Here is a 114,068-nt window from a genome sequence, read left to right on the forward strand (position 1 = left end):
CAAACAGGCCGTCCATGGCAAAGTCTAATCCGACTACTTGCTTGATTTCTTTTTTCTTGGGCTTGTGTTCGTATTCTGTGAGTATGGAAATATGGTATTTCCCTGTGGAAGAACGGGAAATTGTGCATGACTTGATGACATGATGTGAAGGGATTTCGCGATGCTGTTTCATTCTAAGGGGTGTAAGTTTCGGTAGTTTGATGTGGGCATCCAGAATCTTGATGTTTCCGTTGACCATGTTTGTCGTGTAGGATTGCCTTGACTTACGATTCTTGAATTTCGGGTACTTAGTCTTGCCTGAGAAGAAATTGGAAAACGCTGTTTGCAGATTCAACTGGGCGTTAGCGAGTGCCAGGCTATCAACCTCCTTGAGCCACTCAAATTCATTCTTATATTTGGCGGGCGTCGGAAGCTTCTGTTTCTTCAGTAATGTCATGTTATCTTTGAGTTTTTCATAGGTTTCCTTGCGTTCCGCGAGCATTTTATTGTAGACAAATCGAACACATCCAAAAGTCTTGACCAAAAAGTCTTCTTGTTCCTTTGTCGGGTAGATTCGAAATTTGTATGCTTTATTTGCCACTCAAATCACCACATTTCAGAAGATTGGGAATACCTATTCCTATTATATCAATCAAAAGAGGTGTTGGCTATCGCCAACCGAAAGAAGTCTCCCTCTTACCGTTGGGCTTCACCCTTCACACGCTTGAAGAGGGAGACTTCTTTCGGAGAATTGTTAAAATAATGAATGACTTTACACCATACATATATTATGATGTTGCTTATTACGTGTAAATAGGGGGTTGATGTAATGAAACTTCGTGTTTCCGCTGTGCAATATCATTTGCATTCAATTTCGTCGTTTGACGAGTTTGCAATGCAATGTGAGCACTATATTCGCAATGCGCAAGAATATGATGCTGAGTTTGTTTTATTCCCGGAACTTTTCACGACGCAGCTGCTTTCCATTGGTGATGAAAACGGTAAGGCGTTGCCAATAGGGGCGCTGCCAAGCTTCACGAGCCAATATTTAGAGCTGTTTACGAGACTCGCAAAAGAAACGAAGATGCATATTATCGGCGGCACTCATGTAATAGAGCGTGAGGGGCGCCTTTATAATGTCGCGCATCTGTTCTTCCCGAATGGCACGGTGGAAGAGCAAGCGAAGTTGCATATCACTCCTTTCGAAATAGAAGGCTGGAATATGGCTGCGGGCGATGAGCTAAAAGTATTTGATACGGAAAAGGGACGGATTGCCATCCTGACATGCTATGACATCGAGTTTCCGGAAATCGTCCGGATGGTGAAAGCGGCTGGCGCGGATGTCATTTTCTGTCCTTCTTGCACAGATGATAGGCATGGGTTCCATCGTGTCAGGTATACGAGCCATGCGCGCGCCATCGAAAACCAAGTATATGTCGTGCTTACAGGAACGGTTGGTTCGTTGCAAACAGTCGATTTCATGCGTGCGAACTTCGGGCAAGCCGCTATCATCACACCGAATGACATTCCGTTCCCACCAAAAGGGGTGGCTGCGGAAGGCGAATTGAATGAAGATATGCTTGTCACCGCGGATTTGGATTTGAGCCTGTTATATGAAGTGCGGGAGAAAGGTTCTGTGACGACTTGGAGAGACCGTAGAACGGATCTATACACGGATTGGGGAGCAAAACCAGTCGGGAGCGAGAGCAGTGGCATATCACAGTGAGATGATGGTCCTTCACGGAGGGACATTCATTCCTGTCATTGTCCGCAATTACACGCACGCCGATTTCGACGCCATGATTGCACTGCAGGCGGAATGCTTTCCACCACCATTTCCGGAGGAGCTTTGGTGGAATGAACAGCAGCTTGAAAACCATGTCCGCCTTTTTCCGGAAGGTGCTATCTGTGTGGAATACAAAGGCAAAATTATAGGGTCGATGACGGGGTTGCGTGTGAATTTCAATCCGGACGAACCGAAACATAGATGGGAAGATGTGACGGATAATGGTTATATCCGGACGCATGAACCGGCTGGCGATACACTTTATATCGTCGATATTTGCATCAGTCCAGAATTCAGGAAAGCGGGTCTTGGCAAATTGATGATGCAGGCGATATACCAACTTGCGGTGAAGCTTGATGTGAAGCGTGTGCTTGGCGGCGGGCGAATGCCCGGTTACGGAAAGTTCGCTGGGGAAATGTCTGCTGAACAGTATGTGGAAAAGATCGTCCAGGGTTCTTTAAAGGATCCCGTCATTACATTCTTGCTTCGCTGTGGCCGCATGCCCGTCACGTTGATCGAAAACTATTTGGATGATGAAGAGTCGCATAACTATGCGTTATTAATGGAGTGGAAAAATCCGTTCCGTATGGATTGATAGGGGGATATAGAGATGGAATTTATTCGTGTGAACAATATTGAGGATCCGTTATTCGCGAAAATGCACAACTTGTTAGGTGAGATTTTTCCGCCTGAAGAGGTGTTGGAATTTGAATTGTGGAAAGAGCCTCTTGAAGATCCAAGTATCCGAGTCTTTGTTGCGGTGCATGAAGGGGAAGTCGTTGGGGCGACGGAATATCGCTATTATCCTGACTGGAATATTGCGATGACGGATTTCACGATTATCGGGCAGTCGGGCCTTGGCATCGGTCGATTCCTGGCGAAAAAGCGCGAAGAAGATTTGCATCGATTGGCACAAGAAAATGGGAAGACGTTGTTCGGCATGTTCGCGGAAATTTATAACCCGTACGAGCGCGAAGACTTCGCATTCGGCGGTGTGATGGCGATGAATCCGTATGTGAGGCGGGAAGTACTTTCACATCTTGGCTACAAGCGTCTTGACTTCGCATACGTTCACCCATCGTGGAAAAATGATGGGGAAGCAGTGGAAGGCTTGGACTTCTGCTTCATGCCGACGGATGAGCAAGTCACGGAAATCCCGTCATATTGGATTGTCGCTTTCTTGTCTGATTATTATTCAGTCCTTCCAAATAAGCCGCAGCAATGGCTTGATATGGTGGACGGGTTGAAGCAGAAGGAAACAGTTGCGTTGCTTCCATTGTAATGGGAAAAACAGGTGAGGGAAATCATTTTCCTCACCTGTTTTTTATAGAATATGATTGAGCAGTCGCTCGTTTAATTCCAAATCCGCTCGTTTAATCTGGGAAGCGCTCGTTTAATTCCAAATCCGCTCGTTTATTCTGGAAAACGCTCGTTTAATTCCAAATCCGCTCGTTTATTTCTAAAAGCGCTCGTTTAATTCCAAATCCGCTCGTTTATTCCAGGAAGCGCTCGTTTATCCAACCACCGTTCGTTTACTCTATGGCTTTCCGCATCACAAAACTCAAATGCCTTCCCGCCTTCTTATCTTGGCGGTATGAAAAGCCATCCTCACTCAAATAGGTGCATGTTCGATCAGTTGTTATCCGATCTTTCGGAACGCCTGCCAACTCCAATTGTTTCTTCACAGTTTTCTGGTTGTCGATATGATACTTTCCTGTCTCGCTATTGAAATACATGAATTCATCCGCGTACCCAAGCGCTTTGAACCTCAAGTACACATCCTCATCCACTTCAAATTTCTCCTGGCTCAATGCCATGCCGATTTGCACGCGGAAATCCTCTAAATCGCATGCCTCAACAGTTTTTAAATGATTGAACAGCTTCGACGTAATTTCCTTGACGGTACCTTGCCAACCGGAATGGATCACGCCGATGAGACCATTCACTTCATTCCAAAACATTACTGGAACGCAATCCGCAGTGAAACTGCAGAGTACAATATTCGGTTCAAGTGTATAAAGCGCATCCGTATTTGGAATTGCGGTGGCTCCAATTTCCGCACCTCGTCCTTTATCGGCAACAGTTACCTTATGGAAATTCGCGCTATGCGTTTGACTTGCACAGACAAAATCTTGAGGTCCACAGCCCAATGAAACGGATAGCCGCTTTCGATTTTCTACTACTGATTCAGGATTAATGCAAGCGTGAAACGCCATATTGTTGAACTCCGAGGCTGATTTGTCTTTCAGTGTCGTTCCTGCAATGAATTTTTCATTGTCCATATAAAGTATTGTTTTCATATCATCACCTGTTCTTACTATACTCGATTATTTACTGGACAACCATGACAGTTGTTCTTGTTTTCGTCCCAAATACCGAATAAATTGATGATTGGAAAAACTGGATGAGCTGAATAATATTATTCGCATTGGTTACTATAAGTTCGTAATCGTTTTATTCCGAAATAGCTCAGTGGTAGAGCAATCGGCTGTTAACCGATCGGTCGTAGGTTCGAGTCCTACTTTCGGAGTTCAAAAAGCCTCTTCTTCGAAGGGGCTTTTCTGCAATTGTAGAAGAATGGAGGACTTGAAGTTGACTGCGACTAAAATGTTATCAGTTTTCGCTTTAGGTGGTATTAATGAGATTGGGAAAAATATGTATGTGCTTGAATACGGTGACGATCTTTTAGTCATTGACTGCGGTTCAAAGTTTCCTGATGAAAGCCTGTTAGGTGTGGATTTGATCATACAGGATATTTCATATTTACAGGAAAATAGAGATCGAATCCGAGCATTGCTTGTGACGCATGGCCATGAAGATCATATCGGCGGGATTCCCTATTTGTTGAAACAATTAAATATGCCCGTTTATGCAACAAGGTTGACGCTAGGTTTAATCGAGCTGAAATTGAAGGAACACGGGTTGCTGAGGGACACTGAACGCGTTTTAGTAGATAACGAATCCACGTTTGAATTCGGTGAAATCACCGTTTCCTTCTTCAAAACAAGTCATAGTATTCCCGACTGTTTGGGGATTGTATTTCAAACCCCGGAAGGGACCGTCGTGCATACGGGTGATTTCAAGTTCGACTTGACGCCGGTCGGCGGGGATTATGCGGACCTTCATAAGATGGCTGAAATCGGGAAGAATGGTGTCTTGCTGCTTTTATCCGAAAGCACAAACGCTGAACGCCCGGGCTTTTCGTTGTCGGAACGGATTGTCGGGGAGCATATTGAAGAAGCGTTTAGAAAGGCTGATCAAAAGATCTTCATCTCGACATTCGCTTCAAACGTCCACCGGCTTCAGCAAATCATCGATGCTGCCATTAAGACGAACCGGAAAATCGGACTGCTTGGGAGAAGCATGGTGAATGTCTTTTCTGTCGCGGAGGAATTAGGGTATTTGAAGATCCCTGAAGGCATGTTGATTGATGCGAATCAAATAAATGGAATGGATCCTGAACAAGTTGTTGTCATCTGTACAGGTAGCCAAGGTGAACCGATGGCCGCGCTTTCACGATTATCGACGGGAACGTATAGGCAAGCTTCCATTTTACCTGGAGATACAGTCATTTTTGCATCAAGCCCAATACCGGGGAATGAAAAAAGCGTCTCGCGCATCGTCGATAATTTATACCTTCTTGGAGCGAAAGTGATCTATGGATCTGGAAGTGCGTCAGGGATGCACGTTTCTGGACACGGTTTCCAGGAAGAATTAAAACTGATGCTTACATTGATGAAACCGAAGTATTTCATCCCCATTCATGGTGAATACCGTATGCTGCAACAACATCGCATATTGGCAGAATCCATCGGCGTTGAAGAAGAAAATATTTTTATTATCAACAACGGGGACGTCGTTGATATCGCGCAGTCTGTTGCGCGGCAAACAAGAAGTGTTCAAGCAGGACACGTCTTCGTCGATGGAATGGGCATCGGGGAAGTCGGAAAGATTATCTTGCGTGACCGGAAGCTTCTTGCTGAGGAAGGGATGCTTCTTATTATCATGACAATCAGCAAATCTGATGGCAAACTGATCATGAAACCTGATACGGTTTCTCGCGGGTTCATTTATGAGCGGGAAGCGGAGGATCTGTTCAGAGAACTTAATGAGTTGGTTGTCACGATTGTTGAAAAAACTGAAACGGAGCAACTGAGTAAAGGTAGAAAGAATGATCTGAAACACAATATTCGGAGATCCGTCGAAAAGCTCCTTTTTGCCCGAACGAAAAAACGACCGATGATTTTGCCGTTTATAATTGAAATTTGATTGGAAAAGCCACGAGAAATCGTGGTTTTTTTATTGGGGAAAATAAAAATGAACTTTTCTACGGTATGATGACTCTTATAGGGGAGAGGTGAGATTGTGAATGTCGTTCGATTAGTGAAGAAAGCGAAAAAGGGGAATAAAGAAGCATTGCTGGAGCTGATAATGGCGCAGCAGGATGACTATTACCGTCTCGCCCTAACGTACACGGGAAATCCGCATGACGCGATGGATGCGATGGAAGATATGATCGTCAGCCTATATGAAAAAATGCATCAGTTAAAAAAAGAAGATGCCTTTTATAGTTGGAGTAAAACCATCCTTGTGAACCGTTGCAAGCTGATGTTGAAGAAACAGGGGAAAGTCGTCTTGTTAGAGGAATGGGAACAACATGAATCCTCCCATAACCCTCATGAGCAAAGGGAGCAGCAACTGGAAATACAAGACATGCTTGAGTTGGTAAATGATTATCAAAGGGAAGCGATCCAATTAAAGTATTTACATGACTTGGATTATGAAACGATCGCCGAGATTACGAATGTTTCCGTTGGGACCGCGAAGTCGAGGGTCTTTCAAGGGCTGAAGAAAATAAAAGAACAGTATAGGGGTGAATCCCATGAATGAGATTGAAAAGCGGCTCGCTGAAGAGAAGGAAAGGTTGGAAAGTGTTACTACTCCAGTGGAATTGGAAGGCCGGCTCAGGCAAGCGCTCGATGGTGTTCCCGTCAAAAAGAGACGAAAACCGATGTGGTTACTGGCGGCAGTGGCCCTATTATTCTTCAGTTTAGTCAGCTATAACTATAATGGTTTAGCATTCTACGGAAAGAAAATAATGGGGTTTGATGAACTTATGAGTAGCACACTTGCCGAATTGAATGAAGAAGGAATGGGTCAACTCATCGGGGAAAGTGTAGCATTGGAAGACGGTACTGAATTGACGGTGGATGGCATAATGACAGATGCCAATCAGTTCATACTTTATTACACGCTTTCGAATACATCTGAAGATGAAGATATCCCTTTTGCGCGCATCAAAGGTTTTCTCACAGATTCGAATAGGGCACAAGGGGTATCCATATGGAATGAAGAAAAATCCGAAATAAAAGGGCAGATGTATTTCGAACCTGTCAGCCCTTTTGCGAAAAAACTGACGTTAGAATATACAAAGTGGACGGACTTTGATGGCGGAACATCAATAAGTTCTTCGATTACATTCCCGTATGACCCGAACAAAGCTATGCAGACAGAACTCAAACAGAAAATAAACAAAACAATAAAAGTCGACAAAGGGAAAATCAAGTTCAAGACAATTACCGCTACACCTACAGTGACGAAGATTACAGCGGTAGCAAAGGTGACGAATGCCAGCCGAGTCTTTAATCCTTACGGTGGAATCGAATTGTATGCAAATGGCAAACCCCTTGGCGAAGTGATCAGTGGTAGTTCGAGCTCTAAAGGAATCGGTTCTTTATTATACGACACAGACATTGAATTTAGCTTTGATTCCTTGCCAAAGAAGCTGGACTCCCTGGAGTTGGTGATTAATGAGATTGTCGGCTATACGACCGTTAATGAAGAAATTCCGCTTGACCCGCTAGATGGGCAGCCTCACCTTGTCAAAGAGAAAGAGATCTGGGTGAGAGATGTATCGATCACGGACGGTATGCTTGAGGTTAGAATAGCGACCGATGAAGATGTCATGTTAGACGGTGTCACAGTTATGGGGCAAGGGGGTTCATTCCCACTAAAGACGACCGTCAGACAAGACTATGAGGAGCTTGAAGATGGACGGATTGTGAAGGTGCGTACATTGCTATTTCCCACAGATGCAGTGCCTGAATCTATGATGATTAAAGGAATGCACCATATGAAACCAGTTGGCGAATTGATTGAAATTACTGTAAAATGAATTAAAACAAAAGGGGGCGTTTTCATGTTGAAGGGAAAAGTAGCATTAATAACAGGCGCAGCAAGCGGAATTGGGTTGGCAATTGCACGGGAGTTTGCGAAAGAAGGGGCCAAAGTCGTCATAAGCGATTTAAATAAAGAAGCGGCGGATACAGCAGTTGAGCAACTGATATCGCAAGGGTACGAAGCATTGGCAGTCGCTTGTGATGTAACGAAAGAAGAGGATATTGAAAAAAGTTTTGATGAAACGATTAATACCTTTGGACGTATCGATATATTGGTGAATAATGCTGGTTTGCAATATGTCTCTCCGCTTGAGGAATTCCCTACTGATAAATTTGAACTTCTTATAAAAGTGATGCTCACTGCACCTTTCATTGCAACGAAAAAAGCTTTTCCACTTATGAAAGAACAGCAATTCGGGCGGATCATCAATATGGCATCCATCAATGGGCTTATTGGATTTTCTGGGAAAGCTGCATACAACAGTGCGAAGCATGGTGTCATCGGGTTGACGAAAGTATCTGCACTTGAGGCGGCGCCTTTTGGAATTACAGTCAATGCATTATGTCCGGGTTACGTCGATACGCCACTCGTTCAAAAGCAGCTTGCCGATCTCTCCAAAACAAGAAATGTACCTTTGGAAAAGGTGTTTGAAGAAGTCATCTATCCACTTGTTCCTCAAAAAAGATTGTTATCCGTGCAAGAAATTGCGGACTATGCCGTATTTTTAGCAAGCGATAAAGCGAAGGGTGTAACAGGCCAGGCAATTGTATTGGATGGCGGCTATACGGCACAGTAATAGATATCGGATAAATTACAGCAATATGGGAAAACTGATTTGTAGATAGACGAAAGGAGATTTATCTATGAATCAAAAGAAAGAGCCTCATGAAACGCTGACTGTAAAAGATAATGGTTTATCTTCGACGCAAGAAGTGTTGTATGCAAAGGAATTTAAGAGTGCAGACAAAGCTGCGAAAGAAATAGGGAACCAAATAGGGAATAAAAAACAAGAAAAAGACCAATAATAAAAAGACCATGACAGATTGCATCCCCCTGCAATCGGTTGTGGTTTTTTTATGCCTTGCTTTACACAAAGACTGTGTTCGATTAATAAAACTCCAATTGCAATCATAAGATTAGTTGTATTTAGGCTCGCCAAAAGATAGGAATTGAACCGAGTCGGTGATAAAGTCGCTCAAGTCGGTGATAACAGGCTGAGAGTCGGTGATAAACTACCAAGAGTCGGTGATAAACACTGCAAAGTCGGTGATAACGCATTTCCCCCGGTTAAAAGCCGCCAATCCACCATTATTTAATTTATAAACTTTCATTTTCATCTATAATTTTATTTTATTTTCCTATATAATTAGATTGAGCATCATAATAGATATAAAAGTAAAGGAAATGAGCATGATTAAAATAAATTGGAAGAAATTATTGGTTCTTTTTGCAGCCGTCTTCCTGGTGATTCAAGTTGCTGGCAGTTTCTTTTTCTATGAATTGGCGATTAAGCGTGGCCCTAAGGAATTCTTGCAGGGGAATGCCGATTTGGAAGTGTCAGAGAAGTCAATGGATCTTTATCTGAATGGTGATTGGTTAAAGTGGGTAAAAGCGCAGAAGTTTGAAACTCTACATCTGACTTCGCGTGATGGATTGCAGCTAACAGGCTATTATTTACCCGCATCCAAACCAACGAATAAGCTTGTCGTTTTGACGCATGGCTATTTGGGTCACGCAAAACAAATGGGGCTGTTCGGTCAGTTTTATCATAATGAGTTAGACTATAATATCTTCATGCCAGATGCAAGAGGGCATGGGAAAAGTGAAGGAAATTATTACGGATTCGGCTGGCACGATCGCCTTGATGTGATAGATTGGACGAATCTGTTAGTACAAAAGTTAGGTCCGAAAACGGAAATTGCATACCACGGGCTATCGATGGGTGCTGCAACTGTACTAATGGCAAGCGGTGAGAAGGAGATCCCCCGTCAAGTGAAAGCGATTGTTGCGGATAGTCCATATCAATCTGTTTATCAACTATTCACGTATCAAATGAATCGGATGTTCCACTTGCCTGCTTTCCCGTTGTTGGATGGAACAAGTGCCTTAACGAAAATCAGGGCAGGTTATTCATTTAGAGAAGCAAGCGCGTTGAAAGAAGTGAAGAAAGCGTCCGTCCCGATCTTCTACATCCATGGGATGAGCGATTCATTCGTCCCGACGGAGATGGCGGAGGAATTATACGAAGAGACTTCGAGCGATGCTGAGATTTTCCTTGTACCTAATGCGAATCATGGCGAGGCTTATGCACTTTCCGGCGAGACGTATAAAGTGAAGGTCCATCATTTCCTTGACCGCTATTTAAAATGAAAAGCAGGTTCCCGTTTGACTGGGAACCTGCTATTTTTTTGGAAATTGATTTTCCGGACAAACTTATTGATCATTTCCCAACTGTTATCGATCATTTCCCAGCATATATCGATCATTTCAAAAGACTTATCGATCATTTCCCTTGATATATCGATCATTTCCCAATATATATGGTCATTTTAGGACCTTTGGCACGTATTGGTTTTGTCTGACAGAGCCCGGCAATGGCATATTATTTGTTATCCCGGTGAATCTGTCTCTTCACCTCTTCAGGATCTGTGTCGCTATATTGAGCGGTCCCTTTGCCGTTAGTATGGGCTATGATTGCCATTATCTCGTTATAGCTAAGTCCGGAGTTAGCATTTTGACGCTTCACTTCATCGATATCCGTCCCAGCTTCTGTAAGTTTTTTCGGTTCATTCATACTCTCCACCTCCTATGTTGCATTAGCATTCCACCAAATAAAGTTTTCATGTTATTATTATAACTATCTAAATGTTTCTTCTAATCCGACGGAGGGGAAAATAGATTTGGAGGTGGGAAGAATGGAAAAGACTATTTATATTGTGCGGCATTGTTCGGCTGAAGGACAGGCAGCGAATGCGGGTTTGACTGCTGAAGGGATTATGCAGGCTGAAAAGTTGGCGGCATTTTTCAATGAAATCGATGTAGATCGAATTGTGACAAGTCCTTTCGTCAGAGCGAGAATGACAGCCGCGCCGATCGCTCAGTTGAAAGGGATTTATTATGAGGAAGATAGTAGGCTTGCGGAGCGAACGTTGAGCTCGCAATATCTTGAAGATTGGTTGGTGAAATTAGAGGAAACTTTCCTGGATGTCCATTTGAAGTTTGAAGGTGGGGAGTCAACAGAAGAGGCGATGGAACGTGCGCGAAAAGTGGTGGATGAACTACCGGTTGGTTCGAAGGTAGTTTTAGTGACACACGGAAATCTAATGTCCTTGCTGTTGAAAAGTTTTGATGACGGGATTGGGTTTGAGGAATGGCAGGCACTGACGAATCCTGATGTTTATTGTATTCAAGTAGGTAGGGCCGCAACAGTTATTGAACGGGTTTGGAAAGATGATGTTTTGATTTAGGGGGAGTGTAGATTGAGCACGACAAAAAGGGTTTACGGATTATCGATCTTTTTTTCGGTGTTGGCATTTTGGGTTTATTTCAAAGCGTTTCAATGGGTTTTCAATCAATTCTTTTCTTCGACGACAGTAACGGATATCATCTCTGTAATCATTGTTCTTATCGTTATCGTTCCAGTTTCGCTAATGACTGGTCGGAAAATAGCGGCGAAATTTGTAGAAAAGACCGAGGAAAAACCTGTTTCAGATGAATAAATCTGAAGCAGGTTTTTTCTTGGTTTTGAAGATGTTTAGACATCCATAAAATACCCCAACATAAAGGAAGGAGGCGATTCTGAATGCTTTTTGAAATAAGATCAGTGAGACACCAGCCAGACTTAATCTCATTCGCATGGAATGACGTTGGTGGATTTTACAATGTATATAAAGACGGCAAGCATCTCTATGAAGGGGATGCTGCAGAGTTCCAGGATGGGGATCTCGAAGACGGCAAGGTTTATCAATATTTAATTGAACGTGTCGAAAACAATCAAGTAGTAGATGTAATGGCTATGCAAACTTCCGCATTTGCGATGGAGAAAAATATCGAAAATCCTTTGCAGTCGCTTGTTGTGACAGCGATTGTCGCAAAGACGCAAATTGCGTTGTCATGGGAGGAGATCAACGATGTTGTCGGGTATGGCATTTACCGAAACGGTGAGTTCATTGGAATGGTGAATACGAACCGATTCATTGACCGTGATATTGATGTGGACCAATCATATGTGTATTTGATTCGTTCAAGGCGTCCAATCCATAAATCGGGCGAGCGTTTTGCATCAATGAAGTCGGCACTTTCCAATGTTTTTGGAGCACTGACTGCATCAAGATCCGAAACTGCAATTGAGACATTCACAACGGTTAAATTGATCGGAAAACCTAAAACGATTCTTCGACCGATGAATGAGCGAGAACAGGAGCCGGAATCCATCGATCAATGGAGGTTCCGCTATACAACATTCTTGGCTGACGAATGGGTAAGAAACCCGAATCCACTTTCGCCCAATCACTTTTTTAAAGGTGACGGACGTGGTTTTGATCCAACTGGGGAAGGGTTCCGAACCCGTGTAGATATTGAGCTCGCGTACGATGAAAAGGGAGAGCCGATGAGATTCACGAAAGAGGTGGGCCCTTCAATCGCATATGATCATTTGAAACGTTTCAGGGAGAAAGCAAAAGCATCCGCTGATGGTATTACAATGGAACGAACCGATCGTGGGAAAGGGGAAAGTGGCTTTATACTGACGCATTGCATTGGAAATCCTTTGGCCGCTGCCCCTTCAATTGACTACGAGGTGACTGCCGATTTTAATAGGGAGGGCACTTTCGATATGTCAGGCTACTTCGACCCGGCGCCTCACCATGAAATCTATTTAATAAAAGGACGAGGCGATAGATGGCGCTCCATCCTGCAAGTTGAAAGCAGGGGGCTCGCCTTCATGTCAGACGCAATCGCTTATCATTATTGGCGCTGTACGAACTTTGAGTGACTGGAAGTTTTGACAACGGAATAATACCTTGTTATAATTATCTCGAATTCAAGATAAAATTCGAGCGGGATGTTTTGTACATCCGGTTTACAATAAAGGGGGATTTACAATGAAGCATATTTTCAAGCAAGGGATTAATAAATCAAAGCCGACTCTACTTTTATTACATGGGACTGGTGGGACGGAACAGGATTTGATACCGCTTGCGGGGATGATTGACCCGGAAGCCTCTGTATTAAGTGTGCGAGGTAATGTGTCGGAAAATGGGATGCCACGCTTTTTCCGCCGTCTTACTGAAGGTGTATTTGACGAGGAGGATCTAATCTTCAGAACGAATGAATTGCATGCATTCTTAGATGAAGCAGCTCTTGAGCATGGATTCGACAGGTCGAATATTGTCGCAATCGGTTACTCGAACGGTGCGAATATCGCGGGAAGTTTATTGTTCCATTATGCGGATTCATTGAAGGGTGCAATTTTACATCATCCAATGGTGCCGAGACGCGGAATTGAATTGCCTAAATTGAACGGGGTTCCCGTGTTCATCGCAGCAGGGAAGAATGATCCGATTTGTCCAGCACAGGAGACGATTGATTTGGATGAATTGCTTGTTGGTGCGGGTGCGAGGACGGAAGTTCATTGGGAGATGAATGGCCATTCGTTGACAAGGACAGAAGTGGACGCAGCTGCGGAATGGTATTCAAGAACATTTACTGAGTAAGTAATTCGTAGGTGCGCATAAATTGCACCAGACGCGCATAAAACGCGTTAGACACGCATAAAACGAAAATTTTACGCATAAAACATACTTAAAGACGCATAAATATTTATTATGCGTCTTTAAAGGGATTTATGCGTTATTCACGCGATTTATGCGTTTTTTTAAGTATTATAAAAGGCCGACCCCGTGTGTGGGCCGGCTTTTTACGTTTGTTTTCGTCTTTTGAAAGGGAGGAATCGAATCATTAAAAGGACTCCGACAAAGAATGAGAAAAACGGGAAGATGAATGGGAATAAAATAGATGGCATCCAATTCCAAGCATCCGTATAATAACCAATTGCAAATGGAGAGGCGCCGCTATTATTCAATAATAGGGTTTGCAAGGCATTACGGTTGGTGAAGCTGAACGATTCTCCTTCCAAATGGCCTGCCTCGTTAATACTATATAAATCGTATGTTAACATCGTTGGGTCAATAGTAATCCCCACTTCAATGGGGTCGTTAGTTTTCTTTAAAATCATATACAGTTTTTCTTCATCTCTCCGTTTATCTTTCAGGATGATAAAAGAAATATTGCCGTAGTATCTTGCCAATCCTTCTTCTTCAATCCGTATAGGGTACTGCTCCAATTTATCGATTTGTTCTCCATTGACAACGACCGATAAATCGGCAAAAGCGATAGTATATTTCCAAGGATCCGTATAACTTTCCTTATCAATTGGCGTTTCTTCAACCGTTACAGTGTGATCCTTATAGAGGAACGTTGATTTCGGTGGTGGATATCTGTGACTAATAATATGGAGGTCGTAACGATTATGCATTTTAGCAGTATGTGTCTTTTCCATTGCCATTTGCGCAGTTAATGGAAGAGAGCTAAGAAATAAAATTACCCCTATTAAGAATAGTACCCATCTTTTTTTCAACTACCTAATCCCCTCGTTTTCATACAGCTGTTGTTTAATTGTATGTTACCATAGAATGGAAGATCCGCGTCCTTCCATATGTGAAATATAAACGGTCTGTCAATCGGCTGCGAAATGGTACACAAGAACATTTACAGAATAAGCTGTTCGTATGCACGCATAAATTGCACCAGACACGCATAAAACCATAACTTTACACATAAATCGCATCAAAAACGCATAAAAATTTTTTATGCGTCTTTCAAGGGATTTATACGTTTTTTTAAGTATTATAAAAGGCCGATCCATCAAGGTAACGGGTTCGGTTGATGGGGAGAAAACACAAAAACGCATCCCAATTAGCAGCTAAATTAGCGTATGATTCACACCCGAATTAACGGTAAAAAAGGCATAAAAAACGCACAGTAATGTCTGTGCGTTTTTTTATACCATATTTTTGAATTTGTGTGTTTTCCACTCCTTCAATCGCACCCTTTTGCGGTATAAAAGTATGCTTGTTTTGCCGATTCAATTGTATTGCCAAACGATCTATTTTCGCCTATACAGTTCTTACTTTTGTTGAGAAACTAAAGATAAAAAGCAGCTCTCCCACAAGGAGCAAAAGCATCGACACGTTAGACACCGCTGGTAGAACGAAGAAAAGGACTCCTGTAAGAACTACAAGAAAGATAAATAACCCAAGGACCTTATCGAAATTTCTCATACGTGAGTAAGTGGATAGATAATTTTCTTCATTACGCAAAGTCATAATAAGCTTATGCAGGATATAAAAAATTATTAACATACCGACAACAGCAAGTAGCGCGAGACCAAGCACTAAAACTGTTGCCAATCCAGTTGAAAGTGGGATTGTTGCAATTGAATTTCCTGTTCCATTTAAAATGGCAAATCCAATACTGTGAAACACCATAAATATGACAAAAGGCTGTATACGCTTAAGGCTTGGCAACGATCGATGCAATTGTCTCAAACCGAAATAAATCAAAATATATCCAATTGTATTCGTTGCATAAAAGAATACCCCTGTGTCCAGAAACTGCAAATTAAGTTTAGCAAATACAAGCAGTACACCAAGTATGAATAGTTGCATTGGTTTCCTCCAATCTGAAAATCATCTACTTATTATAATCTATTTTAACACATAACCTCTTCTATCCTTCAAAGTATTCTTTCATTTCAAAATTATATTTTTACGGTAACCATAAACAATTAACAAGCGTTTTAGCAAGCTAATTGGCAGTGGCACATAAATTTATGCGATGCCACTAATTCACCTACCGATTAAGGTGCGAATTCATTCAAGAAAACACCTTAAACATTGATATAACAACAGAAATGGGGATACCAATTCATATGCGAATTGTGTCCCCAAATGCTGCTTTTTTTATCGTTTTCTCCCCATCAACCGAACCCGTTACCATCAAGGCTCAGCTTTTTGTGTACAATCATTTTGTTTTTGCCGGTTTGGGCCATATGAAATATGAAATGGAAAGGACGAAATCGATACCGAGAATGAGTAACCATAGTTTCAGCATATCCGAAAGGGATTGGGTTCTATCCGGGTCGTCAATCCAGTAAATCATAAGATATAAGAACGCACCGCCAATGATGAAAGCGAGCACATGTTGCAAGGAGCCTTTCAAGGAATGTTTTGCATAAGCCATTCCTGATCTTCGTGCCGGTTTCGTTCCTTGTTTTTTTATATAGTAAACAAATCTTTCATCCGCCCAACGGATCATGCTTTTACCGAATGCGATGGACACACCGAGGTAAATCGCTGCAAGGGCATGAACCTGTGTTGCGGTTGCGCCGTTGTATAAGTCACTTGCTGTAACAATCAGTAAAAAAAGATCAAGGACCGGGGTGAGGGCAAGGAAAAATAGGCCAATCCGTTTTCGGTTGAAAATATACCGGGTGATCAATCCAGCAGCAATGACGAGCCAGAATCCAATCTCACAAGCTACGATTATCCACGCGATGAAACTCATAGGAACACCTCTTCTTTCAGACTACTCAATCAAATCGTACCACAGTAATCTTATATATGAAACGGACTGACATTCCTATTCGTTCAAGGTCCATTAATTCTCGTAATGGTCCATTCTTCCGCGCGTAAGGTCCATTAATTCCCGGCAGGGTCCAATCTTTAGCGCTCGAGGTCCATTAATCCACGTTAAGGTCCATTCTTTTGCGCTCAAGGTCCATTAATCCTCGTAAGGGTCCATTCTTCCGCGCTCAAGAAAGCTGCCCCGCGCTCAAGAAAGTATCTTCCGCGCTCAAGAAAGTTGCCCCGCGCTCAAGAAAGCTGGCCCCGCGCTCAAAAATCAGCCTCTCGCGCTCAAGGAAGCTCCCACATCGGCAACTCAATCCGAAATCTCGTCCCTTCACCTTTCACACTCTCCACAGTAATCGTACCGCCATGCAATGTGACTAACTGTTTCACGATTGATAACCCTAACCCGAATTCGCCATACGGATTTGTCGTCCGTGAGTCAATCGCCTTGTAGAAACGGCCCCAAATCTTCTCGATCTCCAAGGGATCCATTCCGATGCCTGTGTCTTCAATTTCAATGACTGTTCGATCATCCCGCGTATACCCCCGTAGCCTGATGACTCCATTTTCCGTGAATTGAATGCTGTTTTTCGTAATATTGATAAGCACTTGTGTAAGTCGATCGTAATCCGCAAAGACAGACACTTCTTGCGAAACTTCTACAATTATTTTATCTCCGCGTTCATCTGCTACATCCTCTAATTGTTCCTGAATGATTTCAAGTAATTCCCCAAGCTGAATCTTCTGCTTAAGAAGCACCACCTGGTTGGAACGAATCTTTTCGTAATCGAGGTTTTCATTCACAAGACGGATCAGTCGCATGGTTTCATTGCTTGCAAGGTGAAGTCCGCGTTCCTTCTCCGATTCCGAAATCATATCGTTCCGCAGACCTTCGATGATGCCGCGGATTGTCGTGAGTGGTGTCCTTAATTCATGAGAAACGTCCGCCATAAATTGCCGTCGTCGATTTTCCAGGTTCTCGATTTCCTCAGCGGACGCTGCAAGCTTTTCGACCATTCCGTTGAAATCCCCGGCAAGTTCACCGATTTCATCGATGCCTTCTGTCGGTATTCGCACATTGTAATTTCCTTGCGCAACATTTGCGGTAGCGGAGCGCAGCCGTTTAATACGCCTGCCGTGGAATGTCGATAATATTCCGCTAAGCAATAAAGCGATGGTTAGTGCGATGAAAGTCGTGTAGATCAAATAGCTATTCATTTGAGAAATGATTTCCCTTGAGCCTTTGATGGGAGACGTTAATAAAATACCGCCGACGAACTGGTTTCGATGAAAGTAGGGAAGTAGGACATAGGTGACGTCTTGCTCGAATCGTTTGTATTCCTGTTTCACTGTGATTGCCTTGCCATTTTGCAATTCTCGCCATTCTTCTACATTTAATTCGATCAATGGAGTTTTCAAACCAGTGGAATAAATGATTGCAGACTTTTCATTGAACAAACTGTATTGGATATCCCGACCTTCCAACACATGCCCGTATGATTTCAATATTTCCCTTGAACTGCCTTGGACTTGTTCGATATCGCTTAAAATCGATTTTCCGTATGTGGCAAGCTCCTCTGTTTTATTGTCATAGACGAATTGCTCGACAAAATGTGAGAACAGCAAACTAAGAATTAAAAACGCGATGATAATGACGCTGAAATGACTCGCTAGTTGTTGGTAGAAGTATTTGATCTTCATTCGGAATCACCGATTGTCTCGTCAAAGCGGTAGCCGACGCCCCAAACCGTATGGAAAAAAGGTTGCTTCGCCTTTGATACTTTCGATCTTAACCTTTTAATATGCACATCCACCGTTCGGTCATCGCCGTAAAAGTCATAGCCCCACACACGATCGAGTAGCTGTTCACGTGAAAACACTTGCTTTGGATGTTGGACGAAAAAGTGGAGTAGATCAAATTCTTTCGGTGTTAGGTTTGGTACTGGCCTGCCATCCAATAGTACTTCTCGGGTCATCGTATTTATTGTAAAATGGTTCGTTTTCAACATTGTTTCATCCTGTTCCGGCTCTTTCAAAACCGTATAGCGTCGTGTAACGGCCTTGATACGTGCCATTAGTGCAAGAGGACTGAATGGTTTCGTCACATAATCATCTGCGCCCATTTCGAGTCCAAGTACTTGGTCGGATTCACTGTCTTTTGCCGTAAGCATAATAATCGGCACTGGAACCTGTCCCTGACGAAGCTTCCTGCAAATTGACACTCCATCCATCCCTGGCAGCATCCAGTCGATAATTAGGCAATCCCAATCTTCCGAGCATGCCCGCTTATATCCTTTCAACCCATCCTTCACAAACTCTCCTTTGATCCCTTCCTTTTCAAAAAACAGTTCAATCATGGAAGAGACACTTTCATTATCTTCGATTACAAGGATTTTCATTGAAATTCCCTCTTTTCACCAACCTTATGTTACTTGAAATTATACAGGTATTTTAAAAACAAAAAACAATTAAAGCTCATGGAATATCGTTGTTTTGATGTGTGGTCGCTCAATTTCATGTGAAGGAAATTCTTAATAATTAATACAAAAGACCAAGCAGTACGAGGGAATTGTATATGGATCAGATTGGCGATTTGGAATTGGATATTTATATGAAATGAGAAAGGGGGCGTCTGGGAAAGACGACCCCTTTGTCTTATTTTGGTATATGATTCAAGAAGTTTTTAAACGCAAATCCTTCTACTTCATCCTCGCTATACTTCTTCAATAGCTCGTCAATCAATGTTGGATGCATGGAAGCGTCCTCAAGATTCGTGACTTTTTTCGAAATACCGTCAAAATCCGACCCGAATCCAATTTGGTTTACGCCCCCAAGTGAACAAAAGTGGTCAATATGTGCAATGAGATCGGAAATGGATGCCGAATCCTTCCCGGTAATGAAAGGAGGATTATATACGACATGGATGAGCCCATTCTTTTTGAATAAATGGCTAACTTGGTCATCGGTCAGATTCCTTTGATGGCTACAGAGTGTCTTTGAATTCGAGTGACTTGCGATAGGATAGTCTGCTATCTCCATCAAATCCCAGAAGGCACGTTCACTTAGATGCGAAACGTCCGAAAGGATCTTGCGTTCATTGGAAAAGTGGATGATATCTTTTCCGAACTCAGTTAAACCCGCACCTCGTTCCTCGCCAACCCCGTCCGCAGCCAAGTTTGCATTATTCCAAGTCAATCCAATTGAACGTACACCTAATTCGTAAAGAATCGACAGTTTCTGCAAGTCATTCCCGATGCAATCGACGCCTTCCAATGTTAGGAACGCACCAATCTCGTCATCTCCAAGCTGATCAAATTCCTGCCAGTTTTTTAGGGCTTTCATTTTCGGATTTTTTCCAATTACATTATTGTAAAAGTGATGGATTTGGTCTAACGCTACCTGGAACTTTTGGTCAGACTTAATGGATGGGTGTATGAAGATTGCAAACGCTTGAATTTTTACTCCACCTTGTTTCAATTTATTATAAGTAACATCCAGTTCCACGGAATCCTCAAAAGACATTTCACCTTTTGACTGCTCCATTCTATATAACACATCACAATGCAAATCAATTATCTTCAACTTGAACCATCCTCTCGAGACAGGCATTTATATACGCTTTGAATAATCTATCAGAAACCTGATCTCCTTTATGGAGCAATGCCTCCGGATGCCATTGCACTCCAAGAACAAAGTGGTGCTTTGTACTTTCCATCGCCTCAACAACCCCATCGCTTGCCTGTCCTGAAACGATTAATGGGGAAGGGATATCTTTTACAGCCTGGTGATGAAAGGAATTTACCAAGATCTTTTCGGATAATGTGATTGATGCAAGAAGGGTATCTTTCACAACATTTACAGTATGGGATTGATGGCTCCTTTTCGCGTTTTGATTATGTTGCACGAGTGGTGTAGTGATTTGAGTGTTAATATCCTGGTAAATTGTTCCTCCGAAGGCTACATTCAAAATCTGATGACCTCTACAAATACCAAGGATGGGTTTATCCAAACTAAGCATTTGACGAACCAATTCCAATTCAATTGAGTCTCTTTCAGGTGTAACATCCCCAAGCTGTTGAATAGGTTCTTCGTTAAATTCCATTGGATTAATATCCCCACCGCCTGAAACAACTAATCCATCGATGATCGAGGTGATTTGTCCGACGTCGGTTTCCACACCTGTCGGAATGATTAACGGTACGCCACCGCCCGCGATTACTGCTTGGATATACGTGTTCTGAAGTGTGTGAGTTAGATGCTCTACATTAGAAGTTATTCCTATAATAGGTTTCAACCCTGATTTCCCTCCCTTTTTATGGTGCGGCTTAGAGCGATAAAAAAGCACCATCACATCAGAATAGTCTGATAGATGAATTGATATAACCTTACCAAACTTAAAAAAACCTTTCAATAATGTTTTTGCAACTCAATTAATTTGGTATAATCCGAACTTGCATTTAAACGGAAAGTAGAAAATAATAGAATTATATAGTTGTGATAAATATAGGGAATGGAAGTGTTTATAATGTCTGAAGTACTTGTAAATGTTGAACGGGGTCCTTTGGTTGAAAGTAAACATAGAGGCAGCATTGCGATTGTCAATGCAAAAGGGGATGTAATTGTTAGGGTCGGTGATATCGATGATGTTATTTTTGCACGTTCGTCCATGAAACCTTTGCAAACCCTTCCAATTATCGAAACGGGCGCTGCGGATCATTTTCAATTCGATGATGGGGATCTCTCGTTATGCTGTGCTTCCCATAATGGCGAAAGGCAACATACCGATAGGGCTGCATCCATCTTAAGCCGAATTGGTTTGGAAGTGTCTGATTTGCAATGTGGTACCCATCCTCCAAGATTTCAAGCGGCATTTGAGGAAGTTATAAAAGAAGGCAAAGAAATAACGCCAATCTATAACAACTGTTCAGGGAAGCATAGTGGAATGCTTGCAACGGCAATACATATGAATGAAAGCATTGACGATTACTATAAGGTGGAACATCCTGTTCAACAAAGGATACTATCGGTTATTAGCGAGTTGACGGATGTACCGGTGAATGATATTCAAATTGGCATCGATGGCTGCGGTGTACCGGTCCATGGTGTACCGTTAAAGAATTTGGCTCTTAGTTTTGCAAGGATGGCGGATCCAAGCGAATTGGATGAATCCCGTAGACAATCAGTTGGTAGAGTGACGAAAGCAATGATGAATGCTCCGGAAATGGTTGGCGGGACAGCAAGGTTCTGTACAGATTTCATGAAGCATATGGGTGGAAGGGTATTTGGAAAGGTCGGTGCTGAAGGCGTCTATTGCGTAGGCGTACCGGAAGCTGGACTCGGTATTGCTGTAAAGATTGAAGACGGCAATAGCCGCGCGACAAATGCAGTAGTTATGGAAATTCTTGACCAGTTGGATTTGCTTCAAGAGCAGGAGAAAAAGGATCTTGCCTCTTACCATTTCCCTGAATTATTAAATGCAAGAAAAGAAAAAATAGGAACGCTTCGACCTGTGTTTTCTATCCGTCAAACGGTTGATCAATAAACAATGAAACACCTCCGCCAAGTCCACGGCGGAGGTGTTTTTACTTATTCTATCGGCGTTTTACCTGTCAATGTCAACTCAACTGTTCGTTTCTCCGCACCAGTATAGACGGTTAACTGTGCTTTATCCCCGATGGAAAGCTCCGAGTAAAGGAATTTACGGAGTTCCATACTATTCATTATGTCGGTCCCGTTGATCGCAGTTATGACGTCTTGCTCCTTCAATCCTGCTTTGCCTGCTGCGGATGTCGGGTCGACGCTCGTGATCATCACTCCGCCTTTAACTTCTTGTGGGATATTTTGAACATACATATATGGAACATTGGCTAAGTCGGCGAGACTGATTCCGATGTAAGGTCGTTCGATTTTTCCGTTTTTCGTAATTTCTTCAAGCAAAGGAACAACATCATTGCTTGGGATTGCGAAGCCAAGTCCTTCCACGCCACTTTCAGCAATCTTCAAGCTATTGATGCCGATCACTTTCCCATCGGCACTAATAAGGGCTCCGCCACTGTTCCCGGGATTGATGGCGGCATCAGTCTGGATGACATCCATTTCCCAATTTCCAGCGGTCGTTTTCACCTCGATTGAGCGTGATGGCGCGCTAATGATACCTTGTGTGACTGTACCGGAGAAATCCAAGCTAAGCGGATTACCGATTGCAACAACGGTATCGCCTGCACGCAGCTTACCCGAATCCCCGAATTCAAGCGCAGTATCGACGTTGGATGCGCTGATTTTTAGGACGGCAAGATCAGTCAATGCGTCACTTCCAATGAGTTCGGCAGTTTCTTTCTCCCCGCCTTCCAATGTAACTTCAATTTTTCCTGCCCCTTCAATGACATGATTATTTGTCACAACATAAGCGTCATTCCCATCAATCTTATAAATGACGCCAGACCCGGTTCCGAATTCGGAGAGCTCAGAATTACCTGCAAACCGGTTGCCATTGGTTTTGAAGTTGGAGACACCGACAATTCCTTTTGATGCATATTCCACCATGTCTGAAAGTGTTGATCCGGAATACGTAGAAGTTGGGATGATATTTGTTGTTGTTGATGAATTTTCCGTTACGGCAGCTGTCTTTTCCTGCGGCATTTTCGCCTGTAAAAGATCTGTGTTGGCCACAACCCCTAACGTAAGTGCCGAACCAAGAACCCCTGCACCTACTGTTGATATGAATCGCTTAATGAAAGAATTCTCCATATTTAAAACCCCTCTCTTGAACTGGTTAATGTCATTGTAAGGTGCAATTATGAACAAATTATTACGGAGGGATGAAAAAATGGTAAATAGAGGGCGAGTGGTGATAAACCGGCTGTGAGCGGTGATAAACTCTCCTTGACCGGTGATAAACCTGCCATAAGTGGTGATAAACTCTCTCTAAGCGGTGATAACCCCCAAATCCACCCTAATCTATCAAACTTGCAATAGTCTTTATAGTCAGATAGAATGAATTTACACACTCTTCATTCAAAAATAAAAATGTATGCGCTTTCAAATAGAATGTCTTAGCTCGGTTCGGCATACTATGGCTTTGTGTGCAATTTTTGCACTTACTATAGCAATCTATAATGAATTGGGAGGAATGGAACATGGTACAAGCTGTTGAGAGTCACGTTTATGCATTTCCGAACACAGAAGGGGCAAAAGTAAACTTCAAGGAACGCTATGATAACTTTATTGGCGGAAAATGGACAGCCCCTGTGAATGGGCAATACTTCGATAACCCGACGCCTGTTACAGGACAAGTGTTTACTAAAGTGGCAAGATCGACTGCCGAAGACATTGAGCTTGCGCTTGATGCTGCACATGCTGCGAAGGACGCTTGGGGGCGGACTTCGGTTACAGAACGCGCAAACATCTTGCTGAAAATTGCTGAACGCATGGAAGCGAATCTTGAGATGCTTGCCGTTGCTGAGACGTGGGAAAACGGAAAAGCGGTACGCGAAACATTAAATGCAGACCTACCGCTTGCAATCGATCATTTCAGATATTTTGCTTCCGCCATCCGTGCACAAGAAGGTGGCGTCAGTCAAATTGACAATAACACAGTAGCGTACCATTTCCACGAGCCGATAGGGGTTGTTGGTCAGATCATCCCTTGGAACTTCCCATTGCTAATGGCGGTTTGGAAGCTTGCTCCTGCGCTCGCTGCAGGAAACTGCGTCATACTGAAGCCTGCTGAGCAGACACCTGCATCCATCTTGGTATTGATGGAACTGATTGAGGATTTATTGCCTGCCGGAGTCGTCAATATCGTCAACGGTTTTGGACTCGAAGCAGGGAAGCCGCTTGCTTCAAACCCACGAATCGGAAAAATTGCATTCACAGGTGAGACGACGACAGGGCGCCTCATTATGCAATATGCATCACAAAACTTGATCCCGATGACACTTGAACTTGGCGGGAAGTCACCAAACATATTCTTCGAGGACGTCATGGCAGAAGACGACTCATTCTTAGATAAAGCAGTTGAAGGTTTCGTCATGTTTGCATTGAACCAAGGGGAAGTGTGCACATGCCCGTCTCGTGCATTGATCCAAGAATCCATCTACGACAAGTTCATGGAGCGTGCAATTGAGCGCGTTAAGGCGATCAAAGTAGGAAATCCGCTTGACCCGACAGTGATGATGGGTGCACAAGCTTCGACGGAGCAATTGGAAAAGATTTTATCTTACCTTGATATCGGAAAGCAGGAAGGAGCCGAGTGCCTGACTGGCGGCGAGCAAAACAAACTCGAGGGTGATTTAGCGGGAGGTTATTACGTTCAACCGACAGTTTTCAAAGGAAATAACAAAATGCGTATTTTCCAAGAGGAGATTTTCGGACCGGTCGTTTCCGTCACGACATTCAAGACAAAAGAAGAGGCATTGGAAATTGCAAATGACACATTATACGGTTTGGGTGCAGGTGTCTGGACACGTGATATGAATACGGCATATCGCTTCGGCCGTGGCATTGAAGCGGGACGTGTTTGGACAAATTGCTATCATGCATATCCGGCACATGCAGCATTCGGAGGTTACAAAGCATCGGGAATCGGACGTGAAAACCATCTTCAAATGCTTTCACATTACCAACAGACGAAAAACATGCTTGTTAGCTACAGTGAGGACAAGCAAGGGTTCTTCTGATTCTTATGATGGGATGGGATGATTGAGGAAAGGAGGATGTTGATGCCTGAACGTGTTCTTGCAACCGACGCCGCTTTGGAATTGATCGAACTATTGAAGGGAAAGCATGGACCGTTGATGTTTCACCAATCGGGCGGTTGCTGTGACGGTTCCTCCCCGATGTGCTATCCAGAAGGCGATTTGATCATCGGTGATCAAGACGTTATGCTTGGGTCTATTGGTGATGTACCTTTCTATATGCATAGGAACCAGTTTGAATATTGGAAGCATACACAACTGATCATTGACGTCGTAGATGGCCGTGGCGGCATGTTTTCGCTGGAAGGAGTAGAGGGAAAACGATTTCTTACAAGGTCAAGGGCTTTTACATCCGAAGAGAATAAGGTACTGCAGGAAAGGCTGATGTTGTAAAATCGTTTTTGGCACTAACGACTTTCGGTGAATAAGAGAAAAAACAGTTCCCCCCTTATAAATAAAGGGGGGGGACTGTTTTTTAGTTCATAAGCTTTATGAAGTTCACAAGAATTTTTGAAACTTGTGCCCTTGTAGTTGAATCATTTGGCATAAACGAACCATTACTTCCGTCGATAACACCTAACTGGGCCATGGCTAATATGGCAGTCTTAGTCTCTGCGTTAAGACCATCTATATCTTTGAACGGCTGACCGAAATCAGGGGATACCGATAGTGGTTTGCCTGTCTTCAAAACTACAACCCGTTGAATCATTAGGGCAAGTTCAGCTCTTGTGACTTCATCAGATGGTTTGAAATAATCCCCGTTTCCTTTGATGATACCGAAGTGATAAGCTGAATTTATCTCGGCTTGGGTCAATAACGAATAGTTTCCGATATCTTTAAATGGTGATGTCATTGTATCCTGCATATCCAAGTTCAATGCGCGAACTATTACGGCGGCAGCTTGGGCGCGAGTCAGTTTTTCTTCTGGTCTAAAAGTACCATCCGCATACCCTTTGAAAATCCCCCGTTCGACAGCTGCATTTATGAATGGCTCAGCCCAATGACCATTCGTATCCTTGAAACTGACTTTGATAGTTGTTAGACCAAAACTCTTCCAAAATTGCTTTGCTACTATATGGTATCCTTCCTTACTTAAATGGATGTTGGCTGGGTTTGGTACATTGACTTTATAATCCTTGGCGATTTCTACATCGGTAGAAACAAACGAGACATTTGGATATGCTGATGTCGCATTATAAATTGCGCCGTTTAAGTTCAGTAACAGATTAGAGAGTAAGGGTTGAATTTCTTTCGGAAGGTGCGGAAATGGATTGTAATAGCCCATTACATATACGTTGGCTTTAGGGTTGATTGTGAGGACTTCTTTGATGATTTCATTGGTATTATGGCCGACTTGCATAAGTGCTTGCCCTAATAGAGCTTCGTCATATTCGACTTTTCCAGTGGCTTGATCAATCTTAAGGGTACTAAGTACATCGTTCGCACCTACACTCAATGTTATGAGGTTTGAATTTTTAATGGCTTCATGGATAGTCGTAGATGGTTTATCGAAACCATAACCTATAATTGCCCCTGTTTTGTTTTCGCGGATATCCTTCAGCACATCCGCTGTTTTGAAACCGGGATATGCAAACCCCTTATTGAACGAATGAAGCAAGTTCAGTTCAACCATTGATTCGGCAAGGATATCTGCATATCCTTTACCTATATTGTTGGTTGAGTCGACGCCTGCAGCTAACGAATCCCCTAATGCGAGGTAGCTAATCTGCGTTATCTCGTCATTCACAGTGAAAGCTGTAACCATTTTAGCCGAATGGTCAGCTGCGCTCGCACTTTGATATGGAATAATGCCGAATGAAATGGCCAGAACCAAAGATGCAAGCAGTTTGAAAATCATTTTTTTACCCATGCCTTTCCCCCTATCAATTTTCGCGTACGTTAATAGCGTATTCATTGGCCCATGACAATAGAATGAAATTTATTATCACCATAAAAACAAAAAGCCTATGAAAGGATTGAAAAGCATCCTTTCATAGGTTAGATAAACCGTTTTCTGATCTCCGGGGAGGGTAGCATGCATGCGTCTTCGTTCTTTCCGAACCAGCGATAACGGTTTTCTGCAACATAATCATAAACACCGTCACGAATGAAACGAGGGACGAGTATAAATAGGAAAAGGAGATGCCATAAGCCGTCAAGTTTCTTGGCAATATGAAGAGCAGCTGAAGATTTCGTGTATGCCCTTTCGTTTTCAATGAGGACAATGCTATCCACGTCCGCAGGAATACGGTACTGCTTCACATATTTTTGGCCGATATCACTTTGCAATGAAGTAAAGAGGAAATGGGCGGCAGGGTCCCGCTTTATAATGAACTGTACGCTGGAGTTGCAAAAATTACATTCTCCATCGAATAATACGATTCGTTTCATCGATGCGCCTCCTATTAGACGTTTATATTAATAGTATATCCTTTTTAGACGTAAAAAAACTACAGACATTAATCTATGTTTATCGCAGTATACTAACAGAAATGAAATAGTCGTTTCCCGTAACATTTGCCTTAGGTACTATTTGTTGAGGGGTGAGTTGAATGGAACATCGATTCATTGATCCGCTTGAAATGGAACGCAGAAGGGATCCTGATTATATTCGATCACTTGATATGATCGATGAGGGAGCGCCTGTCCATTATCCGAAAGAAGGACGGATAACGAGTAGGAAAGAATCTTCAGGTTTTGATGAAAATGAACTGCCGAGGACGTATCAGTGACACAAGTAAAGGGCGTTTCCCTAAATGATGGGAAGGTCCTTTTTTGTTTGGCGCAGTAGAATTTATAACGTCTATAGTCGCTCGCCCGTCTGTCCTATATTTTTCAACATGTAATAGATGGAGGGGGTGAGTGAAGATGATGATGCAACATGGACAATGTGGAGGTCGCTGTGGCGGACGCTGTGGCGGACAATGCGGTTTTCCTCAAATGATGATGCCGGTAAATCAAATGCCGCAGACCCAGTTCCAACCAATCGTGTGCCCGACGCAATGTCGTTTCAATGACCAATTTTTCCCGGTTGAAGTTCCTTATGTTCATCCGATTGTTAACGTTAACAGACAACATCCTGTTATCACGCCACGACACTACTACACCGAAACTACTGAAAACGTAATGGGTGCTCCGGTATTCCCAGGCCGAGGACCAGGATTTGGTGGAGGCCGCGGCTTTGATGGCGGAAGAGGATTCGGCGGATTTGGAAGAAGACCGTATTAAAAAACATGAAAAGCTGTCCCACCGAGCGATTGGTGGAACAGCTTTTTTAATGATGTTTTTTGCAAGCTATTGAAAAGCATTCAACCAGTGGGGCATCGCCTTAGTCTACATTGAAATATCTTGCATCCGGATGTGAAAACACGATTGCGGATACAGAGGCTTCCGGTTCCATCATGAATTCTTCCGTCAACTGTACGCCGATATCCTCTGGTTTTAACAAACCGAACAGCTTCGCCTGGTCATCCAAATTCGGACAAGCCGGGTAGCCGAATGAAAAACGCTGCCCCTGGTATTTGGCTGCAAAGCGGTCGCGCATTGTGAAGTCGGTAGTATCCGGGAATCCCCATTGGTCGCGGATTTCCTGATGGATACGCTCCGCAAATCCTTCTGCAAGTTCAAGTGCTGTCGCCTGGAACGCATGACTCTCAAGGAATTTTCCTTCGGCCTTTAATCTGTTCGCATATTCTCTTACTCCATGACCCGCCGTCACTTGCATAAACGCAACATAATCCATTTCGCCGCTGTCCACCGTTTTCAAAAAGTCGGCGAGGCAGAGGAATGGCTCCTTGCTTTGACGAGGGAAGGTAAAGCGTTCGATTTCCGTCTTTGCATCTGCAGGATCGTAAATGATGACATCGTCTCCGTCCGCTTGTGCGGGGAAGAATTGATACAAGCCAGAAGCCGATAAATGGTCGGATTCGAGGAAGCTGGTGACCATTTCATGAAGCTGCACTGCGCGTTCCTCTCCATTCGCAAGCATCTTATCGAAATTCCCGCGCAAGCCTAAATGATGCCCAATCAGCGTCCGCATATTGACGTATGGATATAAATGCGAGACGGAATAATCCCTCAAGACGCGTCTGCGCAAGTCCGATGGGACGAATACCGGTGCATCTTCCCGAACCGTCTTCACAGGCCTTGGTAAAACGGCAACTGCCGTGTCGCGGTTGGCACGGATTGCCTCTGACTCGATGCGCTTTTCTTGTTTCTCAACAAGTTCGTTCAACAAAGCCTCCCGTTCTCCACCCTGCAACCGGTTCGCGAGCTCTAACCCTTGCATCGCATCCTTCGCGTAAATGACAGGTCCATTGTATTGAGACGCAATTTTTGTCTCAGTGAATCTGCGTGTCAATGCTGCACCCCCTACCATGACGGGTGTGTCGATGCCTGCCTCCTTGAAATCTTGCGCGGTCAATACCATTTGCTGCGCTGACTTCACGAGTAAACCAGATAAGCCAATAATGTCGGGCTTCTCTTTCCGAATGACGTCTATGAGCGTCGCGGGTGTCACCTTAATGCCGATATCAATGACACGGTATCCGTTATTGCTCAATATAATTTCGACCAGGTTTTTCCCAATGTCATGGACATCCCCTTTGACCGTAGCCAAGACGATTTTCCCTTTACCGGAATCATCCTCTTTCTTCTCCATGAACTGCTCGAGGAATGAAACCGAAGCTTTCATCACTTCCGCACTTTGAAGCACTTCCGCGACAATCAGCTGGTTTTCATTGAACAGGCGACCGACTTCGGACATCCCTTCCATCAACGGTCCATTAATGACGTCAAGCGGCGTATCATACATCTCGAGCGCTGCTTCCAAGTCAGGGATGAGCCCTTCTTTCGTCCCCTCGACGACATAATACGCAAGACGTTCAGGGACGGTCTTCGGAATATCGTCCTCCGTCTTTTCTTTCTTTTTATCCCGGTAGAAATCAGTGAACTCCGCAAGTGTCTCATCCGTAGTCGTGAAGAGAAGGTCATTCGCAAGTTTTATTTCACTCTCAGGTATGGAGGCGTACCGTTCTAACTTCTCGGTATTAACAATCGCGTAATCGAGTCCAGCCTGCGTGCAATGATACAAGTAGACCGCGTTCAGCACTTCCCGTCCGACAGGGGGCAGTCCGAACGACACATTGCTCACGCCAAGTGTTGTTAAGCTACGTGGCATTTTCTCCTTGATAAGTCGAATGCCTTCAATTGTTTCGACGGCTGACCCGATGTATTGTGCATCACCTGTTCCAACAGGGAAGACGAGAGGGTCAAAAATTATATCTTCTGGAGCGATTCCCCATTTATTCACAAGCAGATCATAGGAGCGTTCCGCAATTTCAAGTTTCCGTTCGCGCGTAACTGCCATTCCGATTTCATCGATCGTACCGACGACGACGGCAGCACCGTATTTCTTCACGAGAGGCAAAACTGCGTCGAATCTTTCTTCGCCATCTTCCAAGTTGATGGAATTGATAATCGCTTTCCCTTGTGAGAACTTTAACGCTTCTTCGATGACCTTCTCATCTGTCGAGTCGATGACGAGAGGCACCTTTACTTTTTTGACGACTTCCTTCATGAATTTCGTCATGTCTTCGAGCTCATCCCGGTCCGGATTCGCAAGGCATATGTCAAGGACGTGGGCACCGCCGCGCACTTGTGCACGTGCGATTTCGGAAGCCTCTTCAAACTTCTCCTCGACGATCAACCGCTTGAATTTCCTTGACCCGATGACATTCGTCCGCTCTCCGATCAATAGAGGACGCATTGATGGATCATATACCAATGGCTCAATGCCTGAAACGGCATGATCATGGGCGACTTCAGGTTTTGGGCGAGGGGTAATCCCGTTAACAGCTTCCCGGATTGCGTGAACATGGTCGGGTGTTGTTCCGCAACAGCCACCGACCATGTTGAGCCATCCTTTTTCCGCAAACCCTTTTAATTTCTTAGACAGTGATTCCGGTGTTTCATGATAATGGCCTTCCTCATCCGGTAGCCCTGCATTAGGATAGCAAGTAACAAAACCTGTCGCCAAATCGGAAAGGGAACGTAGGTGATCCGTCATGAATTCGGGACCGGTCGCGCAGTTTAAGCCGACAGATAGCGGCTTTATATGCTCTATGGAAATATAGAAAGCTTCGATGCTTTGACCAGCCAATGTAGTGCCCATCGGCTCGATCGTACCCGAAATCATGACAGGCAGCTCAATGCCTGTCTCGTCGAAAGCCCGCTTAATCCCAATCGTACCTGCTTTCACATTGAGCATATCCTGGCTCGTCTCCATCAATAAAAGATCGGCACCGCCTTCAATTAAAGCCTTTGCCTGAACATAGAAATTATCGGATAACTTATCGAAAGTAATGCCCCCAGTGACGGAAAGTGTCTTCGTAGTCGGTCCGATTGCTCCGGCAACGAAACGCGGCCATTCACTAGTTGAGTATTCGGCAGCACACTGTTTTGCAATTTCAACAGCTCTTTTATTGATTTCACGGACACGATGGCCAAGGCTGAATTCGTCCAATACAAGAGGGGTGCCCCCGAAAGTGTTCGTGCAGATTATATCTGCGCCAGCCTCAAGGTAGGCACGATGGATTTTCCCTAAGATATCCGGCCGTAGAATATTCAAGTACTCGTTACAGCCTTCATACTCCTCTCCGCCAAAATCGTGTGCAGACAGGTCCTCCGCTTGCAGCATCGTGCCCATTGCCCCGTCTATGATGAGGATTCTTTTTTCAAGTTGCTGTTCTATGAGATGTTTAGGCATGGACAATTTTCCTCTCCTTCTCCGCGTCGAGCTCTTTAATATGGTTGATTAGTTCCAGTGACATGTCATAGCGCAGGAACGGAGTAATGATATAAATGCCGTTGAATAGCTCAGCGGCTGTATCGACTAATCCCTTGGCAATAGTGATGCCTTCCTGTGTCGCCTTTTCTCGATCATCCCCGCATGCACGCATTCTTTCCAAGACCTCCTCGGAAAGCTTGATGCCAGGCACTTCATGATGTAAAAATTCGGCGTTCCGAATATTCGTTAGTGGCATGATACCGATGAAAATCGGTGTATCTAAATGTTTCGTTGCTTCGTAGATGTCAATAATCTTTTCTTTCGTATAGACTGGCTGTGTAATAATATAATCTGCTCCGCATTCAATCTTTTTCTCGAGCCTCTTTACCGCTCGATCAAGGACACGTACATTCGGGTTGAACGCGGCTGCTACAGAGAAATTCGCCTTTTTACGAAGCGGTTTTCCTGTAAATGAAATTCCTTCATTCAACTGCTTGATAAGCTGCAATAATTCCATGCTGGAAACGTCATAGACACTCGTTGCGCCTGGAAAATCGCCTACTTTCGTCGGGTCACCCGTGACGGCAAGGATATCGTGAATGCCTAACGCATCAAGACCCATAAGATGGGATTGGAGTCCGATCAAATTATGGTCACGGCATGTCAAATGGACAAGCGGTCGCACATTATATTCATGCTTCAAGATCGAACCCATCGCCATATTGCTAATGCGGGGGGAGGCAAGTGAGTTGTCGGCCAAAGTAACCGCATCAACGCCAGCGTCGTATAGTAGGTTTGCCCCTTCAAAATACTTATCGGTCTCCAAGTGTCGCGGTGTATCGAGCTCCACAATGACCGTCCGTTTCGTTTTTGCTTTTATATGCAGTGGTTCATATTTGACAGGGTCGGCTTCACGGATGACGATTGGTTTCTTTGGATTGACGACTTTCTCTATAATCGGGGGCAGACCTCTTAATTGCTTTTTCGCGGCGGCGATATGCATTGGTGTCGTTCCGCAGCATCCCCCGATAAGACGGACGCCCTCTTCGCGGAGTAATGTTGCCGCCCGACCGAAATAATCTGCTTCGGACGCATAAACGATTCTGCCGTCTTCTACATCGAGCAAGCTTGCATTCGGTGCAGCGGACAGGAACGCATGCTTCGGCAAGGTCACATTGTCAAAAGCTTGGATCGTATGGTAAGGACCTAATCGGCAGTTGACGCCAACAATGTCTGCCCCTAACGACTCGAGGCGATGAAGGGCATCATTTAATTGCAATCCATTCTGAAGAATTCCTGGTTCATCCATCGAAACTTGCGCGATAATCGGCAAATCGGTCATCTTCCTTAGCTCTGTGACGACCATTGATAACTCTTCGAAATCATAATACGTTTCCAACAACAATCCATCGGGTTCGCCGGTAAGCAGCGCGTCTGCTTGTTGTTGAACATACTTCAGCACTTCTGAAGTTGATGCATCACTTTTACGGATGCCAAGTAGTCCCCCGATTGTCCCAAGGACATACTGATTTCCGGGAGCTGCCGCCCGCTTTGCAATACGGACTGCCGCCTCATTGTATTCTTTCACTCTATCTTCTTGGCCATAACGGGCAAGCTTAAGGAAATTTGCGCCATACGTGTTCGTCTGGATGATATCAGCGCCTGCAGCAATATAATCCCTATGTATCTTTTCGATGATTTCAGGTTTCTCGACATTCAATTCTTCATAACAAAAGTCAATCCCGTATGAATAAAGCAAAGTTCCCATTGCTCCATCTGCGACAAGTACTTCGTTTTGCAATCGATCAAGTAATTTCAAGCCCTTCATCCTCCCGCTCTAATATAAAAATAAAAAAGCCTTCTTGAAATAGAAGGCTTTTAAAAAAACGCGATAATTCGCTATCCTTCTCATCTGTCAGGTCATATAAACCTGCTGGAATTAGCACCTTACCGATTACAACGGCTGGTTGCTGAAGCTTCGACGGGCCAGTCCCTCAGCTTCTCTTGATAAGAAAATATTAATTTAGTTGTTAGAATAATTTAAAACATCATACCGTTAAATGTTTAATACGTCAATAGATGAATTATGATAGAATGGGCATACGAACAAAAAATAGAAGGTGAATACGTTGAGGATTTTCAAGTTTTCAATTCCAATTGCACTTCTTGTTGCCGGAATTTCATGGTATATGCTCCATATAAACTTTCAGGAAGTACCAGGAACATCCAGAGTATGGATATCGATAGGTGCTGCTATCCTTAGCGGTACAATATCCTATTTTTTATTCCCAAAAAGTGAAGATAAAGAATGATTGAAGAGGAATCGATAGCCGGAATGCTGTCGATTTTTTTATATACCTATGGTTAACTTGTTTGAGAAACAGGTTGACACAATTTGAGTTAACTTTTATTCTATTGAAGATAACTCAAATTATGAGGTGGATTATGACAACAGCTAGTGTAAAAACAAAAACGGGTATGAGTGCATTCAGTATTGTCTATTGTGGGATGTTTGCGGCATTGATGATGATCGGAGCGAATATAACGTGGTTCGTGCCTTTCCTTGTCATTGGCGGAGTCCCGATAACGTTGCAAACCTTTTTTGCCGTGTTGGCAGGGCTTTTGCTTGGAAGCCGACTCGGTGCAATTTCGATGACAGTGTATATGTTCGCAGGTTTGGCGGGTGCACCTATTTTTTCAAAGTTCCAAGGGGGCTTTGGCTTCATTTTGGTACCGACTTTCGGCTTCGTTGTTTCGTTTATATTAGTTGCATTTGTAGCGGGGAAAATTGTCGAAAAGTACGGCAGTTTACGAAGTTATGTCGTTGCAGGGCTTGTTGCCCTTGTCATAAATTACGTAATCGGGACGAATTGGATGTACTTTGCATACAAGCTGTGGGCTGCGGCTCCAGATGCATTCAGTTACGGAGTTGCTTGGATGTGGATGGTACCGCCACTTCCTAAGGATATTTTACTGTCGATACTTGCTGGGATTTTCGGACACAGGATGTACAAAGTATTAAGGGTTAGAAGGACGATATAAAAAGGACAATCCGTACAGCTTCAATTGTGCGGATTGTCTTTTTTTATTATGATTGCGATAAATTTTCTAAAATAAAAATGAATCTAATGGCAAGTTCATTCGTATAGTAGGTGAGTGAAAATTTTATAAGAAAAGAGTGTTTGCATGATAAATTTATTGCTATTTTCACTAGTGGTTGGAATCATATCCGCAATTATAATCGTTCCGTTCGGGTCTAAAGAAAACGGGGAAGCTGCCTTTAATAGGATTGGCGCCTTGTCCGGAGCGGTTATTCTCATAGGCTTGTTCACATTTCTAATTTATTACCTTACGAATTTGGACAGGAATTGGACGTCGCTATGGGCCATGCTGTTAGCTGCAACGATTCTTGGCATAATCTTTGCAACAGGGAAAGAGCGAAGCATTAAGGTGGTACTGTTTTTGGCGGCGCTATCCGTAAGTGCATTCATCCTTAGTGCACCACTCTTCAATGCCGATCAAAAATATGAAGCAGTGGAAATGGATCAGCAAGTGGAAATCAAAGCGTTCGATGAAACAAAAACACCTGCGAGTGTGCCGCCGCAATTTGCCCGGAATAAAATGAAAAAAGCATTCGGGCAAGTACCGAATACAAGCTATTACGAGTTGGGGCATTTACAAATCCAAAAAGTGGACGGGGAATTTGTCTATATTGCGCCAGTCGAATTTTCGGGCTTCTTCAAATGGTGGAACGCAAAAACGACACCTGGTTATTTCACAATGAGTGCGACCGATTCAGCTGACAATCCGAAGTTCGTGAAAACTGAGATGTCCTACACGCCTTCTTCATTTTTCGGCAAGCAGGTTGAACGACATATGCGGATGGCTAAGCCTGAACTGATTTTTTACGGCGATGTCCAACTTGAGATCGACGATGAGGGCAAGCCGCATTATATCCGTTCATACGGGAATTTCATCACGGCAAGGAACGGGTTCGATGTCCAGGGGATCGTCATGGTCGATCCAGCATCGGGAGAATTGAATCAGTATGCTCTCTCAGAAGTACCGGAATTCGTTGATGGAGCGGTTTCTCCGGAAGCGGTCAGCCTTCAAAACAGCTATTTCGGTAAATACGTCCACGGTTTTTGGAATTCAATCGTAGGGAAGAAAGATGTCAAGCTTCCGTCGGACGAAGGGACAGAGGCGAATGTTAGCCCTGTATTCGACGAAAATGGCCATATGTTTTACTTCACTGATTTTACTAGCCCGAAAGAGGAAGTCGATTCGATGCTTGGATATGCATTGACGGATGGTCGGACTGGAAAAGCAATTTATTACACTGGTAATTTGGAGGAGTCCTACATGGATTCGCAAGGAACACTTCAAATTATTGAAAAGAAGTTCATTGAGAAGAAATGGACCGGGGAAATGCCTGTGCTATACAACTTCTATGGTGAAGCAAGCTGGTTGACGCCGGTTCTCGATTCAAATGGCTTCTTGCAAAACTATTTCATCGTTTCAGCAGCGAATCCGGAGATTTCCGTTTATGCTAATTCTCCTAATGAAGCTTTAAGGCTTTATAAAACGGCATTACAGCGCGGTGGCAGTACGGTTGACGGCAGCTCAGGCGCACCTGAAGCGAAAGTGGAAGTTGGTGTAGTTCGCGTTTACAAGGAACGCGCCGGGGACTTCACCATTGTTTCTATTTTAGGGGATGACGGACGGAATTACATTGTTTCCACCGAAGCTGTTCCGCTTTCAATCTATATTCAAGAAGGCGATCATCTTGCGATCACGTATTACGAAACGGGTGAACAATTCCTACCTGTTAAGTTAATGAAAAACATGACAATTGAATGATTAAATGAGGCAGTTCTCGAAATACCGGGAGCTGCCTTTCTTTATTGATTATCTGCAAGCGCTCGTTTTTCTTGGAAATCCGCTCGTTTATTCCCGGAACCGCTCGTTTCTCCCGGGAACCGCTCGTTTATTTCCGGAAGCGCTCGTTTCTCCTGGAAACCGCTCATTTTCCCCAGCCTTTTCATAAACAAACACATATATCTCGTATGTATCTCAACAAATTGTCCCATCCTTTGAACAGATTGCATTTCAATTGCCTTCATAACGTATTTCCATGTACAATTAAGTCAAAGATAGTCAAAGTCAATGGCTTATCACCAGAAGAAAGAGGTGAGTTAATGCGAAACATTTCTGACATTATTGAAGGATATTTAAAAGCGATTATCGAAAAGGAAGATAGTGGAACAGTGGAGATCAAACGCAGTGAAGTGGCAGAGAAGTTCCAATGTGTCCCTTCCCAGATCAATTATGTCATTAATACACGTTTCACAGTTGAGCGGGGGTACGCGGTTGAATCGAAGCGTGGAGGCGGGGGATATATCCGCATTTATCGAGTTCAAACGAATTCGCATAAAGAATTAATTGAACATATTTTAAATGGTATCCAGCAAGGTGCGACATATACGATGGCTGAAGATATCGTCTATCGTTTGACTATGGAAGAGGTCATCTCCGAACGTGAGTCAAGAATTATACTTGCTGCGGTAGATCGAACGACACTCCACCAGCCATTGCCGGAACGTGACCTCATTAGAGCAAGGATTTTGCAAGCGATGCTTATGACGTTAATCTACAGGCAAATGGAATAGAAATTGACGAATATGAGGTGCAGATCATGAATTGCGATAATTGCAACGAACGGCCGGCATCCGTAATCTTTACGCAGGAAAGCGTGAATGGTACTACGGAACGCCATCTATGTGAAAAATGTGCATTCCAATCACAGATGTTTCATTTTGATCCGAATCAGGAACCACTGTCAATTCAACAATTCCTTTCCCATTGGTTCGGTGGGAACGAATCAGTGCAACCTTTTCAGCAATCCAGGGAAAGCATGCCTGAGGGGCCAACTTGTCCGGAGTGTGAACTGACATTCAGGAAATTCCTCGACATCGGTAAGTTCGGATGCCCGACCTGCTATGACACGTTTAGGGAGCGATTGCCACGGGTTTTCGGTAAGCTTCATAATGGTCATACGAAGCATGCGGGAAAAATTCCGGTTTCATTCAACGAAATGTTTGCGGTGAAAAAGAAGATTGAAGAGATCCGAATAAAAATGCAGGAGGCAATTGTTGAAGAACGGTTCGAAGATGCAGCCGCTTTAAGAGATGAAGTGAATGAATTGAAACAGCATTTGGCGAAAGACGGTACCGGGGGAGGCGAAAGCGATGTCGATTGATAAATTCATGAGGGGGGCTGTCACTGGGTGGATGGCGTCCCATGGAGAACACTCGGATATTGTCATGTCGACAAGAATTCGGCTTGCTCGTAATTTAAGAGGATTTCGTTTCCCGATAGCTTTCACTGCCGAAGAGGCGGGAAAAGTTGACGGGTTAGCTGCCGCTGCATTGCTTAATTCCGATGAAAAAGGGTATGCCTATATGAAGATGTCAGAATTGCCCATGCTTGATAGGCAAGTGTTAGTTGAAAAGCATCTTGTCAGTCCGCATTTGACAGATCCGAAACGCTATGGTGCGGTTCTTCTGTCTGAAGATGAAACGCTGAGCATTATGGTGAATGAGGAGGACCACATCCGTATCCAGTGCATCTATCCAGGATTTCAGCTGGAAAATGCATATGAACACGCGGATTCAGTGGATGATTATCTTGAAAACGAATTGCCATATGCATACGACGAGGAGTTCGGCTATTTGACGAGCTGCCCTTCGAATACTGGAACAGGCATGCGTGCATCGGTCATGATGCATTTACCCGCATTGACAATTACAAAGCAGATTGATCGCATCATTCCCGCCATTACAAGACTTGGCATGGTAGTCAGGGGTAGTTATGGGGAAGGCAGTGAAGCGCCGGGGAATATTTATCAAGTATCAAATCAGACGACTTTGGGTAAACCGGAGAAGGAGATCTTGGCCGATTTGAAGAATATAGCATTACGACTAATCGCACATGAACGTCGTTCTCGTGAAATTCTGCTTTCCAAGTCCCAAGTCGCACTGGAGAACAAACTGTTCCGTTCACTCGGCATAATCTCTTTCGCAAGATTGTTGCCTTCAGGAGAGGCGGCCCGTTGTCTATCGGACGTCCGTCTCGGAATTGACCTTGGTCTTATTAAGGATGTCGATATGTCTATTTTGAACGAATTAATGATTTTCATGCAACCGGGTTTCCTTCAACAATATGCCGGTTCCGAATTAACGGCAGAAGAAAGGGATATCTTCCGCGCGAACCTATTCCGTGAGCGTTTAAAGATTGAGCTGCAATCCAAAGATAATACTACAGAAAATTGAGCAATTTTTTTGCACGTCACTTTTCTTTTCATTATACTTACGTCAAAGATAGTCAAAGTCAATTTCATGAAGGTGGATTGTTTACAATCTATCAGAATAAAGTAAAGAGAGATCCCAATTCCACGCTTTCAACAGTGGGGAAAGAAGACTGCAAACATTAAAACAGAAGGAGTGGAATGTATATGATGTTCAATCGTTTTACACAGCGAGCGCAAAAGGTTTTACAGCTTGCACAAGAAGAAGCGATCCGGATGAAGCATGAATCAATTGGTACTGAGCATATTTTATTGGGCCTGATTCGCGAAGGCGGCGGCATTGCGGCGAAGGCGTTAGAAGCGATCGACGTCAGCTTTGACACAATCGAAAAAGGGGTAGAAAGCCTCGTTGGTTCCGGTTCAAAGGAAGTTGGCCCGATTGTTCACTATACACCGAGAGCGAAAAAGGTCATCGAGTTATCTGTCGATGAATCCCGTAAATTGGGTCATTCTTACATTGGAACGGAACATATTCTGTTAGCGCTCATTCGTGAAGGCGAAGGAGTAGCGGCCCGTGTCTTAAATAATGTAGGTGTCAGCTTAAACCGTGCTAGACAGCAAGTTCTTCAATTATTGGGAAGCAATGATAGTTCAGTAAACACGCAAGGATCGACGTCATCTGCCGCCACGCCAACCCTTGATAGCCTTGCCCGCGATTTGACGGAAATCGCACGCGAAGGAACGCTTGATCCAGTTATCGGTAGAAGCAAGGAAATTACAAGGGTCATCGAAGTTCTTGCCAGAAGGACGAAAAATAACCCTGTCCTAATCGGGGAGCCTGGTGTTGGTAAAACAGCAATTGCAGAAGGTTTGGCATTGCAAATCGTTAATAATGAAGTGCCTGAAATTCTAAGGGATAAACGCGTTATGACGCTTGATATGGGAACGGTTGTAGCGGGGACGAAATACCGCGGTGAGTTCGAGGATCGTATGAAAAAAGTGATGGAGGAAATCCGTCAGGCAGGCAATATCATCCTCTTCATCGATGAATTGCATACGCTGATTGGTGCAGGTGGTGCTGAAGGAGCAATTGACGCATCCAATATTCTAAAACCATCCCTTGCACGTGGTGAATTGCAATGTATCGGGGCAACTACGCTTGATGAATACCGTAAATATATTGAAAAAGATGCAGCGCTTGAAAGACGTTTCCAACCAATCCAAGTCGATGAGCCGACTGTCGAAGAAACAATCCTAATTATTACAGGATTGCGCGATCGTTATGAAGCGCATCACCGTGTGAAAATTACAGATGAGGCAATCAATGCGGCGGCAAAGATGTCGGACCGGTATATTTCAGACCGTTTCTTGCCCGATAAGGCAATTGACTTGATTGACGAGGCGGGTTCGAAGGTGCGACTCCGTTCGTATACGACTCCTCCGAATCTAAAAGAGCTTGAAGCGAAACTGGAAGCAATTCGACATGAAAAGAATGCAGCAGTACAAAGCCAGGAATTCGAAAAGGCGGCTTCATTCCGTGATAAAGAACAGAAAATGAAGGAAGAGCTTGAAACAACGAAGACCGCATGGAAAGAAAAGCAAGGTAAGAAGGAATCCGAAGTAACCGTGAACGACATTGCCGAAGTCGTTGCGATGTGGACCGGGATTCCTGTTGCGAAGATTGCGGAGACGGAATCTGCCAAGCTATTGAATATGGAAGAGCTTCTTCATGAACGTGTAATCGGACAAAAAGAAGCGGTAACGGCTATTTCAAGGGCAATCCGCAGAGCGCGCGCCGGCTTAAAAGACCCAAAACGTCCGATCGGTTCATTTATTTTCCTTGGGCCTACGGGTGTCGGTAAGACTGAATTGGCAAGAGCGCTTGCAGAGGCCATGTTCGGCGATGAGGACGCGATGATCCGCATTGATATGTCCGAGTACATGGAAAAGCATGCAACTTCCCGTCTCGTCGGTTCGCCTCCAGGATATGTAGGCTATGATGAAGGCGGTCAATTGACCGAGAAAGTAAGACGGAAGCCGTACTCTGTCGTTCTACTTGATGAAATCGAAAAGGCGCATCCGGATGTATTCAACATCCTACTTCAAGTGCTTGAGGATGGCCGATTGACAGATTCGAAGGGTCGTACGGTCGATTTCCGTAACACAGTTGTTATCATGACGTCGAACGTAGGAGCGGACACATTGAAAAAGAACCGTTACGTCGGTTTTAATTTGAATGACGGTGATCAGGATTACGAAGGCATGAAGTCAAATATGCTTGACGCGTTGAAAAAAGCGTTCCGTCCTGAGTTCTTAAACCGTGTGGATGAAATGATTGTGTTCCACTCCCTTGAGAAGGAACATCTGCGTGAAATCGTTTCACTTATGTCCGACGAGTTGACAAAACGGTTGGCAGAACAGGATATTACTTTAGAATTGACAGATGCTGCTAAAACGAAAATTGCGGAAGAGGGCTATGACCCTGAATACGGAGCGCGCCCATTGCGCCGCGCATTGCAAAAGCATATCGAAGACCGACTATCCGAAGAGTTATTAGGTGGAACAATTCTTACCGGCGGAAAAGTCATTGTAGATGTAGAGGATGATAAGTTCGTCGTGAAAAATGAACGAGCTGCTTAAGTTGTAGAAAATAAATAAAATAATAGGATGGCCCTCCGGTAGAGCTTGCTGTCTACAGGGAAGGGCTATCCTTTTCGTATATGGAGGTATATATGGCCAAAAGAAAAACTAAATTCATGTGCAGGGATTGTGGGTATGAATCACCGAAATGGATGGGGAGATGCCCGGGTTGTGGTGAATGGAATACGATGGACGAAGAAGTGGAGATAATAAGTAAAGGTCCTCGCGGAGCCTTCAAACATACAGAAACAATCCAGCAAAAGGCGATGCCTATCGGATCCATTCAAACTTCTGAAGAGCCAAGGATCAAAACGGACTTAGGTGAACTAAACCGGGTGCTTGGTGGAGGGATTGTCCCTGGCTCTCTTGTTCTAATTGGCGGCGACCCAGGTATCGGAAAATCAACATTGTTGCTGCAAGTCTCCTCTCTCCTTGCTAACCAAAAACAACGCGTACTTTACATATCAGGTGAAGAATCGATTAAGCAGACCAAACTCCGGGCCGAACGACTTGGTGTTACTTCAGATGAACTGTATATATATGCTGAGACAGATTTGGCAAGAATACATGAGACGATCAACGATGTGCAACCGAAATTTGTCATCGCCGACTCGATTCAGACAATCCATCACCCCGAAGTAACATCTGCACCTGGTAGTGTATCCCAAGTGCGGGAATGCACGGCAGAATTGATGCGAATAGCAAAGACGCAAAATATCGCAATCTTCATAGTCGGTCATGTGACAAAAGATGGACAAATTGCAGGTCCACGCCTTCTTGAGCATATGGTGGATACAGTGTTGTATTTTGAGGGGGAACGCCATCATACGTACAGGATTTTACGAAGTGTGAAAAACCGATTTGGTTCAACCAATGAGATTGCCATCTTCGAAATGCTGCAATCGGGATTGAAGGAAGTACTCAATCCTTCCGAATTATTCTTACGTGAGAGATCACAAGGGGGGGCGGGATCCACGGTTGTAGCATCGATGGAAGGTACCCGACCGATTCTTGTTGAAATTCAAGCCCTCGTCACGCCGTCAAGCTTCAATTACCCAAAACGGATGGCAACTGGGATTGATCAAAACAGAGTCTCCCTTTTAATGGCTGTTCTTGAAAAAAGAATGGGAATGCTCTTGCAAACACAGGATGCGTATATAAAGGTCGCCGGCGGAGTTAAGCTTGACGAACCAGCCATTGACCTCGCTGTCCTTGTAAGTATTGTTTCGAGTTTCCGAGATGCATCTGCAGGAGGGATGGACTGCTTCATAGGGGAAGTCGGACTGACTGGGGAAGTGCGCCGAGTTTCTCGTATTGAACAACGTGTCATTGAAGCAGCAAAGCTTGGTTTTGAACGAGTATTCATACCATCCTCTAATATCGGTGGATGGGATTTTCCGGAAGGGATTCAAGTCGTCGGTGTCGAAACCGTTAAGGAAGCATTGAATATCGTATTTTCGTAAATTTGAACTACGTAAGGGTTTGGGGCTGTTAAAAGTTGGGGTTCCTCTACAATCCTTTTTAGAGGGACCTACCCGACTTTTCCTGAAACTTTTGCTTATAAGGGAAAGTCCTACTTTTGAAGGGAATATGGTATTTATAGTGGCCCAAAACGGCGTGGGGAATGGAAAACGTGTATAGTTTACAGTAACGAAACGGAGGTGTTGTGCATGTTGAAACGAGTAGTTCAAGTTGGATTGCTGCTCATAGGGGGGACTCTCGGCGTCTTATTCTTACCGTATTTATTTACCTTATCTTCTTTTACTTCTAAGCCGATGATTGATAATCCTTATGTGGCAGCAATCTTAGGGGCGCTTCTTTTATATATTCTCAGTTTATTCATAGCTGAGCCGATCGTAAATTTCATTAAATGGATGGAAGATCGGTTATTGAAGACCCCGATATTCGATTTACTGTTCGGGACAATCGGTTTGATGGTCGGGTTAAGTGTCGCCTTTCTTGCGAGTTTCGGACTAAGTGGTTTGGAAATTAAATTCGTCACATCAATTTTGACGGTGGTGCTTTTCATTCTTCTTGGGTACTTAGGTTTTCAGGTTGGCTTCAAAAAACGAGAAGAGTTTTCACATGCAATCTTTGCTGCGAGGAACAATAATCCTAAGAAAAAAGATGGCGGAGAAACCGTTGTCAAACCAAGTACTAATAAGGTGCATAAGATCCTTGATACGAGCGTCATTATCGATGGAAGGATCGCTGATATTGCTGCAACGGGATTTCTTGAGGGTCTACTTGTCGTCCCGCAATTTGTTTTAACCGAACTCCAGCATATTGCGGATTCTTCGGATTCATTGAAACGTACGAAGGGAAGACGGGGCTTGGATGTCCTAAAGCGCCTTCAAACAGATGACGGTCCAAATATTTTAATTACAGATGAAGATTTCAATGATGTGGCGGAGGTTGACCTGAAGCTCGTCCGTCTTGCGAAAAGCATGAACGGGCTTGTCGTGACAAATGATTTTAATTTGAATAAAGTGGCGGATTTGCATGGTGTATCCGTATTAAATATCAATGATCTTGCGAATGCAGTGAAGCCGGTCGTTATTCCGGGTGAAGAGATGCATGTCGTTGTTATTAAGGATGGGAAAGAGCATAATCAAGGGATTGCCTATTTGGATGATGGCACGATGATTGTCATCGAAGATGGTAGGTCGCATATTGGTAATGCAATTGACGTCGTTGTTACAAGTGTATTGCAAACGTCTGCCGGCCGAATGATCTTCGCGAAGCCGAAAAACGGCAAGACCGCAAAGTCGCACTAATGTCCCATCGAAGAAAGTTGAGGAACGTTTGATGAAGATGTATACTGTGATGCTCCCGGCAGCAGGGAGTGGACGGCGCATGGGTGCCGGGTTCAATAAGTTGTTCTTGGAATTGGCTGGAAAGCCGATTTTGATCCACACATTGGAAGTGTTTGAACAGGATGAGAAGTGCTCTGGTATGATTCTTTCAGTCAAACTTGTGGAGAAAGAGAAAATCGAACGGATGCTTGAGCGGTTCGGTATAACGAAAGTGAAGGCACTTGTTGAAGGTGGAGACGAGAGGCAGCAAAGTGTTGCTGCCTGTATCCGCGCTCACCAGTCGGATGAAATCGTTCTTGTACATGATGCGGCAAGGCCTTTTATCAATAGGAATGTCATCCATGAGCTTGTGGGAGTCGCTGATGAACACGGTGCGGCAATTGCCGGGGTTCAAGTGAAGGATACGATGAAATTCGCGCCCGACGGTATTGTTGAAGAAACGGTGGATCGGTCGAAGCTTTGGTCTATCCAGACACCGCAAGCGTTCAGGTACGAGTTGTTAAAAGAAGCCTCCGATAAGGCGGAGGCGGATGGTTTCTTAGGAACCGATGAGTCAATGATCGTCGAACGTCTGGGACATCCCGTAAGGATTGTGGAAAGTACGTATGATAATGTTAAAATGACAACTAAGGAGGATCTTCTGTTTGGTGAGGTCCTCTTGAAACGTAGACAGTAGGAGGATTTCAGATGATTCGAATTGGACAGGGGTTTGATGTACATAAGTTTGAGGAAGGCCGGCCTTTAATTATCGGGGGCATTACAATCCCTCACGATAAAGGGTTAACAGGGCATTCCGATGCAGATGTACTTTTGCATACAGTAACCGATGCGGCTCTCGGAGCAATTGGGGAAGGAGATATCGGAAGACACTTCCCGGATACCGATGTAGCATTCAAAGACGCGGATTCAGCGGTCCTCCTTCAAAAAGTATGGGAAATAGTTGAGGAGAAAGGATATCGATTGGGTAATATCGATTGTACAATCATCGCGCAAAGGCCGAAAATGGCACCTCATATCGAAACAATTCGTGCCCGTATTGCAGAATTGCTGAAGGCGGATATAACACAGGTGAACGTTAAGGCGACAACAACGGAAAAATTAGGCTTTACGGGACGGGAAGAAGGGATCGCCTCGATGGCGACGATTCTTCTTCAAAAAGGTTGAGCCCTTTTAAAATAACCTTTGGAATGCTAAAATAACACAGGAATTAACGACGAACGGAGATGCACTCAAATGACAAAAGAAGTACGTGTACGTTATGCGCCAAGTCCAACTGGCCATTTACATATCGGTGGGGCTCGGACAGCATTGTTCAACTATCTATTTGCGAGACACCATGGTGGGAAATTTATCGTTCGCATCGAGGATACCGATACGGAACGGAATATTGAAGCGGGTGAATTATCCCAATTGGATAACTTGAAGTGGCTCGGAATCCATCATGATGAATCTGTCGATATTGGCGGAGAATATGGACCTTATCGTCAAATGGAACGCCTTGATCTTTATACGAAATACGCCCAGGAAATGCTTGATAAAGGACATGCCTATAAATGTTTCTGTACACCTGAAGAACTGGAAACGGAACGTGAAAGACAGAAAGCCGCAGGCGTGGCGGCACCAATGTACGCAGGTACATGCCGCAATTTGACAGCTGAAGAAGTCGCTGAAAAAGAAGCGGCTAAAATGTCTTATACAATCCGTATGCGAGTACCTGAGAATGTCACGTACACTGTAGACGATTTAGTGCGTGGAGAGGTCGCTTTCGAATCCAAGGATGTCGGCGACTGGGTACTTGTAAAAACGAATGGCATCCCGACATACAACTTTGCGGTTGTCGTCGATGACCATCTTATGAAAATTTCACATGTCTTCCGCGGAGAAGAACATTTGACGAATACACCTAAACAATTGATGGTCTACGACGTGTTCGGATGGGAATACCCTCGTTTCGGACATATGACATTGATCGTCAACGAAGACCGGAAAAAGCTTTCAAAACGTGACGAGTCAATCATCCAATTCATCTCCCAATACAAGGACCTTGGCTATTTACCTGAAGCTATGTTCAACTTCTTTGCATTGCTTGGCTGGTCTCCAGGTGGGGAAGAAGAAATCTTCTCTCATGATGAATTAGTTAAACTATTTGACGAAAGCCGACTATCCAAATCACCATCGATGTTCGATAAACAAAAATTGACTTGGATGAATAATCAATATGTGAAAAAACTTAGCTTGGATGAAGTAATCGAATTAACATTACCGCATCTTCAAGCAGCCAACCGTGTATGTGAAAACATGACGGAAGAAGAAAGTAAATGGGTACACGACCTTATCGCTCTTTACCAAGCTCAATTAAGTTATGGTGCTGAAATCGTAGACTTGACCGCCCAATTCTTCAATGACCATATTGAATATGATGAACAATCCAAGGAAATACTTGCGGGTGAACAAGTTCCGGAAGTTATGGCATCCTTCAAACAACAATTGAGTGAGTTGGAATCATTCGATCCTGCATCAATTAAAGCGGCCATTAAAGCTGTGCAAAAAGAAACTGGACATAAAGGGAAAAATCTCTTCATGCCAATCCGCGTTGTCGCAACCGGCCAAGCGCATGGACCTGAACTACCAGATTCCATCTCTTTGATCGGTAAAGAAAAAACAATCGAACGCGTTTCAAAATTTGCCCGAGCTTGAATAATTAAAGAATAGAGAAGGGCCGTTTATGCGTCTTTGAAGCGATTTATGAGCTTTTAGAAGCATTTATGCGTCATTCACGGTATTTATGAGTATCTGAAGATGTTTATGCGCTTTTGGAGACTGTTATGCGTATTTAGGGAGATTTTATGTAATCGGCGATAGTTGCTTGTAACGGAAGGCGGCGACTCCAGCGGGAATAGCATGAGCTGAAGACCCCGCAACGAAGCGTAGCGGAGTGAGGAGGCTGAAGCCATGCCCGCGGAAAGCGTCCGCCTGAAGTGGAAAGCAACGTCCTTGACTTAACGCATAATCGTTGTACAATTGACGTACAATCATTGAAAACGACAAACCAAAGCTTTGATAAGGAGAAGTACACAAGTACGCACTACAGAGAGGATCATCACCGGCTGAAAGTGATCCGTGCCCCTGCATTGTGGAAATGCCCCTTTGAGCGCCGTGCCGAACAATGCAGTAGGCCGGACGCATCGCCAGCGTTACAGGCGTCAAGCGGGTAGAAGATTCACGCATTCTGCCAAGCGGAGTGGAACCGCGCATACAATGCGTCTCTGTCTAGTAATGGACAGAGGCGTTTTTTGCGTTTTTCAGAAAAATTATTACAGGGGGTCGTAAAAGTGTTTCGTAGGATGAGAGAAGACATACAATGCATATTTGACCAGGATCCTGCAGCACGGAGTTCGTTGGAAGTTGTACTAACCTACTCTGGCCTCCATGCCGTATGGGCGCACAGAATTGCCCATGCGTTTTACAAGAAAAGAATGTTGTTTTTAGCCAGAGTTATTTCACAGATCAGCCGGTTTTTCACAGGAATTGAAATCCATCCCGGGGCAACGATTGGCAGGCGTCTATTCATCGACCACGGCATGGGAATTGTTATCGGTGAGACTTGTGAAATAGGTGATGATGTCACGTTGTATCAAGGCGTGACATTAGGTGGAACGGGCAAAGAAAAAGGAAAGCGGCATCCGACCCTTGAAAATAATGTTCTTGTCGCATCTGGCGCAAAAGTATTGGGTTCAATTACAATAGGCGAAAATAGCAAGGTTGGTGCGGGATCAGTCGTCCTAAAAGACGTACCACCCGACTCGACGGTTGTCGGCATTCCCGGAAGAGTCGTCATCTCGAATGGCGTTCGGGTAAGAGATAAACATGATCATCAAAATCTTCCGGACCCAATATTGGATACTTGTAAAATGCTTGAAATGGAAATTGCAGAATTGAAAAGTCGGCTTGAAAAACTGGATAAGAAGGAAGGGGAAACCAATGAGCATTCAAATTTATAACACACTTACACGGAAGAAGGAGCCTTTCATCCCGATGGAGGAAGGGAAAGTGAAGATGTATGTGTGCGGACCTACAGTTTACAACTATATTCATATCGGTAACGCAAGACCCGTCATCGTTTTTGATACAGTGAGACGCTATTTGGAATACCGTGGGTACGATGTGAATTACGTCTCCAACTTTACGGATGTTGACGACAAAATAATCAGGACGGCTAATGAGCTTGGAGAAGAGGTTGGCGAGCTGACAGATCGATTCATCAATGCTTATTTCGAAGATGTTGGTGCTCTTGGTTGCGCGAAGGCAGATGCTCATCCGCGTGTAACAGAGCATATCGATGACATCATCGCATTCATCCAAGTGTTAATCGACAAAGGCTTCGCTTATGAAGCACAAGGAGACGTCTATTATCGTACGCGCAAATTTGATGGATACGGGAAGTTATCCCATCAGTCAATCGATGAGTTGAAAGTGGGAGCCCGCATCGAAGAAAGTGAAATCAAAGAAAACTCATTGGACTTTGCCTTATGGAAATCTGCAAAAGAAGGCGAAATTTCATGGGAAAGCCCTTGGGGATTGGGTCGACCAGGTTGGCATATCGAATGTTCCGTCATGGCAAGGGAACATTTAGGCGATACAATCGATATTCATGCGGGCGGTCAAGACTTGACATTCCCACATCACGAGAATGAAATTGCACAATCTGAAGCGATGACTGGCAAGCAATTTGCGCGTTATTGGATGCATAACGGCTATATTAATATTGACAATGAGAAAATGTCGAAATCACTCGGGAACTTCATCCTTGTCAATGATATCCGCAAGCAGATCGACCCAAGGGTGCTCCGCTTCTTCATGTTATCCGTTCATTACCGCCATCCTGTCAATTTTGCGCAGGAGCTTGTTGAAAGCGCCGCTAATGGATTGGAACGTATACAAACGGCTTATACTAATTTGAAACACCGGTTGGAATCGTCTGCGGACTTAGGTGACCAACAGGATATTTGGAAGAATAAAGTGGACGAATCAGTACGGTTATTCGAAGTTGCGATGGATGATGATTTCAATACGGCGAATGGGATTGCGGCCATTTTTGAACTTGTGAAGATGGCAAACCTCTATCTGTTGGAGAAAAATACACAGACGGAAGTCCTTAATTACTTCATCTCTGCATTTGAACGACTAATGGAGGTTCTTGGCTTACCATTCTCGGAAGAAGAGTTGTTAGATGATGAGATCGAGGCGCTTATCGAGGAACGTTTGACAGCACGACGTGAGCGAGATTTCAGCCGCTCGGATGAAATTAGGGATCTTTTGAAGGAAAAGGGCATCATTCTTGAAGATACCGCTCAAGGCACGCGGTGGAAGAGAGGATGACCGACGTGTACTCATTGCGTGATGCGGATGTAAAACAACTGAACGCGCTTGCGCTTGCTTATATGGGGGACGCGGTTTATGAACAGGCAGTCAGAGAACATTTGCTGCGCCTTGGTCGAGTTAAGCCGAATATCCTCCATAAGGAAGCAACCCGTTATGTATCCGCCAAAGCCCAGGCGGCAGCCGTCAAAATGATGCAGGATACCAGCTTCCTTTCAGAAGAGGAGGAAGCGGTCCTGCGCCGTGGTAGGAATGCGAAATCGGGGTCGGTTCCTAAAAACACCGATGTTGTGACATACAACCATAGTTCCGGTTTCGAGGCTGTCCTTGGCTATTTATATTTGCTTGGAAGAGATGATCGGGTTAGGGAATTCATAAGTGAAACAATACGTTTCATCGAAAGTCCGAAAGAGGAGGGAATATCATGACAAACCAGGAATCGGAATTGATTGGCGGTAAAAATCCAGTCGCTGAGGCACTCCGTTCAGGTAGGGAACTGAATAAGATTTGGATTGCCGAAGGATTGAATAAAAAAAGCATCGGGGAAATCTTGTCCCTTGCAAAACAATCGGGAGTTATTGTACAAGCTGTGCCGAAGCAGAAATTAGACGGAATGCTTGACGTTAATCACCAGGGAGTCATCGCTTCAGTAGCGGCTTATTCATACGCCGAATTGGACGATCTTTTTGCGATTGCGAAAAACCGTGGCGAAGATCCTTTTTTCCTTATTTTAGATGAACTTGAGGATCCGCATAATCTTGGCTCGATCCTAAGAACAGCTGATGCAACGGGTGTACACGGAATTATCATTCCGAAACGCCGGTCTGTCGGTTTGACAGGCGTTGTTGCAAAAGCGTCAACTGGGGCGATTGAGCACATTCCAGTCGTGCGTGTGAACAACCTCTCCCAAACAGTCGAAGAATTGAAGAAGGCGGGTGTTTGGATTGCTGGAACGGATGCGAAAGGTTCAACGGATTATCGATCGATGGACGCAACCCTCCCGCTTGCGATTATCATTGGAAGTGAAGGGAAAGGAATGTCACGTATTTTAAAGGAAAAATGTGATTTCCTTTACCATTTGCCGATGGTTGGACATGTTACCTCGCTGAATGCCTCCGTTGCAGCATCCCTGCTCATGTATGAAGTTTTGCGTAAACGCACTCCACAACTATCGGGGTCATGAAACAGGAGATATTGTTGGTCGACGGGTACAACGTAATCGGAGCATGGCCGGAACTGAGGAAGTTGAAGCTTGAAAGCCTAGCTGATGCCCGCGACAGGCTTATTGAACGGATGGCTGAGTACAAAGCGCATACAGGCTGGCGCGTCATTATTCTTTTTGATGCGCACCTTATGCCGGGGGTTGAGAAGAAAAACAATAAGCATCAAGTCGAAGTCGTCTTCACCCGTGAAAACGAAACTGCGGACGAGCGAATTGAAAAAATGGTATCCGAGCTGAGTGGACGCCGTGTCCAAATCCATGTCGCGACTTCGGATTTAACGGAGCAATGGGTCATTTTTGCACAAGGAGCTTTGCGAAAATCAGCCAGGGAACTTGAAATTGAAATGAAAGAAATTGATAAATTGATTACAAACAAAGTGAAGGTTATTCAGGAGCAGCGCCCTTCATCGAAGATTCAACTGTCGGATGAGGTGGCAGAAATATTTGAAAAATGGCGACGTGGAATGAAATGAACGGTTGACTCAAAAAAATTCCATACGGTATACTGGTTGAAACGCAATGATGAATCGGGGTGTGGCGATTGGTGGGAAAGCAACACGTTCAGGGGGAAATAAAGGACTTCACAAAACTTTCCGATGAAGAGCTTATAGTCCGCATTCAAGAGGGCGGTACAGATGCATTAGATTTCCTTATTACAAAATATCAACCTTTCGTTAAAATGAAAGCGCGCTCATATTTCATGACGGGAGGGGATAGGGAAGACATCATCCAGGAAGGAATGATTGGACTGTACAAAGCGATCCGGGACTTCAGGATGGATCGTTTGAGTTCCTTCAGGGCCTTCGCTGAGCTATGCATCACAAGACAGATCATCACAGCTATTAAAACAGCAACAAGGCAGAAGCATATTCCATTGAATACCTCTGTATCCTTGGACAAGCCTGTTTATGACGAAGAGTCTGATCGTACGTTGCTTGATGTAATTGGGGGCTCAGTTTTGGATGATCCGGAGGATTTGATGATCCATAAAGAGGACTTCATCCAAATGGAAGGGGAAATCAATAAAGTTCTAAGTGAACTTGAAAAGCAGGTACTTTCACTTTATTTGGAAGGGCAATCTTACCAGGAAATCTCCGACGAGTTAAACCGGCAAGTAAAATCAGTGGACAATGCTTTACAACGAATTAAACGGAAACTTGAGCGGCATATGCAGGTTGATGTCGTATTTTGAAAACTTACGTAATAGTCTGCCAAACATTTCCCGCCATGTTGACATCGTGAGTGTTAGGTGGTACTCTCTAACAAGGCAAAGACAAATTACTTTGACTGTTGATACACATTTTGTGTCACGAGGTTTTGGGTGAGAAAATGTCAAAAAAGATGATATTAAGCTGTAATGATTGTGGATCAAGAAACTATGTTGTCCCAACTAAAAATTCCCAGTCTACAATCCGGTTTACAGTTAAGAAGTTTTGCAAACAATGTAATGCACATACAGAACATAAACAAACGATTTAGTTCCAAAATGCAGTAATACATTTAGTGTTCGGAGGTATATAGATAAATGGGTAAGATTACCGGATTTTTAAAAGCTGTTGTCTCTGAAATGCGGAAAGTAAGCTGGCCGAAAAAGAAAGAATTGACACGTTATACAATTGTCGTTATCTTTACAGTTGTTTTCATGGCAGTTTATTTCGGTCTTGTCGATTTGGGCATTTCTGAAGTAATGGAATGGTATGTTGGGTTATAATAAGTAAAGCAGTATGAATATCCCTGTTGAAAATATCCCGTCTTGTCAAATGAACGGGTTTTTTCATTTCTCAAAAATCTTTTTGTGGTTTTGATAAATTATCGTTTCGTTGATTGAAGCAGAAATCGACAGTTTACATGAAAAAGGAGGGACGGACACACAGTCCTTGTCATTATGGAAATGGAGAAAAATTGGTACGTTGTCCATACGTATTCAGGTTATGAAAATAAGGTGAAAGCCAACCTGGAAAAACGTGTCGAGACAATGGGTATGCAAGATAAAATATTCCGGGTAGTTATCCCCGAAGAACAGGAAACTGATTTTAAAGACGGCAAAAAGCGCACTGTTATGAAAAAGACATTTCCTGGGTACGTCCTTGTGGAAATTATCATGACGGACGATTCTTGGTATGTCGTCAGAAACACGCCAGGAGTGACAGGTTTCATCGGATCATCGGGCGGTGGAGCAAAACCGACGCCACTCTTGCCGGAAGAGGTCGATTTCATCCTTAAACAAATGGGAATGAAAGATCGTAAGGTTGAAGCTGATTTTGAGATTGGCGAAATGATCGAAGTCCTTGACGGACCGTTTGCGCACTTCCAAGGAAAAGTGGAAGAAATCGATCAGGATAAAGGGAAAGTACGTGTCTCTGTAGATATGTTCGGCAGAGAAACGATCATGGAACTTGACTTTGAACAAGTTCAAAAAATGTAAGTAGAAACCACTTGCAAGACAGGCATAATAGTGGTATCATTTCAAAGGTCAGACCGTAAACAGAATGGTCTGGGCGGATTAACCAAATTCTACCGGGAAACCGGCAGGCACATATTGAGTGGGAGGGGCAACCCAATTACCACATCACGGACTTAAGGAGGTGTGTCTCGTGGCTAAAAAAGTAACCAAAATTGTGAAATTGCAAATCCCTGCAGGTAAAGCTAACCCAGCTCCACCAGTTGGACCAGCACTTGGTCAAGCGGGTGTTAATATCATGGGATTCTGTAAAGATTTCAATGCACGTACAGCAGATCAAGCAGGCTTAATCATTCCTGTTGAAATAACTGTATTTGAGGACCGTTCATTCACATTCATTACAAAAACTCCACCAGCAGCAGTATTGCTGAAAGTTGCAGCTAATCTTCAAAAGGGTTCAGGCGAACCTAACAAGAAGAAAGTAGCTACTGTAAAACGTGATAAAGTTCGCGAAATTGCAGAACAAAAGATGGAAGACCTTAACGCAGCGTCGGTTGAAGCAGCGATGGCAATGGTTGAAGGTACTGCTCGCAGTATGGGAATCACGATCGAAGACTGATCTTGACCGCATACTCGAATGTTACTTTGTAGTGGGGGTTGCGCTTGTTCTTAGGAACACGCAACCCTTATTCGTGGGAGGTTCAATCCGTTAAAACCACTAGAGGAGGAAATTTACAATGGCTAAAAGAGGTAAAAAGTTCACTGAGGCGGCAAAGCTTGTTGACCGCACACAAGTGTACGATTTGAAAGAAGCGATTGAGCTTGCGAAGAAAACAAGCACAGTCAACTTCGATGCAACAGTTGAAGTCGCATTCCGTCTTGGAATCGACACTCGTAAAAACGACCAGCAAATCCGTGGGGCAGTTGTGCTTCCAAACGGAACTGGTAAAACTCAACGCGTTTTAGTTTTCGCTAAAGGCGAAAAAGTGAAAGAGGCGGAAGCTGCTGGTGCAGACTACGTCGGCGATGCTGAGTATATCACTAAAATCCAACAAGGCTGGTTCGATTTCGACGTTATCGTTGCAACTCCGGACATGATGGGTGAAGTTGGTAAAATCGGTCGTGTATTAGGACCAAAAGGCTTAATGCCAAACCCTAAAACAGGCACAGTAACATTTGATGTTGCTAAAGCTATTGCAGAAATCAAAGCAGGTAAAGTTGAATACCGTGCGGACAAAGCTGGTATCATCCACGCGCCAATCGGGAAAGCTTCTTTCGATAACGAAAAGCTTGAAGAAAACTTTAAAACTGTATTTGAAACAATTCTAAAAGCTAAACCAGCTGCAGCGAAAGGGACTTACATGAAGTCTGTAAACGTTACGACTACTATGGGCCCTGCGGTGAAAATTGATCCATCGTCTGTAGTTGTTAAATAAAAAACTGTTGACAAACATGAAATCTTGTAGTAAGATTTCTTTTGTTGCGAAACTTAATCATTTGTACCGTAGACAGCAGGGGCGCATTATCGCTTAATCATCCTGCCGAGGACAAGACGCTCTTTTATTAAAGATGACGACTTTTCTGCCCTCGTGGTCTACCTTGTGGACTGCGAGGGCTTTTCATATCGGTATAAATGACATTCTTACAGGAGGTGTCAAGATGAGCAAAGTATTAGAGGCTAAACAAGCAGTAGTTGAAGAGATTTCAGGTAAATTGAAATCAGCAGTTTCTGTTGTCGTTGTAGACTATCGTGGTCTAAACGTCGGCCAAGTTACGGAACTTCGTAAACAGCTTCGTGATGCAGGTATCGATTTCAAAGTTTACAAAAACTCAATGTCACGTCGTGCTGCTGAATCAGCAGGTCTTGAAGGGTTGAACGAACATTTGACAGGACCGAATGCAATTGCGTTCTCAACTGAAGATGTTGTAGCTCCGGCTAAAATCCTTAACGATTTCGCTAAGAAGAACGACAAACTTGAGATCAAAGCAGGTGTGATCGAAGGACAAATCGCTTCTGTTGAAGAAGTTAAAGCGTTGGCTGAACTTCCATCACGCGAAGGTCTTCTTTCTATGCTACTCAGCGTTCTTCAAGCTCCAATGCGCAACTTCGCGCTTGCAACAAAAGCTGTTGCAGAGCAAAAAGAGGAACAAGGCGCTTAATTTGGCGACCTGAACAAAAATCTGCGGGCTAATCCCCGACAAAACAAAACCTATTTAGGAGGAAAATATAATGACTAAAGAACAAATCCTTGACGCGATTAAAGAAATGACAGTTCTTGAATTAAACGATCTTGTAAAAGCAATCGAAGAAGAATTCGGCGTAACTGCTGCAGCTCCAGTTGCAATGGTTGGCGGTGCAGGTGCTGGTGAAGCTGCTGCTGAGCAAACTGAATTCGACCTAATCCTTACATCTGCTGGAGATCAAAAAATCAAGGTTATCAAAGTTGTACGTGAACTTACTGGCCTTGGCTTGAAAGAAGCTAAAGAAGTAGTTGATAACGCTCCTAAAGCAATCAAAGAAGGCGTTTCTAAAGAAGAAGCAGAAGAAATGAAAGCTAAACTTGAAGAAGTTGGCGCTGGCGTAGAAGTTAAGTAATTTCTTTATAGATGAAGGAAGGCTCGTCGATTTTGGACGGGCTTTTCTTCGTTTTTTTATCTGTAGCATGTTGATTTCCGCTACAGGCGGACGCTTTCCGCGGGCATGGCTTCAGCCAATCGAACCACGAAGAGTTCGATTTGCCGTATTTCTGCGGTTTTTGCAGAAATTTAGGCATCCGCCAACTACTTCCTGCTCGTAACGCTACGCTTTTACTCGCAAAAGCCGTTCTTCGTGACGGCCTTCGCAGGAGTCGCCGCCTTTCGCTTCAATCAACGGAATATCCAGTTAAGTGAAGCTTACCTCAAATAAAAAATGGGCAACCTTTCAGTGGAAGGGAGGATTTGTATGTCTGATCATTATTATTCTAAAAATCCCACAGTGAAAAGTGATCCTAAAGAATGGCAGGTTACAATTCGTGACCATAGATTACGTTTTAAGACTGATGCTGGTGTGTTTAGTAAGGGTGAGTTGGATTTCGGCTCGCGTTTGTTAGCGGAAACCTTCATCGTACCTGAGACGGAAGGAAGTCTGTTAGACGTAGGTTGTGGGTATGGTCCAATTGGTTTGTCGATTGCCGCATCTTTTCCGGATCGGAATATCCATATGGTCGATGTGAATGAGCGGGCAATGGCGCTGGCGAAAGACAATGCAGTTTTGAATGGCATAAAAAATGTGGAGATTTACCCAAGTGACGCATTGTCTGCAGTGAGCAAGGATGGTTTCGCTGCAGTTTTGACGAACCCACCCATCCGGGCAGGAAAAGAGACGGTATTTAAGATATACGACGGTGCATTTTCCAAACTGACGGCTGGAGGAGAGTTATGGGTTGTCATCCAGAAGAAGCAGGGTGCCCCATCGACAATTGCTCATTTGATGGAGCTTTTCGGTAACGTGGAAACGGTGGAGAAGAAAAAGGGCTATTTTATATTGAAATCTCGAAAAAGTGTTGACGCGACTGGCCTCTTGTGATAGTATTGTAAAATGCATAAATAATATAATGCGTTCGTGTGCCCTTTTGCATAAGTTTTGGAAATCTAAGGCATACTGGCAATGGATAAAAGATTGTGAAACCGAAAATGAGCTCTTGCCGGAACTCGTTTTCTTTTTGTTTTTCGATATCATACACCATTTTTATGATTTCGCAAAGACTAATATTGTTTTGAGGGGTGAAATAGTTGACAGGTCATTTAGTTCAGTATGGTCAACACCGTCAGCGCAGAAGTTTCGCGCGGATCAATGAAGTTCTCGAGCTGCCGAATTTAATTGAAATCCAGACGGCATCTTATGAGTGGTTCTTGGAAGAAGGATTACGGGAAATGTTCCGTGATATTTCGCCTATCCAAGATTTCACAGGTAATCTTTCGTTGGAATTCATTGATTATCAACTTGGTGAACCGAAATACCCTGTTGATGAATCAAAAGAGCGCGATGTAACGTACGCGGCACCGCTACGTGTAAAAGTGCGCTTGCATAACAAGGAAACAGAAGAAGTGAAAGAACAGGACGTTTTCATGGGAGATTTCCCGCTTATGACGGAAAACGGAACTTTCATTATTAATGGAGCGGAAAGGGTTATCGTATCCCAACTCGTTCGATCCCCTAGTGTCTACTACAATGACAAGACGGACAAGAATGGAAAGCGAGGATTTGCAGCTACTGTAATTCCTAACCGGGGTGCTTGGTTGGAATATGAAACGGATGCTAAAGATGTCGTTCATGTCCGAATTGACCGCACCAGAAAATTGCCGATAACTGTTCTTTTACGTGCACTTGGATTCTCTACAGATCAGGAAATCATCGACTTAATCGGTGAGAATGAATACTTACTTAACACACTTGAAAAGGATAACACGGAGAACTCCGAAAAAGCTTTGCTTGAAATCTATGAACGCCTACGTCCTGGTGAGCCACCAACGTTGGATAGTGCAAGAAGCTTGTTATTCTCACGTTTCTTCGACCCGAAAAGATATGACTTGGCCAATGTTGGTCGGTACAAGATGAACAAAAAGTTACATTTACAAAACCGTCTTTTCAACCAAACGATTGCAGAAACACTTGTTGACCCTGAAACAGGCGAAATTTTAGTTGAGAAGGATCAGCTGATTGACCGTAGAACATTGGACCGCCTACTACCACACCTTGAAAAGGGAGTTGGGATTCAAGAAATCTCACATGTTGGCGGTGTTCTTGAAGAAGACATCACGATCCAAACAATTAAAATCTACGCTCCTAAAAGCGAAGAGAAGCAAGTGATCAATGTAATCTCCAATGCAAACATTGATGAATCGGTGAAGCATGTAACGCCAGCAGATATCGTCGCATCCATAAGCTACTTCTTCAACTTGTTGCATGGGGTAGGAAATACGGATGACATCGATCATCTTGGAAATCGTCGTCTTCGTTCTGTAGGTGAATTGCTTCAAAACCAATTCCGGATTGGATTGTCCCGTATGGAACGCGTTGTTAAAGAACGTATGTCCATTAATGACACTCAATCTATCGTGCCACAACAATTAATCAATATCAGACCGGTAATCGCATCGATTAAAGAGTTTTTCGGAAGTTCACAGCTCTCACAATTCATGGATCAGACGAACCCTCTTGCGGAATTGACGCACAAGCGTAGATTGTCTGCTTTAGGACCGGGTGGATTGACAAGGGAACGTGCAGGTATGGAAGTGCGTGACGTTCACTACTCCCACTATGGACGCATGTGTCCGATTGAAACTCCTGAGGGTCCAAACATTGGTTTGATCAACTCCCTATCGACATTTGCGAGAGTAAATAAATTTGGTTTCATTGAAACTCCTTATCGTAAGGTTGATCCTGAAACCGGACGCGTCACTGCTCGAATCGACTACTTGACAGCTGACATGGAAGATAACTATGTCGTTGCTCAAGCGAATGCTCCACTTAACGATGATGGTTCATATGTCAATGAAGAAGTGGTCGGACGTTTCCAAGGTGACAACACGGTATTCAAACGCGAACAGATCGACTATATGGATGTATCTCCAAAACAAGTCGTATCTGCTGCGACAGCATGTATTCCATTCCTTGAAAACGATGACTCCAACCGTGCCTTGATGGGTGCGAACATGCAACGTCAAGCGGTACCATTGTTGAACCCTGAAGCTCCATTCGTTGGAACTGGAATGGAACATGTATCTGCGCGTGATTCAGGTGCTGCTGTTCTTGCGAAATTCCACGGAATTGTCGAGCATGTAGAAGCGAGAGAAATCCGTGTCCGCCGCATCGAAACGGTGGATGGTAAAGAAGTTAAAGGTGACCTTACTATATACAAGCTTGAGAATTTTATCCGTTCCAACCAAGGAACTTGCTATAACCAACGTCCGATCGTCAGTGTCGGAGATCGTGTAAAACCACGTGATATTATAGCGGATGGTTCTTCGATGGAACAAGGGGAGCTTGCGCTTGGTCGTAACGTTCTTGTTGCCTTTATGACATGGGATGGATATAACTACGAGGATGCCATCATCATGAGTGAGCGTCTTGTGAAAGATGATGTATTCACATCAATTCACATCGAAGAGTATGAATCAGAAGCGCGCGACACGAAACTTGGACCTGAAGAAATCACAAGGGATATTCCGAATGTCGGGGAAGAAGCTCTTAGAAACCTTGATGACCGCGGTATCATTCGTATCGGGGCAGAAGTTCGCGATGGAGATATCCTTGTAGGCAAGGTGACACCAAAAGGAGTTACTGAACTAACAGCTGAAGAAAGACTTCTTCATGCTATCTTCGGTGAAAAAGCACGCGAGGTACGGGATACATCATTACGTGTTCCTCATGGCGCTGGCGGAATTGTCCTTGATGTGAAAGTGTTCAACCGTGAAGACGGTGACGAATTGCCACCTGGCGTAAACCAACTTGTCCGTGCGTATATCGTACAGAAACGTAAGATTTCAGTTGGGGATAAGATGGCTGGTCGACATGGTAATAAAGGGGTTATTTCTCGTATCTTACCGGAATCAGATATGCCTTATCTTCCTGACGGTACTCCTGTTGATGTCATGTTGAATCCGCAAGGTGTTCCATCTCGTATGAACATCGGACAGGTACTTGAATTGCATTTGGGTATGGCTGCTCGGAATTTAGGCGTTCATATGGCTTCACCGGTATTTGACGGTGCGAACGAAGAAGACGTCTGGTCAACAATGGAAGAAGCAGGAATGGACCGTGATGGTAAGACGATTCTGTACGATGGTCGCTCGGGTGAAACATTTGATAGCCGGGTATCCGTAGGTGTCATGTACTTGATCAAACTTGCCCACATGGTCGATGATAAGCTACACGCACGTTCTACAGGACCTTACTCACTTGTAACGCAACAGCCGCTTGGAGGTAAAGCTCAATTCGGAGGACAACGTTTCGGGGAGATGGAAGTGTGGGCGCTTGAAGCATATGGTGCCGCTTATACATTGCAGGAAATCCTTACAGTCAAGTCTGATGACGTCGTAGGACGTGTGAAAACTTACGAAGCGATTGTCAAAGGTCAAAGCGTTCCTCAACCAGGGGTTCCTGAATCGTTCAAGGTATTGATCAAAGAACTTCAGAGCCTTGGGTTGGACGTGAAAATGTTGACTGAAGAATTCGAGGAAATTGAAATGCGTGATCTTGATGATGACGATGATATGCAACCAACAGACGCATTGAATCTTATGACTGAAGATCAAACAGTTTGATGTAACGATAAAGTGAGTACAAATGGATAGGGGAGCACCAACAATGCTCTCCTGTTTTTTAAACGACAATGATAGTGATGAGGATCCATCGTGGAGATAAGATAAGAGGGAGGTAGGCTCCTTGATAGATGTAAACAATTTTGAGTATATGAAAATCGGCCTTGCTTCACCGGATAAAATTCGTTCTTGGTCTTATGGTGAAGTGAAAAAACCTGAAACGATCAACTATCGTACATTGAAGCCTGAAAAGGACGGTTTGTTCTGTGAAAGGATTTTCGGACCTACAAAGGACTGGGAATGCCATTGTGGAAAATATAAACGTGTACGCTACAAAGGCGTCGTCTGTGATCGATGCGGAGTCGAAGTAACTCGTCAAAAAGTGCGCCGTGAACGTATGGGGCATATCGAGCTTGCAGCACCAGTAACGCATATTTGGTATTTCAAAGGCATTCCAAGCAGAATGGGTCTTATTTTAGATATGACGCCTCGTGCATTGGAAGAAATCATTTATTTCGCATCTTATGTTGTTGTTGACCCTGCAGATACACCACTTGAAAGAAAGCAACTTCTTTCAGAAAAAGAATATAGACTATATCGTGAAAAGTATGGTTCTAAATTCCAAGCGTTGATGGGTGCAGAAGCAATCGAACAACTACTAAGAGCAATTGATTTGGATAAAGAAACGGAAATGCTGAAGGAAGAGTTGAAGACTGTTCAAGGCCAACGACGCACACGTGCAATCAGACGCCTTGAAGTTGTCGAGTCTTTCCGTAACTCAGGAAACCGCCCTGAATGGATGGTTCTTGAAGTGCTACCGGTTATTCCTCCAGAACTACGTCCAATGGTGCAATTGGATGGTGGTCGTTTCGCAACATCCGACCTGAATGACCTTTACCGAAGGGTTATTAACCGGAACAACCGATTGAAGCGTCTACTTGACCTTGGCGCACCTGGCATCATCGTGCAGAACGAAAAACGTATGTTGCAGGAAGCTGTCGATGCGCTCGTAGATAACGGAAGACGTGGACGTCCGGTAACGGGTCCTGGGAATCGTCCGTTGAAATCCCTCTCCCATATGTTGAAAGGGAAGCAAGGGCGCTTCCGTCAAAACCTATTGGGTAAACGGGTCGACTATTCTGGCCGTTCGGTTATTGTTGTTGGTCCTAATTTAAAAATGTATCAATGTGGTCTTCCGAAGGAAATGGCCATTGAATTATTCAAGCCATTCGTCATGAAGGAACTAGTTGAACGCGGACTTGCACATAATATCAAGAGTGCAAAACGTAAGATTGAACGTTTGCATTCTGAAGTATGGGATGTCCTCGAAGACGTTATTAGGGAGCATCCGGTATTACTTAACCGCGCCCCTACTCTTCATAGACTTGGAATTCAAGCGTTCGAGCCTATGTTGGTGGAAGGTCGTGCCATCCAGCTTCATCCGCTCGTTTGTACAGCATATAACGCCGACTTTGACGGTGACCAAATGGCTGTTCACGTTCCACTTTCAGCTGAAGCACAAGCAGAGGCGCGTCTACTAATGCTCGCTGCACAAAATATCTTGAACCCTAAAGACGGTAAACCTGTAGTTACTCCATCTCAAGATATGGTATTGGGTAACTATTACCTTACACTTGAAAGGGCGGGCTCTGTAGGTGAAGGGGCGATTTTTAGCAGTATGAACGAAGCATTGATCGCTTATCAAACAGGTCATGTTCATCTTCATACAAGAATTGCCATCCAGGCAAGCTCGTTGAATAACCCGACTTTCACTGAGGAACAAAACCGCAAGCTTTTATTAACAACGGTAGGGAAGCTTATCTTCAACGAAATTCTTCCTGAATCGTTCCCGTACATTAATGAACCGACGAATGATAACTTGCAAACTGAGACGCCGGATAAGTATTTCATTAGTGGGACTGTGAATGTAAAAGAGCATATCCAAAATGCGGAATTAGTCCTTCCATTCCGTAAGAAGATTCTTGGTAATATCATTGCGGAAATCTTTAAGAAGTTCCACATTACGGAAACTTCAAGAATGCTTGACCGAATGAAAAACCTTGGTTTCAAATATTCGACTCGAGCAGGTATTACAGTCGGTATTTCTGATATCGTCGTATTGCCGAACAAACATGAAATTTTAGAAGACGCTCAAAGTAAAGTAGATAAAGTCATGCAGCAATTCCGTCGTGGACTTATCACAGAAGAAGAGCGCTATGACCGCGTTATTTCCTATTGGAGTAATGCGAAAGATATTATTCAAGATAAACTAATGGACTCACTTGAAAACACGAACCCGATCTACATGATGAGTGACTCAGGTGCCCGTGGTAACGCGTCCAACTTCACGCAACTTGCTGGTATGCGTGGATTGATGGCGAACCCGGCTGGTCGTATTATCGAATTGCCGATTAAATCATCATTCCGTGAAGGTCTAACAGTTCTTGAGTACTTCATTTCTACGCATGGTGCCCGTAAAGGTCTTGCGGATACTGCGTTGAAAACAGCTGACTCCGGTTACTTGACTCGTCGTCTTGTTGACGTTGCGCAGGATGTCATCGTCCGTGAAGATGATTGCGGAACTGACCGCGGTCTGGAAATCAGCGCACTTACGGAAGGTTCAGAAGTCATCGAAACATTGGATGAGCGTATCGAAGGTCGTCACACTAAGAAAACAATCCGTCATCCTGAAACAGGTGAAGTGATTGTGCCGAAGGATGGCCTTATCACAGCGGATTTAGGTGCTGCAATTATCGAAGCTGGAATCGAAACAGTTACTATTCGTTCTGCATTTACATGTAATGCGAAACACGGAGTTTGTAAGAAATGTTACGGTATCAACCTTGCAACGGGTGAAGCGGTCGAAGTCGGTGAAGCAGTCGGTATCATTGCTGCACAATCCATCGGAGAACCAGGAACACAGCTTACGATGCGTACATTCCATACAGGGGGAGTTGCCGGGGATGATATCACGTCCGGTCTTCCACGTATTCAGGAAATCTTTGAAGCGCGAAATCCTAAAGGGCAAGCGGTCATCTCTGAAATCAAAGGTCAAGTGACTGAGATTGATGAAATTCGCGAAGGCCAGAAGGAAATCACAATTCAAGGGGATGTGGAGACACGTAAGTATCTTGCTCCATACAATGCCCGATTGAAAGTGCAAGTCGGTGACTCGATTGATCGAGGGGACACTATAACAGAAGGTTCTATCGATCCAAAAGAGTTGATTGTTGTAAAAGACGTCGCTACTGTACAAGAATATCTTCTTAAAGAAGTTCAAAAAGTATATCGTATGCAAGGTGTTGAAATCGGTGATAAGCACGTTGAAGTTATGGTTCGCCAAATGCTTCGCAAAGTGCGTGTCATCGAAGCTGGAGACACGGATCTTCTCCCTGGTTCATTGCTTGACATCCACCAATTCTCGGATGCGAATGCAAAAGTTCTGAAGAGCGGAAAAGTACCAGCGACATCACGCCCGGTTATTCTTGGTATCACGAAGGCTTCGCTTGAGACGGAATCATTCCTATCTGCAGCATCCTTCCAAGAAACAACTCGTGTCTTGACTGATGCAGCAATTAAAGGAAAAACGGATGAATTGCTTGGATTGAAAGAGAATGTCATCATCGGTAAACTTGTACCAGCTGGAACTGGTATGCAGCGCTATCGCCAAATCCAAATGGAGAAGGTTGAAGGTGTAAAAGCAGTAACAGCGGAATAAGTAATGAAATGTACTGGGGAGAGAAAAGTCCTCTCCCCATTTTTATTTGTTGACATGGCTTCTTGTAAGTGGTAATATACAAAAGGTTGATAGTTGAATGTCTGTACTTTGGAGGATGCACGAATGTCTTACGAAAAAGTAGAACAGGCAAAGAAGACAATCATCGGTACAAAGCAAACAGTGAAAGCGATAAAATCAGGTGTAGTGAAAGAAGTTTTCATTGCCGAAGATGCTGATGAACGGTTAGTTGCTCCTGTAATTGGAGAAACGACAACCCGCGGCATCAAAGTCAGCTATGTCGATTCGAGGGAAAAGCTCGGTCGTGCATGCGGCATTCAAGTCGGTGCAGCTGTTGTCGCAATTACTGTATAATGGTTTTTGTGTTGACTAAAACACAAAGACTTTGTTTTTACCCCAAAAATGAACCACCTGGATGTGTGGTCTTACTAAAAGCACAGTGAAAGGAGGAAAATCCGATGCCTACAATTAACCAATTAGTCCGTAAACCTCGTAAATCGAAGTCGGACACTTCTAAGGCACCAGCACTTGGTAAAAGCTATAACAGCTTCAAAAAGTCTATGACTAACGTCAACTCGCCACAAAAAAGAGGTGTTTGTACTCGTGTGGGTACAATGACTCCGAAGAAACCGAACTCGGCTCTTCGTAAATATGCGCGTGTACGTTTGACAAACACTTTGGAAGTTAACGCATATATCCCTGGTGAAGGTCACAACCTTCAAGAGCACAGCGTTGTTCTAATCCGTGGAGGACGTGTAAAAGACTTACCGGGTGTTCGTTACCATATCGTTCGTGGTGCACTTGATACTGCTGGTGTTACTGGCCGTATGCAAAGCCGTTCACAATACGGTGCGAAAAGACCAAAAGAAAAGAAAAACTAATAACGAAATGATTATTTCGAAAGGAGGAAAACAATATGCCTCGTAAAGGTCCTGTTGCAAAACGTGACGTATTACCGGATCCGATTTACAATTCGAAGCTTGTAACACGTCTTGTCAACAAAATGATGGTTGACGGAAAAAAAGGTACATCACAAAAAATCCTCTATGGTGCGTTCGAACTTGTTAAGGAACGTTCTGGTAAAGATCCTTTAGAAGTTTTTGAAGCAGCATTGAACAACGTTATGCCAGTACTTGAAGTACGTGCTCGCCGTGTCGGTGGAGCAAACTATCAAGTTCCGGTTGAAGTTCGTCCTGAACGTCGTACAACTCTCGGATTGCGTTACCTTGTGAACTACTCCCGTACACGCGGTGAGAAAACAATGGAGGAACGTCTTGCGAATGAAATCCTTGACGCGTCCAACAACACAGGTGCATCTGTAAAACGTCGTGAAGAAATGCATAAAATGGCTGAAGCCAACAAAGCATTCGCTCACTATCGTTGGTAAGATCGAAAAATTTATCTTTATTCAGCAAAAGAATCTCAACGTCTTCTTAAACAGATGTTTGAGTTCCTGCTGAATAATGATAAAAGGCACCGGCAATTGCCGGCGCGCGATTGATTGTCACCTTAATCCGAATCGGAAGGAGATATACAAAATGGCTAGAGAGTTCTCCTTAGAGAATACTCGTAACATTGGTATCATGGCTCACATCGATGCTGGTAAAACAACGACGACTGAGCGGATCCTTTTTTACACAGGTAAGATTCACAAAATCGGAGAAACTCACGAAGGTGCTTCTCAAATGGACTGGATGGAGCAGGAGCAAGAGCGTGGAATCACGATCACATCTGCTGCTACAACAGCTGCTTGGAAAGGCCATCGTGTAAACATCATTGACACACCAGGTCACGTGGACTTCACAGTTGAAGTAGAACGTTCCCTACGTGTTCTTGATGGGGCTGTAACAGTTCTTGATGCTCAATCAGGTGTTGAGCCACAAACTGAAACAGTTTGGCGTCAAGCTACTACTTATGGCGTACCTCGTCTTGTATTCGTCAACAAGATGGACAAGACTGGTGCTGATTTCCTTTACTCTATAGGTACACTTCAGGACCGTCTTCAAGCTAACGCACATCCGATCCAATTGCCGATCGGTGCTGAAGATTCATTTAGCGGAATCATCGACTTAGTCGAGATGAAAGCTACATTGTATGGTAATGACCTTGGAACAGATACATCTGTCGAGGAAATTCCTGAAGAATATCGTGCCCAAGCTGAAGAGTACCGTGAGAAATTAATCGAAGCTGTTGTTGATTTCGATGAAGAACTTATGGAAAAATACCTCGGTGGAGAAGAACTTACAGTTCAGGAAATCAAAACTGCAATCCGTAAAGCGACTCTTGCGGTAGAATTCTACCCAGTTGTTTGTGGTACTGCATTTAAAAACAAAGGTGTTCAGCTTGTACTTGACGCTGTCGTCGACTACTTGCCATCACCACTTGATATTGCAGCAATGACAGGTATCAACCCGGACACTGAGGAAGAAGAAGAACGTCATTCCAGCGATGAAGAGCCATTCTCAGCTCTTGCATTTAAAGTTATGACTGACCCTTACGTTGGTAAGCTTACATTCTTCCGTGTATATTCCGGAGTCCTTCAATCAGGTTCATATGTACAGAACACTTCGAAGGGCAAGCGTGAACGTGTAGGACGTATCCTTCAAATGCACGCGAACAGCCGTGAAGAAATCAGTGAAGTACACGCTGGTGAAATCGCAGCTGCTGTTGGTTTGAAAGACACTGGAACAGGTGATACGCTTTGTGACGACAAAGCTCCAATCATTCTTGAATCCATGGATTTCCCTGAGCCAGTTATCTCGGTTGCAATTGAACCGAAAACAAAAGGCGACCAAGACAAAATGGGTAACGCTCTTGCGAAATTGCAAGAAGAAGACCCAACTTTCCGCGCGCACACTGACCAAGAAACAGGCGAAGTCATCATCGCTGGTATGGGTGAACTTCACCTTGATATCATCGTTGACCGTCTCCGTCGTGAGTTTAAAGTTGACGCTAACGTAGGTGCACCACAAGTATCTTATCGTGAAACATTCCGCAGCGCTGCGGAAGTTGAAGGTAAGTTCGTCCGCCAATCTGGTGGTCGTGGTCAATACGGTCACGTTTGGATCGAGTTCTCACCAAACGAAGAAGGAAAAGGTTTCGAATTCATTAATGCTGTCGTCGGTGGTGTTGTTCCTCGTGAATACATCGGATCCGTTGAAGCAGGAGTTCGTGATTCATTGAACAATGGTGTTATTGCAGGTTATCCGTTGATCGACGTGAAGGCTCGTCTATTTGACGGTTCTTACCATGACGTTGACTCCAACGAGATGGCGTTCAAGATTGCCGCTTCGATGGCACTTAAAAATGCCGCTGCGAAATGTAACCCTGTACTTCTTGAGCCAATGATGAAAGTAGAAGTCATTATTCCTGAAGAGTACATGGGAGACATCATGGGTGATATCACATCACGCCGTGGTCGCGTAGAAGGTATGGATGCACGCGGTAACGCACAAGTTGTCCGTGCTATGGTTCCACTTGCAGAAATGTTCGGTTACGCAACTTCACTTCGTTCGAATACACAAGGTCGCGGAGTATTCTCTATGACATTCGATCACTATGAAGATGTTCCGAAATCAATTGCAGAAGAAGTCATTAAGAAAAATAAAGGTGAATAATTAAAATTCATCCTTGTTTACTTCATTGATTACTTGTAAGATATGGGTAGTTGAGGGGATTTCTCCTTGGCTTCCATACCTATAAATAATAAAACATTCATATTTTTAAGGAGGAATTCCACAATGGCTAAAGCAAAATTCGACCGCTCCAAGGAGCATGCTAACGTTGGTACAATCGGACACGTTGACCATGGTAAAACAACTTTGACTGCTGCAATCGCAACAGTTCTTTCAAAGAAAATGGGTGGGGAAGCGAAATCTTACGCTGACGTAGATAACGCTCCAGAAGAAAAAGAGCGTGGAATCACGATCAATACTTCACACATCGAGTACGAAACTGACAAACGTCACTACGCGCACGTTGACTGCCCAGGTCACGCTGACTACGTTAAAAACATGATCACTGGTGCTGCTCAAATGGACGGCGGTATCCTAGTTGTATCTGCAGCTGATGGCCCAATGCCACAAACTCGTGAGCACATCCTTCTTTCTCGTCAAGTAGGTGTTCCTTACCTTGTTGTATTCATGAACAAATGTGACATGGTTGACGACGAAGAACTTCTTGAACTAGTTGAAATGGAAATCCGTGACCTTCTTTCTGAGTACGAGTTCCCTGGCGACGACATTCCTGTCATCAAAGGTTCTGCTCTAAAAGCTCTTGAAGGTGAAGCTGAGTGGGAAGAAAAAATCGTTGAACTTATGAACGCAGTTGACGAATATATCCCAACACCACCACGTGATACTGAAAAACCATTCATGATGCCTGTTGAGGACGTATTCTCAATCACTGGCCGTGGAACTGTTGCTACTGGACGTGTTGAGCGTGGAGTAGTTAAAGTCGGTGACGTTGTAGACATCATCGGTTTGACTGAAGAGCCAAAATCAACTACTGTAACAGGTGTTGAAATGTTCCGTAAGCTTCTTGACTATGCAGAAGCTGGCGACAACATCGGTGCACTTCTTCGTGGGGTAGCTCGTGAAGACATCGAACGTGGTCAAGTACTTGCTAAACCAGGTACAATCACACCACACACAAGCTTCAAATCAGAAGTTTATGTTCTATCAAAAGAAGAAGGTGGACGTCATACTCCATTCTTCTCTAACTACCGCCCACAGTTCTACTTCCGTACAACTGACGTAACTGGAATCATCTCTCTTCCAGAAGGCGTAGAAATGGTTATGCCTGGCGACAACGTTGAAATGACTGTTGAATTGATCGCTCCAATCGCGATTGAAGAAGGTACTAAATTCTCAATCCGTGAAGGCGGCCGTACAGTAGGCGCTGGCGTTGTAGCAACACTTCTTAAATAATAACTTTAAAATCCCGCATTCGTGCGGGATTTTTTTTATTGGGATAGTTTCTGTCTTGTGGGGGATATGGTGACATTTCTGCAATTTTGGGGGAAAACGACGTGATGCGTTGAAACTTTTCAAGTTTACGGACAGACTAACCGTGCTTGAAGAGAAACTTTCTATAGAGTAGGATATACATTTTGCCAAGTGTGACTAGGTTTTTGATAATTGCGAGGTTGCTTGAGTCTTAAAATTAGATCCACCAATTCGCATTCGCCTCAAGCCATAGAAGCAGGAAGAGTTCCCATAGAAATGCTGCGACTTCCCGTAGAAGCAGGAAGAGTTCCCATAGAAATGCTGCGATTTCCCGTAGAAGCAGGAAGAGTTCCCATAGAAATGCTGCGACTTCCCGTAGAAGCAGGAAGAGTTCCCGTAGAAATGCTGCGACTTCCCGTAGAAGCAGGAAGAGTTCCCATAGAAATGCTGCGACTTCCCGTAGAAGCAGGAAGAGTTCCCATAGAAATGCTGCGACTTCCCATAGAAGCAGGAAGAGCTCCCATAGAAATTCCGCGACTTCCCATAAAAGCGATCAGAGTTCCCATAGGGTAGCCGCAATTGAAAGTGCAAGCAAAGAGTTCTCGTAAAGTCGTCGTGAGTCCTAATTGAAGCGCAAAGAGTTCTCATAAAGATACCGTGACTTCTCAGTAAAGCATAAAGACTTCCCATAACACTATAAAGCAATTCGTTCCCGTTCCTCCCTGAAAGCATAAAGTCTTCTAAATCGTCATTATATTTATTTATTCATGTTTCCTCGTATTTTTTCTCTCTAATAGTTGAAATATAGCTATCATCCCATTATAATAATAAAGCCGGTGAAAAGAATTTCGCGAAAAGGGTTGCGGGAATCTATTTCATTGTGTATAATGTTGAATGTTGGTCTTTGACTGCGATGAAGCGGGAGGTTGCCGACACACCCGGCCGCTTTGCCATGGCATGTGTGTGGGAAATTTCCGTGGAGAATGTCTAGAAAATAGGCGAAAAGGAGGGAAAATAATGGCAAAACAGAAGATTCGTATTCGTTTAAAAGCATATGATCACAGAATTCTTGATCAGTCAGCTGAAAAGATTGTAGAAACAGCAAAACGTTCAGGTGCAAGCGTATCAGGTCCGATACCTCTTCCAACTGAAAGATCTGTTTATACAGTTCTTCGTGCGGTACATAAGTACAAAGATTCGCGCGAGCAGTTCGAAATGCGTACGCATAAACGTCTAATTGATATCGTCAATCCGACACCACAAACTGTCGATGCATTGATGAAACTTGATTTACCATCTGGCGTTGACATTGAAATCAAACTTTAATCGATAAAATAAAACTATTAATTCAGGAGGTGTGACAAATGACCAAAGGAATCTTAGGGAGAAAAGTCGGCATGACGCAAATTTTTGCTGAAAACGGCGATCTTATTCCAGTAACTGTGATTGAAGCTGCTCCAAACGTAGTTCTTCAAAAGAAAACTACAGAAACTGACGGCTACGAAGCAATCCAGCTTGGATTCGACGACAAACGTGAGAAGCTTGCAAACAAACCTGAAAAAGGCCACGTTGCAAAAGCTGAAACGGCACCTAAGCGCTTCATTCGCGAATTCCGCGGAGTAGATGTAGCTGGGTATGAAGTTGGTCAGGAAGTCAAAGTCGATACATTCGCAGAAGGCGATATCGTCGACATTACAGGAGTATCAAAAGGTAAAGGGTTCCAAGGTGTTATTAAACGCCACGGTTACTCACGCGGACCTATGAGTCACGGTTCCCGTTTCCACCGTGCACCAGGTTCATTAGGTGCGGTTGACGGACAACGCGTATTCAAAGGTAAGAAATTACCAGGACGTACTGGTGGAGACACAATTACGATCCAAAACCTTGAAATTGTACGAGTTGACGCTGAGCGTAACTTGCTATTAGTAAAAGGTAACATTCCAGGAGCGCGCAAATCACTTGTAACAGTGAAAAGTGCAATCAAAGGGAAGTAATTCTTAAAGGAAGGAGGAAACAAAAATGCCTAAAGTATCCGTACTAAGTCAAACAGGATCTTCAGTTGGCGAAATCGAATTGAACGAATCAATCTTCGGTATCGTACCAAATGAAGCAGTCCTTTTCGAAGCTTTGGTTCAACAACGTGCGTCGTTGCGCCAAGGTAACCATAAAGTGAAAACTCGCGCGGAAGTTGCTGGTGGTGGCCGTAAACCATGGCGCCAAAAAGGAACTGGTCGTGCTCGTCAAGGTTCAATCCGTTCACCACAATGGCGTGGAGGCGGTATCGTATTCGGACCATCTCAAAGAAGCTACAGCTATAAGCTTCCTAAGAAAGTCCGTCGTTTGGCTCTTCTATCTGCACTTTCTACGAAAGTTCGCGATGAAGAAATCATCGTATTGGATGGCCTAACATTCGATGCACCTAAGACAAAAGAATTCACTAAAGTTCTTAAAGATCTTTCAATCGAGAAAAAAGCATTGTTCGTAACAGCTGACCTTGATGAAGCGGTAGCATTGTCCGCTCGTAACATCCCTGGAATCAGTGTTGTTACAGCAAACGGCATCAATGTTCTTGACCTAATCGGTCATGACCAACTTGTCATCACTAAAGATGCAGTTCAAAAAATTGAGGAGGTGCTTGGTTAATGGAAGCACGTGATGTACTAAAACGTCCGGTCATTACCGAGCGTTCTTCAGAACAAATGGAATACAAAAAGTACACTTTCGAAGTTGACACTCGCGCTAACAAAACACATGTGAAGCAAGCTGTCGAAGAAGTTTTCGGAGTTAAAGTGGAAAAAGTCAACGTTCAGAACTACAAAGGTAAGTTCAAACGTATGGGCAAACATGCAGGATACACAAACAAGCGCCGTAAAGCGATTGTAACATTGACTGCAGACTCAAAAGACATCGAACTATTCGAAATCTAATTTATTTATAATTAACGAAGGAGGGAACACAAATGGCGATTAAGAAATTCAAACCTACCTCCAACGGACGTCGTAATATGACTTCTTCAGACTTCTCTGAGATCACTACAGATAAGCCGGAAAAATCATTGCTTGAACCAGTTAAGCGTAAAGGCGGACGTAACAACCAAGGTAGGATGACTGTTCGTCACCAAGGTGGAGGCCACAAGCGCCAATACCGTGTCATCGACTTCCAACGTCGGAAAGATGGCATACCAGGACGCGTTGCTACGATCGAATACGATCCAAACCGTTCTGCTAACATTGCCCTAATCAACTATGCTGATGGGGAAAAACGTTATATCCTTGCTCCAAAAGGTTTGGAAGTTGGAATGACAGTAATGTCAGGTCCAGAAGCGGATATTAGAGTAGGGAACTCACTTCCACTCGAAAATATTCCTATGGGTTCCACTATCCATAACATCGAATTGAAACCTGGTAAAGGCGGCCAATTAGTACGTTCTGCAGGTACATCTGCACAACTACTTGGACGTGAAGGCAAATATGTCATCATCCGTCTACAATCTGGTGAAGTTCGTATGATCCTTTCTACTTGCCGCGCTACTATCGGTCAAGTTGGTAACGAGCAACACGAATTGATCAAAATCGGTAAAGCAGGTCGTTCACGCTGGATGGGCAAACGTCCGACAGTACGTGGATCTGTAATGAACCCTAACGATCACCCACACGGTGGTGGTGAAGGACGTACACCAATCGGTCGTCCGAGCCCAGTTACACCTTGGGGTAAACCAGCTCTTGGTTACAAAACTCGTAAGAAAAACAACAAATCCGACAAACTTATCGTTCGTCGCCGTAAAAAATAATGTGATGACACTGCGGTTCTATGAATGGACCGTAGCACAGTCATCACGGAAGGAGGATCCGACATGGGCCGCAGCTTGAAAAAAGGACCTTTCGCAGATGATCATCTTTTGAAAAAGGTCGACGCTCAAAAAGATGCACAAAAAAAGCAGGTCATTAAAACTTGGTCTCGCCGTTCTACAATCTTCCCGTCATTTATCGGTTTGACGATTGCTGTATACGACGGACGTAAACACGTACCAGTTTATGTGACTGAAGATATGGTTGGTCACAAACTAGGTGAGTTCGTACCTACGCGCACATATAAAGGTCATGGCGCTGACGATAAGAAAACTAGACGCTAATTGAGAGGAGGTTATTCTGATGCAACAAGCAAAAGCTACTGCCCGCACAGTCCGTATTGCTCCTCGCAAAGTCCGTTTGGTCGTTGATCTTATCCGGGGCAAGAAAATCGGTGAAGCTGTCGCGATTCTACGCCTGACGCCAAAAGCGGCATCTCCGGTTGTAGAAAAAGTTTTGAAATCAGCAATTGCAAATGCTGAACACAACTATGAAATGGATGTTGAGAACCTAATCGTTAACGAAGTATTCGTTGATGAGGGTCCAACAATGAAACGTTTCCGTCCACGTGCACAAGGTCGTGCAAGTGCGATCAACAAACGTACTAGCCACATCACTGTAGTGGTATCCGAAAAGAAGGAGGGGTAATTCGTGGGTCAAAAAGTACATCCTAATGGTTTACGGGTTGGAATCATCCGTGACTGGGATTCGAAATGGTATGCAGAAAAAGACTATGCGAATCTTTTACACGAAGACTTGAAAATCCGTGAATTCGTCGAAAAGCGCTTAGTAGACGCAGCAGTTTCCAAAGTGGAAATTGAGCGTGCCGCAAAGCGTGTAAACATTACAATTCACACTGCGAAGCCTGGTATGGTTATCGGTAAAGGCGGTTCTGAAGTCGAAGCACTTCGTAAATCACTTAACGATATTACTGGCAAACGTGTACACATCAACATCGTGGAAATCAAGCGTGCTGATCTTGACGCGAAATTGGTTGCAGAATCAATCGCACGTCAACTTGAAAGCCGTGTATCTTTCCGTCGCGCACAAAAACAAGCAATTCAACGCACTATTCGTTCTGGTGCAAAAGGTATCAAAACACAAGTATCCGGACGTCTTGGCGGTGCTGACATCGCTCGTGCGGAACACTATAGTGAAGGAACTGTACCTCTTCATACATTACGTGCAGATATCGACTATGCACACGCAGAAGCTGACACAACTTATGGTAAGCTCGGCGTTAAAGTATGGATTTACCGGGGAGAAGTCCTTCCAGTGAAGAAGAACTCTGAGGAAGGAGGCAACTAATTATGTTAATGCCTAAACGCGTTAAATATCGTCGTGTATTCCGTGGTAAAATGCGCGGAACTACAAAAGGCGGAGCATCTGTACAGTTTGGTCAATTCGGTTTACAATCAACTGAATCAGCTTGGATTACAAACCGCCAAATCGAATCTGCTCGTATCGCAATGACACGTTACATGAAACGTGGCGGTAAAGTTTGGATCAATATCTTCCCACATAAGTCATATACGAAAAAGCCTCTTGAAGTCCGGATGGGTTCCGGTAAAGGTGCTGTAGAAGGCTGGGTAGCAGTAGTAAAACCAGGTCGTGTAATGTTTGAAATCGCAGGTGTGTCAGAAGAAGTTGCACGTGAAGCACTTCGCCTCGCATCTCACAAACTGCCTGTAAAGAGCAAGTTTGTAAAACGTGAAGAAATTGGTGGTGAGTCTAATGAAAGCTAATGAAATCCGTGACTTAACAACTGCAGAAATCGAGCAAAAAGTGAAATCACTGAAAGAAGAGCTTTTCAACCTTCGCTTCCAATTAGCGACAGGACAATTAGAAAACACTGCACGCATCCGTGAAGTTCGCAAATCGATTGCGCGCATGAAAACTGTAATACGTCAAAGAGAGATCAGTGCAAATAACTGATGAAGGAGGTTGCAGCCATGACTGAGCGTAACCAGCGCAAAGTATATACAGGCCGTGTTGTATCCGACAAAATGGATAAAACGGTTACCGTAATGGTAGAGACACATAAAAAGCACTCTTTATACGGCAAACGTGTAAAGTATTCTAAGAAATTCAAGGCCCATGACGAACTAAATGAAGCGAAAATCGGCGATGTTGTACGTATAATGGAAACTCGTCCACTATCAGCAACAAAACGTTTCCGCCTCATCGAAGTAATCGAAAAAGCGGTCATCATCTAATATCGTTCGGAAAGTAAATTCCGAGAGGAGGTAGCCTCAATGATTCAACAAGAAAGCCGTATGAAAGTTGCCGATAACTCAGGTGCACGTGAAGTTCTAACAATTAAAGTACTTGGTGGAACAGGTCGTAAAACTGCAAATATCGGTGACGTCGTTGTTGTAACAGTGAAAAAAGCAACACCTGGTGGCGTTGTCAAGAAAGGTGACGTCGTTAAGGCTGTTATCGTTCGTACGAAGAGCGGAGTGCGCCGTAAAGATGGCTCCTACATTACGTTCGACGAAAACGCATGTGTTATCATCCGTGATGACAAGAGCCCACGTGGAACTCGTATTTTCGGACCAGTTGCACGCGAACTTCGCGACAGCAACTTTATGAAAATTATTTCACTCGCTCCAGAAGTTCTTTAATCACATGACAGTGCCAATCAAGGAGGTGCGATAAAATGCACGTTAAAAAAGGCGATAAAGTTATGGTCATCACCGGAAAAGACAAAGGTAAGACCGGAGTTATCTTAGCTGCTTTCCCTAAGAAGGATCGTGTGCTTGTAGAAGGTGTTAACATCGTAAAGAAACATACGAAACCGAACCAAGTTAATCCTCAAGGCGGAATTATCAGCCAAGAAGCAGCTATTCATGTATCCAACGTCATGCTAATCGATCCTAAAACAGGCGAGCCAACTCGCGTAGGTTATAAAATCGAAGATGGCAAAAAGGTTCGTATTGCAAAAAAATCCGGTGAAGCACTGGATAAATGAGTAATGGATGAAAGGAGGTCCAACTGATGAGCCGATTAAAAGATAAGTTTTCAAAAGAAATCACACCTGCTCTTATGAGCAAGTTTGAATATACTTCAGTAATGCAAGTACCAAAAGTAGATAAAATCGTCATCAATATGGGTGTTGGTGATGCTGTTCAAAACTCTAAAGCGCTTGACGCGGCAGTAGAAGATCTTGCTACTATTTCCGGTCAAAAGCCAGTTGTTACAAAAGCGAAGAAATCAATCGCTGGATTCCGTCTTCGTGAAGGAATGCCGATTGGAGCAAAAGTAACACTACGTGGTGAGCGTATGTATGAATTCCTGGACAAGCTGATCTCAATTTCACTTCCACGTGTTCGTGACTTCCGAGGTGTTTCGAAGAAAGCATTCGACGGTCGTGGAAACTACACATTAGGTGTGAAGGAACAGATTATTTTCCCTGAAATTGACTACGATAAAGTATCTAAAGTACGAGGAATGGATATCGTCATCGTTACGACTGCTAACTCCGATGAAGAAGCACGTGAGTTATTAACGCAGTTCGGCATGCCGTTCCAAAAGTAAACTAAAGGGAGGCGAAAACGTGGCTAAGAAGTCAATGATCGTTAAACAGAAACGTACGCCAAAGTTCAAAGTTCAAGAGTATACACGTTGCGAGCGCTGTGGGCGTCCGCACTCCGTATATCGCAAATTCAAACTTTGCCGTATTTGTTTCCGAGAACTCGCATATAAGGGACAAATTCCTGGCGTTAAAAAAGCAAGCTGGTAATCCCCTAACTTGGGAAGGAGGTTAATGTAATGACAATGAGTGATCCGATTGCAGACATGCTTACACGCATCCGTAACGCGAACATGGTTCGCCACGAGAAGCTTGAGGTACCTGCTTCAAACATGAAAAAAGAAATCGCTGAAATCCTAAAGCGTGAAGGTTTCGTTCGCGATGTTGAATTTGTGGAAGATAGCAAACAAGGCATTATCCGCATTTTCCTTAAATATGGTCAAAATAATGAGCGTGTTATCACTGGTCTTAAGCGTATCTCAAAACCTGGTCTTCGCGTTTATGCAAAAACGAACGAAGTACCTAAAGTTTTGAATGGCCTTGGTATCGCCCTCGTATCCACGTCAAACGGTCTCCTTACTGATAAGGAAGCACGTGCAAAACAAGTAGGCGGAGAAGTAGTAGCTTACGTTTGGTAATCTGTAACAATTGAATGGAGGTGCAATAGGATGTCCCGAATTGGTAAACGCCCAATCGAGGTACCTGAAAACGTGACTGTAACTGTTTCTGAAAACAACTTCGTTACTGTTAAAGGTCCAAAAGGCGAACTTACAAATACATTTAATACTGATATTAAAATCGAACAAGAAGGCAATGTCATCACTTTGACTCGCCCAACTGAATCGAAACAACACCGTTCAATCCACGGAACTACACGTTCTCTATTGGATAACATGGTAACAGGTGTTTCTAAAGGATTCGAACGCACACTAGAATTAGTTGGGGTTGGGTACCGTGCTCAACTTCAAGGTACTAAACTAGTATTGAACGTTGGATACTCTCATCCGGTTGAGTTCACACCGGAAGAAGGAATTGAAGTAGAAGTTCCTGCTAACACGAAAATCATCGTTCGCGGTATCAACAAAGAACGTGTTGGTGCACTTGCGTCGAATATCCGTAAAGTACGCCCACCTGAACCGTACAAAGGTAAAGGTATTAAGTACGAAGGCGAAATTATCCGTCGTAAAGAAGGAAAAACAGGTAAATAATGCCGCGTAAAGGCATTCGGAAGGAGTGACCACGATGATCACGAAACAAGATAAGAACGCTGTCCGTAAAAAGCGTCACGCACGTGTGCGTACGAAAATCAGCGGATCCGCAGCGCGTCCACGCTTGAATGTATATCGTTCAAACAAACATATCTACGCACAACTAATCGATGATTTAAACGGCGTAACGATTGCTAGTGCTTCCACTATGGATAAAGGGTTCGAATTGGACTCTAAGGCGAATGCCGAAGCAGCAGCTAAAGTCGGCGAGTTGATCGCGAAGAAAGCCGTTGAAAAAGATGTCAAATCGGTTGTTTTCGACCGTGGCGGATACCTATTCCACGGCCGTGTGAAAGCTCTTGCGGACGCAGCACGCGAAAATGGACTGGAATTTTAATTAAGAAGGAGGGACATATTTCATGCGTCGTAATGATCAAAATAGAAGTGAATTCGAAGAACGCGTAGTTACGATCAACCGTGTAGCGAAAGTTGTTAAAGGTGGACGTCGTTTCCGCTTTACAGCACTTGTCGTTGTCGGCGATAAAAACGGACGCGTTGGCTTCGGAACTGGTAAAGCACAGGAAGTTCCGGATGCAATCCGTAAAGCTATTGAAGATGCGAAGAAGAACTTAATCGAAGTGCCAATGGTTAAAGGAACGACTCCGCACGAAATTATTGGACGTTTTGGTGCAGGGCAAATCCTCATCAAACCAGCAGCACCTGGTACAGGAGTTATCGCTGGTGGACCGGTACGTGCGGTACTTGAACTTGCAGGAATCACGGATATCCTTTCAAAATCCTTAGGATCAAGCACACCGATTAACATGGTACGTGCAACAATTGAAGGGTTAAAGAATTTGAAACGCGCTGACGAAGTTGCTAGATTGCGCGGCAAATCCGTTGAAGAACTGTTAGGTTAAGGGGGGAAACACAATGGCAAACAAACTTGAAATCACCCTTACGAAAAGTGTAATCGGCGCGAAGCCGGCACAACGTAAAACAGTTGAAGCTCTCGGTCTGCGTAAGTTAAATCAGACGGTTGAACATCAAGACAATGTAGCGATTCGTGGCATGATCAACAAAGTAAGCCACTTAGTCACTGTTAAAGAACAATAATGCACATTTTCGAAATAAGGAGGTGCCGATAAAATGAAATTACACGATATGAAGCCAGCTGAAGGCGCACGTAAAGCACGTAAACGCATTGGTCGTGGAATCGGTTCCGGTACAGGTAAAACTTCCGGTAAAGGTCATAAAGGACAAAACGCTCGTTCGGGCGGTGGCGTTCGTCTTGGATTTGAAGGTGGTCAAATTCCACTATTCCAAAGACTTCCGAAGCGTGGATTTACGAATATTAATCGTAAAGAATATGCAATCGTGAATTTAGACGTACTTAATCGTTTTGACGAAGGTACCGAAGTTACGCCTGAATTGCTAATTGAAACTGGAATCGTGAGCAATGAAAAATCAGGAATTAAGATTCTTGGAAATGGGACTCTTGAGAAAAAGATTACTGTCAAAGCTCATAAATTCTCTGCTTCTGCTAAGGAAGCCATCGAGAAAGCGGGCGGGCAAACTGAGGTGATTTAATGTTTCAGACAATCTCCAACTTTATGCGCGTTAGAGATATCAGGTCTAAAATCATTTTCACACTATTGGTGCTCATCGTATTCAGACTGGGAGCATTCATTCCTGTCCCGAACGTTGATGCAACTGCTTTGCAACAAACAAACAACCAATTCATTGGATTACTTAACACATTTGGCGGTGGAGCGTTACAGCAGTTCTCCATCTTCGCGATGGGGATCATGCCTTACATCACCGCTTCCATTATTGTGCAATTATTGCAGATGGATGTCGTTCCGAAATTCAGTGAGTGGTCTAAGCAAGGGGACGTTGGAAGACGGAAGCTTGCACAATTCACAAGATATTTCACAGTTATCCTAGCATTTATCCAAGCGATTGCCATGTCATTCGGGTTTAACCAAATGTTTGGCGGTACTTTGATAAAAGACGAAGGAATCTCCACATACGTGGTAATTGCGATTGTCTTGACAGCCGGTACATCATTCCTGCTTTGGCTTGGTGAGCAGATTACTGCAAAAGGAGTTGGGAATGGTATTTCCATTATCATCTTCGCAGGTATCGTTTCAGCTATTCCAAACGCAGTAAACCAATTGTATGCATCACAAATTCAAGATGCGGGTGACGCTTTGTTCATTCGAATTGCTACGATGGTATTATTATTGATTGTCATTGTTGCAGTCATTGTTGGGGTTGTTTATGTACAAGAAGCACTCCGTAAAATACCAATTCAGTATGCAAAACGTACGACTGGCCGTGGTCAAACAACGGCTGGACAACAAACTCACTTGCCATTGAAATTGAATGCTGCAGGGGTAATTCCGGTAATCTTTGCTGTGGCGTTTTTCATCACTCCTCAGCAAATAGCTACATTCTTCGGCGAAAACAGTGTGACAAATTTCATTACAAGAACGTTCGATTATAATGAACCGGTTGGAATGATTCTTTATGTAGCATTGATCCTTGCTTTCACATATTTCTATGCTTTCATCCAGGTGAATCCAGAGAATATGGCAGATAATCTGAAAAAGCAGGGCGCCTATATCCCGGGCATTCGTCCAGGACAAAATACACAAAAATATTTAACAAGCACTTTGTATAGATTGACATTCGTCGGCTCGATTTTCCTTGCTGTCGTTGCAATCATGCCGATTTTCTTCATCAATTTAGCGAATCTTCCACAGTCGCTTCAAATTGGCGGAACAAGCTTGCTCATCGTCGTAGGGGTTGCCCTTGAAACAATGAAACAACTTGAATCACAACTTGTGAAAAGGCATTACAAAGGGTTTATGAAATAATATTCATAATAGGCGGGCAACCTCTATTATGAGTAAGGATGGAGGGCAAGACGTATGAATATCGTATTAATGGGTCTGCCGGGTGCTGGTAAAGGCACACAAGCAGATAAAATTGTCGAAAAGTACGAAATCCCTCATATTTCTACAGGCGATATGTTCCGTGCTGCGATTTCGGAAGGCACGGAACTTGGAGTCAAAGCAAAATCGTTCATGGATCAGGGTGCACTTGTTCCTGATGAGGTTACAATTGGCATTGTTCGTGAACGTTTAAGCAAATCCGATTGCGATAACGGATTCCTACTTGATGGTTTTCCTCGTACAGTTCCTCAAGCAGAAGCACTCGATGCATTGCTTTTGGAGATGGATAGGAAAATTGAACATGTTCTTAACATTAAAGTAGAAAAAGATGAACTTATTGCAAGATTGACCGGTCGCAGAATTTGCAAAGTATGCGGCACATCCTACCATTTGCAGTTCAACCCACCAAAGGTTGAGGGCATCTGTGATAAGGATGGCGGGGAACTTTATCAGCGAGCGGATGACAATCCGGAAACTGTCACGAACCGTCTGGAAGTAAATATGAATCAAACAGCACCGCTCTTGGCGTTTTACGACAACAAAGGCGTGCTGACGAACATAGATGGACAAAAAGACATCATTGATGTTTTCAAAGATCTGGACGCTATCTTACAAGAAAGTGCTCAGTGATCCTTTCCGGACGCAATTCATGCACGCCATATTGCGGGCAGACTTCTCTTATTGCACGGAAAGAGCGTATAATTAACGAGCTGCAAAAGCATATGGTGCCCGGTATAGGAACTGGTGATAATCCACAAGTGGCACTGTTTCGGGTCGTCATTAATGCACATGCCAACTTCAGTGGGTATAATGTATTTGGTGTCCGAAACTGTGTAGCCAGTATGGATAGAACCAACGGCAAATCCGTCGTTTGTGTCTATTCCAATACGATTTTCCACAACAAAAGTCGGGGACTGACTTACGGGAAACGAAGTGTGACAGACGTCTTTCGAACATCACTCATGCAATCCGGACATATGTTGAAGGAAGCTTTGAAGGCGACTGCTGCCGCTCGATGGTTAAAACCTTTATTGGATATAGAAGGGAGACAGGATTGATGGCGAAGGACGACGTAATTGAAGTTGAAGGTACCGTAGTCGAAACGTTGCCGAACGCAATGTTCAAGGTAGAGTTGGAAAATGGTCATACGATTCTTGCACATGTTTCAGGCAAGATCCGCATGCACTTTATCCGTATCCTGCCTGGTGACAAAGTGACGATGGAACTCTCACCTTATGATTTAACACGCGGTCGTATCACATACCGTTTCAAATAATAACTTTTGCAACTCCGGAATATTGAAGGAGGTTGGGTAAGATGAAAGTAAGGCCATCTGTAAAACCGATCTGTGAAAAATGTAAAGTTATTCGCAGACGCGGCCGAGTAATGGTAATCTGTGAAAATCCAAAACATAAACAAAGACAAGGCTAATACAAAGGGAGGTGCACTATCTATATGGCACGTATTGCTGGTGTAGACGTACCGCGCGATAAGCGCGTAGTCATTTCATTGACATACATTTTTGGAATTGGAAAAACAACTGCACAAAAGGTTCTTGCTAACGCTGGTGTTTCTGAAGAAACTCGTGTTCGCGATCTTACTGATGCAGAACTTGATAAAATCCGTGAGCAAATGGACGGTTTGAAAGTTGAAGGGGACCTTCGTCGTGAAACTTCCCTTAACATCAAACGTTTGATGGAAATCGGAAGCAACCGAGGCATCCGTCACCGTCGTGGTTTACCGGTTCGTGGTCAAAACACGAAAAACAACGCACGTACACGTAAAGGTCCTAAACGGACTGTAGCTAACAAAAAGAAATAATAGGTAAAGGAGGTTTTCTGTAGACATGGCACGTAAACAACAAACTCGTAAACGTCGTGTAAAAAAGAATATTGAAACTGGTATTGCACATATCCGTTCGACGTTCAACAATACAATCGTAACGATCACTGATAGTCATGGGAATGCACTTTCATGGTCAAGTGCTGGTGCACTAGGATTCAGAGGTTCTCGTAAATCAACTCCGTTTGCTGCACAAATGGCTGCTGAAACAGCTGCTAAAACAGCTATGGAGCACGGCTTGAAGTCTTTGGAAGTTACTGTAAAAGGACCAGGTGCTGGTCGTGAAGCTGCAATTCGTTCACTACAAGCTGCAGGTCTTGAAGTAACTGCAATCAGAGACGTAACTCCGGTTCCACATAACGGATGCCGCCCACCAAAACGCCGCCGTGTATAATGGTTTGTTCTCCAATTGATTGAAAAGCACAATTTTTGGTAAAAATGAATTGTGTGATTGTTTTTTATATATCTTTTTGATAATCGATTTCAATATGGAACGGCCTATATACTAGACGTTTTGAAGGAGGGTAAATGCATGATCGAGATTGAGAAGCCGAAGATTGAAACAGTTATGATCAGTGAAGATTCCAAGTTCGGAAAGTTTATTATCGAACCGTTGGAGCGTGGATATGGAAATACTTTAGGGAATTCCTTGCGCCGCATTCTTCTTTCCTCATTGCCAGGAGCTGCCGTGACATCTATCCAGATCGACGGGGTTCTTCATGAATTCTCTACAATTGAAGGTGTCGTTGAAGACGTTGCAACAATTATTTTGAATGTGAAGAAACTTGCTCTCAAAATCTATTCAGATGATGAGAAAGTGATTGAAATAGATGTGAAGGGTGAAGGCACAGTCACTGCTGCGGATATTACTCATGATAGTGATGTCGAAGTATTGAACCCGGAACTTCAAATTGCAACACTTGGTAAAAACGGTCATCTACGTATGCGTATGTACGCTGTCCGTGGTAGAGGATATGCACCTTCTGATCAGAACAAACGTGAGGATCTTGCGATTGGTGTTATTCCGATCGACTCTATTTACACTCCAGTTTCACGCGTCAATTTCCAAGTCGAGAATACTCGCGTAGGTCAAAGTACTAACTTTGATAAGTTGACGTTTGATATTTGGACAGATGGCAGTATCGGTCCGAAAGAAGCTGTTTCGCTTGGAGCAAAAATCCTGACGGAGCATCTGAACATTTTCGTTGGCATGACTGACGAGGCACAAACTGCTGAAATTATGGTAGAAAAAGAAGAAGATCAAAAAGAGAAAGTTCTTGAGATGACTATCGAAGAATTGGATCTATCAGTGAGATCTTATAATTGCCTAAAACGCGCAGGCATCAATACTGTACTCGAACTTGCGAACAAGTCCGAAGACGAAATGATGAAAGTGCGCAACCTAGGCCGTAAATCACTTGAAGAAGTGAAGGCGAAATTGGACGAGTTGAACCTTGAGTTGCGCTCGGAAGATTAAACAACTAGATTGAAGGAGGGAAACTTCTATGGGTTACAGAAAACTTGGACGCACAAGTTCACAACGTAAAGCAATGCTTCGCGACTTGGCTACAGACCTAATCGTGCATGAGCGCATTCAAACAACAGAAGCGCGTGCGAAAGAATTACGTTCAGTCGTTGAAAAAATGATTACTCTTGGTAAACGCGGTGACTTGCATGCACGTCGTCAAGCAGCACAATTCATTCGTCGCGAGTTGGTAACAACTGCTGATGAAGAAGGTAATGAGAAGGAAATCTTTGCAATTCAAAAGCTTTTCGATAACGTTGCACCACGTTACGCAGATCGCCAAGGCGGTTATACTCGTATCATGAAAATGGGACCTCGTCGCGGAGACGGAGCACCTGTTGTTGTAATCGAGTTAGTTTAATAATGCGTAGGGCGCCTGCCTAAACGCGACAGGCATAAGACGGATTGGCGAAGCGGCATTTTTTGCTGCACAGCCAAGATGGCTTATGACCCGAGCGTTTGGCGCCCGGAGCTGGAATGTAACAACAAAAGGGTGTGTCTGGCATACGCACAGCCACACCCTTTTCTTATCTAAATGATTTATACGACAAATATTAAAAGCTGAGTGTTACGATCGACGGTATAGCCGATCGGTCTAGCTCTACGCATCTCATCCGCTGATCCGGATTGAGCACCCGGCATCAGAATAGATAAAAGCGCATTCTTCGGATGAGGTGCGCGCTTTTTTTATTTATACTCAGAAATTGTTGTAGTATTCTTGTTTTTTATACATAATCGAAGGAAACCGGAGGTGAAAGATGTGAAAGAAATTTTATCATTGGATCATGTTTCCTATACATACGAATCTGTTGAAGGTGAGTCCCGTAAGGCGGTTGATGATGTGTGTTTCACCGTTTGGGAAGGGGAATGGATTGCGATTGTTGGTCATAATGGGTCGGGTAAATCAACATTGGCTAAATTGATGATAGGTCTTTTATTCCCCGAAGCTGGTAAGCTTAGTGTTTTCCTCGAAGAACTGAACACTGAAAACCTATGGGATATCCGTTCCCGGATTGGCATGGTTTTTCAAAATCCGGATAACCAATTCGTAGGTTCGACTGTTCAGGACGACGTGGCATTCGCACTCGAGAATAACGGTGTTCCGTTTGAACAGATGGTGCCAAGGGTCCATGATTCGCTTGCTCAAGTGAACATGGAAGAATTTCTGGATCATGAACCCCACCACCTCTCGGGGGGACAAAAACAGCGGGTGGCTATTGCAGGTGCACTTGCAATGCGTCCCAAGCTTCTGATTTTAGATGAGGCGACTTCTATGCTTGATCCACAAGGTCGAGATGAAGTGATTAAAGTCGTTGATGAATTAAAACAAACAACCGGACTCACTGTTATTTCGATTACACATGATCTTGAAGAGGTGCTGTTGGCTGACAAGGTCATCGTCATGAATGATGGGAAGATGATGATGAGCGGAAAGCCTGAAGAAATATTTTCTCATGACGAGCAACTTGAGGCGATTGGGTTGGACTTGCCTTTCGCATCAAGACTATCAAGATTACTCCGTGAGGAAGGTATTGCAATACAAGGTCAACATACGACGGAAAAAGAGTTGGTGAATGAACTATGGACATTTCACTGCAACAAGTAGGATATTCATATGCATCAGGGACACCATTTGAAAAAAGGGCGTTGCATGAAGTGAATGCCACTATTAAATCGGGCTCCTATACAGCGGTCATTGGTCATACTGGGTCTGGTAAATCGACATTGCTTCTTCATTTAAATGGTCTTCTGAAACCTACCGAGGGAACGGTACGCGTTGGGGACGTCAACATAACTGCCGGCACAAAAGCTAAAGAATTGAAAGAAATACGCAAACGCGTCGGCATTGTCTTCCAATTTCCGGAGCATCAACTGTTTGAGGAAACTGTGGAGAAAGATATAATGTTTGGTCCGATGAATTTCGGAGTTCCTGCCGAAGAGGCAAGGCGCCGTGCTCATGAGCTGATCAAATTACTTGGATTGCCAGAAGACGTTGCAGAAAAATCACCTTTTGATTTATCTGGTGGGCAAATGCGCCGGGTGGCGATTGCAGGAGTCCTTGCTTTTAAACCATCCATATTAATCTTAGATGAACCAACTGCAGGACTTGACCCGCGTGGACGGAAAGAAATCATGGAATTGTTCAATAGACTACATGAAGAAGAGGGTTTGACTACCATACTTGTCACGCATAGTATGGAAGATGCGGCCAAGTATGCGGATCACATACTTGTCATGCATGAAGGGCGTTCAGTGATGGCTGGAACACCCACAGAGGTGTTTAGTGATGCTGAACGGTTAAAGACCTTCCGTCTTGGCCTGCCGCGTTCTGTGGCGTTCCAGCGCGACTTTGAGAAGCTGACGGGAAAGCCGTTAGGCAAGTTGGCGTTAACCGAGGAGCAACTCGCTTCTGGAATTGCCGCCGCCTTGAAGGATGGTGAGCAATAATGTTGGAGAAAATGATTTTCGGGCGATATGTGCCAGGAGACTCATTCATTCATAAATTGGATCCAAGGTCTAAACTCCTTTTCGTTTTTCTATTCATCATTGCGGTCTTTTTAGCGAATAATACATTTACCTATGCACTCATTCTTACATTTACATTGTTCGTTATTTTCATTTCCCGGATTAGATTATACTTTATATTAAACGGACTAAAGCCGATCCTCTTCTTAATTGTTTTTACATTTCTCATGCACTTTATCTTCACGAAGGAAGGTGCAGTGCTTGTAGATTTGAAGTTTTTGAAAATACATGAAGAAGGGGTTCGGCAAGGGATTTTCATTTCAATCCGTTTCCTTGTACTCGTTCTTATGACGACTGTGTTAACATTGACGACTTCACCTATTTCAATCACGGATGGGATGGAGACATTATTGAATCCCTTAAAGCGCATTAAATTGCCGGTCCATGAATTAGCGTTGATGATGTCGATTTCATTGCGCTTCATTCCTACTTTGATGGATGAAACGGATAAAATATTGAAGGCGCAGCTAGCGCGAGGATCCGATTTAACGAGTGGGACGATAAAGGAGAGAATCCGAGCTGTTGTGCCGCTTCTTGTTCCCTTATTTGTGAGCGCGTTCAAAAGGGCGGAGGATCTTGCAATCGCGATGGAAGTGCGGGGATATCGCGGTGGAGAAGGAAGGACGAGGTATCGCCAGTTGAATTGGCAAGGACGCGATACATTGGTTATCATCGTTTTTATCATTTTGGTAGCCGCTCTCGTTTGGTTGAGAGGAGGTAGCTGAATGAAACGGGTAAAGGCCACAGTCGCTTATGATGGCACGGATTTTGCGGGATACCAATCTCAGCCGAATATGCGGACCGTGCAATCTGTTATCGATAAAGCGCTTGTTAAGCTTCACAAGGACAAATCGATCTATTCGGTAGCAAGTGGACGGACGGACGCCGGTGTACATGCCTTTGGACAAGTGATCCATTTTGACACGCCGTTAAATCTGTTTCCTGACCGTTGGCGGATGGCGTTGAATGTTTTATTGCCGAAGGATGTAAGAGTTGTTGACGTTGAATTTGTGGATGATGAATTCCATGCGCGCTATTCTGCGACGGGAAAGACATACATGTACAAATGGTCAAGAAGTGAGATACAAAGTCCTTTTGAAAGGAATTATGTAGTTCACCTTGGGAAGTGGCGTCCGGATATTGAACGGATGCGTGAGGCTGCCACGTATTTCATAGGGACGCATGATTTCACAAGCTTTTGCTCTTCGAAAACAGCAACTTCAAGTAAAGTACGGACCGTACGTGAACTAACAGTTGTTGAGCAAGGCGAAGAGCTAATCATGACGATTGAAGGCGATGGTTTTCTATACAATATGGTACGGACGATTGCAGGCATGCTTTTCGCTGTAGGCATTGGTTGGAACGAGCCATCAGACATGAAAGAAATGATCGAGGCTAAGGATCGTAAAAAGGTAGGCAAAACAGCGCCAGCACACGGTTTGTACCTGATGAACGTGACGTATGAGGGCTGAGCCAACTTTTCCTGGCGTTTTCTTAGAAAGTGCTTGACTTCTGAGCGTATTCGATATAAGATGATTAATGGTATTTCAATAACCCCACAATAAGCCCCGGAAAGTTTATTTGTGTTTAGGGATAGAGAAAACAACGGAACAGATTGATATTTTTAGGAGGAAACATAAATGCGTACAACATTCATGGCTAAAGGTCACGAAGTAGAGCGTAAATGGCTCGTTGTCGACGCTGAAGGACAGACGCTTGGTCGTCTTGCTTCTGAAGTTGCAGCGATTTTGCGCGGCAAAAACAAACCTACGTTCACACCACACGTTGACACTGGTGATCACGTGATCATCATCAACGCTGAGAAAATCCAATTGTCTGGGAATAAATTAAAAGATAAAATCTACTATCGCCACTCTGGCTATACTGGTAATATGAAACAACGTACTGCGCTTGAAATGCGTACGAACTATCCAACTAAAATGTTGGAACTTGCGATTAAAGGGATGCTTCCAAAAGGCCCACTTGGTCGTCAAACAATCAAAAAACTTCATGTCTATGCTGGAGCGGAACATCCACATACGGCACAAAAACCAGAAGCATACGAGCTTCGTGGATAATTAAGAGGAGGAAACACCTTTGGCACAAGTACAATATATCGGCACTGGCCGTCGTAAAAGCTCAGTAGCTCGTGTACGTCTCGTTCCTGGCGAAGGCAAAATTGTCGTCAACAACCGTGACGTAGAAGACTACGTACCATTCGAAACACTTCGCGAAGTAATCAAACAACCACTTGTAGCGACTGAAACACTTGGCAGCTATGACATCCATGTAAACGTCCACGGTGGCGGTTACACAGGACAAGCAGGCGCTATCCGTCACGGCGTAGCTCGCGCTCTACTTACTGTAGACCCTGACTTCCGCGGCGTATTGAAATCAGCAGGATTGCTAACACGTGACTCACGCATGAAAGAACGTAAAAAATACGGTCTTAAAGGCGCTCGTCGTGCACCACAATTCTCAAAACGTTAATATTAGTTTTACCAATGTTTACAGCCTCTTCCCGAGTATTCGGGAAGGGGTTTTTTATTTATTTCATTGATAAAACGAATATCCTTCCACCAATAGCGGGAGACTAATCGATATCAGTTCAAATATGTTAGGGGAGATACTATGCAATACATCTGGGGGATTTTTGGCATCATTGGGATATTAGCGATTGCATGGTGCCTGTCAACAGCGCGAAAATCCATCAACCCAAGAACGGTTTTCGGAGCATTGGCGATACAAATTATTTTTGGTTTTGCAGTGTTGAAATGGGAGTTCGGAAGGACAATTTTGGAATTTATTTCAGGGGTCGTCCAAAAAGTGATTGACTCATCCAACGCTGGAATTCAGTTCTTGTTTGGCGGCGTGTTGGGGGTTGAGGGTGTGGGTTTCACCTTCGCGTTTCAAGTGTTACCGATTATCATTTTCTTTGCTTCCTTAATAGGGGTACTCTATTATTTAGGGATTATGCAGTTTGCGACGAGAATTGTCGGCGGACTTTTGGCAAAAGCCCTAAAGACAAGTGAAACCGAATCAATGTCGGCGGCTGCCAATATCTTTCTTGGACCAACAGAAGCCCCGTTAGTTGTAAAACCTTATATCGAAAAAATGACTAAATCAGAGTTGTTTGCAGTAATGGTAGGGGGGATGGCCTGCGTATCGGGTGCAGTGTTAGGCGGTTATGCTTTGTTAGGTGTTCCTATTGATTATTTATTAGCTGCAGCTTTCATGGGTGCACCTGCAGGATTATTATTTGCGAAAATCATTGTCCCTCAAACTGAAACATTGAACACAGCTGAAAATGTTCGGATGGTCAAAGATGAGGAATCTAAAAACATTATTGATGCAGCATCTCGCGGGGCGATGGATGGATTAAAAATAGCAGTCGGTGTAGGTGCACTGTTACTTGCATTTATATCCCTAATCTTTTTAGCTAATGTGATTATCGGAGCGATTGGCGGACTTTTTGGGTATGGTTCATTAACGATCGAACAGATATTAGGTTATCTTTTCTTCCCACTCGCCTTCCTCATTGGAGTTCCGTGGGATGAAGCATTACAAGCCGGTTCATTTATAGGCCAAAAATTTGTACTGAACGAATTCATTGCCTACACATCTTTTGCGCCGGAAATAGTCAACCTCTCACCTAAAAGCGTTGCTATGATCACTTTTGCGCTATGTGGCTTTGCCAATCTCTCAGCGTTGGCCATGCTCGTCGGAGGTTTAGGTGGAATGGCCCCGTCGAGAAGAAAGGATATTTCCGAAATGGGATTACGTGCAATCATCGGTGGAACGCTCGCCAATCTGTTAAGTGCGGCTATTGTGGGGATGTTTATCTAACCCTGATTCAAAGTACTGGACTATACACATCGCACTTATTTAAGATGGGGGTGTATACAAGGAGGATCTGACATGAAAGAAATAACGACAGAAGAATTACAAGAACAACTAAAAACTGGAGCGGTTCTTCACATGATCGACGTGCGTGAAGATGATGAAGTAGCACAAGGAATGATTCCGGGAGCTATTCATATCCCGCTTGGTGAGTTGTTAGGACGTCTGGATGAAATCGATCAAGCTAAATCGTATATTATGATTTGTCGATCCAGTGGACGTAGTGGCCGGGCATGTGAATTTTTAGAAGACCAAGGATATGACGTTACAAACATGGTTGGCGGCATGCTGGATTGGCACGGAGAAGTTAAATAACTATTTGAAACGAGGGGGGCCACTGCGGCCTCCTTTTTTCAAATTGGCACGGCTTATCCATAAGAAAATACAAGCAGCCATATCTAATCATATCTTGGCCCATTTCTGCGTATAGTGTGGAAAAAGGCGGTGTGGAATTTGAAGCGATGGCTGATCGTCGGATTATTATTTGCGACCTCTCTTCTAGTAGTAATTTATGGAGTGAAGGCTTCGGACCGTGGGTTTTTCATGCCCGAGCAGTTAGGTGGGGTTAAGATCGTTATTGACCCGGGACATGGTGGATTGGATGGAGGAGCTTCTTTCGGGGATGTGATTGAAAGGGACATTACCTTGAAAATTGCACATGACTTGAAAAAGAAGCTTGAAAAGAAGGGTGCAATGGTTGTGATGACACGTGAAAAGGAAGGCGATGCAATTGCGGAACACGCACCAGGTGAAAAGTTTGGAACAATCCGGCAACGAAAGCTTGCAGATTTAAAGTTGCGGGAGAGCATAGCCATTGAGGAGAATCCCGATATGTTCCTTAGTGTACATGTCAATGCAATTCCTCAAGAAAAATGGAGAGGCTCTCAAGTGTTTTACCATGCTGAAGGACACCCTGGTGGGGAATTACTAGCTAAGTCAATTCAAAGCTCTTTCCGTAATACGCTAAAGAATACGGATCGTGAAGCACTGTCCATAAAAGGTGTATATTTGCTGAAAAAGGTTCCGATGCCTTCTGTTCTCATTGAAACTGGATTTATTTCCAATCCCGAAGAGCGGGCGCTTTTAACAGATCCGGCTTACCAGTCGAAGGTGGCAGATGCCATTATTGAGGGAATCGTCCAATTTTACCTCTCTGAAGAAAATTGAGGGCGATTACTGACTTTGTGTGGGATTCACTATGGTATACTTAGAGGTGATCGAATAAACCTCTAAGGAGTGGCCAAATTGATAAATGAACAAATTGTCCGTGACGTTGTAGGCGAGTTAAAGGATCCGTTTTTACATAGAACACTTGCGGAAACTGATGGGATTATCAGCGTATCGGTTAAACCGGAGAAGAAGCATGTCAGTGTAAAATTGGCCATCGCCAAAGTCAACACGGCGGAGCAAATGAATTTACAAATGAAAGTGGTTGAAGTCATCAAAGCTGCAGGCGCTGAATCGGTTGGTATCCGATTTGAACAGCTGCCACCAGCTGCACTTGAAAAATTCCGTGGAACAGCAAATGAATCGGAAGCACAGGATTTACTCTCACCATTAAATAATATTGAATTCATATCCATTGCATCAGGGAAGGGTGGGGTTGGTAAATCCACCGTTTCCGTCAATTTAGCAGTATCACTTGCCCGTCTTGGTAAAAAGGTTGGTTTGATTGACGCAGATATTTACGGCTTTAGTGTGCCGGATATGATGGGGATCACTGAGTTGCCTGTCGTAAAAGAAAATAGGATTATTCCGGTTGAGCGTTTTGGAGTAAAAGTAATATCGATGGGATTCTTTGTGGAAGACAATGCGCCTGTAGTATGGCGTGGACCGATGTTAGGGAAAGTGCTTGACCAATTTTTCCGTGATGTAGATTGGGGCCCGCTTGATTATTTGATACTTGACTTGCCACCTGGCACGGGAGATGTCGCACTTGATATCCATCAAATGATTCCTTCATCAAAAGAAGTTGTCGTTACGACTCCACACCCTACAGCTGCTTTCGTAGCCGCGCGTGCTGGGGCAATGGCGCTTCAGACTGATCATTCGATCCTTGGAGTCATCGAAAATATGGCTTGGTTCGAGTCGAAAGTAACTGAAGAGAAGGAATACGTTTTCGGTCAAGGTGGAGGAACACGTCTTGCTGAAGAATTGCGTACTGAACTATTAGGGCAAATCCCTCTTGGTCAACCAGACTGGAGTGAAACGGATTTCGCACCTTCTGTCTATGCTCAAGATCATCCAATTGGAAAAACCTATGCGAAAATTGCTCAAGTGATTATAGATAAAACACAAAAATAAAAGCGGAGATGGAGGTCATTTGCCTCCGCCTCCGCTTTCTCCACCTCCACCTCCACCTCCACTGCCACCGCCACCGCCTTGCCCGCCACCAGATTGTCCGCCTGATTTCCCAGTAGGAGCCACTTCGCCGGCTTTCAATATTAATTCCTGCCACTTTGCTTTTAATAAAGGACTGTTAATCGTCTCTTCAATTGATTTCTCCATTTGTTTTTTCATACCGGCCGATTGCAAGATCGTCTCAAGTTGCTTTTGCATATCTGGTTGTCCAAAAAACTCCACCATCTCATTTTGAAAAGATGAGTCATTTATTAACTTTTTCATAATATCTTGTTGTTGATCTTTCATACTTTTAGCAAGTGCCTCTGAAAACTTCGGATCTTCAAAAGCATGCTTCCAAAATTCCTGACCTTTATTCGATAATAATGTATCCTCAATCGACTTCTTCACTTCCGGCTGTTCTAATACAAGTAGCTCACGGAATTCTGCTTCACCAAGCATTTTCCGAATAGCTTTTTTCCCATCCTCTGTCTGCAATGCATCCGTCATCATTTTTTTCATCTCATCGTAATTCGGAGTTTGTTGCTGCATGCTACATCCCGACAAGAGTATGGCAAGTACAAGTAAATGAACCCATTTTTTCTTCATGGAATCAATTTCCCTTCCGATTGCGTTTTCATTTATTGTTCACAAAATAGGAGAGAATATGCATCTGATGCTCAACTAAATAGATTTTTCAACAAAACGTTGATACACTATAATAAGCAATTGAAAAACGGGGGAACTATATCGTGACCATACGAAATTGGATAAAATTCTTTTTTAATGCATTGATAATCGGAGGACTTGTCACGGCTATCATCGGGTTGATAGTTCGTTGGGAGTTTTTCTCGCAATATTTGTCAAACGGGGAGTATTTGGAGTTTCTTGGTGCCTTTATTTGGATGATTTTTCTTGGGTTTACGATGAGTGTCGTTGCTCAAATGGGCTTCTTTGCTTACTTGACGGTGCATCAATTCGGTGTCAATTTGTTTAAATCATTGACATTATGGAATTGGGTACAGTTATTGATCATTGCAGTCGTACTTTTTGACCTAATATTTTTCAGATTCCAGCTGACAGAGGGTAATACAGGGCGCACTCTTTTGTATATAACATTGTTAGTTTCATTGCTTGCAGTTTCCATTGTAACTGCTTATTTCAAAGCAAAATGGACGAAAAAGCACACTCTTATTTCAGCATTGTTTTTCATGATTGTTATTACGACCCTTGAGTGGCTGCCAGCGTTGATGGTACGTTCAGGAAACATCGATTCGTGGGTAACAATTTTATTATTCCCACTTCTTGCAGTAAATGCCTATCAGATTCTTATGTTGCCTAAATACAATCGCCAGTCCGATGAAGATAAAGCAAAACTTGATGCTCGAAAGAAAGCAAGAAAAGCAAGTATGAAAACGGCCAAAGCAAAATGAATAAAAGCACAGTACCCCTGACGTGGGGTACTGTGCTTTTATTCATTGTTTTTTTGATCGTCCAGCTTCGGGCGCCAAGAGCTCGGGTCATAAGTCGAAGTTAGTGCGTAAACCGCCACTTCATATCTTCGTCTTATGCCTTTCGCCCCTAAGCAGGCGCCCTACGCTTTTGGTTAATCAGGTATTTTCTTCGTCTTGATTGACATATTAAACAGAACATCCTCCAAAGATTTATATTGGCGGGTTTCATTGAGCGTAATTAAATCAGCCAACGTAACGCGATCTTCACGAAAATGCGGTATTGAAATGATTTCACCTTCCAAAACGGGAGGCGGTTCACCCCTGCTCCATTGTACAGTGGAACCAAGCGCATTCACTTCTGTATCCCAAAGAGCATTGCGTAAAGAGTGGGGGAAAAACTCGTCCGAAGTCCTGAACCATAATGGTTTCGAACCGAATAATTCCTCGTATTTTTCCAACTGCCCAATGAGAAGAGGAGTGTTTTGTTCATACTCCGACCCCGCATGTCCCAACAGACCGGTCGGAATATTACGTTTCTTGATCATTTCTACAATTTCTGGAAAGCGATCTGCCCAGTCCATATCAAGAAGAAGTAAAGGATAAGGAGCTTTCAATTCACGAATCAACTGCTCCACTTCCTCATCGCCAAAGGAAATATTGATAGTCAATGCAGAACCTGACATCCCTCTGACGATGACCTCATGCGGCTCGTCCGTCAACCTGAATACCGATTTTAGGGAATCAGTGTTAGGTATGCCTGGAAAGATCAAGGCGGCGGCAGTGCAAACGAAAATGAGTAGTATTAATTTTGTTCTCAAGTCACATCCCCTTTGAAACGCAATCTATAAATTACTTTATGACAAAGGCTTGACCAATATGATTGGAACATGCTACTATGAAAAAGTCGTTGAGGCATAGTTTGGAAAAATAGTTGATTCGTTTTGGATTTTAAGCTATACTATGTTTTGTCGTTGGAATATAAAAATACTATTACGATTCCGCAGTAGCTCAGTGGTAGAGCAATCGGCTGTTAACCGATCGGTCGTAGGTTCGAGTCCTACCTGCGGAGCCATTTTTATGCTTCCATAGCTCAGTAGGTAGAGTGCTTCCATGGTAAGGAAGAGGTCACCGGTTCGAATCCGGTTGGAAGCTCCAGTGATCTTAAAGAAATTCAGAAATAGGGTTGCATACTGATTTCAAATTTGTTACTATAACATTTGTGCGATTCGCACACACCATTTCCATTATCAACGGCCCCTTGGTCAAGCGGTTAAGACACCGCCCTTTCACGGCGGTAACACGGGTTCGAATCCCGTAGGGGTCACCATGTTTGTTCCTTTTAAAAAGATGTGCAGCTTATCATAATTTTAACCTGGTGGGGTAGCGAAGTGGCTAAACGCGGCGGACTGTAAATCCGCTCCCTCAGGGTTCGGCGGTTCGAATCCGTCCCCCACCACCATTTATACATACACCTGGGAAGCAGCTTATCACGATTTTAACGTTGGGGTATAGCCAAGCGGTAAGGCAACGGACTTTGACTCCGTCATTCGTTGGTTCGAATCCAGCTACCCCAGCCAATCATTTTTTTCGCAACACGAAAAAAATGATTTGCGAGTAATACCGAAAGGTATTAGGAGCAAAAGGTTTTGAACTGCGAGTAACACCAAAGACGTAAAGAGCAAATGGTTTAATTACCAAACCAATAAAAACCTATTAAAAACAATTCACCCAACAACCACATACATCACAAAACCAAAACCCTTCCATAAATGAAAGGTTTTTTTATTTCTCCAAAACCCCCTACAAGTTCAAAAAAAATTCAAACATCCAACTTTCAATTACAAAATTGGCAGGTAATATAAAAGGTATTGTATAATAGAAACACTTATAAAATAATGGATACAAAAGTTTAAGTTAATGCTTGAATTTATGCACCAATACCTAACAATTTGTTTTTTGATTATTGATCAACTTAAAAACTTTACTATTGTATGGAAAGTATTTTTAGTTGGTCAGATATCAGCAAAGGAATTTTCCTAACGCAAATACGTAATTCAATTTGTATTGTATCTATGGTTTTCAGACTGGAGGAAAGTAATATCCTATGCATGATTATATTGAAATGATGCAAAAAATGACGGGTGCTGGAAATAAGCAAGATGTAGAGAAAATGTTAGGTGATATTGCATTCGCTTTGGACAAATCAGCCATCGTCGCCATCACCGACCGTACCGGGAAAATCACTTATGTTAATGAATTATTTGTGAAAATGTCCAAATATAAATCCCATGAATTGATAGGATCGACCCACTCGATGATCAACTCAGGCCTTCATTCGAAACAGTTCTTTAAAGACATGTGGGCGACAATCGGCCGGGGGGATATATGGCATGGTGAAATTCGGAATCGAGCAAAGGACGGAAGCTTCTATTGGGTCGATACGAAAATTGTACCTTTTTTGAACGAAAAGGGGATTCCAAACCGTTACATCTCGATTCGATATGATATTACGGAACGAAAAAACTTGAAAGAGAAGATACTCAAAGATGCGGAAGTGTATCGGTTAATAACTGAAAACGCCTCTGATTTTATTTCCGTAATCGATCTTGAAGGCAACTTCCGTTATGTGTCCCCAAACCATGAATCATTATTAGGGTATGACCTGAGTAAACTCCAACACACCAATTTCAATACGATTGTGATGGACGGGGATCATCCTGCATTAAACAGAGCGTTGCATTTGGCTAAATATTCCTCTACGGCAACGGTTGAATTCCGCATTATAGACAACAATCGTTCAGTTAGAATGATGAAAGTGAATTTGCATCTTATTAAGGAAAAAGGGGAGTATTTTAATCACCTTGTGGTAGCGATGCACGATATTACAATCCAGAAGGAATCTGAACAACTTATACGTGAATTGGCTTTTAAAGATCAGCTAACCTCACTGTTGAACCGCAAAGCATTCAGCGAAAAGCTTTATACAGTATTGGAGTCTGCTAAAAAAAGAGAATCCACATTAGGGTTGGTTTATTTGAACATAGACCGTCTTCGACATGTTAATGATTCGTTCGGACATAAAATTGGTGATTATGCTCTATCTGTTATTGCAAATCGTTTAAAAACAATTCTTAGCGATGAGGATATTATCGGTCGAATTTCAGGTGATGAGTTTTCCTTCACATTAAAGGATGTTAAAAATGAGGAGGAAGCAGAGCGCTTAACTGCTGAAATAAAGTCTCGCTTAGAAATGCCGATTCAGTCTAATGAAGAATCTTTCAGTATTTCCACAAGTTGCGGAATTGCACTTTTCCCCAAGCATGCCAAAACGCCAACGGATCTAATTATGAATGCTGGAAAAGCACTTCATTATGTAAAGGAGCATGGTGGCGGAGATTATCAAATGTTTGAGCCGGGAACCGCAGCTAAAACGTTGGAGCGAATCCTTTTGGAGAATGAATTACGAAAAAGTGTTCAAATGGGATATTTCACGCTTGAATATCAACCGAAAATGAATTTAGTGTATGGAGAATTATCCGGAGTTGAGGCGTTGGTTCGTTGGAATCATCCTGATCTTGGCCGTATTCCTCCCGATAAATTCATTCCTCTCGCGGAGGAAACTAAAATCATTCTACCTTTAGGTGAGTGGATTTTACGGGAGGCCTGTAAGCAGGCAGCCTTATGGAAACTTCAGGGCTATGCGTCAATTCCCATTGCAGTAAATATGTCAACGGTCCAACTTGAGGATCCGGAAATCGTAGAGACGATTGAAAGAATTATGTTGGAAGAGGGAGTAGGTCCTGAACAGATTGAGATTGAACTAACAGAAAGCTCCTTCGCGGATCGTGATGAAATGCGATATACCATTCAAAAAATCCGTGATTTAGGAATAGTGGTGGCTATAGATGACTTTGGAACAGGTTATAGTACGTTTAGTTACATTAAGGAATTACCTGCGGATATATTGAAAATCGACATGTCTTTCATTCGAGATATCGATGTGAATGAAAACAGCCAAGCCATCGTAAAAGCGATTGTTACATTGGCCGATACGGCGGGTCTGAACGTAATTGGGGAGGGAATAGAAACTATTGAACAAGTAGGAATCCTTCGGCGACTCGGTTGCAGGGAAGGACAAGGCTATTTGTATAGTAAACCCCTACCGCCCGATGAAATTGTATATATGTTTCCAAAAGTAGAAAGATGAATAAATATCCGTAAATTTGTCGAGTTGAGCCATTCCCTTTAACAACTTATTATAAGTTTAAGGGGGTTGGTAAAATTGAGAAAGTTAGATATATCGATAATCGGTGTTCCACTGGACTACGGACAAAGCCGCAGAGGTGTGGATATGGGGCCGAGTGCCATCCGTTACGCAGGAGCCATGAAAAGATTGGAAGCTATTGGACATAGTCTTCAAGACGAAGGTGATATCCAAGTAAGCGTTATTGAAAATAAAAATCGTGAAGAAACAAATTTGAAAAACCTTGAAGAAGTTGTACAGGCAACAAGTGAACTTGCCAATCGAGTATCAAGAGTTATTGAGAATGGTAGGTTTCCGCTTGTATTTGGCGGTGACCACAGCATTGCTATAGGAACATTAGCTGGTTTAACTTCGAAATATAAAAACTTAGGTGTCATCTGGTACGATGCCCATGCGGATTTAAATACTGCAGAGACATCCCCGTCGGGCAATATTCACGGCATGCCACTTGCGGTATCCATGGGACTTGGTCATGAAAAACTTGTTAATATTTTCACAGATGGACAAAAAGTGAAGCCGGAAAACATTGTTATTATCGGTGCCCGATCAGTTGATCCTGGAGAACGTGCATTAATCAAGAAAAGAGGCATTAAAGTATATACAATGCATGAAATCGATCGTGATGGAATGTCGTCCGTTATGAAAGAGGCTATTGAATACTTGAAATGCAGAAACTTGGATGGGGTTCATCTGTCATTAGATCTTGATGGTTTGGATCCACTGTATACACCGGGGGTTGGGACTCCGGTTCCTGGAGGGATCAGTTACCGGGAAAGCCATTTGGCGATGGAAATGCTTGAGGATTCAGGAGTCATCACTTCAGCGGAATTTGTTGAAGTTAATCCGATTCTCGATGAAAAGAACAAAACTGCTGATGTGGCGGTTGGCCTAATGGGCTCACTTTTTGGTGAAAAATTATTATAAAAAAACTGCTTGGATATTTCCAAGCAGTTTTTTTATTGAAAGGATAAGGAAAAGTTTATCAATCTTTGGTAAAATAAAAATAACGATAAAAAAATGAAACCTGTTGAACCCTTCAAGCGTATAGAAGGAACAGCCGCATAGAGCGGAGGATGAAAGTCATTGGATGAATTGGTCAATAAACGAATAAATGAAGTGATCAAAGGCAATCAGGATGCATTCGGCGAGATTGTTTCGTTATTTCAACATCGGCTGTATCACGTTTGTTATCGAATGCTTGGCAATCCACAGGAGGCGGAGGATATCGCCCAAGAAGCTTTTGTACGTGCGTATGTGAATATACATACATTTGATCAGAAGCGTAAGTTTTCCACATGGTTGTTCCGGATTGCCACAAACTTATGCATCGACCGCATTCGAAAGAAGAAGCCTGATTACTATCTGGATGCGACTGTACCAGGGACTGATGGACTTAATATGTATTCACAGATTGCGGCAACAGGCGATTTGCCTGAAGAAGAAGTTGAGCGTATGGAAGCCCAGGAACGTGTCCAATACGAAATCGGCAGACTGCCCGAGAAATACCGGACAGTCATCGTATTACGCTATTTGGAAGAATTGCCGTTGCAGGATATAAGTGATATTTTAGAACTACCATTAGGAACTGTAAAAACCCGTGTACACCGTGGACGCGAAGCGCTTCGGAAACAGATGGGTAATATGTAGGAGGGAATTAAGTATGAATACGTGTCAGGAACCAGTTATCCATTTAATGCACGCGTATTTAGACGGAGACATTAGCCGCCAAGACGAACAACAATTGAAACATCATTTATCTGCATGCCCGCATTGCAAGGAAATGATGGATGAATTGAAAATGTCGTCTTTATTCCTTCAAGGTGCTTCGCCCGTAAAAGCACCGGACGGATTTGTCTCAGGCGTGATGGCACGTCTCCCGAAAGAAAAATCGCAAGCAGGTATACAACGACAATTACGCAGGCATCCATTACTGGCTGCCGCTGCACTCTTCTTCATACTAATGAGCGCAACATTTTTTTCTAATTTCGGCGACAATCAGCAGTTCTCATTCACCAAGCAGCCGAATCTTGTCATCGAAGGCGATACGGTTATTGTACCTGCAGGTGAGGTTGTAAAAGGCGATCTTGTTGTGGAAAATGGAAATCTCAGAATTGAAGGGGAAGTCGTCGGCAACGTAACCGTCATCCGTGGTTCAAAATATATGGCATCCACAGCCGTAGTAACAGGAAATAGCGAAGAAATCGACAAAATGTTCGATTGGCTTTGGTATAAAATTAAAACGACAGTGAAAGATATTTTCCCTGCTTCAAAAAGCGAGCCGGTAGGAGAATAGAAAAAACGATCGCCTTCCCGACAAGCGGGAAGGCGATCGTTTTTTTGTTTCAGTAATAGCGTTCCGCGCTCAAGGAAGACCAATCCACGCTCATGAAGAATTCCCCGCACTCAAACTTAATCCCCTGCAACCAAACCCATCCAATATTCGTCAAAATTCAGCAGTAAAATCAATCATAATGATGCACTAAAAACAACTGCCTTATAAATCCAATTCACGCCCTTTTACGGAAGCATTGGACTAGGGCTGTATGATATACTAATGTATAAGAATTTGGGATGAAGGTGGGGAAGCGCATGCCTGTTTGGGATATTATAACTAATATGAGTCCAATTGAAATACTTAAAAATATAGTGGATGTGCTTCTCGTTTGGTACGTCTTCTATAAATTGATCGCAATTATAAAAGGTACAAAAGCAGTACAGCTGCTAAAAGGGATTTTTGTCATCATCTTCGCGCGTATCCTGACCGAGTACCTTGAGTTGAACACATTTAAATGGATGCTGGATCAGGTGCTGATTTTCGGTTTCCTTGCGGTGATTATCATCTTCCAGCCGGAAGTGAGGCGTGCGTTGGAGCAGTTAGGGCGCGGCCGTCTTTTTGCGCGTTCAGCGATGCAGGAAGAGGAAGAGCGCGACCGCTTGATCGAAGCTTTCAGCAAGTCAGTGAGCTATATGGCGAAGCGGCGAATAGGGGCGCTCATCTCAATTGAGCGAGAAACAGGGTTAAGTGAGTATATTGAAACCGGAATCCAAATGAATTCAAATGTCAGCTCAGAATTGCTAATCAATATCTTTATCCCGAACACCCCATTGCATGATGGAGCTGTCATTTTGCAAAAAAATCGGATTGCTGCGGCCGGTTGTTATTTACCGCTTTCTGAAAATCCTTTTATCTCTAAAGAATTAGGGACTCGTCATAGGGCGGCTCTTGGAATTAGTGAAGTAACCGATGCCATCACGATTGTCGTTTCGGAGGAGACGGGTGGCATCAGCTTGACTGCAAATGGTGATATTAATCGGAATCTCTCGATGGAGGAATTCGAAAAGCAGTTGCGACAAATTTGGTTTGGAGAAGAGAACGAAACATCGCAAACTTCTTTCTGGAAATGGGGGAAACGGAAAAATGGATAAGTTTATGGACCGCCCATGGTTTCTCCGGTTCACTGCATTGGCCCTCGCCATTATCCTGTTCTTTTCCGTCAAAGCGGAAGATGAAAAAACGAATGGGTCGAGTATTGGCGAAGCCGTTGATATAATCAAAGGTGTTCCCCTTGAGGTGTACTATGACGAAGAAAATTATGTGGTAACGGGAGCTCCTAAAACAGTGGATGTTACAATTAAGGGTCCTTCAAGCCTTGTCCAATCTGCAAAACTTCTAAGAGACTTTACATTGAAAGTCGATTTAAGACCCGAGCTATTGGGCCGACACACATTAAAAATTCAAACGGAGAACCTTTCCGATAAGTTAGATGTAAAATTGGAACCTGGAACAGTGGAAGTACTTTACGAAGAAAAAATTACTCAAACGTTCAGAGTTGATCCAGAGTTGAATGAACGTTTGCTTGCGGAAGATTTTAATGTCGTCAAAATGGAAGTTGAACCGGCCAGAATTGAAGTTACAGGGGCTAAAAGCGTTATTGAGGCAATCAGTTTTGTTAAAGTTTCCGCAACGGGAGATAAAGGTATTAACAAATCCTTTAATCAAAAAGCCCGGGTTCGTGTCCTTGACCGGGATCTAAATAAATTAGATGTAAAAATCGTCCCTGAAGAAGTAACGGTAAAAGTGGAAATCGAAGAGTACAATACCGAGGTACCAATTGTTTTACGACAAAGGGGTATTGCGGGTGAAGATGTAACAATCGATTCCATCTATACCGATGCGAAAACGATTAGGCTTCATGGGCCTAAAAAGGTATTGGATTCCATTAAAGAAATTGTTGTGGATGTGGATATCTCCAAAATAAAAGAATCCGGATCGTTGGAATTGAATGTGCAAAAGCCAAAAGGCGTTTCGCAAATTTCTTTAGATAAAATAAGAGTGAACATCACAGCTACAGTAAAAAGCGTTGAGGATCCCCCTGAAGTTTCGATGGATCCAGCTGATGTGGAAAATGTAACAAAGGAATTTAAAGATATTCCGGTAGATGTAAGAGGGTTAGATAGTCGATTCAAAAGTGTTTTTCGTGAACCGGAAAACGGAATGGTCGACTTAACAGTAACAGCAAAACCAGATGTGATTAACGCACTAAGTATCGCTAATTTCAAAGTAAGTGTTGATGCTTCCAAAACGGATAGTGAGGGTGAGTATATCTATCCGTTGATTGTGGAAGCACCGGAAAATATAGCATGGAAGCTTTCGGAAGATGAAGTAACGATGGAAGTAAAGCTTGCTTGACGATGAAGAAGCTGTTATACATCATTGAAAGGGAGTATGAATAATGACAAAGTATTTCGGGACGGATGGCGTCCGTGGGATTGCAAATAAAGAACTAACGCCTGAGCTGGCTTTTAAACTAGGAAGAATCGGTGGCTATGTGTTAACGAAGGATGCTCAGGAGCCATCCCAAGTGCTTGTTGGCCGGGATACCCGCATATCAGGTCATATGTTGGAGAACGCATTGATTGCCGGGCTTTTATCAGTGGGAATTGAAGTAATGAGACTTGGTGTAATCAGTACACCAGGTGTTGCATATTTAACCCGAGCAATGAATGCTGAGGCGGGTGTCATGATTTCAGCATCCCATAATCCAGTTGAGGATAACGGCATTAAGTTCTTCGGTGCAGATGGATTTAAGCTAACGGACGAGCAGGAAGAAGAGATTGAAACGCTGTTGAATGCAGATGGAGATCATTTACCACGTCCGATTGGTGGGGAAGTGGGAACGGTAACGGATTACTTTGAAGGTGGACATAAATATATCCAATACTTGAAGCAGACAGTTGACGAGGAATTCACTGACCTTCATGTAGCTTTGGATTGTGCACACGGCGCAACTTCTTCATTGGCAACACATTTGTTTGCAGACTTGGATGCAGATTTGACGACGATGGGCGCATCTCCAAACGGATTGAACATTAATGACGGTGTAGGCTCGACACATCCAGAAGTTCTTAGTCAACTCGTGGTCGAAAAAGGGGCGGACATTGGACTTGCTTTTGATGGTGATGGTGACCGTCTCATCGCAGTCGATGAATTGGGACGAATTGTCGATGGAGATCAGATCATGTTCATCATAGGGCGTCATCTTCACTCAAAAGGACGGCTAAAGTCAGATACAATTGTCTCTACAATTATGAGTAACCTTGGTTTCTACAAGGCGTTGGAACAGAACGGTATGATGAGTGTCAAAGCTGCTGTAGGTGACCGATACGTTGTAGAAGAAATGAAAAAAGGCAGTTACAATCTTGGAGGGGAACAATCAGGACATATCATCCTTCTCGATTACAATACAACTGGCGATGGCCTGTTGACTGCCTTGCAACTTGTCAACATCATGAAGAGGACAGGCAAGAAGCTGTCGGAACTTGCTAGCGGAATGACAATTTATCCTCAGGAACTCGTGAATGTTCGTGTAACGGATAAAAACAAAGTCACTGAAAATGCCCGCGTTGCAGCAATTATCAAGGAAGTTGAAGAGAAGATGGCTGGGAATGGTAGGGTACTTGTCCGTCCATCTGGAACAGAGCCTCTCGTCCGAGTAATGGTTGAAGCACCGGATCATGATGCATGTGAACGGTATGTAAACGAAATTGCACAAGTCGTGCGTGAAGAAATGGGAATAGAAGAGTGACGGAAATTTTAGGGACTTCTCGAAAGAGAGTTCCTATTTTTTTTTGGAATAAATAATATGAAAAAAATCGCATCCTAATTCGGATGCGATTAAATGCTTATTTAAAATACACGCTGGAATTTGTTTCGAATGATGATCGCTGTTGAATTCAAGATGAATAGTGCCACAAGCAGAACGATAATTGTAGCGGCTGCCAAATTCGCGTACTCTGCAACTAATGAAGCGTCTAACGTCCAGTAATAGATTTGAACCGGTAACACTGTAAAACGGTCCATAATGCCGCCTGGGAACGGGATAAGCAATGCAGGAATGCCGATGACGACGAGCGGCGCCGTTTCACCGATTGCACGGGAAAGGGCAAGAATCGCACCCGTCAAAATTCCTGGAAGGGATGCCGGCAGTATGACCCGCTGGATCGTCTGCCATTTCGTCGCACCAAGTCCGTAAGCAGCTTCACTTAAAAAGAAGGGGATGGATCGGATTGCTTCCTGGCTCGCAACAATCACGATTGGCAATATCAATAAGGACATCGCCAAGCCACCAGCAAGGACAACGTTTCCAAGGTTCATTGCCCGTACAAATACAGTCATTCCAAGGATTCCATAAACGATAGAAGGAACGCCCGCTAAATTGGAGATATTTGTTTGAATGAAATCAAGTACGCGGCCTTTCTTTGCGTACATTTCCAAGTATATCGCCGTACCAACACCTAAAAACATCGTAACAGGGGCGACAACAAGCATAAGCCAGAACGTTCCGAGAATCGCTCCCATAATGCCCGCGCGCTCCGGTTGGGTCGATAATTTACCAGTTAGGAAATCGAAGTTAATGAAACCAATGCCATCAGCTACGACTTTGGACAGTAAAACGACAAGAAAGAACAGTCCGAAGAAGGCGGCCAGCATGAAAATGGACTTCGAGAATTTATTCAAGAACAAACGGAACTTAGTCCGTCGGATATGTTGTTTTTCGCTTAAGTGTTTCATTTAGTATTCCTCCCTGAATCTCTTAGAAACTGCTCTTGCAAGAAGGTTCATAATGAGTGTGAAAACGAATAGGGTCATAGCCACTGCATACAGGCTATAATAGACAGTCGTACCGGTAGCGGCATCCCCGCCCGTCACTTCAACGATATAAGCGGTCATCGTCTGCATTGATTGTGTAATGTCGAACGTGAAATTTTTCGTACTACCACTTGCGATTGTCACAATCATCGTTTCCCCGATGGCGCGTGAAATGCCAAGAACGAAAGAAGCGATGATACCGGATAAAGCAGCGGGTATGACGACTTTGCGTGTCACTTCAAGCTTTGTAGCGCCTAATCCAGATGCACCTTCACGCATGGCAGTTGGAACGGAGCTCATCGCGTCTTCTGATAAGGAGGCAATCATCGGAATGATCATGACACCCATGACTAAACCAGGGCTAAGGATATTCGTCGCTTGTAGACTTGGGATAAACTCACGTAATAAAGGTGTCACAAATGTAAAAGCAAAGAAACCGTAGACAATTGTTGGGACGCCGGCAAGTAGCTCAAGAATCGGCTTAACAACTTTACGTACTTTCGGAGATGCGTATTCACTCAAGTAAATAGCGGCCATCAAGCCGATTGGTGCAGCAACTAAAAGCGCAATCAAAGAAGAAGTGACAGTTCCCATTAAGAGAGGAAGCACCCCGAATTCTGGGTTTTGGCTAAGTGGCTTCAATACGGTGCCCGTAAAGAAGTCGAGGAATGGCACCCGTTTGAAAAACTCCACCGTTTCGGATAACAGTGTCCATATGATGCCGATAGTCGTCAGGACAGAAATTGAGGCGATGAGTGAGAGAAAAATAGGTATTGCTTTTTCAACTTTCCTTCTAATTGAATTGCCGCGTTGGTTTTGGTCGATCATTTCACGGATATTCACTTTATCCTTCTTTGTCATTCCTTGGTTTATCATAAGTGAAACTCCTTCCAGTAAGGTACAAGAGGATGAGAGCTTCTGACAGCTCTCATCCAGTTGACTTATTCCGTATAGACTCCAGCGCCTAAGGGCTCGGGTCATAAGCCATTTTGGCTATGAGGCAAAAACCGCCTCTTCGCCAAACTGTCTTATGCCTGTCGCCCCTGAACATGCGCTTGCGCTTTTGTTATTATAGGCCTTCCAAGAAGCTGATGTTTTCTTTAACTTCAGTTTCAGGAATTGGGGCAAAGCCAGTTTCCCCAGCAAATTTATTAATATTGTTCATGACGTAGATTGCAAAGTCTTTAACTTGTGGTTTTTCTTTCGCGTGGTTCACATTCAAGTATGTGAAGACTGGGCGAGTGAAGTCCGCATAAGCGCCATCTTCAGAAATTGTATCCAGTGCTGGTTCAACTGCACCGTTACCAAAGTCAACAGCAACTGCATTCAACTTGTCTGTGTTGTTGACGTAGTAACCGAATCCGAAGAATGCAATACCGTTCTTGTCTTCAGAAACAAGGTTTACAAGAGTTGAATATTCTTGTTGCAAGTTAACTGAGCTATCCATATCTTGCTTATCTAGAATTTTTTCATAGAAAAATTCATATGTTCCGTGGTTTTCATTCGGTCCCATAGCTTTGATCTTTTCATTTGGCCAATCAGGATTGATGTCTGACCAATTTTCGACTGTGCTATCTGCAAGGAAAATGCTAATCAATTCTTCAGGTGTCATTTCAGCTGCCCAATCGTTGTCTTTATTGATAACGAATGTAAGTCCGTCCAAAGCGACTTTCAATTCTTTTACTTCAATACCAAGCTTTTCTGCGTCAGCTGCTTCTTCATCTTTAATATTACGGGATGCATCGTTAAAGTCCGTTCCGTTTTCAACGAGGAATTTCTTGAAACCTGCGCTTGTTCCAGCACGGCTTACTTCTACGGATACGTTCTCTTGTTCGTTAATCATATATTCTTCAGCAAGACGAGCCATAAGCGGGTACACTGTTCCGGAACCGTCGATTGCGACGCTACCTTCCAGTTTTACGTCTTTCGCAGATGCATTATTTTTTTCCGATTTTGCGGAATCGCCATCTTCACCACATGCCGCAAGAACTACCGCAAACGCAGCCATGATCATGAATAAAAGAAACTTATTGAACTTCATTGATAAATCCTCCCCTGAGTTATGTTCTAATGTAAATGAAGGAATCAATCTCCCTCACAACTATTATCTTAAAGGATGATTGTTAAGAGGGTATTGCTAAAATGTAAAGGTATTGTAAATTGGATGTTTACGAATAAATAAAAAACCCGCTTATAATAAGCGGGTTCATCATTCATCCAAATCGACCATTAATATAGTCGTCCGTCAACTTATCTGATGGGGTGTTGAAGATTGTTGTTGTCCGGTCTTCCTCAATCACTTCACCGTTAAGGAAAAAAGCAGTGCGATCGGAGATACGAGCAGCTTGCTGCATATTATGTGTAACGATTGCGATTGTCACATCGTTTTTAATGTCGTGAATCAATTCTTCGATCTTATGAGTAGAAACTGGGTCAAGTGCGGAAGTCGGTTCGTCCATCAAGATCACTTCCGGATCGATTGCGAGGCATCGGGCGATACATAACCGTTGTTGCTGTCCGCCTGAAAGGCCGTACGCACTTTTATGGAGACGATCTTTGACTTCATCCCATAGGGCGGATTTCTTCAAGCTTTCTTCCACAATCATATCGAGTGTAGCTTTGTTGCGAATGCCGTGTACTCGCGGCCCGAATGCGATGTTTTCATAAATCGATTTCGGGAATGGATTCGGCTTCTGGAACACCATGCCGACTTTGGAACGTAGAATTTCAACAGGCATCGCGTTACCTAAAATATTATTCCCTTTGAAAGTGACGTTGCCTGAGATGGTGACGTCCGTTGCTGTTTCGACCATTCGATTCAACGTTTTAAGAAATGTTGATTTCCCACAACCAGATGGGCCGATTATCGCAGTCACTTCGCGTTCATTTATGTCCAACTCAATATTTTTCAAGGCATGTGAGGTGCCGTACCATAGATTTAAACCGTTCGTTTCATAGATCGGCTTTACCCAGTTTTCGTTCCTGACGACTGATAATGTTTTTTCTTTTCTTCGTTCATGCAATAAAGTCATTTGATATCCTCCTATTGGATTGAGACTTTAGTTAAAGTATAGGGAAAGAATGTTGAGGGGATATGAAGGGAATGTAAAGGATTTGTAAATTAGGGGTTTTGGATAAATGCTTATGTAAAGACACATAAAGTATTGAACTTGCGCATAAGTCCGTTTATGCGTGATTATGGCGGATTATGAGCTATTTTGTGGGTTTATGAGTTATTAGGGCCGTTTATGCGTGATTATAGTAATTTATGAGTTATTTGAAGGATTAATGTGATTTTGTCTGCATTTGTGATTGTGAACACTGAATTCGGGCGGGATTTGCTTGATTATTAGACTGGATTAGTGTGAGTCGGTGATAAAGCGCCGAGAGTCGGTGGTAAAGCGTTGAGAGTCGGTGATAACACGCCGGGAGTCGGTGATAAGCTTCTTACAGCAATTTAAAAAAGCTATCCACGTCCGGATAGCTTTCATTTCATTCGAAAAGATACTTTAAAGCCTTCACCGCTTGGTCGACGTTTTCAACTGTGGCGTGTGCTTTGCGGGATAGTTCCTTTAATGGGTGATGATGCTGCACGGAACGGATGAGGATGAGTGGCTTACCGTAGGCCACTGCTGCGCTTGCGTCCATTGCCGTGTTCCACTGTTTATATTGTTCCCCGAAAAGGGCGATGACGAGATCAGCTTTCTTCATTAAAATTTCAGTACGCAAATTATTGAAGTTTGAAGCGGCGGCGTCTTTGAAGATGGCGTCTGGCTGCTTGCCCAATATTTCTTCTCCGATATTGTCAGAACGGTCGTGGTCTTCCATCGGACCGACGAAATCGATTGGCAACTTCAAAGCCGCCGCCTTATGCTTTACCTCTTCACGCCACGAAGTATGGATTTCGCCAGCAAGATATACAGTCAATCTCATAAAAAAATCCCTCCTCAATATGTTAGCTCCATTATAGCATTCATTCCCAAATAAGATTGCCCGCCGCCGTTTGAAAGTTTAGAATAAAGGAAAGGGGGAGTCTTTATGAAAACGATTTGGCATAATGGAAAGCTATATACGATGGAAACTGAAGGAGAAACAATAGAAGCGATACTTACGGAAAACGGTAAAATCATTGCGGTTGGTAATTATGATGAGTTGAAAAATGAAGCGGATGAAGCGATTGACCTAAATGGGGCTGTCCTTTATCCGGGGTTCATTGACAACCATATGCATATGATTGGACATGGGCAGAAATTGCTTAGTTTGGATCTATCCAAGGCGAAGTCTGCTGATGACATGATGGATATGCTCATGAAATCCCATCCTGATTTGAAAGAAGATGAGTGGTTCATTGGCGAAGGGTGGAATGAAAATAATTTCTCCGATAAAAAGATCTTCACGAGATTCGAACTGGATAAGGTGACGAATTCGCCGATGTTCCTAAAACGGACTTGCAGGCATGCTGCGGTAGTCAACTCGAAGGCGTTGGAGCTTGCAGGCATTACGAAAGATACGCCGGATCCGGATGATGGGGTCATTGGACGGGATGAGAATGGCGAGCCGAACGGTTTGCTTAAAGAAGGGCCGATGAATCGTCTGTTGCAGTTAATACCTGAGCCGACGGAGGAAATGCTGACGAAGGCACTTGAGAAATCTGTTGATGATCTGCTGTCACTCGGACTAACTGGTTCTGTTACAGATGACCTTGGTTATTATGGTGATTATAGAAACCCGTTGCAGGCATTCAGAAATGTAATCGGTGAAAAGAAGAAATACCGTGCACATTTATTGCGCAGGTCAACAGTATTTACTCATTTAATGGAAGATGAAGCAACTTATGATGAACCGTGGATTGAGCCGGGAGAAATGAAGTTCTTCATTGACGGTGCGCTTGGTGGAAGCACAGCTTTGTTGAGTGAGCCGTATTCGGACAATCCTTCCACTTCAGGCAATGTTGTTTTGACAGATGAAGAGATTGATACGAATGTGGCGACTGCCCGTAAATATGGGCAAGCTGTTGCGATGCATATGATCGGGGATGGAGCAGTTGAGAAAGGATTGGATGCAATCGAACGTCATCCAGTGCCTGAAGGGAAACGCGATCGACTCATCCATGTGAATGTGTTGCGTGATGACTTGGTGGAGCGAATGAAGAAACTTCCAGTCGTCCTCGATATTCAGCCTGTTTTTGTATCATCCGATTTTCCATGGGTGATGGACCGTTTGGGCGAAGAACGATTGGACTGGGCGTACGCGTGGAAACGTCTTCTTAATGAAGGTTTCATTTGCGGAGCAGGGTCAGATGCACCGATTGAGGAAGTCAATCCGTTGTTAGGTATTTATGCGGCAGTGACAAGGAGGAAACCTGGCCAGACGCATGAAGGGTATTTACCGAAGGAGAAGTTAGGCCGATTTGAAGCGGTCGGTTTATTCACAACGGGCGGTGCCGCAACAATTGGAAAGGCGGATTCCCGAGGGAAACTATCTGTCGGTTTTGATGCGGACTTTACAGTTCTTGATAAGGATTTGTTTGAGGTGGATGAAGAGAAGATCCTGGATACAGCTGTTGTTATGACAGTTGTAGCGGGAGATGTGATGTATCGAAGCTAATAAAATACTTTGAAGGAAGATAACATGATGGTAATCGTCTGTTATCTTCTTTTCAGTATGTTAGAAGGTCATAGACAAAGGGGAACGGGAGAGAAATGTATGAACAATATTTCAGATATGAGAAAGCCGATTGGTAACGAAACTCTATTTACAGTTGGTTGTGGGGTAGTTATAGAAAAAGAAGGACATTGCTATAATCAGCTAATGCCGTAATCGGGCCTGATAGTTCAATATTTTCAAGTAGTAGGGAAGATAAAATAAATGACAATTGAAATTAGAGAAGTACAACAAACAGATTACAAAGATTTAGTTGAGTTGATGAGCGAATTAGGTTATCCGACAACACTTGAAGAATTAACGAAACGAATGGAGTTACTACGAAAAAATGTGGATTATGAAGCATTAGTGGTTGTTAAGAACAATCAAGTTATAGGTTTTGCAGGGTTATGTAAGGCACTTGCTTTTGAATTTACTGGTATATATGTACGTATTATTGCGTTTGTTGTAAGTTCCAAACAACGTAAGCAAGGAATTGGAACAATGCTTTTAAAAGCTTGTGAAGAATGGGCGATTCAACAAGGTGCAGTTGCTATGACTTTAAATAGTGGTAATCGAGACGAGCGTCAAACGGCACATATTTTTTATACAAGTAATGGCTACGTAGGTAAAAGCACGGGGTTTTCAAAAGATATAATTTGAGATCTAAGTCGTCAGCAGTGAGGCGCGATGGCTGCATAAAGATGTACCAATGTAGACCTGTAACATAATAACAAGGAATAAGGGGGGATACTATGTTTTATAGAAGAAAGTTTTATACTGTGAAGAAAGAGTTTGTCGAGATATTTAATGAACATTTCAATAAAACCAACTTGCCTAACCAACTTAAATACGGTTCCCGGTTAATCGGTCGTTGGATGAAGGAAAATGAGGACAATACTGTCGAGGTTTTTGCTATTTGGGAATATGACAGTTATGAGGATTATGTAGAGATTGAAACCAAGATAAGAAATGATCATGCTCATGTCGAGCGTGTGAAAGACTGGTACGCGAAGAATGGTGGACGCGATTATGTATTTAAGGAATACATTTTAGAGGTAAAAAATGAAGCCATAACATCAACTGTATACTCGGGGAAATGAGTGGAATCTGGCAGAACGGTATTGAATGTAAAGACATATTGGAGTGTGAATAAAATGATCGAATTACGCCATAAACCACTTCTTAAAGGAGAAAAAGTATTTCTTAGGCCATTTAGTACTGAGGATTTCCCTTATATTGAAGAATGTTTACAAGATCCAGAAGTACTTAAACTTACAGGAAGTAAATCAGATTTTGACCGGGAATTTACTCGCAATTGGTATGAAACTAGGAATGAACAAACGGATCGCTTGGATCTTGCGATTGTTGACCCGGCCCAAGACGTCTTAGTTGGAGAGGCTGTGATCAATTTATACGATGAAGACAACCATAGCATGAATTTCAGAATCCTGATCGGACCGAGGGGAAGAAATCGAGGACTTGGGACGGAGGCTACGCAACTTATCATTGATTTCATATTTAGAAATACAACACTTCACGAACTGACCTTAAGTGTTTTTGACTTTAATCCAAGGGCGAAGCATGTTTATGAAAAGGTTGGTTTTGTGCCTGTAAGTGTCGATGAAAATAATTTGGAGTACGAAGGGGAATGGATCGACTCCATTAATATGAAATTGACAAGGGAAAGTTGGTTGTCTAAGGGATGAGGACATGCGAGGACTAAAAAAGAAGATAATCAAAATACAATTTTGAATGTATAAGATTGAATAACAACTTTTGGCGTCTGAAAAGGCGAGTCGGTGGTAAAGTGGGCAAAGTCGGTGATAAACCCCATATAGTCGGTGGTAAACTTCCGAGAGTCGGTGATAAACCCTCAAAAGCCGGTGATAACGTATCTGCCTAAAGCATGTGACTTGCCTTGCCAGCGATGCAGTATGATAAACTGTAGAAAATTGTCATGAATGGGCGAGAGTTGATGACGAATTTTAGGAGGAGGGAGCATAA

At 43.5% G+C, this 114,068-nt stretch carries 129 protein-coding genes, 6 tRNA genes, 1 riboswitch and 2 other annotated features; of the genes, 111 read left to right on the forward strand and 24 right to left on the reverse strand.

The annotated features are described in order from the left end of the window. Positions 1-580, reverse strand: a 580-nt coding sequence (locus ACFPZG_RS17820) for an RNA-guided endonuclease TnpB family protein (protein ID WP_381428269.1), incomplete at its 3' end; no start/stop codon positions are given. Positions 581-808: 228 nt separating this feature from the next. On the opposite strand from ACFPZG_RS17820, the gene ACFPZG_RS17825 reads away from it, so the two are divergent. Genes ACFPZG_RS17825 through ACFPZG_RS17835 form a run of 3 tightly spaced genes read left to right on the forward strand, consistent with a single transcriptional unit; the run spans position 809 to position 3,047 of the window. Beyond that, entirely contained in the window at positions 809-1,705 is an 897-nt protein-coding gene (locus tag ACFPZG_RS17825; protein ID WP_317940513.1) for a carbon-nitrogen hydrolase family protein, read from the forward strand. 1 nt (position 1,706) lies between these two features. Continuing rightward, the gene (locus ACFPZG_RS17830) at positions 1,707-2,360 is read left to right on the forward strand and encodes a GNAT family N-acetyltransferase (protein WP_283734563.1); all 654 of its coding nucleotides are present in this window, start codon (positions 1,707-1,709) and stop codon (positions 2,358-2,360) included. A 15-nt stretch (positions 2,361-2,375) separates the two neighbouring features. Then, the gene (locus ACFPZG_RS17835; RefSeq protein ID WP_317940514.1) at positions 2,376-3,047 is read left to right on the forward strand and encodes a GNAT family N-acetyltransferase; all 672 of its coding nucleotides are present in this window, start codon (positions 2,376-2,378) and stop codon (positions 3,045-3,047) included. A 250-nt stretch (positions 3,048-3,297) separates the two neighbouring features. On the opposite strand, the gene pgeF is transcribed toward ACFPZG_RS17835, so the two are convergent. Further along, entirely contained in the window at positions 3,298-4,065 is a 768-nt protein-coding gene (gene pgeF / locus ACFPZG_RS17840; protein WP_283733595.1) for a peptidoglycan editing factor PgeF, read from the reverse strand. A 158-nt stretch (positions 4,066-4,223) separates the two neighbouring features. On the opposite strand from pgeF, the gene ACFPZG_RS17845 reads away from it, so the two are divergent. From ACFPZG_RS17845 to ACFPZG_RS17880, 8 genes are all read left to right on the forward strand, one after another. After that, positions 4,224-4,295: transfer RNA gene (locus ACFPZG_RS17845), tRNA-Asn, on the forward strand. Between the two features lie 47 nt (positions 4,296-4,342). After that, positions 4,343-6,034, forward strand: a complete 1,692-nt coding sequence (locus ACFPZG_RS17850; RefSeq protein WP_381428272.1) for a ribonuclease J — start codon at positions 4,343-4,345, stop codon at positions 6,032-6,034. Positions 6,035-6,130: 96 nt separating this feature from the next. Continuing rightward, positions 6,131-6,655: an RNA polymerase sigma factor gene (locus tag ACFPZG_RS17855; protein WP_317940515.1), complete on the forward strand. Its 525-nt coding sequence runs from the start codon at positions 6,131-6,133 to the stop codon at positions 6,653-6,655. Next, a complete protein-coding gene (locus tag ACFPZG_RS17860; protein ID WP_317940516.1) occupies positions 6,648-7,940 on the forward strand; it encodes a DUF4179 domain-containing protein in 1,293 nt (430 codons plus the stop codon). The genes ACFPZG_RS17855 and ACFPZG_RS17860 overlap by 8 nt, the downstream gene beginning before the upstream one ends. A 24-nt stretch (positions 7,941-7,964) precedes the next feature. Next, positions 7,965-8,741 (forward strand): 3-hydroxybutyrate dehydrogenase, encoded by a 777-nt coding sequence (locus ACFPZG_RS17865; RefSeq protein WP_283733598.1) that lies wholly within the window; start codon positions 7,965-7,967, stop codon positions 8,739-8,741. Between the two features lie 67 nt (positions 8,742-8,808). Further along, entirely contained in the window at positions 8,809-8,970 is a 162-nt protein-coding gene (locus ACFPZG_RS17870) for a YfhE family protein (RefSeq protein WP_283733599.1), read from the forward strand. A gap of 346 nt (positions 8,971-9,316) precedes the next feature. Next, positions 9,317-10,315, forward strand: a complete 999-nt coding sequence (locus ACFPZG_RS17875; protein WP_381428276.1) for an alpha/beta hydrolase — start codon at positions 9,317-9,319, stop codon at positions 10,313-10,315. Then, positions 10,312-10,461: a hypothetical protein gene (locus ACFPZG_RS17880; RefSeq protein WP_381428278.1), complete on the forward strand. Its 150-nt coding sequence runs from the start codon at positions 10,312-10,314 to the stop codon at positions 10,459-10,461. Before ACFPZG_RS17875 ends, ACFPZG_RS17880 begins: the two co-directional genes overlap by 4 nt. Before the next feature lie 86 nt (positions 10,462-10,547). Here the strand turns inward: ACFPZG_RS17880 and ACFPZG_RS17885 are convergent, their stop codons facing one another. Next, positions 10,548-10,739, reverse strand: a complete 192-nt coding sequence (locus ACFPZG_RS17885; RefSeq protein WP_283733601.1) for a gamma-type small acid-soluble spore protein — start codon at positions 10,737-10,739, stop codon at positions 10,548-10,550. Positions 10,740-10,860: 121 nt separating this feature from the next. Between ACFPZG_RS17885 and ACFPZG_RS17890 the strand changes: the two genes are divergently transcribed. The 4 genes from ACFPZG_RS17890 to ACFPZG_RS17905 all read left to right on the forward strand — a co-directional run bounded on the left by ACFPZG_RS17890 (position 10,861) and on the right by ACFPZG_RS17905 (position 13,659). Then, positions 10,861-11,412 (forward strand): histidine phosphatase family protein, encoded by a 552-nt coding sequence (locus ACFPZG_RS17890; RefSeq protein ID WP_283733602.1) that lies wholly within the window; start codon positions 10,861-10,863, stop codon positions 11,410-11,412. Positions 11,413-11,424: 12 nt separating this feature from the next. Continuing rightward, on the forward strand, positions 11,425-11,664 hold the full coding sequence (locus ACFPZG_RS17895; protein WP_283733603.1) for a hypothetical protein: 240 nt from the start codon (positions 11,425-11,427) through the stop codon (positions 11,662-11,664). Positions 11,665-11,747: 83 nt separating this feature from the next. After that, positions 11,748-12,938, forward strand: a complete 1,191-nt coding sequence (locus tag ACFPZG_RS17900) for a DUF3238 domain-containing protein (RefSeq protein WP_283733604.1) — start codon at positions 11,748-11,750, stop codon at positions 12,936-12,938. 109 nt (positions 12,939-13,047) lie between these two features. Then, positions 13,048-13,659, forward strand: coding sequence for an alpha/beta hydrolase (locus ACFPZG_RS17905; protein ID WP_317940518.1), 612 nt, complete (start codon positions 13,048-13,050; stop codon positions 13,657-13,659). A 203-nt stretch (positions 13,660-13,862) separates the two neighbouring features. Here the strand turns inward: ACFPZG_RS17905 and ACFPZG_RS17910 are convergent, their stop codons facing one another. From ACFPZG_RS17910 to ACFPZG_RS17940, 7 genes are all read right to left on the reverse strand, one after another. After that, positions 13,863-14,582, reverse strand: coding sequence for a hypothetical protein (locus ACFPZG_RS17910; protein ID WP_283733605.1), 720 nt, complete (start codon positions 14,580-14,582; stop codon positions 13,863-13,865). 538 nt (positions 14,583-15,120) lie between these two features. Then, on the reverse strand, positions 15,121-15,672 hold the full coding sequence (locus tag ACFPZG_RS17915; protein ID WP_317940519.1) for a hypothetical protein: 552 nt from the start codon (positions 15,670-15,672) through the stop codon (positions 15,121-15,123). A 355-nt stretch (positions 15,673-16,027) separates the two neighbouring features. Beyond that, positions 16,028-16,570, reverse strand: a complete 543-nt coding sequence (locus ACFPZG_RS17920) for a hypothetical protein (RefSeq protein ID WP_283733607.1) — start codon at positions 16,568-16,570, stop codon at positions 16,028-16,030. Positions 16,571-16,920: 350 nt separating this feature from the next. Next, positions 16,921-18,336: a sensor histidine kinase gene (locus tag ACFPZG_RS17925; RefSeq protein ID WP_283733608.1), complete on the reverse strand. Its 1,416-nt coding sequence runs from the start codon at positions 18,334-18,336 to the stop codon at positions 16,921-16,923. Next, complete coding sequence (locus ACFPZG_RS17930; protein ID WP_283733609.1) at positions 18,333-19,034, reverse strand: response regulator transcription factor; 702 nt, start codon at positions 19,032-19,034, stop codon at positions 18,333-18,335. The genes ACFPZG_RS17925 and ACFPZG_RS17930 overlap by 4 nt, the downstream gene beginning before the upstream one ends. Before the next feature lie 256 nt (positions 19,035-19,290). Then, complete coding sequence (locus ACFPZG_RS17935; protein ID WP_283733610.1) at positions 19,291-20,217, reverse strand: dipeptidase; 927 nt, start codon at positions 20,215-20,217, stop codon at positions 19,291-19,293. Continuing rightward, a complete protein-coding gene (locus ACFPZG_RS17940) occupies positions 20,204-20,929 on the reverse strand; it encodes a gamma-glutamyl-gamma-aminobutyrate hydrolase family protein (protein ID WP_283733611.1) in 726 nt (241 codons plus the stop codon). Before ACFPZG_RS17940 ends, ACFPZG_RS17935 begins: the two co-directional genes overlap by 14 nt. Before the next feature lie 231 nt (positions 20,930-21,160). Here ACFPZG_RS17940 and ACFPZG_RS17945 point away from each other — a divergent pair, with 231 nt between their 5' ends. Next, complete coding sequence (locus tag ACFPZG_RS17945) at positions 21,161-22,177, forward strand: asparaginase (protein WP_317940522.1); 1,017 nt, start codon at positions 21,161-21,163, stop codon at positions 22,175-22,177. Positions 22,178-22,221: 44 nt separating this feature from the next. On the opposite strand, the gene ACFPZG_RS17950 is transcribed toward ACFPZG_RS17945, so the two are convergent. Next, the gene (locus tag ACFPZG_RS17950; RefSeq protein WP_283733612.1) at positions 22,222-23,382 is read right to left on the reverse strand and encodes a S1C family serine protease; all 1,161 of its coding nucleotides are present in this window, start codon (positions 23,380-23,382) and stop codon (positions 22,222-22,224) included. Between the two features lie 389 nt (positions 23,383-23,771). Between ACFPZG_RS17950 and adh the strand changes: the two genes are divergently transcribed. Continuing rightward, positions 23,772-25,313 carry an aldehyde dehydrogenase gene (adh, locus tag ACFPZG_RS17955; protein WP_283733613.1) on the forward strand — a complete coding sequence of 514 codons (1,542 nt, stop codon included), beginning with the start codon at positions 23,772-23,774 and terminating at the stop codon, positions 25,311-25,313. 42 nt (positions 25,314-25,355) lie between these two features. Further along, entirely contained in the window at positions 25,356-25,724 is a 369-nt protein-coding gene (locus ACFPZG_RS17960) for a DUF779 domain-containing protein (protein WP_283733614.1), read from the forward strand. A gap of 82 nt (positions 25,725-25,806) precedes the next feature. Here ACFPZG_RS17960 and ACFPZG_RS17965 read toward each other — a convergent pair whose 3' ends face one another. Together ACFPZG_RS17965 and ACFPZG_RS17970 are read right to left on the reverse strand one after the other, a co-directional pair. Continuing rightward, entirely contained in the window at positions 25,807-27,201 is a 1,395-nt protein-coding gene (locus ACFPZG_RS17965) for an S-layer homology domain-containing protein (RefSeq protein ID WP_283733615.1), read from the reverse strand. A 128-nt stretch (positions 27,202-27,329) separates the two neighbouring features. Beyond that, on the reverse strand, positions 27,330-27,722 hold the full coding sequence (locus tag ACFPZG_RS17970) for a thiol-disulfide oxidoreductase DCC family protein (RefSeq protein ID WP_283733616.1): 393 nt from the start codon (positions 27,720-27,722) through the stop codon (positions 27,330-27,332). A gap of 161 nt (positions 27,723-27,883) precedes the next feature. Between ACFPZG_RS17970 and ACFPZG_RS17975 the strand changes: the two genes are divergently transcribed. Beyond that, complete coding sequence (locus ACFPZG_RS17975; protein WP_283733617.1) at positions 27,884-28,063, forward strand: hypothetical protein; 180 nt, start codon at positions 27,884-27,886, stop codon at positions 28,061-28,063. A gap of 214 nt (positions 28,064-28,277) precedes the next feature. Then, positions 28,278-28,559, forward strand: a complete 282-nt coding sequence (locus ACFPZG_RS17980; protein ID WP_381428289.1) for a hypothetical protein — start codon at positions 28,278-28,280, stop codon at positions 28,557-28,559. Between the two features lie 100 nt (positions 28,560-28,659). On the opposite strand, the gene metH is transcribed toward ACFPZG_RS17980, so the two are convergent. Both metH and ACFPZG_RS17990 read right to left on the reverse strand, forming a co-directional pair. Further along, positions 28,660-32,097, reverse strand: a complete 3,438-nt coding sequence (gene metH, locus ACFPZG_RS17985) for a methionine synthase (RefSeq protein WP_317940566.1) — start codon at positions 32,095-32,097, stop codon at positions 28,660-28,662. After that, positions 32,090-33,937, reverse strand: coding sequence for a bifunctional homocysteine S-methyltransferase/methylenetetrahydrofolate reductase (locus ACFPZG_RS17990; RefSeq protein WP_283733619.1), 1,848 nt, complete (start codon positions 33,935-33,937; stop codon positions 32,090-32,092). Before ACFPZG_RS17990 ends, metH begins: the two co-directional genes overlap by 8 nt. Before the next feature lie 86 nt (positions 33,938-34,023). Further along, positions 34,024-34,132: riboswitch (SAM riboswitch) on the reverse strand. Positions 34,133-34,247: 115 nt separating this feature from the next. Between ACFPZG_RS17990 and ACFPZG_RS17995 the strand changes: the two genes are divergently transcribed. From ACFPZG_RS17995 to ACFPZG_RS18005, 3 genes are all read left to right on the forward strand, one after another. Further along, entirely contained in the window at positions 34,248-34,430 is a 183-nt protein-coding gene (locus tag ACFPZG_RS17995; protein WP_283733620.1) for a histidine kinase, read from the forward strand. Positions 34,431-34,563: 133 nt separating this feature from the next. Next, the gene (locus tag ACFPZG_RS18000; RefSeq protein ID WP_283733621.1) at positions 34,564-35,160 is read left to right on the forward strand and encodes a biotin transporter BioY; all 597 of its coding nucleotides are present in this window, start codon (positions 34,564-34,566) and stop codon (positions 35,158-35,160) included. 144 nt (positions 35,161-35,304) lie between these two features. Further along, on the forward strand, positions 35,305-36,978 hold the full coding sequence (locus ACFPZG_RS18005; protein ID WP_317940523.1) for a hypothetical protein: 1,674 nt from the start codon (positions 35,305-35,307) through the stop codon (positions 36,976-36,978). Between the two features lie 41 nt (positions 36,979-37,019). On the opposite strand, the gene ACFPZG_RS18010 is transcribed toward ACFPZG_RS18005, so the two are convergent. Further along, complete coding sequence (locus tag ACFPZG_RS18010; protein WP_381428292.1) at positions 37,020-37,241, reverse strand: hypothetical protein; 222 nt, start codon at positions 37,239-37,241, stop codon at positions 37,020-37,022. 75 nt (positions 37,242-37,316) lie between these two features. Between ACFPZG_RS18010 and ACFPZG_RS18015 the strand changes: the two genes are divergently transcribed. The 22 genes from ACFPZG_RS18015 (at position 37,317) to rplL (ending at position 56,478) form a co-directional block, all read left to right on the forward strand. Further along, entirely contained in the window at positions 37,317-37,787 is a 471-nt protein-coding gene (locus ACFPZG_RS18015) for a CtsR family transcriptional regulator (protein WP_283733623.1), read from the forward strand. A gap of 26 nt (positions 37,788-37,813) precedes the next feature. Further along, a complete protein-coding gene (locus ACFPZG_RS18020; RefSeq protein ID WP_283733624.1) occupies positions 37,814-38,377 on the forward strand; it encodes a UvrB/UvrC motif-containing protein in 564 nt (187 codons plus the stop codon). Beyond that, entirely contained in the window at positions 38,367-39,449 is a 1,083-nt protein-coding gene (locus ACFPZG_RS18025) for a protein arginine kinase (protein ID WP_317940525.1), read from the forward strand. The genes ACFPZG_RS18020 and ACFPZG_RS18025 overlap by 11 nt, the downstream gene beginning before the upstream one ends. Before the next feature lie 182 nt (positions 39,450-39,631). Next, positions 39,632-42,064, forward strand: coding sequence for an ATP-dependent protease ATP-binding subunit ClpC (gene clpC / locus ACFPZG_RS18030; RefSeq protein WP_317940526.1), 2,433 nt, complete (start codon positions 39,632-39,634; stop codon positions 42,062-42,064). 92 nt (positions 42,065-42,156) lie between these two features. Next, positions 42,157-43,527, forward strand: a complete 1,371-nt coding sequence (radA, locus tag ACFPZG_RS18035; RefSeq protein WP_317940527.1) for a DNA repair protein RadA — start codon at positions 42,157-42,159, stop codon at positions 43,525-43,527. A 207-nt stretch (positions 43,528-43,734) separates the two neighbouring features. Beyond that, a complete protein-coding gene (locus ACFPZG_RS18040; protein ID WP_317940528.1) occupies positions 43,735-44,841 on the forward strand; it encodes a PIN/TRAM domain-containing protein in 1,107 nt (368 codons plus the stop codon). Between the two features lie 31 nt (positions 44,842-44,872). Next, a complete protein-coding gene (gene ispD, locus ACFPZG_RS18045) occupies positions 44,873-45,556 on the forward strand; it encodes a 2-C-methyl-D-erythritol 4-phosphate cytidylyltransferase (protein ID WP_283733626.1) in 684 nt (227 codons plus the stop codon). An 11-nt stretch (positions 45,557-45,567) separates the two neighbouring features. Continuing rightward, positions 45,568-46,044, forward strand: coding sequence for a 2-C-methyl-D-erythritol 2,4-cyclodiphosphate synthase (gene ispF / locus ACFPZG_RS18050; RefSeq protein WP_317940529.1), 477 nt, complete (start codon positions 45,568-45,570; stop codon positions 46,042-46,044). 69 nt (positions 46,045-46,113) lie between these two features. Continuing rightward, the gene (gene gltX, locus ACFPZG_RS18055; RefSeq protein ID WP_283733627.1) at positions 46,114-47,577 is read left to right on the forward strand and encodes a glutamate--tRNA ligase; all 1,464 of its coding nucleotides are present in this window, start codon (positions 46,114-46,116) and stop codon (positions 47,575-47,577) included. A 351-nt stretch (positions 47,578-47,928) separates the two neighbouring features. Further along, positions 47,929-48,151, forward strand: a binding site (T-box leader). 22 nt (positions 48,152-48,173) lie between these two features. After that, positions 48,174-48,881: a serine O-acetyltransferase EpsC gene (gene epsC / locus ACFPZG_RS18060; RefSeq protein WP_317940530.1), complete on the forward strand. Its 708-nt coding sequence runs from the start codon at positions 48,174-48,176 to the stop codon at positions 48,879-48,881. Then, positions 48,862-50,259 carry a cysteine--tRNA ligase gene (gene cysS / locus ACFPZG_RS18065; protein ID WP_317940531.1) on the forward strand — a complete coding sequence of 466 codons (1,398 nt, stop codon included), beginning with the start codon at positions 48,862-48,864 and terminating at the stop codon, positions 50,257-50,259. The genes epsC and cysS overlap by 20 nt, the downstream gene beginning before the upstream one ends. Then, positions 50,256-50,687, forward strand: coding sequence for a Mini-ribonuclease 3 (locus ACFPZG_RS18070; RefSeq protein ID WP_283733630.1), 432 nt, complete (start codon positions 50,256-50,258; stop codon positions 50,685-50,687). Before cysS ends, ACFPZG_RS18070 begins: the two co-directional genes overlap by 4 nt. Further along, entirely contained in the window at positions 50,684-51,442 is a 759-nt protein-coding gene (gene rlmB, locus ACFPZG_RS18075) for a 23S rRNA (guanosine(2251)-2'-O)-methyltransferase RlmB (protein ID WP_317940532.1), read from the forward strand. The genes ACFPZG_RS18070 and rlmB overlap by 4 nt, the downstream gene beginning before the upstream one ends. Next, a complete protein-coding gene (locus ACFPZG_RS18080; RefSeq protein WP_283733631.1) occupies positions 51,439-51,954 on the forward strand; it encodes an NYN domain-containing protein in 516 nt (171 codons plus the stop codon). Before rlmB ends, ACFPZG_RS18080 begins: the two co-directional genes overlap by 4 nt. Before the next feature lie 71 nt (positions 51,955-52,025). After that, positions 52,026-52,673, forward strand: coding sequence for an RNA polymerase sporulation sigma factor SigH (gene sigH, locus ACFPZG_RS18085; RefSeq protein WP_381428302.1), 648 nt, complete (start codon positions 52,026-52,028; stop codon positions 52,671-52,673). 149 nt (positions 52,674-52,822) lie between these two features. Further along, a complete protein-coding gene (gene rpmG / locus ACFPZG_RS18090) occupies positions 52,823-52,960 on the forward strand; it encodes a 50S ribosomal protein L33 (protein WP_381428361.1) in 138 nt (45 codons plus the stop codon). Positions 52,961-53,006: 46 nt separating this feature from the next. After that, on the forward strand, positions 53,007-53,192 hold the full coding sequence (gene secE, locus ACFPZG_RS18095; RefSeq protein WP_283733634.1) for a preprotein translocase subunit SecE: 186 nt from the start codon (positions 53,007-53,009) through the stop codon (positions 53,190-53,192). 180 nt (positions 53,193-53,372) lie between these two features. Next, positions 53,373-53,906, forward strand: a complete 534-nt coding sequence (gene nusG / locus ACFPZG_RS18100; protein WP_283734565.1) for a transcription termination/antitermination protein NusG — start codon at positions 53,373-53,375, stop codon at positions 53,904-53,906. A gap of 169 nt (positions 53,907-54,075) precedes the next feature. Beyond that, positions 54,076-54,501 (forward strand): 50S ribosomal protein L11, encoded by a 426-nt coding sequence (rplK, locus tag ACFPZG_RS18105; protein ID WP_191693394.1) that lies wholly within the window; start codon positions 54,076-54,078, stop codon positions 54,499-54,501. A gap of 118 nt (positions 54,502-54,619) precedes the next feature. Further along, entirely contained in the window at positions 54,620-55,318 is a 699-nt protein-coding gene (gene rplA, locus ACFPZG_RS18110; protein WP_283733635.1) for a 50S ribosomal protein L1, read from the forward strand. A 48-nt stretch (positions 55,319-55,366) separates the two neighbouring features. After that, positions 55,367-55,513 (forward strand) — a sequence feature (ribosomal protein L10 leader region). A gap of 28 nt (positions 55,514-55,541) precedes the next feature. Then, positions 55,542-56,042, forward strand: a complete 501-nt coding sequence (gene rplJ, locus ACFPZG_RS18115; RefSeq protein WP_283733636.1) for a 50S ribosomal protein L10 — start codon at positions 55,542-55,544, stop codon at positions 56,040-56,042. 70 nt (positions 56,043-56,112) lie between these two features. Further along, on the forward strand, positions 56,113-56,478 hold the full coding sequence (gene rplL, locus ACFPZG_RS18120; protein ID WP_283733637.1) for a 50S ribosomal protein L7/L12: 366 nt from the start codon (positions 56,113-56,115) through the stop codon (positions 56,476-56,478). Here the strand turns inward: rplL and ACFPZG_RS18125 are convergent. Continuing rightward, positions 56,471-56,656 (reverse strand): hypothetical protein, encoded by a 186-nt coding sequence (locus ACFPZG_RS18125; RefSeq protein WP_283733638.1) that lies wholly within the window; start codon positions 56,654-56,656, stop codon positions 56,471-56,473. The two genes, rplL and ACFPZG_RS18125, sit on opposite strands and share 8 nt — an antisense overlap. Before the next feature lie 170 nt (positions 56,657-56,826). Here ACFPZG_RS18125 and ACFPZG_RS18130 point away from each other — a divergent pair, with 170 nt between their 5' ends. From ACFPZG_RS18130 to ACFPZG_RS18365, 48 genes are all read left to right on the forward strand, one after another. Further along, entirely contained in the window at positions 56,827-57,450 is a 624-nt protein-coding gene (locus ACFPZG_RS18130) for a class I SAM-dependent methyltransferase (protein WP_283733639.1), read from the forward strand. Positions 57,451-57,656: 206 nt separating this feature from the next. Continuing rightward, positions 57,657-61,190 (forward strand): DNA-directed RNA polymerase subunit beta, encoded by a 3,534-nt coding sequence (gene rpoB, locus ACFPZG_RS18135; RefSeq protein WP_317940533.1) that lies wholly within the window; start codon positions 57,657-57,659, stop codon positions 61,188-61,190. 121 nt (positions 61,191-61,311) lie between these two features. After that, positions 61,312-64,905 carry a DNA-directed RNA polymerase subunit beta' gene (rpoC, locus tag ACFPZG_RS18140; protein ID WP_317940534.1) on the forward strand — a complete coding sequence of 1,198 codons (3,594 nt, stop codon included), beginning with the start codon at positions 61,312-61,314 and terminating at the stop codon, positions 64,903-64,905. 123 nt (positions 64,906-65,028) lie between these two features. Then, complete coding sequence (locus tag ACFPZG_RS18145; protein ID WP_283733640.1) at positions 65,029-65,277, forward strand: 50S ribosomal protein L7ae-like protein; 249 nt, start codon at positions 65,029-65,031, stop codon at positions 65,275-65,277. Between the two features lie 104 nt (positions 65,278-65,381). After that, the gene (gene rpsL / locus ACFPZG_RS18150) at positions 65,382-65,804 is read left to right on the forward strand and encodes a 30S ribosomal protein S12 (RefSeq protein ID WP_239430270.1); all 423 of its coding nucleotides are present in this window, start codon (positions 65,382-65,384) and stop codon (positions 65,802-65,804) included. Between the two features lie 35 nt (positions 65,805-65,839). After that, the gene (rpsG, locus tag ACFPZG_RS18155) at positions 65,840-66,310 is read left to right on the forward strand and encodes a 30S ribosomal protein S7 (RefSeq protein ID WP_283733641.1); all 471 of its coding nucleotides are present in this window, start codon (positions 65,840-65,842) and stop codon (positions 66,308-66,310) included. Between the two features lie 151 nt (positions 66,311-66,461). Continuing rightward, positions 66,462-68,540, forward strand: coding sequence for an elongation factor G (fusA, locus tag ACFPZG_RS18160; protein WP_317940535.1), 2,079 nt, complete (start codon positions 66,462-66,464; stop codon positions 68,538-68,540). Between the two features lie 123 nt (positions 68,541-68,663). Further along, positions 68,664-69,851: an elongation factor Tu gene (gene tuf / locus ACFPZG_RS18165; protein WP_283733642.1), complete on the forward strand. Its 1,188-nt coding sequence runs from the start codon at positions 68,664-68,666 to the stop codon at positions 69,849-69,851. Positions 69,852-70,886: 1,035 nt separating this feature from the next. Then, a complete protein-coding gene (gene rpsJ, locus ACFPZG_RS18170) occupies positions 70,887-71,195 on the forward strand; it encodes a 30S ribosomal protein S10 (RefSeq protein WP_060203412.1) in 309 nt (102 codons plus the stop codon). Positions 71,196-71,233: 38 nt separating this feature from the next. Further along, on the forward strand, positions 71,234-71,863 hold the full coding sequence (rplC, locus tag ACFPZG_RS18175; RefSeq protein ID WP_283733643.1) for a 50S ribosomal protein L3: 630 nt from the start codon (positions 71,234-71,236) through the stop codon (positions 71,861-71,863). 25 nt (positions 71,864-71,888) lie between these two features. After that, on the forward strand, positions 71,889-72,512 hold the full coding sequence (rplD, locus tag ACFPZG_RS18180) for a 50S ribosomal protein L4 (protein ID WP_283733644.1): 624 nt from the start codon (positions 71,889-71,891) through the stop codon (positions 72,510-72,512). Beyond that, on the forward strand, positions 72,512-72,796 hold the full coding sequence (rplW, locus tag ACFPZG_RS18185; RefSeq protein ID WP_283733645.1) for a 50S ribosomal protein L23: 285 nt from the start codon (positions 72,512-72,514) through the stop codon (positions 72,794-72,796). Before rplD ends, rplW begins: the two co-directional genes overlap by 1 nt. Before the next feature lie 32 nt (positions 72,797-72,828). After that, a complete protein-coding gene (gene rplB, locus ACFPZG_RS18190) occupies positions 72,829-73,659 on the forward strand; it encodes a 50S ribosomal protein L2 (protein ID WP_283733646.1) in 831 nt (276 codons plus the stop codon). Positions 73,660-73,722: 63 nt separating this feature from the next. Next, positions 73,723-74,001, forward strand: coding sequence for a 30S ribosomal protein S19 (rpsS, locus tag ACFPZG_RS18195; RefSeq protein WP_147057454.1), 279 nt, complete (start codon positions 73,723-73,725; stop codon positions 73,999-74,001). 19 nt (positions 74,002-74,020) lie between these two features. Continuing rightward, positions 74,021-74,365: a 50S ribosomal protein L22 gene (rplV, locus tag ACFPZG_RS18200; RefSeq protein WP_283733647.1), complete on the forward strand. Its 345-nt coding sequence runs from the start codon at positions 74,021-74,023 to the stop codon at positions 74,363-74,365. Positions 74,366-74,368: 3 nt separating this feature from the next. Beyond that, positions 74,369-75,025, forward strand: coding sequence for a 30S ribosomal protein S3 (gene rpsC, locus ACFPZG_RS18205; protein ID WP_283733648.1), 657 nt, complete (start codon positions 74,369-74,371; stop codon positions 75,023-75,025). 2 nt (positions 75,026-75,027) lie between these two features. Then, entirely contained in the window at positions 75,028-75,462 is a 435-nt protein-coding gene (gene rplP / locus ACFPZG_RS18210) for a 50S ribosomal protein L16 (protein WP_283733649.1), read from the forward strand. Further along, the gene (rpmC, locus tag ACFPZG_RS18215) at positions 75,452-75,652 is read left to right on the forward strand and encodes a 50S ribosomal protein L29 (RefSeq protein WP_025783856.1); all 201 of its coding nucleotides are present in this window, start codon (positions 75,452-75,454) and stop codon (positions 75,650-75,652) included. The genes rplP and rpmC overlap by 11 nt, the downstream gene beginning before the upstream one ends. A gap of 17 nt (positions 75,653-75,669) precedes the next feature. Continuing rightward, positions 75,670-75,933, forward strand: coding sequence for a 30S ribosomal protein S17 (gene rpsQ, locus ACFPZG_RS18220; protein ID WP_283733650.1), 264 nt, complete (start codon positions 75,670-75,672; stop codon positions 75,931-75,933). 39 nt (positions 75,934-75,972) lie between these two features. Then, complete coding sequence (rplN, locus tag ACFPZG_RS18225; protein ID WP_251695511.1) at positions 75,973-76,341, forward strand: 50S ribosomal protein L14; 369 nt, start codon at positions 75,973-75,975, stop codon at positions 76,339-76,341. A gap of 35 nt (positions 76,342-76,376) precedes the next feature. After that, on the forward strand, positions 76,377-76,688 hold the full coding sequence (gene rplX / locus ACFPZG_RS18230) for a 50S ribosomal protein L24 (protein ID WP_283733651.1): 312 nt from the start codon (positions 76,377-76,379) through the stop codon (positions 76,686-76,688). Positions 76,689-76,714: 26 nt separating this feature from the next. Next, complete coding sequence (gene rplE, locus ACFPZG_RS18235; RefSeq protein WP_283733652.1) at positions 76,715-77,254, forward strand: 50S ribosomal protein L5; 540 nt, start codon at positions 76,715-76,717, stop codon at positions 77,252-77,254. A gap of 19 nt (positions 77,255-77,273) precedes the next feature. Continuing rightward, positions 77,274-77,459 carry a 30S ribosomal protein S14 gene (rpsN, locus tag ACFPZG_RS18240; protein ID WP_066366377.1) on the forward strand — a complete coding sequence of 62 codons (186 nt, stop codon included), beginning with the start codon at positions 77,274-77,276 and terminating at the stop codon, positions 77,457-77,459. 29 nt (positions 77,460-77,488) lie between these two features. Further along, positions 77,489-77,887, forward strand: coding sequence for a 30S ribosomal protein S8 (gene rpsH, locus ACFPZG_RS18245; RefSeq protein ID WP_283733653.1), 399 nt, complete (start codon positions 77,489-77,491; stop codon positions 77,885-77,887). A 30-nt stretch (positions 77,888-77,917) separates the two neighbouring features. Then, positions 77,918-78,457 (forward strand): 50S ribosomal protein L6, encoded by a 540-nt coding sequence (gene rplF / locus ACFPZG_RS18250; protein WP_283733654.1) that lies wholly within the window; start codon positions 77,918-77,920, stop codon positions 78,455-78,457. 34 nt (positions 78,458-78,491) lie between these two features. Then, positions 78,492-78,854 (forward strand): 50S ribosomal protein L18, encoded by a 363-nt coding sequence (gene rplR / locus ACFPZG_RS18255; protein WP_283733655.1) that lies wholly within the window; start codon positions 78,492-78,494, stop codon positions 78,852-78,854. Positions 78,855-78,876: 22 nt separating this feature from the next. After that, complete coding sequence (gene rpsE, locus ACFPZG_RS18260; RefSeq protein WP_317940536.1) at positions 78,877-79,377, forward strand: 30S ribosomal protein S5; 501 nt, start codon at positions 78,877-78,879, stop codon at positions 79,375-79,377. Between the two features lie 13 nt (positions 79,378-79,390). Further along, on the forward strand, positions 79,391-79,573 hold the full coding sequence (rpmD, locus tag ACFPZG_RS18265) for a 50S ribosomal protein L30 (RefSeq protein WP_060203446.1): 183 nt from the start codon (positions 79,391-79,393) through the stop codon (positions 79,571-79,573). A gap of 33 nt (positions 79,574-79,606) precedes the next feature. Beyond that, positions 79,607-80,047, forward strand: coding sequence for a 50S ribosomal protein L15 (gene rplO, locus ACFPZG_RS18270; protein WP_283733657.1), 441 nt, complete (start codon positions 79,607-79,609; stop codon positions 80,045-80,047). Continuing rightward, positions 80,047-81,339 (forward strand): preprotein translocase subunit SecY, encoded by a 1,293-nt coding sequence (gene secY, locus ACFPZG_RS18275; protein ID WP_317940537.1) that lies wholly within the window; start codon positions 80,047-80,049, stop codon positions 81,337-81,339. The genes rplO and secY overlap by 1 nt, the downstream gene beginning before the upstream one ends. Before the next feature lie 54 nt (positions 81,340-81,393). Continuing rightward, a complete protein-coding gene (locus tag ACFPZG_RS18280; protein ID WP_283733658.1) occupies positions 81,394-82,047 on the forward strand; it encodes an adenylate kinase in 654 nt (217 codons plus the stop codon). Beyond that, positions 82,044-82,475, forward strand: a complete 432-nt coding sequence (locus ACFPZG_RS18285) for a hypothetical protein (RefSeq protein WP_317940538.1) — start codon at positions 82,044-82,046, stop codon at positions 82,473-82,475. The genes ACFPZG_RS18280 and ACFPZG_RS18285 overlap by 4 nt, the downstream gene beginning before the upstream one ends. Further along, entirely contained in the window at positions 82,475-82,693 is a 219-nt protein-coding gene (infA, locus tag ACFPZG_RS18290; protein ID WP_060203457.1) for a translation initiation factor IF-1, read from the forward strand. Before ACFPZG_RS18285 ends, infA begins: the two co-directional genes overlap by 1 nt. Before the next feature lie 41 nt (positions 82,694-82,734). Beyond that, a complete protein-coding gene (rpmJ, locus tag ACFPZG_RS18295) occupies positions 82,735-82,848 on the forward strand; it encodes a 50S ribosomal protein L36 (RefSeq protein ID WP_076758849.1) in 114 nt (37 codons plus the stop codon). Positions 82,849-82,872: 24 nt separating this feature from the next. Next, positions 82,873-83,238: a 30S ribosomal protein S13 gene (gene rpsM / locus ACFPZG_RS18300; protein WP_283733660.1), complete on the forward strand. Its 366-nt coding sequence runs from the start codon at positions 82,873-82,875 to the stop codon at positions 83,236-83,238. A gap of 25 nt (positions 83,239-83,263) precedes the next feature. After that, positions 83,264-83,653, forward strand: a complete 390-nt coding sequence (gene rpsK / locus ACFPZG_RS18305) for a 30S ribosomal protein S11 (RefSeq protein WP_009499031.1) — start codon at positions 83,264-83,266, stop codon at positions 83,651-83,653. A gap of 138 nt (positions 83,654-83,791) precedes the next feature. Continuing rightward, positions 83,792-84,736 carry a DNA-directed RNA polymerase subunit alpha gene (locus ACFPZG_RS18310; protein WP_147057420.1) on the forward strand — a complete coding sequence of 315 codons (945 nt, stop codon included), beginning with the start codon at positions 83,792-83,794 and terminating at the stop codon, positions 84,734-84,736. A gap of 28 nt (positions 84,737-84,764) precedes the next feature. After that, on the forward strand, positions 84,765-85,145 hold the full coding sequence (rplQ, locus tag ACFPZG_RS18315; RefSeq protein WP_283733661.1) for a 50S ribosomal protein L17: 381 nt from the start codon (positions 84,765-84,767) through the stop codon (positions 85,143-85,145). Positions 85,146-85,544: 399 nt separating this feature from the next. Continuing rightward, positions 85,545-86,390 (forward strand): energy-coupling factor ABC transporter ATP-binding protein, encoded by an 846-nt coding sequence (locus ACFPZG_RS18320; protein WP_317940539.1) that lies wholly within the window; start codon positions 85,545-85,547, stop codon positions 86,388-86,390. Beyond that, the gene (locus ACFPZG_RS18325; RefSeq protein ID WP_317940540.1) at positions 86,366-87,232 is read left to right on the forward strand and encodes an energy-coupling factor ABC transporter ATP-binding protein; all 867 of its coding nucleotides are present in this window, start codon (positions 86,366-86,368) and stop codon (positions 87,230-87,232) included. Before ACFPZG_RS18320 ends, ACFPZG_RS18325 begins: the two co-directional genes overlap by 25 nt. Then, a complete protein-coding gene (locus tag ACFPZG_RS18330) occupies positions 87,232-88,035 on the forward strand; it encodes an energy-coupling factor transporter transmembrane component T family protein (protein ID WP_317940541.1) in 804 nt (267 codons plus the stop codon). The genes ACFPZG_RS18325 and ACFPZG_RS18330 overlap by 1 nt, the downstream gene beginning before the upstream one ends. Further along, positions 88,036-88,782 (forward strand): tRNA pseudouridine(38-40) synthase TruA, encoded by a 747-nt coding sequence (truA, locus tag ACFPZG_RS18335; protein ID WP_283733663.1) that lies wholly within the window; start codon positions 88,036-88,038, stop codon positions 88,780-88,782. 168 nt (positions 88,783-88,950) lie between these two features. Continuing rightward, positions 88,951-89,388 (forward strand): 50S ribosomal protein L13, encoded by a 438-nt coding sequence (gene rplM / locus ACFPZG_RS18340; RefSeq protein WP_283733664.1) that lies wholly within the window; start codon positions 88,951-88,953, stop codon positions 89,386-89,388. Between the two features lie 19 nt (positions 89,389-89,407). Beyond that, positions 89,408-89,800 (forward strand): 30S ribosomal protein S9, encoded by a 393-nt coding sequence (gene rpsI, locus ACFPZG_RS18345; protein WP_283733665.1) that lies wholly within the window; start codon positions 89,408-89,410, stop codon positions 89,798-89,800. Between the two features lie 141 nt (positions 89,801-89,941). Further along, positions 89,942-91,156 carry a NupC/NupG family nucleoside CNT transporter gene (locus tag ACFPZG_RS18350; RefSeq protein ID WP_283733666.1) on the forward strand — a complete coding sequence of 405 codons (1,215 nt, stop codon included), beginning with the start codon at positions 89,942-89,944 and terminating at the stop codon, positions 91,154-91,156. Between the two features lie 72 nt (positions 91,157-91,228). Then, on the forward strand, positions 91,229-91,525 hold the full coding sequence (locus tag ACFPZG_RS18355) for a rhodanese-like domain-containing protein (protein WP_283733667.1): 297 nt from the start codon (positions 91,229-91,231) through the stop codon (positions 91,523-91,525). Between the two features lie 138 nt (positions 91,526-91,663). Next, positions 91,664-92,377, forward strand: a complete 714-nt coding sequence (locus ACFPZG_RS18360; protein WP_317940542.1) for an N-acetylmuramoyl-L-alanine amidase — start codon at positions 91,664-91,666, stop codon at positions 92,375-92,377. 78 nt (positions 92,378-92,455) lie between these two features. After that, positions 92,456-93,514 (forward strand): Mrp/NBP35 family ATP-binding protein, encoded by a 1,059-nt coding sequence (locus ACFPZG_RS18365; RefSeq protein ID WP_283733668.1) that lies wholly within the window; start codon positions 92,456-92,458, stop codon positions 93,512-93,514. Positions 93,515-93,529: 15 nt separating this feature from the next. On the opposite strand, the gene gerD is transcribed toward ACFPZG_RS18365, so the two are convergent. Then, positions 93,530-94,159, reverse strand: coding sequence for a spore germination lipoprotein GerD (gene gerD, locus ACFPZG_RS18370; protein WP_283733669.1), 630 nt, complete (start codon positions 94,157-94,159; stop codon positions 93,530-93,532). A 143-nt stretch (positions 94,160-94,302) separates the two neighbouring features. On the opposite strand from gerD, the gene ACFPZG_RS18375 reads away from it, so the two are divergent. After that, complete coding sequence (locus ACFPZG_RS18375) at positions 94,303-94,983, forward strand: KinB-signaling pathway activation protein (RefSeq protein ID WP_317940543.1); 681 nt, start codon at positions 94,303-94,305, stop codon at positions 94,981-94,983. A 173-nt stretch (positions 94,984-95,156) separates the two neighbouring features. Here ACFPZG_RS18375 and ACFPZG_RS18380 read toward each other — a convergent pair whose 3' ends face one another. Next, entirely contained in the window at positions 95,157-95,822 is a 666-nt protein-coding gene (locus ACFPZG_RS18380; RefSeq protein ID WP_317940544.1) for a polysaccharide deacetylase family protein, read from the reverse strand. A gap of 179 nt (positions 95,823-96,001) precedes the next feature. Here ACFPZG_RS18380 and ACFPZG_RS18385 point away from each other — a divergent pair. The 12 genes from ACFPZG_RS18385 to glmM all read left to right on the forward strand — a co-directional run bounded on the left by ACFPZG_RS18385 (position 96,002) and on the right by glmM (position 105,354). Next, positions 96,002-96,076, forward strand: a tRNA-Asn gene (locus ACFPZG_RS18385). A 7-nt stretch (positions 96,077-96,083) separates the two neighbouring features. After that, a tRNA-Thr gene (locus tag ACFPZG_RS18390) sits at positions 96,084-96,159 on the forward strand. Between the two features lie 97 nt (positions 96,160-96,256). Next, positions 96,257-96,331 (forward strand) — tRNA-Glu (locus ACFPZG_RS18395). A gap of 47 nt (positions 96,332-96,378) precedes the next feature. Further along, positions 96,379-96,463: transfer RNA gene (locus tag ACFPZG_RS18400), tRNA-Tyr, on the forward strand. Between the two features lie 43 nt (positions 96,464-96,506). After that, positions 96,507-96,581, forward strand: a tRNA-Gln gene (locus tag ACFPZG_RS18405). A gap of 527 nt (positions 96,582-97,108) precedes the next feature. Next, complete coding sequence (locus ACFPZG_RS18410) at positions 97,109-99,211, forward strand: EAL domain-containing protein (RefSeq protein ID WP_317940545.1); 2,103 nt, start codon at positions 97,109-97,111, stop codon at positions 99,209-99,211. Positions 99,212-99,286: 75 nt separating this feature from the next. Then, positions 99,287-100,192 carry an arginase gene (gene rocF, locus ACFPZG_RS18415; protein WP_283733674.1) on the forward strand — a complete coding sequence of 302 codons (906 nt, stop codon included), beginning with the start codon at positions 99,287-99,289 and terminating at the stop codon, positions 100,190-100,192. Between the two features lie 159 nt (positions 100,193-100,351). After that, complete coding sequence (gene sigW / locus ACFPZG_RS18420) at positions 100,352-100,915, forward strand: RNA polymerase sigma factor SigW (protein ID WP_283733675.1); 564 nt, start codon at positions 100,352-100,354, stop codon at positions 100,913-100,915. A gap of 13 nt (positions 100,916-100,928) precedes the next feature. Next, complete coding sequence (locus tag ACFPZG_RS18425) at positions 100,929-101,561, forward strand: zf-HC2 domain-containing protein (RefSeq protein ID WP_283733676.1); 633 nt, start codon at positions 100,929-100,931, stop codon at positions 101,559-101,561. 296 nt (positions 101,562-101,857) lie between these two features. Beyond that, on the forward strand, positions 101,858-102,694 hold the full coding sequence (gene cdaA / locus ACFPZG_RS18430) for a diadenylate cyclase CdaA (RefSeq protein WP_283733677.1): 837 nt from the start codon (positions 101,858-101,860) through the stop codon (positions 102,692-102,694). Next, positions 102,687-103,958: a CdaR family protein gene (locus ACFPZG_RS18435; protein WP_283733678.1), complete on the forward strand. Its 1,272-nt coding sequence runs from the start codon at positions 102,687-102,689 to the stop codon at positions 103,956-103,958. The genes cdaA and ACFPZG_RS18435 overlap by 8 nt, the downstream gene beginning before the upstream one ends. Positions 103,959-104,001: 43 nt before the next feature. Beyond that, positions 104,002-105,354 carry a phosphoglucosamine mutase gene (gene glmM / locus ACFPZG_RS18440; protein ID WP_317940546.1) on the forward strand — a complete coding sequence of 451 codons (1,353 nt, stop codon included), beginning with the start codon at positions 104,002-104,004 and terminating at the stop codon, positions 105,352-105,354. Positions 105,355-105,455: 101 nt separating this feature from the next. On the opposite strand, the gene pstA is transcribed toward glmM, so the two are convergent. The 5 genes from pstA to ACFPZG_RS18465 all read right to left on the reverse strand — a co-directional run bounded on the left by pstA (position 105,456) and on the right by ACFPZG_RS18465 (position 110,351). Further along, on the reverse strand, positions 105,456-106,340 hold the full coding sequence (gene pstA, locus ACFPZG_RS18445; RefSeq protein WP_283733679.1) for a phosphate ABC transporter permease PstA: 885 nt from the start codon (positions 106,338-106,340) through the stop codon (positions 105,456-105,458). Further along, the gene (pstC, locus tag ACFPZG_RS18450) at positions 106,341-107,294 is read right to left on the reverse strand and encodes a phosphate ABC transporter permease subunit PstC (RefSeq protein ID WP_283733680.1); all 954 of its coding nucleotides are present in this window, start codon (positions 107,292-107,294) and stop codon (positions 106,341-106,343) included. Positions 107,295-107,487: 193 nt separating this feature from the next. After that, positions 107,488-108,459, reverse strand: coding sequence for a PstS family phosphate ABC transporter substrate-binding protein (locus tag ACFPZG_RS18455; protein WP_283733681.1), 972 nt, complete (start codon positions 108,457-108,459; stop codon positions 107,488-107,490). A 172-nt stretch (positions 108,460-108,631) separates the two neighbouring features. Beyond that, positions 108,632-109,450 (reverse strand): phosphate ABC transporter ATP-binding protein PstB, encoded by an 819-nt coding sequence (gene pstB / locus ACFPZG_RS18460; protein WP_317940547.1) that lies wholly within the window; start codon positions 109,448-109,450, stop codon positions 108,632-108,634. Between the two features lie 460 nt (positions 109,451-109,910). Then, entirely contained in the window at positions 109,911-110,351 is a 441-nt protein-coding gene (locus ACFPZG_RS18465) for a YtoQ family protein (protein ID WP_283733682.1), read from the reverse strand. Between the two features lie 105 nt (positions 110,352-110,456). Between ACFPZG_RS18465 and ACFPZG_RS18470 the strand changes: the two genes are divergently transcribed. The 5 genes from ACFPZG_RS18470 to ACFPZG_RS18490 all read left to right on the forward strand — a co-directional run bounded on the left by ACFPZG_RS18470 (position 110,457) and on the right by ACFPZG_RS18490 (position 113,770). After that, positions 110,457-112,025 (forward strand): amidohydrolase, encoded by a 1,569-nt coding sequence (locus tag ACFPZG_RS18470; protein ID WP_317940548.1) that lies wholly within the window; start codon positions 110,457-110,459, stop codon positions 112,023-112,025. A 27-nt stretch (positions 112,026-112,052) separates the two neighbouring features. Then, complete coding sequence (locus ACFPZG_RS18475; protein WP_317940549.1) at positions 112,053-112,238, forward strand: hypothetical protein; 186 nt, start codon at positions 112,053-112,055, stop codon at positions 112,236-112,238. 48 nt (positions 112,239-112,286) lie between these two features. Beyond that, complete coding sequence (locus ACFPZG_RS18480; RefSeq protein ID WP_283733684.1) at positions 112,287-112,724, forward strand: GNAT family N-acetyltransferase; 438 nt, start codon at positions 112,287-112,289, stop codon at positions 112,722-112,724. Between the two features lie 92 nt (positions 112,725-112,816). Further along, positions 112,817-113,164: an NIPSNAP family protein gene (locus ACFPZG_RS18485; protein ID WP_283733685.1), complete on the forward strand. Its 348-nt coding sequence runs from the start codon at positions 112,817-112,819 to the stop codon at positions 113,162-113,164. Then, a complete protein-coding gene (locus tag ACFPZG_RS18490) occupies positions 113,165-113,770 on the forward strand; it encodes a GNAT family N-acetyltransferase (RefSeq protein WP_283733686.1) in 606 nt (201 codons plus the stop codon). Positions 113,771-114,068: the final 298 nt, after the last annotated feature.

This window comes from Sporosarcina thermotolerans (assembly GCF_042658975.1).
Lineage (GTDB): Bacteria > Bacillota > Bacilli > Bacillales_A > Planococcaceae > Sporosarcina > Sporosarcina thermotolerans.

Bases quoted from the DNA above. Each gene is read 5' to 3' on its own strand.
- ACFPZG_RS17825 (WP_317940513.1), top strand. From the start codon at position 809: ATGAAACTTCGTGTTTCCGCTGTGCAATATCATTTGCATTCAATTTCG.
- ACFPZG_RS17830 (WP_283734563.1), top strand. From the start codon at position 1,707: ATGATGGTCCTTCACGGAGGGACATTCATTCCTGTCATTGTCCGCAAT.
- ACFPZG_RS17835 (WP_317940514.1), top strand. From the start codon at position 2,376: ATGGAATTTATTCGTGTGAACAATATTGAGGATCCGTTATTCGCGAAA.
- pgeF (WP_283733595.1), bottom strand. From the start codon at position 4,065: ATGAAAACAATACTTTATATGGACAATGAAAAATTCATTGCAGGAACG.
- ACFPZG_RS17850 (WP_381428272.1), top strand. From the start codon at position 4,343: ATGGAGGACTTGAAGTTGACTGCGACTAAAATGTTATCAGTTTTCGCT.
- ACFPZG_RS17860 (WP_317940516.1), top strand. From the start codon at position 6,648: ATGAATGAGATTGAAAAGCGGCTCGCTGAAGAGAAGGAAAGGTTGGAA.
- ACFPZG_RS17865 (WP_283733598.1), top strand. From the start codon at position 7,965: ATGTTGAAGGGAAAAGTAGCATTAATAACAGGCGCAGCAAGCGGAATT.
- ACFPZG_RS17870 (WP_283733599.1), top strand. From the start codon at position 8,809: ATGAATCAAAAGAAAGAGCCTCATGAAACGCTGACTGTAAAAGATAAT.
- ACFPZG_RS17880 (WP_381428278.1), top strand. From the start codon at position 10,312: ATGAAAAGCAGGTTCCCGTTTGACTGGGAACCTGCTATTTTTTTGGAA.
- ACFPZG_RS17885 (WP_283733601.1), bottom strand. From the start codon at position 10,739: ATGAATGAACCGAAAAAACTTACAGAAGCTGGGACGGATATCGATGAA.
- ACFPZG_RS17890 (WP_283733602.1), top strand. From the start codon at position 10,861: ATGGAAAAGACTATTTATATTGTGCGGCATTGTTCGGCTGAAGGACAG.
- ACFPZG_RS17900 (WP_283733604.1), top strand. From the start codon at position 11,748: ATGCTTTTTGAAATAAGATCAGTGAGACACCAGCCAGACTTAATCTCA.
- ACFPZG_RS17905 (WP_317940518.1), top strand. From the start codon at position 13,048: ATGAAGCATATTTTCAAGCAAGGGATTAATAAATCAAAGCCGACTCTA.
- ACFPZG_RS17915 (WP_317940519.1), bottom strand. From the start codon at position 15,672: ATGCAACTATTCATACTTGGTGTACTGCTTGTATTTGCTAAACTTAAT.
- ACFPZG_RS17920 (WP_283733607.1), bottom strand. From the start codon at position 16,570: ATGAGTTTCATCGCGTGGATAATCGTAGCTTGTGAGATTGGATTCTGG.
- ACFPZG_RS17925 (WP_283733608.1), bottom strand. From the start codon at position 18,336: ATGAAGATCAAATACTTCTACCAACAACTAGCGAGTCATTTCAGCGTC.
- ACFPZG_RS17930 (WP_283733609.1), bottom strand. From the start codon at position 19,034: ATGAAAATCCTTGTAATCGAAGATAATGAAAGTGTCTCTTCCATGATT.
- ACFPZG_RS17945 (WP_317940522.1), top strand. From the start codon at position 21,161: ATGTCTGAAGTACTTGTAAATGTTGAACGGGGTCCTTTGGTTGAAAGT.
- ACFPZG_RS17950 (WP_283733612.1), bottom strand. From the start codon at position 23,382: ATGGAGAATTCTTTCATTAAGCGATTCATATCAACAGTAGGTGCAGGG.
- adh (WP_283733613.1), top strand. From the start codon at position 23,772: ATGGTACAAGCTGTTGAGAGTCACGTTTATGCATTTCCGAACACAGAA.
- ACFPZG_RS17960 (WP_283733614.1), top strand. From the start codon at position 25,356: ATGCCTGAACGTGTTCTTGCAACCGACGCCGCTTTGGAATTGATCGAA.
- ACFPZG_RS17965 (WP_283733615.1), bottom strand. From the start codon at position 27,201: ATGGGTAAAAAAATGATTTTCAAACTGCTTGCATCTTTGGTTCTGGCC.
- ACFPZG_RS17970 (WP_283733616.1), bottom strand. From the start codon at position 27,722: ATGAAACGAATCGTATTATTCGATGGAGAATGTAATTTTTGCAACTCC.
- ACFPZG_RS17975 (WP_283733617.1), top strand. From the start codon at position 27,884: ATGGAACATCGATTCATTGATCCGCTTGAAATGGAACGCAGAAGGGAT.
- ACFPZG_RS17980 (WP_381428289.1), top strand. From the start codon at position 28,278: ATGCCGGTAAATCAAATGCCGCAGACCCAGTTCCAACCAATCGTGTGC.
- metH (WP_317940566.1), bottom strand. From the start codon at position 32,097: ATGCCTAAACATCTCATAGAACAGCAACTTGAAAAAAGAATCCTCATC.
- ACFPZG_RS18000 (WP_283733621.1), top strand. From the start codon at position 34,564: ATGACAACAGCTAGTGTAAAAACAAAAACGGGTATGAGTGCATTCAGT.
- ACFPZG_RS18005 (WP_317940523.1), top strand. From the start codon at position 35,305: ATGATAAATTTATTGCTATTTTCACTAGTGGTTGGAATCATATCCGCA.
- ACFPZG_RS18010 (WP_381428292.1), bottom strand. From the start codon at position 37,241: ATGAAGGCAATTGAAATGCAATCTGTTCAAAGGATGGGACAATTTGTT.
- ACFPZG_RS18015 (WP_283733623.1), top strand. From the start codon at position 37,317: ATGCGAAACATTTCTGACATTATTGAAGGATATTTAAAAGCGATTATC.
- ACFPZG_RS18020 (WP_283733624.1), top strand. From the start codon at position 37,814: ATGAATTGCGATAATTGCAACGAACGGCCGGCATCCGTAATCTTTACG.
- ACFPZG_RS18025 (WP_317940525.1), top strand. From the start codon at position 38,367: ATGTCGATTGATAAATTCATGAGGGGGGCTGTCACTGGGTGGATGGCG.
- clpC (WP_317940526.1), top strand. From the start codon at position 39,632: ATGATGTTCAATCGTTTTACACAGCGAGCGCAAAAGGTTTTACAGCTT.
- radA (WP_317940527.1), top strand. From the start codon at position 42,157: ATGGCCAAAAGAAAAACTAAATTCATGTGCAGGGATTGTGGGTATGAA.
- ACFPZG_RS18040 (WP_317940528.1), top strand. From the start codon at position 43,735: ATGTTGAAACGAGTAGTTCAAGTTGGATTGCTGCTCATAGGGGGGACT.
- ispD (WP_283733626.1), top strand. From the start codon at position 44,873: ATGAAGATGTATACTGTGATGCTCCCGGCAGCAGGGAGTGGACGGCGC.
- ispF (WP_317940529.1), top strand. From the start codon at position 45,568: ATGATTCGAATTGGACAGGGGTTTGATGTACATAAGTTTGAGGAAGGC.
- gltX (WP_283733627.1), top strand. From the start codon at position 46,114: ATGACAAAAGAAGTACGTGTACGTTATGCGCCAAGTCCAACTGGCCAT.
- cysS (WP_317940531.1), top strand. From the start codon at position 48,862: ATGAGCATTCAAATTTATAACACACTTACACGGAAGAAGGAGCCTTTC.
- ACFPZG_RS18070 (WP_283733630.1), top strand. From the start codon at position 50,256: ATGACCGACGTGTACTCATTGCGTGATGCGGATGTAAAACAACTGAAC.
- rlmB (WP_317940532.1), top strand. From the start codon at position 50,684: ATGACAAACCAGGAATCGGAATTGATTGGCGGTAAAAATCCAGTCGCT.
- ACFPZG_RS18080 (WP_283733631.1), top strand. From the start codon at position 51,439: ATGAAACAGGAGATATTGTTGGTCGACGGGTACAACGTAATCGGAGCA.
- rpmG (WP_381428361.1), top strand. From the start codon at position 52,823: ATGATATTAAGCTGTAATGATTGTGGATCAAGAAACTATGTTGTCCCA.
- secE (WP_283733634.1), top strand. From the start codon at position 53,007: ATGGGTAAGATTACCGGATTTTTAAAAGCTGTTGTCTCTGAAATGCGG.
- nusG (WP_283734565.1), top strand. From the start codon at position 53,373: ATGGAGAAAAATTGGTACGTTGTCCATACGTATTCAGGTTATGAAAAT.
- rplA (WP_283733635.1), top strand. From the start codon at position 54,620: ATGGCTAAAAGAGGTAAAAAGTTCACTGAGGCGGCAAAGCTTGTTGAC.
- rplJ (WP_283733636.1), top strand. From the start codon at position 55,542: ATGAGCAAAGTATTAGAGGCTAAACAAGCAGTAGTTGAAGAGATTTCA.
- rplL (WP_283733637.1), top strand. From the start codon at position 56,113: ATGACTAAAGAACAAATCCTTGACGCGATTAAAGAAATGACAGTTCTT.
- ACFPZG_RS18125 (WP_283733638.1), bottom strand. From the start codon at position 56,656: ATGCCTAAATTTCTGCAAAAACCGCAGAAATACGGCAAATCGAACTCT.
- ACFPZG_RS18130 (WP_283733639.1), top strand. From the start codon at position 56,827: ATGTCTGATCATTATTATTCTAAAAATCCCACAGTGAAAAGTGATCCT.
- ACFPZG_RS18145 (WP_283733640.1), top strand. From the start codon at position 65,029: ATGTCTTACGAAAAAGTAGAACAGGCAAAGAAGACAATCATCGGTACA.
- rpsL (WP_239430270.1), top strand. From the start codon at position 65,382: ATGCCTACAATTAACCAATTAGTCCGTAAACCTCGTAAATCGAAGTCG.
- rpsG (WP_283733641.1), top strand. From the start codon at position 65,840: ATGCCTCGTAAAGGTCCTGTTGCAAAACGTGACGTATTACCGGATCCG.
- fusA (WP_317940535.1), top strand. From the start codon at position 66,462: ATGGCTAGAGAGTTCTCCTTAGAGAATACTCGTAACATTGGTATCATG.
- tuf (WP_283733642.1), top strand. From the start codon at position 68,664: ATGGCTAAAGCAAAATTCGACCGCTCCAAGGAGCATGCTAACGTTGGT.
- rpsJ (WP_060203412.1), top strand. From the start codon at position 70,887: ATGGCAAAACAGAAGATTCGTATTCGTTTAAAAGCATATGATCACAGA.
- rplC (WP_283733643.1), top strand. From the start codon at position 71,234: ATGACCAAAGGAATCTTAGGGAGAAAAGTCGGCATGACGCAAATTTTT.
- rplD (WP_283733644.1), top strand. From the start codon at position 71,889: ATGCCTAAAGTATCCGTACTAAGTCAAACAGGATCTTCAGTTGGCGAA.
- rplW (WP_283733645.1), top strand. From the start codon at position 72,512: ATGGAAGCACGTGATGTACTAAAACGTCCGGTCATTACCGAGCGTTCT.
- rplB (WP_283733646.1), top strand. From the start codon at position 72,829: ATGGCGATTAAGAAATTCAAACCTACCTCCAACGGACGTCGTAATATG.
- rpsS (WP_147057454.1), top strand. From the start codon at position 73,723: ATGGGCCGCAGCTTGAAAAAAGGACCTTTCGCAGATGATCATCTTTTG.
- rplV (WP_283733647.1), top strand. From the start codon at position 74,021: ATGCAACAAGCAAAAGCTACTGCCCGCACAGTCCGTATTGCTCCTCGC.
- rplP (WP_283733649.1), top strand. From the start codon at position 75,028: ATGTTAATGCCTAAACGCGTTAAATATCGTCGTGTATTCCGTGGTAAA.
- rpmC (WP_025783856.1), top strand. From the start codon at position 75,452: ATGAAAGCTAATGAAATCCGTGACTTAACAACTGCAGAAATCGAGCAA.
- rpsQ (WP_283733650.1), top strand. From the start codon at position 75,670: ATGACTGAGCGTAACCAGCGCAAAGTATATACAGGCCGTGTTGTATCC.
- rplN (WP_251695511.1), top strand. From the start codon at position 75,973: ATGATTCAACAAGAAAGCCGTATGAAAGTTGCCGATAACTCAGGTGCA.
- rplX (WP_283733651.1), top strand. From the start codon at position 76,377: ATGCACGTTAAAAAAGGCGATAAAGTTATGGTCATCACCGGAAAAGAC.
- rplE (WP_283733652.1), top strand. From the start codon at position 76,715: ATGAGCCGATTAAAAGATAAGTTTTCAAAAGAAATCACACCTGCTCTT.
- rpsH (WP_283733653.1), top strand. From the start codon at position 77,489: ATGACAATGAGTGATCCGATTGCAGACATGCTTACACGCATCCGTAAC.
- rplF (WP_283733654.1), top strand. From the start codon at position 77,918: ATGTCCCGAATTGGTAAACGCCCAATCGAGGTACCTGAAAACGTGACT.
- rplR (WP_283733655.1), top strand. From the start codon at position 78,492: ATGATCACGAAACAAGATAAGAACGCTGTCCGTAAAAAGCGTCACGCA.
- rpsE (WP_317940536.1), top strand. From the start codon at position 78,877: ATGCGTCGTAATGATCAAAATAGAAGTGAATTCGAAGAACGCGTAGTT.
- rpmD (WP_060203446.1), top strand. From the start codon at position 79,391: ATGGCAAACAAACTTGAAATCACCCTTACGAAAAGTGTAATCGGCGCG.
- rplO (WP_283733657.1), top strand. From the start codon at position 79,607: ATGAAATTACACGATATGAAGCCAGCTGAAGGCGCACGTAAAGCACGT.
- secY (WP_317940537.1), top strand. From the start codon at position 80,047: ATGTTTCAGACAATCTCCAACTTTATGCGCGTTAGAGATATCAGGTCT.
- ACFPZG_RS18280 (WP_283733658.1), top strand. From the start codon at position 81,394: ATGAATATCGTATTAATGGGTCTGCCGGGTGCTGGTAAAGGCACACAA.
- infA (WP_060203457.1), top strand. From the start codon at position 82,475: ATGGCGAAGGACGACGTAATTGAAGTTGAAGGTACCGTAGTCGAAACG.
- rpmJ (WP_076758849.1), top strand. From the start codon at position 82,735: ATGAAAGTAAGGCCATCTGTAAAACCGATCTGTGAAAAATGTAAAGTT.
- rpsM (WP_283733660.1), top strand. From the start codon at position 82,873: ATGGCACGTATTGCTGGTGTAGACGTACCGCGCGATAAGCGCGTAGTC.
- rpsK (WP_009499031.1), top strand. From the start codon at position 83,264: ATGGCACGTAAACAACAAACTCGTAAACGTCGTGTAAAAAAGAATATT.
- ACFPZG_RS18310 (WP_147057420.1), top strand. From the start codon at position 83,792: ATGATCGAGATTGAGAAGCCGAAGATTGAAACAGTTATGATCAGTGAA.
- rplQ (WP_283733661.1), top strand. From the start codon at position 84,765: ATGGGTTACAGAAAACTTGGACGCACAAGTTCACAACGTAAAGCAATG.
- ACFPZG_RS18325 (WP_317940540.1), top strand. From the start codon at position 86,366: ATGGACATTTCACTGCAACAAGTAGGATATTCATATGCATCAGGGACA.
- ACFPZG_RS18330 (WP_317940541.1), top strand. From the start codon at position 87,232: ATGTTGGAGAAAATGATTTTCGGGCGATATGTGCCAGGAGACTCATTC.
- truA (WP_283733663.1), top strand. From the start codon at position 88,036: ATGAAACGGGTAAAGGCCACAGTCGCTTATGATGGCACGGATTTTGCG.
- rplM (WP_283733664.1), top strand. From the start codon at position 88,951: ATGCGTACAACATTCATGGCTAAAGGTCACGAAGTAGAGCGTAAATGG.
- ACFPZG_RS18350 (WP_283733666.1), top strand. From the start codon at position 89,942: ATGCAATACATCTGGGGGATTTTTGGCATCATTGGGATATTAGCGATT.
- ACFPZG_RS18355 (WP_283733667.1), top strand. From the start codon at position 91,229: ATGAAAGAAATAACGACAGAAGAATTACAAGAACAACTAAAAACTGGA.
- gerD (WP_283733669.1), bottom strand. From the start codon at position 94,159: ATGAAGAAAAAATGGGTTCATTTACTTGTACTTGCCATACTCTTGTCG.
- ACFPZG_RS18410 (WP_317940545.1), top strand. From the start codon at position 97,109: ATGCATGATTATATTGAAATGATGCAAAAAATGACGGGTGCTGGAAAT.
- ACFPZG_RS18425 (WP_283733676.1), top strand. From the start codon at position 100,929: ATGAATACGTGTCAGGAACCAGTTATCCATTTAATGCACGCGTATTTA.
- cdaA (WP_283733677.1), top strand. From the start codon at position 101,858: ATGCCTGTTTGGGATATTATAACTAATATGAGTCCAATTGAAATACTT.
- ACFPZG_RS18435 (WP_283733678.1), top strand. From the start codon at position 102,687: ATGGATAAGTTTATGGACCGCCCATGGTTTCTCCGGTTCACTGCATTG.
- glmM (WP_317940546.1), top strand. From the start codon at position 104,002: ATGACAAAGTATTTCGGGACGGATGGCGTCCGTGGGATTGCAAATAAA.
- pstA (WP_283733679.1), bottom strand. From the start codon at position 106,340: ATGAAACACTTAAGCGAAAAACAACATATCCGACGGACTAAGTTCCGT.
- pstC (WP_283733680.1), bottom strand. From the start codon at position 107,294: ATGATAAACCAAGGAATGACAAAGAAGGATAAAGTGAATATCCGTGAA.
- ACFPZG_RS18455 (WP_283733681.1), bottom strand. From the start codon at position 108,459: ATGAAGTTCAATAAGTTTCTTTTATTCATGATCATGGCTGCGTTTGCG.
- pstB (WP_317940547.1), bottom strand. From the start codon at position 109,450: ATGACTTTATTGCATGAACGAAGAAAAGAAAAAACATTATCAGTCGTC.
- ACFPZG_RS18465 (WP_283733682.1), bottom strand. From the start codon at position 110,351: ATGAGATTGACTGTATATCTTGCTGGCGAAATCCATACTTCGTGGCGT.
- ACFPZG_RS18470 (WP_317940548.1), top strand. From the start codon at position 110,457: ATGAAAACGATTTGGCATAATGGAAAGCTATATACGATGGAAACTGAA.
- ACFPZG_RS18475 (WP_317940549.1), top strand. From the start codon at position 112,053: ATGGTAATCGTCTGTTATCTTCTTTTCAGTATGTTAGAAGGTCATAGA.
- ACFPZG_RS18480 (WP_283733684.1), top strand. From the start codon at position 112,287: ATGACAATTGAAATTAGAGAAGTACAACAAACAGATTACAAAGATTTA.
- ACFPZG_RS18485 (WP_283733685.1), top strand. From the start codon at position 112,817: ATGTTTTATAGAAGAAAGTTTTATACTGTGAAGAAAGAGTTTGTCGAG.